Below are 115343 nucleotides of genomic sequence, written 5' to 3'. Positions count from 1 at the left end.
TTTGGGCTGTTACCTCTATAATCTTGGCTTTATGGGGAATTAAAGGATTATTCTTCATGATTTCCCTCCTTCAATATTTGATTAACCTTCTTAATGCATGTTGAGAAGGAAATATACTCTGGACATATATCATCACATCGACCACAGCCAACACACATATGCTCGCCGAATCGCTTGTTGTAGTCATAAATCTTGTGCATTGTCTTGAAACGCATACGGGAACCATAATCTTTTCGGAAACTATGCCCTCCTGCCATATCAGTGAACTTATCCACATGACAGCCTGCCCACACCCTTCTTCTTTCTCCTGCCTTTGGATTATCCTCGTAGGCAATATCTTGGGTAGTAAAGCAGCTACAGGTCATACAGACCATATTACAGCGACCACATCCGATACAGCGTTTCGCATAATCCTTCCAAAGATCATGTTCGAATAGGGCTGGGGTAATCTTTTCAGCATCAGGAACTTCCACCTTGATGTTGTTTTCCTGTACATATTCAGGTGTAAAGTTTGATTCCTTTTTATTATCGACAAATTGACTTTGTAGGTCTTTATCCTTTACATCACATAATACAGAGCCCTCTTCAAATCGAACCGCCATGCTATAGTGATCTGTAAAGTTTGAGCCCATGGATACACAGAAACAATTTTCGAAACTCTCTTTGCACTCCATCATGACAAACTTAACCTTTTCTCTAAGTCTTTCAAAATAAACATCTTTATATGGACCATTTTCTAAGAAAATCGTATCTAATCTTCTCATACCATTGATATCACATGGTCTTAAAAAGACTAATATTTTTTTATCATGCACTTGAGATTCTCTATATTCTTCCTCTGTAAAATAGAACAATGTTTGCGTGATAGGGTATACGATCTCCTTAGGAGAGAAATGAGACTTTACTGTATAATCTATTTCCTCCACCCGCTGGATTTCCCCATATCTTACAGAGTCAGTATCACTAAATCTTCCTCTTTTTTCAAAGCGTTTTGGTGCATATAGCTTATATTCCTTACTTAACTCCTTTAATAGTTCATTGAAATCATTATTTTGAAGTCTGTACCCCATGATCTTTCCCCCTTTTCATTTTGTCACTTGCCACGTACCAGTACATTGCTCCGATAAATAGCGCACCCCCCACCATATTTCCTACCGTTACAGGACCTAGATTTCTAACGTATCCTGCCCACGATATCGTAGCAGGATCATGGGGAATTAGTAGTCCCATTCCTAACAATGACATATTTGCAATACTATGTTCAAACCCAGCACCTATAAATCCAAATAGACACCAGAAGATTAATATTAATTTGGCTGTATCTTCCTTCGCCTTTGTCACCATCCAAATGGCTAAACAAACAAGCATATTACAGAAGATTCCTCTAAAAAATAGCTCCATCACAGGGGCGTTCATTTTACTTGCTGTAGCCTCCAACAGGAATTCCTTCATGGGAGACATTGTTACAAGTCCAGTTTGTACTAATAGTAAAGCCATCAGCAATGAACCAACAAGATTTCCTAAATAGCTGACAATCCATACTCTTGCAGTATCCCTCCAAGTCACTTCTTTAGACAAACTACCGATGGTCATAATCATGTTATTTCCCGTAAACAACTCAGAGCCTGCAAAAATGATCAAGGTCAGTGCAATACCAAAACTAGCTCCCATTAGGGCCTTTACCACTGGCGAACCCACTGCTTTAAAGGGTGCTGCGATAGAAAAAACTAACATTACGCCAAAACCTACAAATACCCCCGCCATCATGGACAGTATAAAGAACCTACTAAAACTGTTGTTAAGTAATTCAACCTTTGATTTTGCTGCACTGGCAATCTTTTGAACTGTTTCTTGATACATGTGTACCCCTCCTATTTCTTATACTTATGTTAGTATTTTAACAACTCCCATAGAATCCGTATGTGATGGAAGTCACTTTTCATGCGTTATTATGAAATATTCATTCTTAATTAGTTTGTGTTTTTGGGTAAAAAAAGGACAGTAAGTATCTAAGTACTTACTGTCCTTTGAAATATAATCTATTTATTGTTTTGAACCTCTAACAATTACATACCCATTAATCACGGTATTGAAAATGCAAATGGCTAACAAAGGAGTAAACTCTTTTTCCACCTGCCATACCATAATGAGTACTGCTACACTAATGGCAAAAATAACGCTACGGATAAACATAATCAATAGCCTCCACAATCTAAATTCAATACTATTTAAACCAAATAACCGATCAACACCGTAGCCAATCCTAAGAAAAAGAAAAATCCTAGAATATCCGTCACTGTCGTCACAAATACTGCCGAAGCTAGAGCAGGGTCAATTCTCAATTTCTTAAGGGTCACGGGTACAACAAATCCAGCAATTGTTGCTACTATAAGATTTAGAAACATTGCCAGTCCAATTACAAGCCCAAATACAGGTTTCCCTTCCCATAAATAACCGATCGTCGCCACAGCCAATCCTATGGCAATTCCGTTACTCAAGCCTACTCCAATTTCCTTTAGTAAGACCTTCTTGCTATTTTCATAATTAAATTCCCCTAAAGCGATTCCCCTTACGATTAACGTTAAAGTTTGGGTTCCAGCATTTCCTCCCATACCCGCAACGATAGGCATAAAGGTCGCTAGGGCCACCACCCTTGATATGGTGGATTCAAATAAACTAACGGTGGTGGCTGCTAAAATGGCAGTGAGGAGATTTACAAACAGCCAAGGTAATCTGCTTTTTACCGATTCACCGACCGTACCAGCTACCTTCTCCCCCTCCTGCAATCCCGCAAGACGGTATAAATCCTCTGTATGCTCGTTACTTAAAATCTCCATAATGTCATCTACTGTTACAATCCCCAGCATCTTATGATTATAATCCACTACAGGGACAGTGAGGAATCCATATTTTTCAAAGATACGTCCCACCTCTTCTTGATCCATATCAGAAGGAACACTGATCACTTTTTCATTCATAATCTCTGCAATTTTTTCATCAAAATTATTAACAACAATGTCCCTTAAGGAAACAACTCCCTTTAAACACTCTACTTCATCTAGGACATAAATATAATAAGCAGTCTCTGCATCGGGGGCTTCCATTTGCATATATTTCAGGGTTTCGCCCACAGACATGGTTTCCTTTATTGAAATAAACTCTGTTGCCATAATACCACCTGCTGTATCAGGTAGATAAGTAAGTAACTCTTTTACCTCATCTGCATCTTCCTTCTTCATCTTTACAATAATACTGTTTTTTTCCTCTTCATCAATACTTCCTAAAAGGTCCACCAGTTCATCAGAGGACATTTCATCTACAATTTCTTTTTGTTTTGCATCTGAAAACATCGTTAATAGTTCATATTTTTCTTCATCTTCAGCATAATCAATGATGGATGCAATGATGGCATCTGGTAGTTTATTCAAAAGTTCAAGACGATTACCTTCGTATTGATGTATTGCATCCAAGATATCTGCTGGATGAACGTCTTCAATATACTCTGCTATTTGTTCTTTGCTGTATTCCAACAAAAACTGGATTAATTCCATTTCATAGGGCATATTTTTTCACTCCTTACCTATGGCAGGAGCAAACCTTTACAGTTGTATAAAGGATTACAACTCCTGCATTTAATTTTTTTAAGCTATTGATCCTACTAACGGGACCAGAATCCATTTATACCACCCCCAATTTAAAAAGACTTTCTAGTGGGTACTAAAAAGTCTTAAAATATGTTCATTTAACAAAATTACATAAATCAAGCTCTAATATTATACAACTAAATGATTAAAAAATCTAGTTTTACTCTAATAATATATTAAGAGAAAACAAAGAAATAAGCAATCACTAATTTCTATTATATCAGTAATCACCTTTTTGTTCAAAATTTCAAACCTATACTTTAGACCTCAACGTATATCCTACCACATTATAATTCTTATACTCATACATTTGATTATTAATCTCTAGACCTGTATCCCCTCTGTAAATTACGAAAAAAGTTATCCCCTCAAGGACATTAAAATTCTGAAATCGTCGCCTATAGTCCCCCTCGACATTTTGGGAATTCTGTATCATAATCTCCAAGCCATCTTTAAATTCTGTCTTAGTTTCCATCGCCACCACTTGATTGATTCTATTGATAATCCTTTGATTTTTCTCTTCTTTACTAATACCAAATGACTGAAGAGAAGCATAAGTCATATTTCCGTAATCATCATAGTAATAGACTATATCATCACGAATATCTAAGTATACATTTAAACCCGTATCCTCCAAAAGAAAAAAATACGGGTGACTCCATTGATCATCTTCCTTCGCTAGATAAAAACGGTCATTAACCACCAGTATCTTTAAAACCAACCTTTGCTTTGTATCTTGAAACCCTCCATCAATATAATAGTTCCTATACAAAATATCATAAAACTCCCTAAGAAGATCTTCTTTATTAACTACAACCTCCTGTTGTCGTCCCCTATTATACCCCTGTGAAAATCCATTAGCATTTTCTGAATCCACCTCTATGGCCTTGATTAGTGCCTTTGCTGAAAGATTTAGACTTTGTTTTATTTCCCCCACCTGCTGTTGATTATTAGTTAGAAAAGCCATAGGTATAAATAAAAAGACTAAAAATATAATGATTAATATAACTGCCACCGACTGTCCCATACATACCCCATCCCTATCCTATTGCTGTATATAATTAATTAACCTGATTTCTCCATTGGGATAATAGCTGATGATCCTATTAAAAACACCATTGTCAAAAATATAATTAACCCCCGTAGTATGAAGCTCATCTGTGGAATCTCCATAATTTAGATTTGTGTAGGGTACATCTGGATGCCCGCTACTTCCATAATACTTACCATCTTCATTAAGCTTTGTTACCACAAACAATGCCACCCCATGATTGGATGCGTATTTCTGAATATCCACCATTACATCATATCCCTTTCGAATGTCCTTATATTCTTTTACCACCATCCCAGTTTTTAATGATTTAATCCGTTGCTCATAATCTCCACTACTTCCAAATCCCAATGCAGATGTTAGTAGCCTTGAAAAAATTGTAGCATGCTGGTCTTCAATATAGATACTTATTTTATCTCCTATTTGAAGAGGTTTATTTAAAATTTCATCAGGATGATAGTAGGTATCATATACCCCTTCCTTTACCCATTGTTCCAGTTTCAGCTGAATATAAAAGTCGCTATACTTGTTGACTTGCTCCCTTAATTCCCCATACAAATCCCCACTAAAATAGCCTTGTGTAGTGATAACTTCAACTATCTCATAATTTAAACGATTGATTTCCACCTTTATGTTCTCCTGTAGAAAATAGAAGGTGATCAAAAGAATTAAGAATGTAATCAAAGTAACGGAGATGATACCAGCAATTACTTTGCCAATCATTAAAACTCCCCCATTTATCTAATCCATAATTAAAGAATCATTATTTTAACGACCTAGATCTACTTGAGTAAACAGCACAGCCTGTAGTTCTCCATTGGCATTATATGTTTTATTCATTTCAAACAATGCACCATCCATGACTTGACTTAAGGTCATACTTGTACCACCTTTGTTTGTAATTGACACAGTAACCCCAGCGTGGGAGTAGTTTTTTACTGTAGTACCAGTAACAATATTTTGGTTTTGAAGCATTTGGGTCACCTTATGTTGTTCCATTGCAGCTAGATCACCCATATCTTTAGCTCCAGATACTTGCCCCAATATTGCGTAACCAATCAAACCTAATACCAATACTATCCCTACGATAGTCGCTATTGCCTTATCCATCCTTCAACACTCCCTTAGTAGTTTTAGCTTACATTCTGATTCTAATTATCAAAGCAGAGAAAATTACTTTAAGCAAACAATTTTAAGCCTTAGTTCTTTAATTTTTTAATTTGTTTTCGCAAATATTAGTTTTCTAAGCTTTTGACCCTCGTAAAATTCACTTTTTTCAAAGACCACATCATAGGGGATGTAGAATACATTCCTGTCATAGCTTTCAACATCATAAACATAACTCCCTCCATCTATTGATACCTCCACCAACACTTCCGAATTTTGACTATAGTAGCGTATCAATGAGATTACCTCCCCACCCGTCAGTTGTTCCTTTTGTAAGGGGAGAACACTACTCTTTTGTAATTTTTCCAGCTGTGTCGTTTTTTCTGCAGTTGCTTTTATCAACTCTAAATTATTCCTCCATAGTTGTATTCCCATCATTGTAAGCCCCAAGATTACTGTCGATAGGACGATGGATGCGATAATGTTCTTCATATGTTTCCCCTCCAAAGTTGAACCATTAAAACATCTGATTCATGTTATACGCCTGCAACCATGGTATCAGCATATACATGGTTAACAGTCCAATTAGTAAAAAACAGCCCACGATTCCCCAAGCGTTAATGATTTCAATTTGTCTTTTAACATTTCTAATCCTTTGTCTCTTTTCAATGTTAAACTCATTTTCAATATTGACAATTGCCTGATCAAAATCATAGTTATTAGCTTGGTCCAGTTTTTCAAAAAATAGCTTTACATCAATATCCTGCTCTTTATCTATGTATTTCCTATAAATATCGGAATTGCTAATTGTATTTTTCTTATTTTGGTTTTCAACCTCCTTCAAGAACTTCCTATAGTACTTTGATTTACCCATTAAAATAGTTAGTACCTCCAAGAAATTCACAGGCTTAATGCTACCATTTAGTATGATCAATCTCTTTAAAAAACGTAGTTCCTTCCTCACATCAGCCCTTATAAAATAGTTGTAGATTATTGAAAAAAGGTCTGGCAGGAAATAAAGGAGTATCAAAACAAAAATAGCATAGGGATAGTTAAAATTCCTCACCTGATAATAGTGGTATAGTCTGTAATACACCCTATTGGCGATGAACATAGGAGGAAGCTGAGCTTCCACAAGGGATTCCGAATTTTCCAAGACTAACCCCAATATTCTTCCTTGTATTTCCTCTTTAGGTAGATCAGTACTGTCCTTCTTGGAAATTAGTCCTATTGATTTCTTCAGATAGTGTAGTTCCGCCTCCAATGCCTTGACTTCATCTAGCACTTGAACACTCTGACTGAACAATTCATCCCCTTGCAGATCATACTTAGTATAAATCTCTTTGGTATAGATGGACACATTAGTAATATGAATACTAAATATCAGCAAAGATGCAATAAAAATTATTACATACTTAATTGCAAAGAACTCCCCCACTGTTAATTTTGAATAGGTCAATAAACCCTCATACAAAGAGTAGGCCCTTGATGCCTTAGAGGGTAGTAAATATTTTTCTGCTGCATAGACAACTTTTTGTAGTATTGATTTGGGGTATAATCTACCCAGTGGTTTTAACTTCAGCTTTCTCCTTCTACTCCAAAGTAATTGTAACAATAAAACAAAAGCTATCCCTAAAGGTATTAAAAACACAAATTGTGAAAGCATCACCTCTACCCCTTTAAGCTGTTCTTTCTAAAAAAAGTAATGAGACTATGTAAATCAGCATTGACGTTAATAATAAAATCTTAAAACTAACTCCTATTGGACTCGAATAGAAATCTAGAGAGGCTTCCCCCAGTGCCTTGTCATTAAAATTTTCCAACCAATTCACGCCTAATGGTAAAAATAAAGCTATTACAACATACATTCTACTGGTAAGGGCAAGATCTTTCTTGTTTTCGATATCAATTAAAATTTCTTCCGTCACAATTTCAAATTGTTGTTTTACGCTATCCCTTCCACCCTTATAGTAGGCCTGTTGGATTAGATTTAACAAGAGGGTAAAGTATTCATTATTATAGATTTTCTCCATTAAGCTAAAGGTTTCATCAATTTTGGAGGGATCATTTTTCCTAAGTACATTTCTTATACGAACCATTTCCCGACGAATGGTAGGGTTAACATCTATTAGAGATCGATCTATTGCCTTTAATATATCCCCCTCAGTAGTAAATCGGCTATTCAATATCTTATACGTATTTGGAAGTAGCTTTGTAAAGTGCATCCTTAACATTAGTTCTAAAGTGTACAAGACACACAATAAAAAAACCCCCCCCAACATCATATAAAATAGATATAGATACCATACAATCTGAACATTTGGAAGTACAATCGTAAAATTAATGATGATGACTAAAGCCAGTAGAATTAGTGCAATCACCGCTTTCTCTTGGTTGGTCTCATAAGAGTCATCATTTAATACACTAATCCTCAGTGCAATGGAATCTAAAAACTTCTCCAAAAGCCTAAAATTACATAATTTAGAATAAATTTGTCTATAGATTCTTACTGGATTCCTTCTTATCAAGTAGCGCCTTTTTCTGATGTGGGCATTCAGCTTCGTGATTCCTAGCGTCACCACTAGGGATATGGCTACTAAAATAAACAGTCCACCACTTAAGTTTTCCTGTAATAATTCCTTCATCTAATGTCACCTGCTTTACGTTGCTCCTGAAGAAAGTAAGCTTTAAAACCTTCTATTTCTTCATCTGATACATACTGTTGGATTTTATTAAAATACTGTTGAGAAGGCAAGTTAACAGGAATCCAACAATCCTTTCCTCTATCATATCGAAGGATTTCGTTATATTGATAGCACTTTGGATACAGGTATTTTAATAGGGCAAATTGTAATAGATTGAGGGTATTAGAGAGCTTTTCTTCTATTGTACCTGTTAAATCTGATTCTACAGATAAATCCTTCTGTGTATAACAAATTTCAACGATCCTATCTAGAACAATTCTTCCATTGGGGAGTTTTGCAAGATGTAAAACGAAATCGATCCCCCTTGCTATATCCTCCTCTGCTTTGTCACTCTGGTCATACATATCTGTCCCCATCAATAGATTTCTACAATTGGCTACAGCTTCAAAGGGAGAAATCAGATGAATTGTTCCTCCAACCCCAGAATTCAATCTCAAAGAAGCATTTAAAAGTTCGCTTATTTCTTCTGGCTTCGTAATTTCACCTACAAAGATTACATCCCTCGCCATTTTCAACATAACCTGAAATTCTTGTGCAATGGATCTTTTGGAGTTTTCTATTAATGTAATCACATTTTTATGGGGATATTTTTTCATCACTTGAAGCTCGTCCTGAGTATCTAATATCCCTATACCCCAATAATCGGGTACCTTTTCTATGGTGGCAGTTAAAAAAGTTGACTTTCCAACTCCCATATCACTACCAGAAACCAAGTAGGATCCCCTCCCCCTTTGATTTATATCTAGAAGATTAAATATAAGCTGATTGATGGTATTGTATGTATCCCTCATATCCTCTAAGGATATTTGCTTTATATTAAAAATTCTCTCGTTATAAATCAAATCTTCGTCTGTAGCAGTAGCATCATATCCTGCAACAGTGATTCTACTTGCATTATATTTAGATGCCACGACCGTTGGATTTTGCTGGTCATATTGCAACTTGGCATTTCTTGTTGTTTTCTTTTGAATATTGATTATTCTTTCTCGATTTCCAAAGGATAAAAATGATAGTTGAAGCTTTCTTCCTTTATAGACAATGTAGATATAATCTTTATTAAGTATACCGATTTCATTAATATTGTGATGTTGAAGGGTATCGATGATATCTTGACCGTCTTCCCTGGCATATACCATAGAAGCTAAAAGCTGTACCCTATTGCTAAAATCCCCAAAGGCAATAGCTATTCCATCCTTTTCTGCCTCGGCAATTCGACTGATTTGCTCCCCCGTCACTGCTATATCTAACTGATATTTATCAATTATTTCCGAGAGATCAAATACATAGAGTAACACTTCAAACAAGACGTGAGGAGGATTATTTGTCAGGCACTTAAAATCAATGATACTGTCTATCTCGTGGGAATGATAACCTAGAACCTCTATCATCATTTTTCCATATTGATGAATCACATAGCTTCTTGCGGCATAATCCCCTAGAACTGCCCTATCCTTCATTTCTCCAAAATATTCTATCTCTGTTTCCGCAACCTTCTTATCTATCTGAAAAAGCCCACTATAAATGTCCGTGTTATCATAGATCTTTTCGAGTTCCTTCGTTATCTTTTCTAACGCTTTCTCAAGCTTCACAAAATACCTCCTACAGATTGAAAAGATTGAAAACAAAACCTTTTTTCTTCACTTTTTCAATATTATTAGTCAAAACTAGATTCCCATGCTGTTTCAATGTTTCTCTGGCAAGTAGATCTAATTTTTTGTGGTATGGACTAGATTGATGCTCCCTTGCCATGCTAAAATTCAATAGTGTGCTGTCATTGCATTCATTTACTAAATCTACATCATAGGGAAGTATAAAAATAGGATTTTGTTTAAACCCCAACTCCTTTAACTCCTCTGAAATTTCCTTCAAACCATATCTAATTTTAATCGCATTTATCTCTGCTTGATATTGATTAATCACGAAGATAATTTTATCCTTTAGCTCCCCGTACAGCCTTTTATCCTTTATTAAGCGAATTTCACTTTTGTTTTGAGTCAATACTACGATTACTATACTTGACTTTTTCAGAAAAATATCCGTCAAGCTATTTTCACCTGCAATTGTGTCCACTAAAGCTATGGGGTAGTTACAGTTAGTGTATTCCTTCAGTTTTTCAATATCTTTTTCAATTAATTGCAAATACTGATTTGATGCCATTATATCTAGTCGAGGATTTATGGTCTTAGACCAACTATGGGGGTTCTGTCCTATCCCCATACCACTTTCAATATTAATCTTAAATTCATCTAGTCCCCTTGTCCATGAAGAATTACTTAAATAATCCACCACACCACAGCAATATTTGTTGCTATCTATTAGTAAAACCCTATCCTCCAGCAGACTCCCCATTCTGATGGCAAGATTAATCGAAACGACGGTTTGACCTAAGCCTTTCTTCGGAGCTGTAATTGCAATCATTTCTTAACACCCCATTATCTATTGTCCTACGGTCGATAATTCATTGTATTTCCTGTCCGTTCTTTGTTAATATCTTCGTCAAGTTCTTTTTCTTCTTCATTTTTAATTGTACTTTTTTGCATACTTCCAATCCCCTTTGTTGCTACATTATCTAATCTCAGTTGCTTTAACTGCTTTTGATAATCAAAAGTCGTCAATGAAGCAGTTTGATTTGTATCAAGATATAATCGCGTTTCAAGCTTCCCTAATTCTTGCGCCAATTGCAAATCTCGATATTGGGTTTCATCCACAGCTAAAACAACAGTGTATCCATGATCCTCCTGCCCTACGTTCCCTCCCTGTGGTTCATTGGACATGACTTTTCTAACCTTGGTTTTAGAAACGACAACATCGTAGTCACCATTACCGTAATTGATAATCATATCAATAATATTTCCCGACTTTACTTCATCTGCCACGATACTACTCACAGGAAATTCCTTCAATCTCTCCATTTCTCCATACCAATTCTCCTCTGTGTAAAACTGATCCAAGAGTAATTGCTGACCATAGTTTAGGGGATGCTTCGTAATCATTCCTTTAATTTGGTTAATATTTTCGATTCCACCCTCAACAATATATTTATCTGGAATCTCTACTAACGAGATAGTGGCATTTACCACTTCTTCTGTCATTTCAGTATATAGAGAGACCCCCTCTGGAGCAGTTACCACAGCCACCAATCTACTTGGCATGGCATTTACATCTAGCTCAGCCCTTATTCGAGCCTCGGTTATAGCTTTCATTTTTGGTATCTTAATATTATTAAAATAGAAAAAAATGAAAGCCAGTAAAAGACAAAAGGCAATTGCACCCATAAGAATCCTTTGATTTCTAATACCCATTCCGTCCCTCCTTCTTCTTATAAATAAAACATGTACTAGCTGCATTATTGATTAGTGGGAAAATAGTATTGACCTAAAGCATCTATATCTTCCTTTATTTTTGTACTGTAAACTACGGGGGGCTCCCTCTCCTCCAACGCCTTTAGGACAGCTGAATAATCCTCCCTAACGTAAAATATTTCATTAATCTTTAGATCAAACACGCCCTCCTCTGCAACATCAATTCCCTTAAAGTAGCCTTTAATATTTCTTCCTTTGAGATATCCTGAATCTGTATAGCGATTGATTACTAAGTCAGTATTCTTTAACCAATCACGATTGCTATACAACTGTAGAGGTAGTCTGTTTAACACGTTAACCCTTTGATCCACCACCAACAGCTTGTGATCAACCAACGAGAGGATTTCCCTATAGGCGGGACTTTCTAACCCCCTACCCAAATCCACAATCACTACTTGAGCATCAACTTTACTTCGAAGGATTATTTCTTTAATGATTTCAGGACCGAGGTTTACTTTAACATCCCTATGCTCAGAGTACATTGATAAATAATGATTTATTTTTTGTGGTACTGGTATTTTTCCTCCCCCTTGATTCCCTAAACAATTAGCAAAGTCTAAATTGAAATAATAATAGATATCTTTGTTGATAAAGTCCGTATCTATCAAGATGGTCTTAATTCCTTTTTCAGCGTAGTTCCATGCTAACCCAGCTGAAATTGTTGTCTTACCTGTGGATTCTGGACTCATTACAGCAATAAGTTTTTTATAGTCAGAGGGGGTTTGATATGTTGGCTTTGAAAAGATACTGATTATTGAAGGTTTTCCTTTATCTAATCGATTCAAATCTTCCCTTAGTTCTTTTGCCGTTTGGTATCTCAGATGAAGATCCTGCTTCAAGCATTTGTCCAAAAGCTGTAGCAGTTCTTTTGATACCTTCCCCTTCAGCCCTTTAGTCCCTATCTTACTTAAGTCTTCTTGTCCCTGTAGCAGGTGGCATATCATGAACCCAAGACTATAGATATCTGACCTAATATCCAAATATCCCTTTAATTGCTCTGGGGCTGCGAACTTTACTGTAATCCCCAATGGTGAAGTAAAGTAATCCTCTTCATTTTTATCCCTTAGCTCCATTGAAACACTGAAGTCAACCAATACTGCCCCACCATCACGGGTAATCATCACATTTGAGGGTTTCATATCACCATAAATAATAGGATAAGGTTCCATACTATGGAGATAAACTAGAACATCAGTTAAATGTCTAAGCCATTTTAGCACTACCTCTTCCTTAAAGGGACCTTCTTCCTTATGTTTTTTATCAAGAGACTTTCCCTCTATGTAACTTTCTACAATATATGTTCCCTTGTCATCTCTAAAAATGTCTACAATCTGTGGTAAATGAATATGATGTAATTTTTTTAAGATGTCTTCTTCTGCAAATCTTAAACGAGTTTTATGTAGATTATGGTTGGGTATAAACTTTATTGCCCAAAGGTTCCCTAATTTAATATTCCTACATAAATAAACCCTTCCCATTCCTCCTTCTCCAAGAACCCCTTCAACCCTATATAAACCATTCAAAGTCTTTCCTTTTAGGTCAAACTCCTGCTTATGCTTCACCATTAACTCCGTCTGTAACACTTCACTTATTAGCTCTGTAGAGGTAGCTTCATCAAAGTATTCTTCTATACATTCATTGGCCTTTTCTTCTTTACTTTTTTTATCCACAATTAGTAACAAGCTCAATGATATTGCAATACCTATCAAAACGATGATAACAATTATCATTTCAACCTCCCCCGAAGTTAAGCCTTATGTTTTGTTTAAAGTAACTAAACTATTCAAATTATGTAATGTAGTATATCAGTTTTTGGAGAATTGTGCAATATCATGTCGTTAAATTACAATTGTAACGATTTGTACAAATATTATCAATTCTCTATTTTGATACTATTGCCCGTATTATTCTACAGAATATTTTTTTAAAATATTTTGATTATTTACAAAAGATACATTATGCTCGTGTTATACTTAGGGACGGGCTGGCATTCACTTTATGTTGCGGTCTGCTATTTTGCTGGACCTAGCAATTAACGGCTTGCTGGGCCCTCTAATATAAAAAAACCACCAATTTTCATTGGCGGTTTTCTTTATATTAGAGGGCTTATTGAGCTTCTCTAGCGTAAACGCTTACTTGCTTTCTGTTCTTATCTTTTCTTTCAAACTTAACCACTCCGTCTACCATAGCGAATAGAGTATCATCAGAACCCTTTCCTACGTTAGCTCCTGGATGGATTTTAGTTCCTCTTTGTCTTACTAATATATTTCCAGCACTAACAAATTGACCATCAGCTCTCTTAACGCCTAATCTCTTTGCAATACTGTCACGACCGTTTTTAGAACTACCTACCCCTTTTTTACTGGCAAATAGTTGAAGATCCATTACGAATAACATGACTTACACCTCCTTGTCATGAAGCTCTATATATTCTGCATATCCTGTTGCAAGATTTTTAAATCCTATAACCATTGTCTCCAAGAGAAGATTTACCTTTTGGCGTTCTTCTTTTGTTAGACCCTCGGGAACGCTACTCACTAGGAACCCGCTATTGATTTCATAGGGAACTTTAACTCCTGCAACCTCATGTAATCCTAAAACTATTGTTTGGCTTAGTACCGACACAGCAGCACAAACAATATCTTGTCCGTGTTCTGCTGATTCAGCATGACCAGAAATTTCAAAGCTCGAGATTTCCTTTTGTTCATTTCTACGTATATCAATGGATATCATAGTCTATGTCCTAAGCATTGATTTTTTCGATTACTAACTTAGTGAATGGTTGTCTATGACCTTGCTTCTTTCTGTAATCCTTTTTTCTCTTGAACTTGAAAACGATCACTTTCTTAGCTTTACCTTGAGCAAGAACCTTAGCTTCAACCTTAGCACCTTCAACTGTTGGGGCACCTAAAGTAAGGTTACCATCCTTAGAAACTGCTAATACATTGTCAATAGTAATAACATCACCTTCAGCTACTTCTAGCTTTTCAACGAAAAGTGTGTCTCCTTCTTGAACTCTGTATTGTTTACCACCTGTTTCAATAATTGCGTACATATATACACCTCCTCAACCCAGTCTCGCCGAATGCTAGGTAACTTTACGTTTTTAAAACCCGATTCGCGCGGCTACTTACAATATAAAATATTATCATAATCACCAATCCTTGTCAACCCTTTAGAATTACTTTTCTTGCAGAAGTTTTTCAATCATTTCAATGTTTCCCATATTTTTTCGATTTAACTCCCCGTAGGGTAACTTTTCATCAAAAGCAAAGAATACCTTAATGTCTGTAATCCGCTCCATTTCCTCCAATATCTCCCTTTGAGTATCAATGACTTCTAAAGTGGTAGGACTCACCTCAAAAAGCACCGCTGTACATGTGGTGTGTTCCTTCATCCGCTTCAGATGCTTTTCAAGTTTATGTAAAAGGGTATATTCAGAAGCAACTTTTCCTGTACCTTCACAATTTTCACATTTTCTTTGCAACAGAAAATCTAGTCTTTGTCGTACTTTTTTCCTTGTGATCTCAACTAAGCCTAAGTTAGTCATCCCTAGGATTTTAGTTTTAGTTCGATCTTTTGACAGGGCCTTTTCCAAGACATTAATGACCTCTTCATCATATTTTTCATTGGTCATGTCAATAAAGTCTACAATAATAATCCCACCGATATCCCTCAACCTTAATTGTTTAGCAATCTCGGTGGCTGCTTCTAGATTAGTCTTAAAAACCGTGTCATCAAGATCGGTACTACCAACGTATTTACCTGTATTGACATCCACCACCGTCAATGCTTCAGTGGTATCTATTACAATATACCCTCCACTTTTCAACCACAGCTTTCTTGATAGTCCCTTATTTATCTGGGAGTCAATCTTGTAGGTTTCAAAAACATCATCCTCTTCAAATACTAAACGATCGCTTAGGTGGGGGGAAATTAAATCTACTAAATCCTTTGCACTTTGATATTCTTCCCGATCATTAATGATGAATTGGTCAATATCCTTATTAAATATATCCCTTAAAGTACGATTAATCAGGTCAAAATCTTTATAGATAACCCTTGGTGCAAACCCTAATTTCTTATCACGCTCTATTTTCTGCCATAGCTTTAGAAGGAATTTAATATCATCTTTAAAATCCTCCTTTGTCTTTCCAGCAGCAACAGTCCTTACGATAATCCCCATCTTTCCGGGCTTTAGCTCTTCAATCTCACGTTTTAGTCGTTCCCGTTCCTCTTCATTACCAATTCGACGAGAGATACCCACATAGTCTGTGTTGGGCATTAGCACCATGTATCTCCCGGGCAGAGTAAGGTGAGTAGTTACTCTAGCTCCCTTCGTTCCAATTGGCTCCTTAATAACTTGGACAATCAGTTCTTGGCCAGGCTTAAGGATATCCTTAATAGAGGGGGCTTTTGCCCCTTCCCCATCTTCATTTAGAAGCTCTTCTGGTATTGCGTCCTTAACGTATAAAAAACTGTTTTTTTCAAGGCCTATATCCACAAAAGCCGCCTGCATTCCTGGTAGAACGTTGGTTACTCTCCCCTTGTAGATATTTCCAACTATTCTTTTTTGGTTTTTACGCTCCACATATAACTCAACTAGTTCTTGATTCTCCAATAACGCCAATCTTGTCTCTACTAACCCTACATCAACAACTATTTGATTCATAAATCCAACTCCCAACTTATTTAATGCTATCCTTCTATTAAAGTAACATATTGCCCGTCTTTCTCCTTTAATAGTTCTAGTCTATTAATCCTTACTGTATCTAATATTATTGGTAAATCCGTCTCTTCTGCTAATTTCCTTACTAAAACCTCTGGCTTCAGATTACCTGAACTTCCTGTGGTTAAATTCATTTTCAATATCAACTCTTGTCCATTCATAGAAAATAATGAAAGATCATGGATTAATGGGCGAATATTCGTTTCTTGCACTTTGTTTTTATCTCTTCTAAATCCTTTGCCCTTTTTCTTCTTTTTCTCCTTCACCTCAATGATTTCCTCTAGCGTTAAGAAATGATTAATCTTTTCTTTAATAGCTTCCTCGTCAAAGGTTTTTTCTAAATTTATCTTTACTAGATAAATGGATCTTCTAAGAATAGCCATCAACGAATCCTCAGAAGAATCAATATATTGACTCATTAATATTTTTAGCCCTCCAGGCATCACGGCGTTCAATCTACTGATAAATTCATCTGTTTCGATTTTTTCATCCACTTGAATATCAATATATTCAGCTTCACTTTCAACTCCTACACCTAATGCAGTAGCAAAAGCCATGATAGGGTGTGGGTTAAAGCCTTGAGTATAAGAAATAGGTATTTTACCCCGCCTCATAGCCCTTTCAAATAACCTTACAACGTCTAGGTGAGAGATGAATATTAAGTCTCCTTTTTTACTAAATCGAGAACGTAATTTCATTAGCATATCCCTCCTACAAAACCAGTGTTGATTCCACAGCCAGAACAATTAGTTCTACAATCTTGGGTTAAAACGCCTGCTTTGGCCTTTTCATTTTCCTTCATAAGGAATTTCTTAGTCACACCCACATCAATGTGGTCCCAAGGTAAAACCTCCTCGTATTCCCGCTGTCTATTGGCATAAAAGGAAGGATCTACACCTGCTTGTCCAAATACATCCATCCACCTTTGGAAATCAAAATGTTCATGCCAACCATCAAATTTACATCCCGCCTTTAAGGCCTCAGCTAAAACCTTTGATAACCTCCTGTCTCCACGGGCAAAAACACCCTCTAGGAAGCTGGTTTTTGCATCGTGATAATTGAAGGTGACATTTCTTCGCTTTAGTTTTTCTACTAGATGTCTTTGTTTGCTATATATTTCCTCTAAAGAATCCTGTGGATGCCACTGGAAGGGGGTAAACGGTTTTGGTACAAAGGTTGAAGCGCTGGCTGTGACATTCAATCCTTTGCCACGTTGTCCTTTTTCTACTGTTTCATAGTAGATATCCGCCACCATAAAGGCTAAATCTCGAATACCATCTAGATCATCATAGGTCTCAGTAGGTAGTCCAATCATGAAATAAAGCTTCACACTATTCCAACCTAACGAAAAGGCTTTTTCGACTGCATTTCTTAAATCTTCTTCTGTTAAACCTTTGTTGATTACATCCCTTAATCGTTGAGTTCCAGCCTCGGGAGCAAAGGTCAGTCCTGTTTTTCTAACTTTTTGAATCTCTTGAATCAATTCAAAGGTAAAGTTATCTAATCGTAGGGATGGTAAAGAAACCCCCACCTTGTCCTTTTCGTATTCGTCTATTAAATGTCTTACGATTGAATCTAAATTTGAATAATCACTGGTACTTAGAGAGGCCAATGATATTTCTTCATAACCTGTACTGGCTAATAATTTCTCCGTAAGATTCTTTAAGCGCTCAACACCCTTTTCCCTCACAGGTCTATAGATCATTCCTGCCTGACAGAAACGACACCCCCTAGCGCAGCCTCTAAATACCTCCAGCATCACACGATCATGGACGATATTTAAGTATGGTACCAATATTTCCTCTGGGTAGAATACTTCATCCAAGTTTTGAATAATTCTTTTCTTTAACTTTTTAGGGGCGTGTTGGTTATTTGGAGTAATGGCCTCAATTGTCCCGTCCTCTAGGTAAGTAACATCATAAAAGGCAGGTACATAGACCCCTTGAATCGATGCGATTTTTTCCAAGAAGCTACGTCTGCTATAGGTATTAGCCTTCATTTCTTTGTAGGCTTTTACAATCTCAACCATCACTTCCTCTGCTTCTCCAAGGACAACAATATCACAGAAATCTGCAATCGGCTCAGGATTGTAGGCACAGGGTCCCCCAACAATCACAAAGGGATCATCTTCACCCCTCTCTTTAGAAAATAAAGGAGTTCCTGCTAAGTCTAGCATATTTAGTATATTGGTATAGCTTAACTCATATTGAAGGGTAAAACCAACAAAATCAAAATGTCGAATGGACTCTCTACTTTCAAGACCAAACAAAGGAAGGTTATTTTCCCTCATGATCTTTTCCATATCTATAGCTGGAGCAAATACCCGCTCACAGAAAACATTTTCTTCTTTGTTTAAGAGATGATACAGAATTTGCATTCCTAAGTGACTCATACCAATCTCATATATATCTGGAAAACAGAAGGCAAATCGAACTGTGGTTTCATCTATACTCTTATGTACGCTATTCAATTCATTCCCCAGATATCTAGCTGGCTTTTCAACCTTATATAAAAGGTCGTGTATATCTAACTTACTCATCAATGTTCCTCCAATCAACTTCTGCTTTTGTATAACATTCTTCTTATTGTATATGATAACATATTTACCCCTATTCTATGAGTAAAATATCGCTTTTTCAATCATATACAAAACTATTTCAAATTGCAATAACTTATTGATAACTTATTGATAACTTATTCCATAAAGCCTTTAAAAAGTTTCTATTTCTGTTGCTTTACTCCGCAACAACTCTCCTATGGGCCTGCCATTCCCATAGTTTCCAACAGCATCGAGAATCTGCCCCTCAGTCAGAGTCCCCAGTATTTCTCCCTTTCCACTAATCACAGTAACAAAATGATATCTACCAGTAGAGAACTCTTGAAAAACTCGATTTAAATCCACCGTTTCCATTACAGTTAGATATTTAGCATTCATTACCCCTTTATTTTGAAGGGTTCTTTTTTTCCGCAAAACATCCTTAATAAATAAAAAGAATACCAGCTTTCTTTCTCGATGAGCATTGAAATACAAAAAACCCGCCAGTATAATCAAGTAGATATTGTCATGGGATTGCCTTGTATAATAAATACCTACTAATAACATCACAATCGATAGGAGTTTTCCAATAAAAACAGTAATGCTAGTGGCCTTTTTCATTCCCCAAATATAACTTAAAAACGCCCTAAAAATCCGCCCTCCATCCAAAGGTATTATGGGCACTAGGTTAAAGATAAAGATCATGAAATTGGCAGTTAGAAATATATTCAATAGATCCTCTTTGATGGGGAGGTAAAGCCCTAAGAAATATCCCGAAACAAGCAAAATAAAATTTGATAAAGGACCAGCAATTGAGATCGCCATTTCCTTGAAGGGATCCAACCCCAGTCCATCTTCTATTTTAACCACTCCACCAAAGGGAAAAAGCTCTATTTCCGTTAAATTAACACCATAGTATTCCCCAACCTTGTAATGGGCAATTTCATGGATCAAAACCACCATAAGGGTAATCAAAAACTCCTTATAATAATTAAGGTACAGGCTATAAACTAAGACAGGTATCAATAATAGGTTTATTTTAATTTTAATTCCCAATATGCTAAATTTTATCATGTCTATTTACCAACTTTACAAGCTTATTTCTTCAAAATCTAAGAATTGTAGTGGATCAATTGCTTCCTTCCGTTGCCATACTTCAAACAATAACCTTTCGGAAGATATACCGATTACCTCTCCCTTGACGACTTTCCCATTGACCTCTACTTTACTTTCCTGTAGGTGTTTATAAACGGAGATATATTCACCCCTATGTTTAATAACGATATAATGCCCTAGCCCTTGATTGGCATTTGCCTCTATAACAACACCATCATCTGCAGCTACAACTTCATTTCCTGCCATTCCTTCAATAATGATCCCTTCTAATGGCACACTATTGGTGGAGTTCACTTCATTAAAATTTGCCACTATATTGCCCTCCATAGGCATCACAAAGCTCCTTTGATTTGTCTGACCAAAGTTAATGGCAGCAAGGGTAGCCTCCCCCTTGGTGACGAGATTTTTCCCCCACTCTACTGCCATAAAATAATTAGATTTAAAATCAAACTCTTGAGTGAGCCTATAGGAGATTTCTTCAGTTATTATATTGGTCGTATTGGTGTCGATGTTTTTCATTGAAAAAATGGCAAAAAATAAAATTAAACATATGATGGTTTGAAGAAGCACCTTTTTTAAGATTGATTTTGGATCTATTGAATTGGACTTCTTGTTATTTTTCGTAGTTAAATTTGTAAAAAAACCAAATGATTGCTGATTTCTCACGGACTTATTCATTTTATTTCTCCTTTCCCTTAGTTGAATTAGTATAATATATTGCTAAGGAAAGGGATTTATTATAAAAATATTGAAATAAACGGCTTTTCCATATGAAAAAGTGCAAAAACCAGTGCCCCTAACATATTTTAATAATACGCTGTGGTCACTGGCTTTACTCGTTTCTTGTGTTTAAGTTTCTCTAATGAACTTCCTTTCTAACTATTCATTATTCTCTTTAACAAAATTACGCCATTCAAGATCTCCCCGCTCTAATGCTTTTAATAAGATCTCCCCTGTAGCAATATTCGTAGCGACGGGTATCATGTAAACATCACATAATCTTATCAAGGCTTGTATGTCTGGCTCGTGGGGTTGAGCTGTCATGGGGTCCCTTAAGAAAATCACCATATCCATATGGTTGTTGGCTATGGCAGAGCCAATCTGTTGATCCCCTCCTAGGGGGCCAGATTTGAAACAGTGAATTTCTAAGGAAGTCGCCTCCATAATCCTTTTCCCTGTAGTACCAGTAGCAAATAAGTTATGTTTTTTTAATATATTTTCATAAGCAATTGCAAAATTAACCAAAGTCTCTTTCTTCTTATCATGGGCGATTAGTGCTAAATTCATATGTACCCTCCTGTGTTGATTTAACGAGTACGATCCTTCATCTTCTTAATAGGGATATTGGCAACTAGGGCAGGAACACTACCTTCGTCTACGTCTCGTTTAGTTTTGGTGATTTTAATATCTAGACCATCTTCATCTATTTCCATATAGTCTGATATGACCTTTATAATATCCCCCTTTACCATCTCAAGAAAGTCAGGAGAGCAGTTGGTTCTATCGTGTACTAAAACCAGCTTTAGTCTCTCTTTTGCAACGTTTTTGCTAGGTCCACTTTCTTTTGAAAACATCTTTAAAAAATCCACAATATCTCCTCCTTCTACCCTGATTTACTTACCGAAACCAAAGATTTTTCTTAACTTAGTCACGAATCCAGAATCAGTCTCCATGTTAAGGAAAGGAACTTCTTCTCCGGTGATTCTCTTTGTAATGTTTCGGTAGGCTTGACCAGCTAAAGAGTTGATATCTGTTACAACTGGCTCACCTTTATTTGTAGATATTACGATTGACTCATCATCTGGCACAACCCCCAACAGGTCAATTGCTAGAATATCAATCATATCTTCAATATTCATCATATCGCCCTTTTTAACCATTTCAATTCTTATACGATTGATGATCAATAGTGGGTCCCTCAGTTCTGCTGCTTCCAACAAACCAATAATTCTATCAGCATCCCTTACAGCAGATATTTCTGGCGTAGTAACCACCACTGCTCTATCTGCACCTGCAATGGCATTTTTAAAGCCCTGCTCGATTCCCGCTGGACAATCGATTAATACAAAGTCAAACATTTCTCTTAATTCCCCTGTAAGATGTTGCATTTGTTCAGGTGACACTGCATTCTTATCTCTAGTTTGCGCCGCAGGCAATAAATATAATCCGTCGTATCTCTTGTCTTTTATAAGGGCCTGCTTTAATCTACAAACACCCTCTACAACGTCAACTATATCATAGACTATCCGATTCTCTAATCCCATAACTACGTCTAAATTTCTAAGTCCAATATCGGCATCCACCACAACAACCTTATAACCTAATTGAGCCAGTCCAGTCCCTAAATTTGCTGTTGTTGTTGTTTTACCTACTCCACCCTTACCAGATGTAATTACAATAACTTCTGCCATTAATTTTACCCCCTCACTGAATACTATTCATACTATCTCTTAGTCAAAAATGGTTCAATGTATACAACTTCATCTTTAATACAAGCCAACTCTGGTCCCTTGGGCTTCTCATATTCCCCATCAGGAGAACGGGCAATTTTGTCAGCGATTCTTAGCTGAGTTGGATCTAAATAATAAGCAACTACACGAGCATATTTATTCCCGTTACTTCCAGCGTGGGCAATTCCCCTAAGGCTCCCTAACACAACGATATTTCCATAGGCAATAATCTCTGCTCCTGGGTTCACATCACCGAAAATAACGACATTACCCTTATAATTTATTTTTTGACCTGATCTTAAGGTTTTCGGAATAAATTTAGTCATTCCTTCGTTGATTCCTTGAAATACCTCATCGATAGGAGGATCTTCTTGAAACTCTTCTCTTTGGACCTGCATCTGATATCGTGTCGACATAATCTTTTCTAGTTCTTCCTTTTCTTCAAGCGAAATCGTATTACATTGAATGTCTAAAATCTTAGCACCACTAAAAAATGTTTTTGTTTTTTCTAGCTTCTCGATTAGATTCAGCTTTAATGTTTCAAAATCATTATGTGGTTTGATCTGAACGTATATTCCTTTTTTCGTTCCCTTGAACTCAATTGCATTTTCCTGGGGCATCTATTCCTACCTCCGCAAATAAATTACACTCTTTTACTCTGTTATACATTCTCCATTGATTATTCAAATCCTTCTTATTTAGCCAAAAAATATTCAGTACTAAGGTCCTTATCTTGTTCGTCGTCGAGTTGTAGATGAACAAAAAAACCCAACAACCTTTCGTATCAACAGTACGTAAAGTCGTTGGGCTTTTAAAACTATTACTGGGTCAGTCTACTCTGCATCATCATCTCACTGCCATCTTCTTTTAAGTTCAGTCCCATATATTCAGCCACGACTTCTCTAAATATAGGAGCACCATATCCCCCAGAACCCCCTTGGAAGATCAGTACTGAAATAGCGATCTCAGGGTTCTCATATGGGGCAAATCCTGTAAACCATGCATAGTTGTCATAGTTTTCTTTGAATTGGTCTAAATCAGCGTTTTTGATACGGGGATTCAATTGCTTGATGGCTTCCCGCATTAGATATACATCATCATGGATTCTTGGGTTTTCAGGGTCTTCTGCCTTGATTACCTCCATTTGATAGTTTACAGCCTGTTCAGACACGCCAAAGGCTCCCATATGCTTCTTTAAATAAGCAACTTCATCAACGGGTGGAATCTTACCAGATCTTTGGGCAGTACCTGTCTTACCTGCAACTTTTATCGGGAATTTATTAAAGTATCCTCTAGCTGTGCCTGTCGTGGTTACTAAGTGCATACCATAATTAACCTCATCAAGATTCTTGTAATCCTTCATTTCTATACGTTCAATTAAATCTGGTTCATCTTTAAGAATGGTATTTCCTTGGAAATCTTGTATCTTGTCCAGCAAACTTACCCTGTATCTGTGTCCACCATTGGCTAAAATAGCCATATAGTTGGTCATTTGGATAGGTGTGTAGGCATGTTCCCCTTGTCCAATGGAGAAGTTCATAGTATCAGCGATACTCCATCTAGCTTGGTTGAAATAAGAGTACTTAATTAAATCAGCATAGATTGATGCCTTATCTTCACTAAACCCAAAATCCTTAAGTCTAAGATAGATATCTCCACGGCCTGGATTTTCTGCTGTCCAAGAAATGATTTTATCAATCATTTCATTGATTTTTTCTGTAGACGGTTTTTCAACCGTCTCATCAAAATCCTCTGGTTTCATAAGCCGTTTAAGATTTCTCTCCAAAAGTGCTTTAATGGTTGCACTTTTTGCCTCAATGCTAGGCACCCCACCAGAACGTTCTCTTGGAACATCTATTTCTATACCAGTTCGTTCATTTAAACCAAAACGATGGCTGTAATCAATGAAGGTATTAACGTTCAGCGGTACAGGTAGCCATCTACCAATTCCATAATCATATCCAGTACCTAAAGAATAGAAATAGTAGTTATTGGAATCTTCAATAGCCTCATGAAGTCCCTGCCATCCCATAGTCTGACCTCTACCTTGGTTCCATAACCAGTTACCAAAGGAGTGTCCACCAATCTTAATAAAGCCTCTATCAAGAATCTTGTAATGGGGGTCCAGCCCCTCTTCAATAGCAGCTAGCCCTACCAACATCTTATAGGTGGACCCTGGCTGAATAGCAGTACTCAGGGCGATGTTCAGTAACGGTCTTGGTGCTAAAGGATCCCTTTCATTTTCTGGATGCAAACTTTGCCAATCGGCTGAGCTGATACCAGTTGCAAATAGGTTTGGATCATAGTCTGGATAATTTGCCAAGGCCAGTAGGTCCCCCGTCTTGACATCAGTCACAACCACTGATCCAGATGTGGCATTATTCATAACACCAGCTGTACCCATCATTTTGTTGGTTCCCCATTCAGTCTCGTAGACCTCTCCCCTTTGAATAGCCTTTAATACATTAGCCATTGATTCTTCAGCTTTTTTCTGAAGGTTAATATCAATTGTTAAATATAGGGTGTTTCCAGGGATTGGATCAATTTTTTCTAGCACATCTATCAGTCTACCCCTTGAATCTACAACTACCTTTTGAGAACCATCTGTCCCCTTTAGGAAATCTTCAAACTTGTGCTCTACTCCGTTTTTACCAATAATATCACTAGGATCATAGTCCAACTGGTTGATATACTTTTCGATTTCATGTTCTTGAGAAATTTTACCTAGCTGACCTAAAATATGGGCAGCAGCATTTCCTTCTGGATAATATCGTATAGGCTCAACTGCAATATTCACCCCTGGTAGTTCGAAAATATCCTCTTCAATCTGAACAACAGTTTCCCAAGATACATCATTGGCTATTTTTACAGGTTGGAATTGTAGATATCCTTTTTTCTTTAATTGTTCCCTTATGATCATGATTTTTCTTGCTTCTTCTGCTGAAAAATCTTCTGGAATACGGTAGTTTTTTTCTCTTAGTCTATTAAAGGCCTCCTCAGCAGTCAAATCATACTCCTGCATATAGTAGCTTTGGAACCACTGTTCCTTTAAAGCCTCTTGAGTAAACTTCCAAGTCTTAACAGAAACTGGTACAGTTTCGAATTGTCTATGGAGTTCTGCTTGAACCGCTAAAGCCCCATCAAGGTTGGATAAATTCCCCTCTAACCCATATCGTTCCATAAGGATTTGATATGCTTCAAGCCCAGTATCCACCCCCACTAAATCAACCCTTTCCTTCCATTCATCAAGGGCCATATCAAAGGTAAAATGGAATTTGCCATTTTCATCAAGTATGATTGGGAATTCATCTTCATACTGATCACCATTAGCTTCAAAAATATTAATCAGTTTTAGGGCCACATTATTAATTTCTTCATCCACAACCTGGCTCTTCATAATTTGCACGGTATAGCTGGGTCTACTACCTGCCAATAAACGGCCATAGCGATCACGAATTTCTCCCCTTGGGGCTGGCAGACGAATACTTTTAATGATTCTATTTTCTGCTTGCTCTCGATAAGACTCTCCATTTACAATCATTAGGGTTGCTACCCTTAGAAGAATAATAGCAAAAATAAGCGTAAAAATTACGCCTGTAAAGAAGTACCTATCCTTAAGTTTTTTGAAAATCATAGGCCTCACCCTGTCTAATTAATGTCTTTTTTTCTTCTTTGTTTGAAACAATTTAGATACATAAATATAAATTAAAATGGAGAAAATAGAGTTATACAATACTTCTACAACCAGCATTTTTTTAAAAACATTAAATAACTCTATCCGATATTTTAAGAAACATAAAAATAACATATTCACAGTTTCATATAGGACTGTCCCAACAGCTGTCAATGCAACAGGAATCAGAAGATTATCCTTAAATACCTTACGGTTAATCAACCCAACAAAATAACCAATTAGCATGTAAACGAAAGCATTCAATCCTACAATACGACCAAAAATAATGTCCTGTAACATTCCCACGGATAAGCCAATTATGGCACCTTGATTCTTTCCACTATACATCGAAAAGGAAATTACCAAAATCAAAGCCGTATTGGGTAGAACATTATAAATCTTGAAGTATTGAAGCAAAGTTGATTGTAATATTAAGTTGACAATGATAACTAGCCCTATAATAAAACCTTGTATTTTTTTTTCTCCTTTATTCATAAGTGACATCCGGAGTCATAATGATGACTTTTCCCATTCTATTAAAGTTAACCGCTGGCTGGACTTTAATTGTTATTAGAAGCTGGTCGCTGGATTTTGCTACGTCTATTACTTCCCCAATTGGAATACCTTTTGGAAAATTACCTAATCCAGAAGTAATCAGCTTGTCCCCTACTACAACCTCCGCTAATGGATCAAATAAATACCCTGATAATTCATTAGTAATACTCCCCGTCAAAATTCCTTGCGTATCTGCATCCCTCTGCACCTGAAAACTAATGGAGCTATTATTGTCAATAATAGACACAACCTTTGCCCAATGATCACCTAGTTCATATACCCTACCAATCAAACCATTTCCCGCCATGACAATACTATTAGTTGTAATACCATGCTTTTCACCGGCATTAATCGTAAAGATATTAAACCAGTTGCCGGGTGTTTTAGCGATTACATTTGCTGTTATTGGGCTATATTTTACCCCATCTTCAATATAGTTAAGGGCAAACTTTAATTCCCTTAATTCTTCTAGTTCATCCCTCACCAGTTGGACTGTGGTGATTTCTTTCTCAAGTTCAATCACTTGCTTTTGTAATTCTACGTTTTCCTTTTTAATCCTATTAAAGTTAAATATAGAGCTTAATCCTTCACTAATGTTGCTAGCTCCAGCACTAACACCCCGTTGAATAGGGGAAATCACATTCCCCACCCATTTTTCAACGACAGTTAATTTTTCTCTTTGCCCAGCTGTTACCCCCATTACTATGATCAGGACAATAGCAACAATAGCTATGATAATTGCAGAACGATCTTTCTTTTCCCCTTTTCTCGCCATTTCCAATCACCAACTTTATCCAAGTTTCTTAGGTGTAATTAAAACCCTTTTTAAAGTATCTATTTCTTCAATTGTTTTTCCTGTACCTAAAACGACACAATCCAGCGGTTCTTCTGCAATCCTTACTGGCATTCCTGTTTCTTTTCTAACCAATTTGTCTAAGCCATCAAGTAAAGCACCTCCACCTGTCAACATAATTCCCATTTCCATAATGTCAGCAGCTAACTCTGGCGGTGTTTTTTCTAATGTGTATTTTATTGCTTCGATAATCTGACTAACAGGCTCCTTAAGGGCTTCTAGAATCTCTGTCGAAGTTATTTCTAAAGTTTTTGGTAGTCCTGATACAAGGTCCCTACCTCTGATTAGCATTTTTTCCTCCTTCGCTTTAGGAAAGGCTGAACCGATTGTAATCTTCACTTCTTCTGCTGTACGTTCACCAATCATCAAGTTATATTCCCGCTTGATATAATTCATGATGGATTCATCCAGTTCGTCTCCACCGACACGGATGGATTTTGCAGTTACAATACCTCCTAAAGAAATGATTGCAACTTCCGTTGTTCCTCCTCCGATATCTACTACCATGCTTCCTGTAGGCTCTTCCACCGGTAATCCAGCTCCGATGGCAGCAGCCATTGGCTCCTCGATTAAGTAAGCCTCTCTTGCACCAGCTTGATATGCTGCTTCTTCCACAGCTCTTTTTTCAACCTCTGTTACTCCAGAAGGAACACAGACGACAACTCTCGGCTGAACAAGGGTACGACGGGCATATGCCTTAGTTATAAAATATTTTAACATACTCTGGGTCACATCAAAATCTGCAATTACGCCATCCTTCATTGGACGAATGGCAACAATGTTCCCTGGAGTTCTACCAATCATTTTTTTAGCTTCTTCCCCTACTGCTAAAACAGTTTTTGTATCATTTTGAATTGCTACTACTGAAGGCTCTCTTAATACGATCCCCTTACCATTAACATAGACTAGTGTGTTTGCTGTTCCTAAATCTATTCCCATATCCTTTGAAAAGAAATTAAATATGCCCATTATTATACTGCTCCTTCCTCTACATTAAATCATTTTCTTTTAAACTGTAGTACCTTCCATCTCCAATAATGATATGGTCAAGCACTGAAATACCAATTATATTCCCCGCGTCTTGTAACCTTTTGGTGATTTTAACATCCTCACCACTGGGACTTGGGTCTCCACTGGGGTGATTATGGGCTAGTATAATGGCAGAACTACTTCGTTTAATAGCCCTTATAAAAACCTCCCTCGGATGAACAATTGATGCATTGAGGCTTCCTATAGAGATGTTTTCCATAGCAATTACCTCATGCTTAGTATTTAGTAGAATAATGTTAAAGTGTTCCTTCTTCAAATACCGCATATCCTCCATCAATAAGTTACTTATATCATCTGGACTCTTTATTTTATAATTATTAGCCTTTGTCGCTAAAGCTATACGTTTTCCCAGTTCTACAGCAGCAATTAATTGAGCAGATTTTGCTAAACCAATTCCCTTAATTTGACTAAGTTCTTCTACTGTGCTGTCGGTTAAAAATCGTAGACCTTCATTGCTATAACCTAAAATGCTTTCAGCTAACCCAAGGGCAGACTTCTCCTTTGTACCAGTCTTTAATAATATCGCTAAAAGCTCAGTGTTTGATAGCTTTCTTACTCCATATTTTAACAACTTTTCCCTTGGTCTTTCCTCCTGTGGCATCCTCTTAATTGAAATATAATTCTCCACTCCCATTTTCAGTTCCCCCAAAACACCTATTTTAACAGACTTGTGTTAAATTCTCTCTTTAAAACATCCTCTATTTTAAATAAAGGCAAGCCCACTACGTTGAAATAGTCACCTTCTATTTTCTCAACAAATAGAGCCCCTTTTCCTTGTATTCCATAGGCTCCTGCTTTATCCATAGGCTCTCCTGATGAAATATAGTTATTAATTTCGTCATCAGTTAAATGCTTAAAGAAAACCTTAGTTGATACAGCAAAGATGTTTTTCTTTTTTGAGGGAGTTTCTAAAATCGCCACAGATGTCACTACTTGATGTTCCTTCCCTGATAATGACTTAAGCATTTTGTATGCATCTTCCTTATTTTCAGGCTTACCTAGGATTTGATGAAGATAGACAATTGTATCGGCAGCTATTACGATTGCCGATTCATCTAAGTCCTCTACTGCTGTATTTGCCTTCCTGTAGGCATTCCCACAAGCCAGTTCAAAAGGGTCCATAGCACTGTCCTGTAATTCTTCAACATCCTTAACTACAATATCAAATTTTACATCTAAATTCATCAATAATTCTCGTCTCCTTGGAGAATTTGAAGCTAAAATAATTTTTTTCAATCTAACCACACCTACCTACAGTCTATTAAATATTAACACTGCTAACAACAATCCTATTAGGCTAGCCACATTGATTTGTAATAACAGAGTCACATTAAAATAGAGCACCCCTAAATTTACATCTAGATCCTTGAGCCCCATCGGGCCTGGACCATAGGATAATAAAGGAACTGCTTTACCAAATGCATTTGCTATCAGACTTCCTAAGACAACTCCAGTGACTAATAATAGAATTAACAACCATGGATTTCTGTACCTACTCATACTATTAATCTTCCCCCTTATTCAAAGTATTATATCCCTATCATTTGTTTTAAGTGTAACTTTGTCTTGCTAATTGTGAAATTTGCTGTGAGACCTATAAAAATCCCCGTAAAAACACTCATTAGCATCAAGAATGGTAGATAGGTAAACATCCTTGCATTGTGAATGATTAAGCTAGCCACCGTTAGCTGTGCGACATTATGTCCTAGAGCTCCGAATACACTAACTCCGATAAGGCTAAAATACTTTTTAAAAAACTTATATACCAGAAACATTAACAGAGTACTCATGATTGCTCCTGACATACTATACATCATAGAACTTACCGCTCCTGAGGCCAATCCTCCAATAAAACATCTTAGAAGGTTGACTCCTAGGGCATATTTAAAACCAAATAGTACTAGGGTAATAAGACCAATAATATTTGCTAGACCTAGCTTGGCTCCCGGTGCAACTCCTATAAATGGATTCGGTATAAAGGACTCAATAATATGAAGGGCTAACCCAAGGGAAGTTAACATGGCTAATTGAGTTAGTTTCTTCGTATTCATATTGATCACTCTTTTCTATATATAAAGTTTTTGTATCATTAATTCGAATATGATATATATAATATTTTAACATAGATATTGAAGAAATATATAATCTTTATCATATTCTTAATACAAATTTCTTAGCCCTATCTATACTTCGTTAAAGTTGTTGTTTTTAAGTAGTCCTTAAAATATATTCATAATTATTAGTTAACTTCTTAACTAATCTTAGAATCATTAAAAGTGTACCACTAATAATTTCATCTTACAAGTGGTAAAACCATTCTCCTACTATCCATTTTTTTCTTAAGTACTCCTATACAAAACATGGCAAATCCCTTAATAGAAGTCCAAAGAAAAATAAACACCAACAACCTTTATGTATCAAAAAAATACGTAAAGATGCTGGTGTTTTATAGTATATAGAGTTTAAACTATAACTAAATTATATCTTTCTTTTGCTTATCTCGTCTTTCAAAGTTACCTTCTATTGCCTTGGTAGGACATTTTTCAACACATACAAAGCAATTGGTACACTTTTCATAGTTAATAAAGGCTAAGTTGTTCTCAAAATCAATGGCATCATAGGGACATGATTTAACACAGATTCTACATGCAATACACCCAACGCTACATTTTTGTCTAACAACTTTACCAGCTTCCTTATTATTACAAGTGATCACAACATCTTGAGCATAAGGAACCATATCAATTACTTTCTTTGGGCAAACTTCAATACACTTACCACAGGCAGTACATTTTTCAGGAATGATTTTCGCAATTCTTCCATCAACGATTTCGATTGCATCAAAAGGACATGCCCTTACACAAGTAGCAAGACCTAAACATCCATAGGCACAGGACTTACTACCTCCTGCCACCATAGAAGCAGCTACGCAATCTTGAATACCTTGATACTCAAATCTTTCCTTACACTTTACCGTGTCGCCGTTACAAATAACCTTAGCAACTTGACGAGCTTCCGAATCTGCTTCAACCCCCATAATCTTTCCTAAAGCTTCAGCACAGGCAGCTCCACCAACCGGACATCCTGTAACAGGTGCAGAACCCTCTAGTACTGCCTTTGCAAAGCTATCACAACCAGGAACACCACAACCTCCACAATTTGCACCTGGAAGCGCATCTCTAATCAGTGCTAGCTTAGGGTCCACTTCGACACCGAACTTCTTAGACGCATAGGCTAAACCTGCACCAAAAAGAAGTCCCATTCCTCCTAAACTAAGTACTGGATATAATACCGCTTGTAAATCCATACGATCACTCCTTTATACAAGTCCGGCGAAGCCTAAGAAGGCTAGTGACATTAAACTTGCTGTAATTAATGCAATAGGGAAACCTCTAAACACTACTGGTACATCATATAATTCTAATCTTTCTCGAATAGCAGCAAATAAAACAATTGCTAAAGAAAATCCGATTGCAGCTCCGATTGCATGGATGACTGCTTCAAATAAGTTAAACTCCATTTGAATATTGATGATTGTCAAACCTAGTACAGCACAGTTGGTTGTAATCAAAGGTAGATATACCCCTAAGGATTGATACAGGGTAGGACTAGTCTTCTCAATAACCATCTCAACAAACTGTACCAATGCAGCGATTACTAAGATAAAAGCTATCGTTTGTAGGTACTCTAAGCCAAGTGGAATCAACACTAACTTTTGAACAATATATGTCATGATGGCAGCTAATGCCATAACGAAGGTTACTGCCATTCCCATACCAAAGGCAGTTTCAACCTGCTTTGATACTCCAAGAAAGGGACAAATCCCTAAGAATCGAGATAAAACGAAGTTATTAACTAAAATCGAACTTACTAAAATCAAAAATATCGAAGTAACTGACAAATCCTACACCCCCTTATAGTTCATTTAATCCTTTAGCTGTTAATTTATTAAATAACGCCAACAGTAATCCTAAAGCTAAGAAGGCTCCAGGTGGTAAAGTCATAATTGATGCTGGCTGGAAGAAATCTCCTAATATCGTAACGCCAAATACTGTTCCTAATCCAAATAACTCTCTCACAGCACCTAAGATTGTTAAACCTAATGTAAAGCCTAATCCCATTCCAACTCCATCCACAACCGATGGGAATATCGTTTGCTTTGATGCAAAGGATTCTGCTCTAGCAAGAATAAGACAGTTTACAACAATAAGAGGAATGAATAGACCCAGTGCTTTATCTAAATCAGGCAAGTACGCCTTCATTAACATACCGATCATTGTAACAAAGGTTGCAATAACAACTACGAAAGCTGGAATTCTAATTTTACTTGGAATTAGATTCTTAATTAGAGAAATTACTGCATTTGATCCGATTAAAACTGCTGTCGTTGCTAAACCCATACCCAATGCATTTTGTGCAGAGTTTGTAACCGCCAACGTAGGACACATTCCTAGTAATTGTACAAATATTGGGTTATCAAAAATAAGCCCTTTTGTAAAAATTCTACCGATCTTCATTATTTCACCTCCGGCAATCTATCGATTTTTTAGTACATCTTCAAATAACTGAGTAGCTGCATTTACGCCATCAGTAACAGCTTCACTGGATATTGTAGCCCCAGAAATTGCTTGAATTTCTTCATCACTAGTCACGTTGTCTTTCCTAACAAGGAAAACTAGATTTGTAGCCTTATCGAGATATTGGTCAATAAAGCTAGCATCAGCAATCTTAGAACCTAATCCAGGAGTTTCAGTATGTTCTCCTACCTTTACTCCAGATATTTTACCATCAATAGTCATACCTACTAATACTTCAACAGTACCACCGTATCCTTGAGGTTTAGTCTTTACTGTATAACCCACTATTACACCATTTTTAGTTCCTTCGTAGGACTCAACGATAATCCCCTCGATTGAATCTAGCTCTACTTTATTAAAATCCTCAGCATCAGTTAACAGCGCTTGAATTGCTTCAACGTTTGCTTGTTCAGCTCTTTCTTGAATAATGACCTTAGTAAAGTCATTAGTCATTCCTAAAACAAAAGCCGCGATGGATGTGATTAATAGTAATATTAAACCTAATCTAATGATATCACGCATTTTGCTTCACCTCCCCAAAAACTCTTGGGCTAGTATACTTCTCAATTAGTGGAGAAGCAACATTCATAAGAAGAATTGAAAATCCAACACCTTCTGCATAGGCTCCGTAGAATCTAATTGCAGCTGTAATGATTCCACATCCTAAAGCAAAAATAATTTTACCCTTTTTAGTTACTGGTGAAGATGCATAGTCGGTAGCCATATAGATAGCCCCAAGCATTAATCCCCCTGAAAGAACATGGTATAACATGAAGTTCACATCAAAACCACCATAGATAAAGCTTAGCACTGCAACTGTTCCAACATAAATTAGAGGAACCCTCGGAGAAATAACACCCCTATATACTAGATAAACTCCCCCCAGAATTAGTAGTAACGCAGAAGTTTCCCCCATACTACCACCAATATTTCCAATTAAGGTATCAAATATACTGGGAGCACCTTCGGGTACTGCAGTGACTCCCTTTACATAGCTTAAAGGAGTCGCAGTAGAAACTGCATCAACACCAGGCTTGACCCATTTCGTCATAGGATCTGTCCAGGAGATCGTCAACATAATCCTCGCTGCCAAAGCAGGATTCATAAAGTTTTGTCCGATACCACCAAATAACTGCTTAACGATAATAATAGCAAAAGCTGAACCTACTATCGGAATCCACCAAGGTGCTGATGCAGGAATATTTAAAGCTAGTAATAAACCAGTTATAACTGCACTAAAGTCACCAATCGTACTCTTCTTATTTCTTATCTTTTGTATCCCCCACTCACAGGCTACAGCTGAAACTACCGCCAGAACTGTAAGAATGACTGCATTCATTCTGAAATAATAAAAAGCAGCCAATGTAGCTGGTAGTAATGCAATAACAACATCCAGCATAATCTTAGAAGTTGAATTCTTAGATAATATATGTGGAGAAGAAGATACAGTTAATTTTTCTACCATTGTTTTCGTTCCCTCCCATCAACAATTATGATTGTTTTCTCTTCTTAGCTATAATAAATCGTTTTGCAACTCTAATAGATTGTAACAACGGTATTTTTGCAGGACAAGTGAATGCACAAGAACCACACTCAATACAATCCAAGGCCCTATATTTTTCTGCATTCTCCATCATGTTGTTATAGGAGAAATTACTAATATGAAGGGGTTGTAAAAATGCAGGACAAACCTCAACACACTTACCACAGCGGATACAGGCGCTTGGATCTGGCTCCTGAGCTTCAGACTCAGTAAATACCAATACTCCAGATGAACCCTTTGTCATAGATACTTCATCAGTATACTGAGCTAGTCCCATCATCGGTCCACCCATCAGGATTTTACCTGGCTTTTCGGCATATCCTCCGCATTGTTCAACAATATCCTTCATAGAGGTACCCAGCTTAATCACTAAATTTTTAGGAGTCTTAATTCCATTACCAGCAACAGTGGTAATACGCTGAATTAATGGCATACCTGTATTGATAGCAATAGCCACTTGAGCAGCAGTAGCAACATTGTTAACGATTACACCAACATCCATAGGCAATCCACCAGAAGGTACTTCACGCTTAGTACAAGAATAAATTAGTTGCTTTTCAGCCCCTTGGGGGTACTTTGTCTGTAGCGCAACGATCTCAATATTTCCATATTGAGCTGCTGTCTTTCTCATCATTTCAATTGCATCAGGTTTATTGTTTTCGATACCAATGTAGGCTTTTTCTACACCGATGGCCCTCATCATAGCCCTCAACCCAAATAGTACATCTTCTGGCTTCTCTAACATTAAACGATGGTCAGCCGTTAAATAAGGCTCACATTCAGCACCATTCAGAATGATTGTATCAATCTTCTTATCCGATGGTGGTGATAACTTGACGTGGGTTGGGAAGGTTGCTCCCCCCATGCCAACAATACCAGCCTCTTTAATAATTGAAATAATTTCATCAGGCTTTAGATTTTCAAACTTACCTTTTGGAGCAATAGAAGGGTCTACTTCATTTTGTCCATCAGATTCAATAATTATCGAAAGCACTTCACCACCGCTTGCACTTGGCATATTAACGATGGATTTAACCTCTCCAGATACGCTGGAATGTACTGGTGCCGATACAAAACCTTTTGCTTCACCAATTTTCTGTCCCACCAATACTCGATCACCTACCTTGACTATTGCATCACAAGGTGCTCCAATATGTTGTTGTAATGGGATAGCAACAGTACTTGGTTCAATAGCCTTCTCAATTGGTAAATGCTCAGTTGACTCTTTAAATTCTGGTGGATGAATTCCACCTTTAAAGGTTAAAAAGCTCATTGTTATTTTCACCCCTTACTCAAAATGTATCAATTTGTTCAACTATAACCTATTCTACATAATAATACAAGCTCCTGTATAGACATAAAATATCATCATAAAAATACTGTATACAGTATAAGATTTTATAATTTCAGTCAATTTCATCTATACTTTGAACTCGATTTCTCCTGTAGTTACGTTATATACAAAGTCGTGAAAACGTTTTGATGACTTTGCGTAAAAATAGAAACTATGTAGGTTATGATTAAATACATAATTTCCTATGTACAACAAAAGGCATAAACTTAGAAAAAACCTATTCTAATTTCATACCCCTTATAAATATGAATGACTCTTAGCAGAGAATCATTCAATATTATTCAATTACTATATTATTATAAAATTTATTTTTCCACAAGGTCTTTTAAGCCTTCTTCAATATGTCCTTTAATCCAGTTAATCACCTCAAGATTAGTAATTGGTAGGTCTACAAGTATTTTTTTCACCTCAACAGTACTAAAAAAAAATTTGTTTTCTTCCCATGTATGGGTATAAATCCAATCCACTTCTTCCCCCACCAGTAGTAGAGAAACTATCGTATCCGCCATATTTCCCAAAGGCACTCGATCGATATGGCTATGTTGAAAGGTGGCTTCCAGCCAAGTACCTTCACCTTTTATAGAGTCAATCTCAAAGTTACCTCCACATTCCTCCGCTGCCGCCTTAAAAAAAGGCAATCCTAATCCTACCCTTCTTGTGGTTCTAGAGGTGGTAAAAGGGTCAAATACCTTTTCTAAAAAATCCTTGTCCATTCCCTTACCATTGTCTTTAATCCTGATAATCAATTGATCTTCCTTTATCTTTTCAATAATAGATATTTCAATTACAGAAGCCTCTGCCCTTACAGAATTTTCTGCTACATCTAGTATATGCAATGATAATTCCTTCACATTATGTCACTCCCTAGTTAATCATGATACTTGTTCAAAACTTCACATTTTTGAAAGGGCTTTTATAACACCTTTGACAGATAACTCATCTACTTCTAAAAAGAATTCTCTTTCCAATAGGTTTCCCAAGTTATGGGCGTCTGAATTGCGAATTTTTATAAATTTATTCAAATATGAATGTTTATGTTCAAGAGCAGAGTAATCGCATGACTCAGTAATTTCCACTGTATTGAATCCAAATTCAGGTGGAATAAAACCAAGATTGGTAAGAATACTAAATCCTCTACGATTAATATGGGCAGGAAAAACAATGCCCTTAGCGCTTCGAATTTCCCTTACAGTATCCTCTATATTTAAGCTAATCGCATTGATTAATAAATGTTCATATTCACCTATTATCTCGTCCATTTCATTATATAAGCACTGGCTCCCAAATACCTTTTTATTGTTAGGAATTTTAGGTAGATGTTGATCTAATACTTCTTGAAATAGCAATGCGCCTTCAAGGTCTTCAAACAGTCCCACCAAGTGAACCTCTTCCTTTGTAGTCACCTCTACCCCTGGAATCAAAATTAAGCCATTCTCCTCAGCGACCTTTGTGAAGGCTTTAAGATTTTTAACTGAGTTATGATCAGTAATTGCTATGGCATCTAACCCCTTTAGCTTTGCCATCCCCACTATATTGTTAGGTGTCATATCATCTTCACTACAGGGAGAAAGTCCACTATGGATATGTAGATCTACCGCAATTTTCATTGGTTACCATCACTGTCCAATTTGCCAAACTGTAGGGCTAATTCATAGGCACTCAAGGGGCTCCTTAGTAAAGGGATATTTTCAATGTTAGCTTTTTCAATAGTCGCTTCATCAATTTCCGCCTTCTCTGGAATGATGATACAGGAAGCTTCGCCTAAAAGGGCTACAGCAATTACATTGACATGGGTTTGTATTGTAATCCAACAATTTCCATTTCTGATATTAGCCATTACCCAGCTAAGTAGATCTCCTACATACATTCCCTTTACTTCCTTCTCTAAGCCGTCAGCTCCTGCAACTACTTCCAATTGTAGTTTTTCAACCAAAGTATTTACTCGTAACATACTCATCCTCCTAGTAGTAACGTTATTTCTTAAAACTTCTATTAATAATTTTTGATTTATTCATCATTTAGTTATTTTTTATCATTCCAAGTAATTATGCATGTCTAAATATTAAATACAATTATTAGTTCAGTAGGGTTTCCCAGAGAAGATGTGATACTAAACTCATCAGCACATCGTTTCATGTTTGGTAGCCCCATACCAGCTCCAAAACCCATTTCTCGAACTTCTTCTGGTGCTGTAGAGTAACCTTCCTTCATGGCCATGTCAATATCAGCTATTCCTGGACCTCGGTCAAGGGCGGTTATTTGAATTTTTTCTGGTATAACCTGTAGGATGATATTTCCACCATCCGAGTGAATTACTATATTCATTTCTGCTTCATAGGTGGCAACAGCAACCCTTCGGATTAAATCGGCAGATATCCCCAATTGTCTTAGGACTTTTTTTATACTACTGGATGCCGTCCCAGCTTTAGCAAAATCATTTTTTCCAATTTCATAACTTAATTTAATGGTCATCACCCCTTCACTGGTAATTCATTGGTTATTCGGAGCTAATCTTTGCACCTATTAGTCCACTTTTATATAGAATTCCACAGCTTGTATAAAGAATATTCTTAGTGCCAAGAATAACAATCCCGTTTTCTTTTGCGAGATTTAGTGTCTCTTCATCAGGTACTTTACCACGAACAAACACAATTGCATTAATGTCCATCATTTCAGCAGTTCTTATTACATGGGGATTGACCAAGCCAGTTACAAGCAGAGTCTTATTTTCATTAAATGCTAGAACATCACTCATTAAATCACAGGCAAATACAGTATTAACCTCTCCGTCCATTGCCTCTTCTCCGCATAGAATCTCAGCATCAAGGAGTCGTTGTACTTCTCTTAAATTCATATGATCCCTCCATATTCCTTTATCATTTGATTAATTCCACTACTCTAAATAGACTGTCTAAATATAAGCTGTGAATCTGATGTAGATTATCAACATGGCCTGCACTAATTATTTCAATAGAACGATTGATGTTATTGTTTTGATAAGCTATCATTTTTTCCATTACAGCTTCTTTAACTGGAAAACTTTGGGGTAAATCTATTCCCCTTAGATTTTCGTCTAATTCTACCAGAACTTCTTGTTGTTTTTTTAACAATTCTATATAAGTACCTAATTCTCCTTCTTTTTCATAAAAATTATACCATTCTTCTCCCTGCAGTTCCATCAGTTCTATAATTTTATTTATATCTTCAACAATTTTACTATATACCTCCACATCATCCCCCTCAGGGTACTCAATTACTTGTATTGAAGGATGTACTTCATTGATATAAGCGTCTGGATAAAAGCTTCTAATATACTGTAGTTCTTGTTCTACCTGTGATCTTTTAGTCCCTCCCACTACGTATACCTTAAAACTACTATCTTCTTTATAAATTAAATTAGACAGCTTTCTTTCGTTAAGCTCTTGTATTAAACCCTCTACCCTCTTGTTATCACTCAAACTAGCTATTTGGATAGTATAGATTGATAGAGGCTTGACTTCCTTTTCAATTAATCTAGAATCTTCCTCCTGACCTTGACTACCTGATTCTTTAGGTGCTTTATCTTCAGCTATAGGTTTTTCTTCATCACCCTTTTCTTTATTGGTATTATTGGTGTTGTGAGTGTTTTCACTATTATTTCCCCTATTACCTTCATCAACCACAAAATTATAATCCGAATTTAAGGCTGGTGATACCCATAATTCTGTAATCCTTAATCCTATATATATAGCTATTATCGGTAATATCATACAAAATAAAGCTACTAAAATCATTGTTCCTCGTCTTTTTTTTCTTTTTAGCATCATTCTATTTCTTTTCATGCTTTCCCCTCCATTCGTTATTCTCACTACAGACCTTATCTTGAATATACTTGTCTATTATATATATAATGAAAGTATTAAAAATTATTCCTGTATTGCTTATAATATATAAAAATCCACTTTTCAAGTGGATCTAGCTACTGAAAATCCCTATTTCCTCATCAACTCTAAAAAAACAGCACCTTACGTATTTCTACGTTAAGGACGCTGTTTTTTCTTGTTCCTGGCATTTAAAGGTTTTTGATCATTAGCTTACAGGCTATCAAAAAACCTAATTTAATTTTTAAAATCTAACAGCCTTAAGGAATCTTGTACTATAATAACCCTCTGATAAAGTAGATATCATAACCTTAGCCCTTGCTGAAGAGGCATGTACAAAATCACCATTGCCAATGTATATACCTACATGGGTTATTGTTCTTCCCATTCTAGAGTCTGTATTGAAGAATACTAAATCTCCTAGTTGTAAATTAGCTCTGCTTACATCTGTACCAACAGTACCTTGATCTCTAGATGTTCTTGGTAAGTTAATACCTTTATCCTTCAGGTATTCTCCATAATATGTATCTAGGATATAATATGTAAATCCTGAGCAATCAAAAGTGTTAGGTCCTGTTGCACCCCAAACATATTTCTTGCCTATATATTTTGATGTTATTTCTGACATGTTGGAAAATACGCTAGTTCTTTCACCAGATCTACTGATTGGTCTAGCAACGTTAATTTGCAGCTCTATAAACTCTTCCTTCATCCAGCCTTCAACAAAATTATCCGTTACTACTTGATACCATCCATTTTGGAAATGTTTAATATATAGAACATCATTTTCTTTAAAGCTAGCTAGTTTCTTAGCATTCTCTACACCATATTCCATTAAGGGGGCATCACCTTTTAAAATTACACCTGAAGGGAGGTTCGGCATTACTTTTACGAAATCCCTATGTATCCATGCTGTTTTATTGACCTGAAGCTTTATCTGAAGCCAATCCCCTTGGCCCTTTATCACAATTACTTCTGTACCTTCTATGAGCTTAGTGACAATTGCACTATCGGTGGATGCCTCACTTCTAACATTCAATACACTAGCAGTAATGATCCCCTTCTTTATTTCTTCCTTATTGTCTACTGATAAAAGGTCGCTATACATCCATCCTTCAATCGTTTCAGTGGAATCCTTAACCCTATACCATTTATCCTTAGCTTCTAGAATAGTTACCCTTGTTCCTATGGGTAGGCTATTCACCACATCACCATTAAAATCATTAGTCTTTCTAACGATTCCCTGAGATGCAAGTACTGTTCCTTGCGTTTCAGCAGCTGAAGCAAAGACCGTTGACAAAAGAATCATCACCATAAGCATAAAGTAAAATTTAAAATTTTTCCTTAGTTTTAATTCCATACGCCACCACCTGTTCAATTATTTTTATAATTATATTATTCTATTAAATTCCGCCTTTTCCTTCTTCTTCTTTCTAATTTTTATTAATAAATATCATAAAATATACACTAAGTTCTTTTGCCTTACATACTAGTAAAGAATATTAGGAAGATAGAGATCAACAACTTTAATATTTTTGATTCCAGTATCTTCTATATTATTTACAGTTTTTCTATTAATATTAGCCCCCATATCATTTTTGCAACAATAGGATTCATTAAATACAAGTATCTACTCTAATCTCCAGTACTTTACCAGTCAAGGCCACCATACTACATTACTTCTATAAAGATTTAAGTCAAAATAAATAAAACACCACAGGTTATGTAGTGTTTTATCAGTACCTTTTATTATCACTGTTTAAATCTGTTAAAGCTAAAAATGCTTGATAGATATTCTCTTAGATCTTTATTCTACTTATAGATTTGCTTCAATTTATCTAGCACAACTCTAGCATATTCTTTAGCCCCAAATAAAGACATATCCCTGTAGTTACCGCATTGAATAGGATTTAAAGCAGGCACTTCCTCTGCATCAATTACCTTTTGTAGCGTCTTCATGAGGGCTTGAGCCACATCCTCTTCTGTAGATTCCCCCACCTTAATTAAATAAAAACCTGTTCTACAACCCATGGGAGAGATATCAACAATATCTTCTAATTCCTCTCTAAAGAAACCAGCCATCAAATGCTCAATAGCATGAATGGCTCCTGTCGGCATTGCTTCTACGTTTGGTTGAGTAAAACGCAGGTCAAACTTTGTAATGACATCACCCTTAGGAGTGTTGATATGTCCACATTTCCTAACAAAAGGTGCTGTCACCTTTGTATGGTCCATTGTAAAACTCTCTACTATGATTTTCATTTAAATACCTCCTATTTTTCAATAAAATCATGTCAGCTGACCTTCTTATTTATACATCAACTATGTGTATAGTCTATAGTATTTATTCGTTTTTAATGTTAGTCTTTTCGATAGTGCTTTGCTTCATAATGAGTATTTCTTTCATTACATGATAAAATCCTGCAATTTACTAAAATTTATCTTTCATACTAGTATTTATTTCCTTTTCCATTAAGCCTATCAAACACTCCAAACTTTCTAAACCCAATAACTCCCAACAACACATTAACACCAAAGAAATAAGAAGCAATCTTCACCGCTGTATCGTTAAAGAAACCTTCTGGTAGCATTTGAATCATCAACTCATCTGCCTCCAGCATCCAAAGGTCATTATCAAAGAAAATTAAATGGAAGTAGGTAAAGTATTTATAGAAATCCATTAGCATGAGAATGTATAACAATAACATTAGTAAAATATTTACTATCCCTACGTAAAACATTGCCTTCGTAAAGTTTTCCTTCCATTTTCCATCCCTCATCCTCAAATAAATCAGCAACCCGATGACCACAACAAATCCAATATTTCTTATTCGTCCTCCTGCAATGAATAATTCCTTTACATCGATCATATGGAGTACAGCCCGCTCTCCAAATGCCGCTTCTTCATTGCCATCTACTATCATAGTCGTATCCAGCAACTCTCTATCATCCTTTAGATATTTTAATACATCCCCCATGACCACTCTTAGCTCCTCAAGTTCCAGTCCCGTAGCCTTAGGTATATCGTATTTAATAAACATAGCTTCATAATGGGCTTCATTAAAAGCTACTATTTCAACTGCTTTAAAAAGAAAAATAATAGAAATAAAAATACCAAGTAATATATAGGCTAATTTATGCTTCTTCATTTATTCATCCCCTTTTTTCTATACTTCTATCTACATTATTTCTTGATTTCATACTTTTCCATTAGATAACTCAAAGTATGCCTACTAATCCCCAGTAGTTGATGGGGTTTTATTTAATTTATATATTAGTAGTAATATTACAATAGATGCATAAGATGGGCATCCTTTTTCTCCTTAATTGTAGCATATCCTACAACTTTATCCTACACAAACGATGATTTTCACTGTTGTTTGCCTCTTCTATTGATTTTAATAATACTTAAAAAAAACAGCTCCAAAGGTTCCTCCCCTGGGGCTGAATATGTTCTATCAAAATTTTTCTTAGTGTAATCTATTTTAATCTTGATTGATTATTTTCCCTTCGATAAATCTGAGTATCTCCTGTCTATCTTCATCGGTAAACTCAAAACCATGAACATTCATACCCTGGTCTACCAATTCAATGTGATCCAGCTTTAAATCACCATGTTTTTGATACACTGCCCATACTTTAGGGTCTGTCACTTCCCACCTAGAGGCCACCTCTTCGTCTAAATCTACACTCAAGATAATATCCATTAGTCCATCTTCATTGTTCAACTCACTAATCTCAGCAACATCTTTAATCTTCATCCCTCTAGCTCCTTTCATGATCCTACTATCTATAATTTGAGCCTAAAGGGTAAAAAATATGATATTACTTGTAATTAAATTTCTTTAAACCGATCACCTTTAAGCTCTTTTAGTATTTTTGCAGTATACATGGCGTCATTGAGGGCTTGATGAAAGGTACTATTTATCTCTATTTCTAAAGTCTCAAGTGCATTTTTAAGACCGATTTGTTGTCCTTTGGGAAGATTTAAGGCATTCATACACTTCCGCTGAATATCTAAATATTTATCAAACCAATCGGTATTGATCTTATGGAAACTGCAGTTACGCTTTAACTCATTTATATCATCTCTGCCCCAAGAACATAGGATAAAATCCCCATCACCAATCCACTCCTTGAAGGAATCAATAGCTTCTTCAAAGGGAACTCCCATCATTAAATCTTCATTAGTTATTAAAGTTTTTTGTTTAACCTTTGGATGGATTTTGGTATAGAGTTGTGGCTTTACATACTGCTTGAAGGTATCTTCTACCTCAACCTTGAGATTTGTTTTTACAGCCCCTATTTCTATAATTTCCTGTGGACATTGGGGATTTGTATCACCCCTCATGAGCTGTTTAGTTCTTCTATTAATTTTAAAAGCTGAATTAAATTCTAAATCAAATATTATGTACTTCATACGTCACCTACTATATTCATTTTTTATTGCTATCTTTTTTCTCTCATTTAAGGATCTATAATATATTTTACTACATTTTAGCCGGTCTTATTCTTGATTCCTCACATAGAAACACCCCCCCATAGAATTTTCGTTAGAAACCCTATAAGAAGGTGTACATTTTGTACCCATTTAATTATTATAGCACTAAATTTATTGGCAAATCAAGGCAAGTTAATAAAGTACTTCACTGACCACTTCAGTAAAAAGGCGATCTTGAACTACAAGACCACCTTAACTCATTAGTATGTTATATACATTAGATAAATAGGTTAAGACCAGCGTCTTCTGCTTCTCCTAAATAAGTTGCAACTCCACCAATATCTACACCATCTATCAACTCTTCTTCTTTTATTCCCATGATATCCATTGACATTGCACAAGCCATTAATTTTACACCAACCTTTGAAGCATTTGCCATTAGGACTTCTAGAGAATCAACATTTTTTTGCTGCATTACATAGTTGATCATCTTTGGACCCATACCCGCCATGTTCATCTTAGAAATAGGAAGCTTCTTTGGTCCTTTTGGCATCATCCAGCCAAACATTCTTTCAACAGCACTCTTTTCAACCTTAGGGTGATGATCTTTTCTTAATACATTTAATCCCCAGAAGGTGAAGAATAACGTTACCTTTTTACCCATAGCAGCAGCACCAGAAGCGATGATGAAGGATGCGATGGCCTTATCTAAGTCTCCACTAAATACAACGATTGTTGCATTTTCCTTGTCTTCTTTAATAACCATAGGTTGTTGCTGGCTACTTACTAAAGCATTTTTTTTATCTTCAGCTAGCATACCTGCTGCCCCTTTTTGAATTAAACACTTGAAGGCTTTACCGTCAAAGGTACTTTGAATTAAGGAGTTACCTGTTTTAGCACACCATGCTTGAATGTCTTTAGAGAAACCAGGATCAGTTGCAGTTACCTCTAAAATTTCTCCATCATTCATTAATTGCATTGCTTGGAATACCTGCATGATTGGACCTGGACACTGTAATCCACAAGCATTGATTTTTACGTGGGATTTAACTACTTCTGGGTCACAGTTCTTTCTTGCTGTACCGTCATCATCAATCTCTATAATACATTCAGTATCATTTACATTAGGTCTAAATACTGCTCCATAGGTCTTGTAACCACCATCAAGGTTCTTCACCTTGTATCCTGCTTGAGTTAAGATTCTAGCCGCTAAATATCCTCTGATTCCTACCTGACAGTATACATAGATTGTTTCCTTTTTTGGTAGCTCACTTAAACGGTTGCGAAGCTGACCTAAAGGAATATTAATCGTATTTTCAATGAATCCTAATTCTCTTTCGATTTCTTCTCTTACGTCTACAAGGACAGCCTTATTATCTTGCAAAGCCTTTACTTCATGCCATTGGAAGGTTTCCACAAGACCATGCTTCATATTTTCAGCCACAAAACCCAGCATATTTACTGGATCCTTAGCAGACGAGAATGGAGGTGCATAGGTTAATTCTAAATCCTTAAGATCAGTTGCCTTAAGTCCTGCCTTAATAGCAGTTGCAATGACATCTATACGTTTTTCTACTCCATCGTAACCCACAGCTTGAGCCCCTAAAATCTTATCTGTCTTAGGATCAAATAACATCTTCATTGAGATTGGGAAAGCTCCAGGGTAGTATCCAGCATGGGAACCTGGATGAATATGAATTACCTCGTATTTTAAGTTTTGTTTCTTTGCAATTTTTTCGTTGTTTCCTACAGAAGCAACTGTCATATCAAATACTTTGGCTACAGCACTTCCCATAGTACCTACATACTTTTCTTTTTTACCTACAAGATTGTTAGCAACTATTCTCCCCTGCTTGTTTGCTGGTCCTGCTAAAGGAATGATTGCATCCTGACCATTGATATAGTCTTTTACTTGGATAGCATCCCCTAAAGCATAGATACTTGGGTCAGAAGTTTCAAGGTATTCATTTACTTTGATGGCTCCTCCAACTCCTAGTTCTAAGTTGGCATCCTTTGCTAGTTGATTTTCTGGACGAACACCAATAGAGAAAATGATTAGGTCTGTATTGATTTTCTTACCACTTTGAAGAATAATTTCTTTACCATCTTTTTCAAAGGACTTAACTCCATCTTCTAAAATTAGTTGAACACCTTTGTCTTCGATATGATTATGAAGAATAGATGCCATTTCGTAGTCAATTGGTCCCATGATTTGGTCTGCCATCTCAACTAAAGATACCTTTAGACCTCTGTGGACTAAGTTTTCTGCCATTTCAACCCCGATGAATCCACCACCGATAACAGCTGCTGTTTTTGGCTTCTTGTTATCCACAAAAGATTTGATCGCGTCTGTATCTGGAATATTTCTTAATGTAAACAGGTTTTTACATTCTTTAATTCCTGGGATTGGAGGCATAATTGGACTAGCCCCTGGAGAAAGCACTACATAATCATAGCTTTCTTCGTAGGTTCTGTTATTTTTAAGATCTTTAACTTGAAGTACCTTCTTCTCTCTGTCAATCTTAGTTACTTCGTTGAATACTCTTATATCAATATTGAACTTTGCAGACATACCCTCTGGTGTTTGAACTAATAGGGCATCTCTTTGTTGGATTACCTCACCAATATAGTATGGAAGCCCACAGTTTGCAAAGGAAATGTGCTCTCCTCTTTCAAACATAATAATTTCAGCGTTTTCATCTAATCTTCTCAAACGAGCAGCTGTAGATGCTCCACCAGCAACGCCACCAACGATTAAAATCTTTTTCTTCTTCATTTTATTAATTTCCCCCTTCTAAATAGTAGCTATCATTTCAACTTATTATTAAATTTATATATTCAAATAATCAAATATAAGTTCTTAAAAAAACTTCTATTTAGGACTTAGCTAAATAGAAATTTTAAACATTCTCCACAGGAAAAAGCACCTCGACAATTTTTTGGACTCTTTCATTTGTTACACTGTAATGAATTTCTAGGCCCTTTCGATCACCAACAATAATCCCAGCACTCTTCAGCTTAGTTAAGTGTTGTGATATAGTGGATTGTGGAATATCAAGACACTCCTGCATATGGGATACATTACATCCTGACTTTTGCAGCAATCCCCTTACAATACATAAACGAATGGGATGACCTAGCGCTTTTAGCATTTCACTATAGTCCTCATAAAGCTCTTTTTGTTTTGTAATATCCAATCAGAACACCTCTTTTATTAATATATTCTAATATTACGATATAGTTTTATCTTTGTCAAGGTAGATTGTTAAATTTATGCATAAAGTAATTTGCTTTTTTGCTATGATTGATTAGTCCACTTTAAATTTTCCTGTCCTAAGAAAAGAATCAATCAATTCAGCCGTAACCGGTTGATAATGAATGTCCTTATGCCCATAGGGCAGCAGGATAAAATCCTTTAATCCCTCAATCTTTACAGACTTCACTGTAACCCTACCATCATTTTCTTCCCTTAACAAATTCCCAAAAAACAGATTGTTATTATTGCCTGCAATAGCAGCTATATCAATATCATTGCACTCATCACCTAAACCAAGACGTTTCAACTCGCAACTTTGTATAGATTTCAAGGTTTTATATTTCTTAAAGGCTATTCTAAAAATTCTCCCTACAAGATTAGCAAAATCACTCCCCCTATTGGGTGTTGCAACTAAAATACATTTATCAATGTATTTTCTATGGGAGGTGAAGGATAATAGGTGTCGGATCACCAATCCCCCTGTACTGTGCCCCACCAGATTAAGCTTTTCCCCTTCCTTTAAATCCTTTATCAAGTCGGAAAGCATCTCCTCTAAAAGCATAGTCCCATGCTCTAATTTATGATAAGTCAGGGGTAAGTCTAGTATTATACATCCATGTCCTAGTTTTTCTAGGTTGTCTTTTAAGACCTTCATATCACTGGAAGTTTTGTTGTAGCCATGTATTAATATGTTCTTATGTTTCATTGACAAACCCTTCCTCAAAGATTATTTCCTTAAATATGCTAAGGATGTATCGAAAATAAAGATAAAACCTATACTCAAAATAATTCTTATCCCTTGGATATAAAAGTTTCTATCATTTCAAGAATATAATATTTATTGCTTAGAAGCAAGCTGTACAAAAAATAGCTTAGGGGTAATGCTAGAATTCTATACCACTTTAGTAAAACTATCAAATATAGTATTTAAAGTTACTAAATGTATAAAGAAGACCACATTCTGCTCTCGAGGGTAATCAATTATTTTAATCTTTTATCAAGGGTATTGTAACCCTTTTGAATATAATGTAAAAATTGATATGAAATACTTAGGATTTTCCAAAATATCTTTATTAGGGAATTTTTTAAAAAAGAACAATCTAATTGATGTAAAATCAAATTATATTCTGGGAAATATGAGTCATAAAGTCGAAAAAGGCTCCATTTACTTTAGGAGCCTTTTAGTATACTTTATTCGATCAAAGTTTGAATTGTTCTACCTGATTTTTAAGCTGAACAGCTATTTGAGCTAGTTCTTCACTAGATCTAGCAATTTCCTCCATTGTGGCTGTTTGCTCTTCTACTGATGCAGATGCTTCTTCAGTACCTGCTGCATTTTCTTCTGATATAGCAGATAAATTCTCTATTACCTTAATAATATCTTCTTTTTTATATGTCATATCTTCACTTGATAAATTAACATTATTTATGTCTATCTTAATTTCATCAATGGCTTGTGCTATACCATCAAATTTACTATTGGTTTTATCAACACTTTCATATTGTGAAGAAACAATACTTGCAACTTCTTCCATAGTTTTTACAGCGCCTGAGGTTTTATCTGCTAATTCATTGATGATAGAGCTTATCTCTTCAGTAAACTTGTTTGATTGTTCTGCAAGTTTTCTTATTTCCTCTGCTACAACTGCAAACCCTCTTCCCTGTTCACCAGCTCTGGCTGCTTCAATAGCTGCATTAAGGGCTAACAAATTTGTTTGTTCAGCTATACTTTTTATCATTTCACTTGCACTGGTAATCTTTGCTGCACTATCATTTGTATTGATGATAACTTCCCGTATTTGATTCGTTGATTTAATATTGATATTAGTCTTTTCAACAAGGTCTTTTAAGATATCAAATCCCTCATCTTTAAGCTTATTTACTTTTTCTGTTGAAATATTTAAGCGTTTTATATACTCTTTATTTTCAATTATTATGTTTCCAAGCTCTGAAATGGATAAAGCCCCTTGTTCAGTATCTTTAGCTTGCTCATTTGCTCCTTTAGCAATTTCTTCTATAGTTCTTGCAATTTCATCAGCAGCCGTTGCTGACTGTTGACTCATTGCAGTTAATTCTTCAGAGGATGCAGCTACCTGTTGAGATTTATCTACAACATTTTCGATTATATTTCTTACAGAGTGTTGCATTGTATTTACTGCTTGAGATATTTCTCCTAATTCATCATTCCTACTTAATAATTTTAGATCTAAATCCTTACTAAAATCACCATCAGCCATAAAATTCATTTGTTTCTTTAATACATTAATTATTTTTATCGCATTATTTGATATATTAATTAATATTAATCCTAGAATTACAAATATCAAAACTCCTGTAATTAAAACTATTGCAAGATTTTTATTTATCGCTGATTTTACGTCATCCATCGAAAAACCTATAGCCACTGCTCCAATATGTTCACCATCTATTATCAACGGATACAAAACATCATAAACTGTAACTTTTTCTTTTCCATAATACCACTCCTGTGAATACGGCTCACCTTGAATAGCTGCCAACTTACTCCCCTCATCATCAAAAACGACACCAATTTCATTTTGGTCACTATGGGCAAATGTTTTTAAATCTTTGTCCATCAATAACGCATATTCGATTTTTTCCCCTGAAGCTAAATCTTCAATAAGTCTTTGATAGCTAAAGTTTTCTGTTAAATCATGGACTTTATTTGCTAGCACTCCTATTTGTACAAAAAATCCATCATTACTTTTAAAGTATCCATATTTAAGAAAGTCTTTAGACTCAGTATCTTGTCTTATATCTTCAAGAAATTCATTGCTATTACCTATCATAAAGTCATGAACAGGATGCCCCTGTGGTGCAGTCCAACCTATATAACCATCAATATTTGAGTAAATAATTTCTCCTTGAGGACTATACCAGTTTATCTGCTCAACATCAGAATCATTGGCTAAATCTTTTATCAGTTCATTGTTCAGATTACCTTTAATTCTCATTACGTTATTATTAGTTATCCTAAGTTTATCGTCTAAGGTTCTATTCACTGTTTTTAAAGCCTTTGAATTGTCTTCCAACTTCTCAATAAAACTTTGTGACATAAAAAAGCCATTTTGCTTCATCTCATGCAGCAAACTTTGTCTTGTAAAATAGGATGACACCGCTCCCAAACAGGTAATACCAATTAAAACAACTATTAATGGTATATAGAGTAGCTCCTTCCTTATCGAACCCTTTCTTTTTCTTCTTACTTTCTTTAAATTAGTCATTTTAATTCTCCTATACGTCTTATTTTTTCTTTTGAGTTTACTTACACTAGATTAAACACAAACATTTTATTGAGGAAAATGCATAACAGCTTAGATAAAAAATCTATTTTTATGCAAACTAAAAACTCCTCCCACATTGAGAAATAAATGTTTTGCCTTTTAACATAATATGAAATAAGATTGTTACAACCTTCCATACTTAACTAGATGAAACTAAAATGACCGCTGTGTGACAGGCTCTTAACAAAGTAATCTGCTACAAAATCATAGATTTTCACCATCTTCTATTAAACAATGTAGCTTTTTATTTTGCAGAAATATAACTCTAAGAAAAATTATGTAATATTATCATTTATCATATCCTTTGACTTTTAATCTACTCTCTTAATTTTTATAAATTAATATTTACAAGTTATTATATCATATTATGCAAAATGTGGCGATTTTTTTTGAATATTATGTTGAATTTTTAGCTAATCTATGGCCAGTTAGAATTGATATGCATTTTCATTTCATTCCAGCAATTTTCTACATTATTCAACTCCCGACATACTGTCTCCTACGCTACCCTTGCCAAACTTCTGTTTTATATCCTCTTGCTATTATGCATTATAATCGAAAAAAATCTATTTTTATGACTTTTGTCAGTTTTTCAACTCACCCTTACAACTTTCAACAATTGGATTCCTATCAATAAAAAAACACCCCTTCCCATAAGTGTTTAACGATAAACATTTATGAAAAAAGGTGTGCAATTTGTATAACTTAGTTAAAGGAATAAAAGTTGGATGTATGCCATTATTCACTGTATTTTTCGGCACTAAACAACCCTGCAACGCAGTATTTCCAACCTATTCTTCTTCATTCCAGTTATGATGAACCTCTTGCACATCATCATTATCCTCTAGCATATCAATCAGCTTTTTCATCTTCTTAATATCTTCCCCTTGAAGAGTTGCCTCTGTTTGAGGAATATATACTACGTCTGCACTTAAGAAAGTGTAGTTTTCCTTTAGTAAAGCATCTTTAACTACCGAAAAATCTTCTGGAGTCGTGATTACTTGATACACTTCCTCTTCACTTGTAAAGTCCTCAGCTCCTGCTTCTAAAGCAGCCATCATAAGGGTATCTTCATCAATGGAGTCATCTTTTTCAATTAGCATTTGTCCCTTACGATCGAACATAAAGGACACACAACCAGAAGTCCCTAGATTACCCCCGTTTTTATCAAAGGCATGTCTTACGTCACCTGCTGTACGGTTACGGTTATCTGTTAATACGTCAACAATCACAGCTACACCACTTGGTCCATAACCTTCATAGGTGATATACTCAAAGTTATCTCCCCCAAGCTCACCCGTACCCTTTTTAATCGCCCGATCAATATTATCGTTTGGCATATTAGACGCCTTAGCCTTATCGACAGCATTCTTTAGAGCTGCATTGTATTCTGGGTCTCCTCCACCTTCTCGAGCAGCAACAGTGATTAATCTTGCCATTTTAGTATAGATTTTTGCTCTTTTTTGATCCTGTTTCTCTTTACGACCAATGATATTACCAATTCGTCCCACAAAACTCACTCCTTATCATTTCATGCATTTTCTATATGTATTAAGATTCCTATAACTTTAAAAAAATACTGTTCTTAATAGCACATATATTTTAGCATAATTCCGTGAGAATTTCAATTAAACCTTATCTCCACCTTATACCTCTGGATAAGGAGGCATAACTCTCTTATGCTGAGAGACTCTATGTAATCTTTCGATGATTTCTCGATCCATTTCAGGAATCACCTTGCCATCTAAGAAGGCATCTATATAAGCATAGGTTGTACCCATTTCGATTTCATCTGTTTGACCTTCCCACAGGCCTGCTGTAGGCTGGCGATCAATGACTGATTTTGGCACCCCCATCACCTCTGCCCATTGAAATACCTCATATTTTTTTAGGGTAGCTATCGGTAAAAGATCCACACCGCCATCACCATACTTAGTATAGTATCCCGTATATACCTCAGCAGCATTATCTGTCCCAACCACTAGATAGTTAAGGTTGTTGGCAACTGCATATAATGTACTCATTCTAAGTCTTGCCCGAAGGTTAGCATCAGTATTTCTAGCCCTTTCCTCATCATAAAGACCACTTTCCTTTAGGTTTTTATTTACAAGGTCTAGAATGTCAGATTTTTCTTCACTTAAGTCCATTTGCATATATTTTAGTCCAGCTTTTTCGCATACAGCGATGCCGTCCTCGACATCCTTTGGGTTACTATTAATAGGTAGAAGAACCCCCAATGAGTTATCTGGAAAAGCCCTCTTGATCAGGTTCGCCACTACAGCCGAATCGATTCCACCAGAAATCCCTACCATCAAACCTTTTGTACCTGATTTTCTTACCTGATCCTGCAACCATTCTACTACTTGATCTATTTTCTTTTCTATTTCCATAGACAAAAAAACCAGCTCCTATCTTCTGTTTTCAAGTTATTATACCATATTTAACTAATATTTGCTTTGATTTTTATTTGTATTCATAGCTCCATTTCTGTAACAAATTCATTAATCATTTTGTTTAAAGAATGACGATAAATAATAAAAAAGGGCAATGCTCAACAATCCAGACATTGCCTCTTAATTGTACTTTAGTTAGATATTAATTGTTAAAGATTAGATAGCGTTACTGATTTGAAAAAGCCATTTTCAGATTAGTCTTCAAAATTAAACAACGAAGTCGTTAAATATCTTTCCCCAGAGGATGGCATGATGGCTACAACCTTCTTACCTTTCCCTAGCTTTTTAGCAACCTCCATAGCAGCATATATTGCAGCTCCTGAAGAAATACCCACTAAAAGCCCCTCTGTAGCGGCTGATTTTCTAGCTGTCTCCATTGCAACTTCATCATCTACTTTGATTACCTCGTCAATGATATCTACATTTAGAATATCAGGAATAAATCCGGCACCAATTCCTTGAATTTTGTGGGGTCCTGGTTGCCCACCAGAAATAACTGGAGATTTCTCAGGCTCAACAGCGACTATTTTTATACTCGGATTTTTCTTCTTCAGCACTTCTCCTACTCCCGTTACAGTACCACCTGTTCCAACACCTGCAACAAATGCGTCTACATCCCCCTCCATCATCTGCCAGATTTCCTCTGCCGTAGTCATTCTGTGGATTTCAGGATTTGCTAAGTTTTCAAACTGCTGAGGCATAAAGTAATCAGCGTTTTCTTCGGTTAGTTCTCTTGCTTTATCTATAGCACCCTTCATTCCCTTCTCTCCAGGAGTTAAGATTAGTTGAGCACCATATGCCTTCAATAGCTTTCTTCTTTCAATAGACATTGTTTCAGGCATAACTAAAATCACAGGATAACCCTTTGCAGCTCCGATCATGGCAAGCCCAATACCAGTATTACCACTGGTGGGTTCAATAATCGTAGAACCTTCCTTTAAAAGACCTTTATTCTCCGCCTGTTGAATCATATTTAAAGCAATACGATCCTTAACACTTGAACCAGGATTGAAGAATTCCAATTTTACATAAATATCCGCCATATCTTCATCCACCATACGATTCAACTTTACCAGAGGTGTATTACCAATTAATTCATGAATAGAGTTTGCTTTTTTCATTATTTTCCCCTCCTATTTTTATTTCCGAGTAAATTGGTATGAATTTAAGTATATGTACATTATATGTAATGTATATGAAGTGTGTCAAGTTTTTAGTGCTGAATAGTTTTATTTTTAGATGGTTAAATTAAATTTATAAGCGATTAAGACTCCTAATAGAGGTGAATACATGAAATATACCACTAAACACAATTATATCCATTGGATTAAATTAATTGCCGTTGGCTTTGTAGCAGGGGTGATCAATGGTCTTTTTGGAGCTGGAGGAGGTACAATTATTGTCCCTGCCCTTTACTTCATTTTTGATGTATCCCAGCACAAAGCCCATGCTACAGCCATTTCCATTATTCTGCCCTTTGCATTGGTCAGTAGCTTTGTCTATTATCGAAATGGTTTTACCAATCTAGATGTCACTTGGAATGTCGCTATGGGTGGGGTAATCGGAAGCTATATCGGTTCTAAATCCTTGACCCATTTTTCCGCCAGTAAATTACGAAAAATATTTGGTGTTTTTATGATCATTGCCGCCCTAAGGATGGTGATTGGATGATTATTTTTATACTGGGATTAATCACAGGATTTATTGGAGGAATGGGAATTGGTGGTGGTACGATTCTAATTCCTGGCTTAATATTCCTCACTGAACTCCAACAACAAACCATCCAAAGTATCAACTTAATCTCCTTTATACCCGTAGCATTAGTAGCCCTATATGTTCATGTTAAAAATAAAAATATTTTGATTAAATTTACCATCCCTATCGTTATATTCGGACTATTGGGGGCTTGGTTCGGTTCTAGTATTGCCTTGAAGATTCCCTCCCATACTTTAAGGAGGTTTTTCGGAATTTTCCTATTGATCATGGGGATTTATGAATTTTTTTATAAGAGTAAAAAGAAGGAAAAGGTTTGAAGCTACAATAAAAGCCAGTAACCGAAGCGTATGTAAAAATACGTATGGGTACTGGCTTTTCATCTGCTTTTTTACTTTAATTCATCTAGGGCCACTAAAACACAGTCATAATAAACAATGTTTAGTCCTAGAGATTCAGCTTTATTAATTACAGCTTCATCAAATGTTCCGGGTTGGAACCAAACATATTTGATGCCAGCCTTATGTATATCTTCTAATGTTGCCATTGAAACCTTTGGATTCACCACCATATCTACACATTCGGGTGTTTCTGGTAGGTCTAGCAAACTCTTGTATAGCTGATCTCCCTCAAGATTTTCATGTTTTGGATTAATTCCATATACATTATAACCATGATTCTTTAGTTTGTTATAGATTTTATATCCATATTTTTCAGCATCAGGAGTTGCTCCAACTACTGCCCAGGTCTTCTTTTGAAGCATTTCTTTTTTGTTTACTTCTATTTTGTCCATCCCCACACCTCCTCTCAAAAATTTATATTCTCTATATACCCTATATTGTTTCCTCTACAACATCAGTTTACCATTTATTTCTGTTAAATATTCTACTTCACCTTCGATAATCTGACATCTGCTATTGGTCCATTCCACCACCAATTCTTTAAAGTTCTCTACCTCTTCCTTCTTCACGTAGATTAAGAAGTTGACCGCATCTTCATAGATGGTATCCTTGATCGTAAAGCTTTTTTGAAGTATTTCGTTTTGAAGCTTTCCTAAGAGGGTATAGTCCACCTTTACTTCTAGGAGCTGATACTTTCTTTTAGTCACCATCTGTCCAGCTTCAAGACCAATTTTCGCCCCTTTTGTATATGCCCTGACTAGCCCCCCCGCCCCAAGCTTGATTCCCCCATAGTATCTTGTTACCACGACAACAACATTCCTCAGGTCTTCTTTTTTAATAACCTCCAGCACAGGCATCCCTGCTGTACCAGATGGTTCTCCGTCATCATTATATCGTTGGATTTCATTGTTGTAGCCCACTACATAGGCATGGACATTGTGGGTGGCATCCTTATGCTTCGTTTTAATTTCCTTTATAAACACTAGGGCATCTTCTTCCTTTTCGATGGGCATCGCATATCCAATAAATCTTGATTTCTCTATCATTATTTCATCTTCACCATCGTTTTTAATGGTCTTATATTCAGCTATCATCCTATCACAATCCTTTATTTACTATTTTTCCCATCATTATAACATAGGGCATCATGATAGACAAGAAGCCCAACCTCCTACGTATGTCCTAAGATAGGTGGTTGGGCTTCTTGATAAGGTATTCACTTTTGAAAAGCTTTTTAGACTACTACCTTAATTCTTTTTATTGCTTTGTACTTCTTATAGGATAGACTTACTAGTGATTTGTCTTGACTGTAGGTGATCATTGATATGGCCTTATCCACTGGATAGAATCCACCCTCCTTAAATCCTAAATCATGATTTACTTTGTAATGTTTGGAAGTCGTAGACATGATGTACCATGTTATTTCATTGCATATAGGCTGTTTTCTTGAAATAGAAAAAAATTCGTAACTTGTTCCCCCAGCACTGGCAATAATGTCTGCGTCTATACCTGCTTCAACCTTCACACGTCTCAACGCAACCTCCCAGGAGAGATCCTCATTACGAATTACACCTTTCGGTAAAACCCACTCATTTTTATCATTTTTTAAAATGAACACCTGATTCGCATAGAACACAACACCGCCTGCACAATTTCTTAACAGCATTGGACAGTCCTCCTTCCATCAATCTTAATAATACTATACACTAAAATTTGGCACTCTACAACTATTTTTCAGAATTTTTACATAATTATTCTTGACAATCACCAAATCTTCATGTCTTTCATTACTTTATTATATTCTGAGATTAGCCTTATAATTACCAAAATTTTATAATTATATTCAGCTACACATATTTTCTTTGCTATCATGGTAAAATAATACCTGTGGAAGAATGATATTTGAGCATAGATTAAATAAAGCAGGTGATTATTTTGCACGTTATTTACCATTGTGTAGGAGGTGCCCATTCCTCTGTACTGGCTACAGCAATCCACCTCAACAAGCTCCCAATGGAGAATAAACCCACTGTTGATGATATTTTAAACATTCCATATTTTGATAATATGACCATACGTGATCGTGGTAAAATCATGTTTCGGGGTACTGATGAAATGGGTAATTGTATTTATAATTTAAGCCGACAATTCGTCCCCCATCTAGCCATCCCTCTTATTGAAGATACATGGAGGTTGTTAAATGGCCATTGTGATGACTTAATGATTATATCTACTCTATCGACAGTAAATTTTCTTATGAAATTGGGAGGCTTTACTTCCCGCAGGATGAACTGGGTCAGGTTTGGACGACCCATTGTCGCTAGAGGATCATTGCAAGCCTATTTTGATGTAGTAAAGATTGTTGAAGAAACAAAAACAAAGCTCCGTCAATAAAAAACCCAGCAACTGTTTGGTAAGAACACCTTCCAATGGCTGGGTTTAATATTTTTTATCTAACTAGATTTCATTTAACTAGATCTACTATTTAATCTTTCCTGTATCTTGTCAATTGTCAGTAGATAGGCACGCTTTACGTACTCAGTCTCCTTTGGGTTGTTCAAGAGGTTTTTGAGTTTTTTCAATGTTTTTTCATCACCTACTTCACCTAAGGCCTTTGCTGCATACTGCCTTACTTGCGGCTTCATGTCTTGAAGTCCCCTATGAAGTACCTCAATATTATCCTGATGGGGTATTTTCCTTAAAGCAGAACACACCATCCTTCTGACGCCACCATGCTTATGGTTAATTTCCCTATAGATGGTAGGCAACAGTCTTATATCCTCCAGTTGACCTGAAATCCAAAGGGCAATCATTTTATCCTCAGCATTATCAATAGTGGGTACAACCTTTATTAAATATCCACTTAAATTATTTCTTTCCCTTTGATCAAGACTATTCAACATTTCTAGTCTTCTATTTTTATCCGCTGCCAGTAGATTCACAAAACTAGGAAGATATACGATTTTCTCCTGTACATCCTGATTGACCTTCTTTTCTCTTTTTAGCCTCATCTTTGACTGTAGGATGTGTTGTTGTACCTGCTCTATAGGAAGATTTCGAATTTTAGCAATCAAATCTACGCTTTTGCCCTCTTGATAAAGGAGGTAGGTAATCAAATAATCCTCCTCCCCCAAACTTCCTTTAAGATCTTCCCAGCCTAAAACGATTGGAAAACTTGAATTTTCCATTTATCTCACACACCTATTCTATTTCATAATCTATATATTTTGGATACTCTATTGCAGGTATTTTAATTTTAAAATAGATTCCTTCTTCTTGGTACTCAGAGGTAATAACAGTGGCAATTTCATGAAGTTGTGAAGCAACACTTCCTTTATTATAAGGAATTATCAACTCCGCCTCCACCATGCTTATACCTACTTCCCTTCGGATGATTTCCATTAATTCATTTAGGTTAGTTCCATTTAAAGCAGAGATCCCTATTATATTATCATCCTTAGGAATAGCATTGGCATCTTCTAGGGCATCTATTTTGTTATAGACATCAATAATTCTTTTCGTATCTACCTTTAATTCCTTTAATACAGAAAGGGTGGTTTCCTTTTGCAAATGATAGTTTTCATTTGAAGCATCAATTACATGTAGCAGTAGATCTGCATAGGTAACTTCCTCTAGGGTAGCCTTAAATGCATCCACTAAGTTGTGAGGTAGCTTACTTACAAATCCTACAGTATCGGTAAGAAGGAAATTTAAATTATCCGGATAGGCCATTTTCCTTAATGAAACCTCTAAAGTGGCAAAAAGCATGTTTTCAGCATATACTTCCCGAGCTGCTTCATACTCTTCACTATTTCTTAGTAATACATTCATTAAGGTGGACTTACCAGCATTGGTATAACCCACTAAAGCAACAATGGGCAGTTCTGATTTAAGTCTTTGGGATCTTTGTACCTCCCTTACCTTTTTAACTTCCCTTAATTCTTCCTTTATGAAGTCTATTTTTCTCTCTATATGACGACGGTCGGTCTCTAGCTTTGTTTCCCCAGGGCCTCTTGTACCGATCCCTGCCCCAAGTCTAGATAATTTTTTACCTAAGCCCGTCAATCTAGGAAGTCTATATTTTAGCTGGGCTAACTCTACCTGTAGCTTTGCCTCCTTCGTAGTGGCTCTCTGGGCGAAAATGTCTAATATTAAGGTGGTGCGGTCAATCACATCCATCTGTATAGCTTCTTCTAAATTTCTAATTTGAGAACCCGACAGTTCATCATTAAAAATAATTAAATTTGCTTCAAGACTATCGCAAAGCTGTTTAATTTCTTCTACCTTCCCCTTACCTATATAAAGGGCGGCATTTACAGCTTCTCTATTTTGCACAGTTGTGGCCAGTACTTCCACCCCTGCTGCCTGTGCCAACTCAGCCAATTCTTCCATTGAACTTTCAATATCTATTTCGTCTTTTTTTCGTGTATGATTCATCCCTACAAGGATGGCACGATTATGTATGATTTCATTTGTTTCTAATTCCATAGAAAACTCACTCCCATTCCCACAAATATTTGGTCTATCAAAACTAGAGTATACATAGTTGAGAATAATAATACACGCCTTCCTTATTTTCTCAACTCTATCCTTATCATATCTTTTTTTTTCTCAATAGACAACTGTACTACTATAAATATATTTCAAAAAACAAGAAAAATGGTTAAAATAAAAAATAACACCATTACACTCGGATAATGGTGTTACACGACGTTTTTTAGAAATTTCTATTGTCTTATTTCTCTAAATAAAATATCTTCTGGACATCTTAATACTTCACAAACCTTCTCAATATTATCGTCCTTAGGAAGTCTACCCTCATAGATCCACGCTTGAACAGTTCTTGGAGACACACCTATTCTTTCTGCTAAATCACTTACTTTAATATCATCTGCAAACATTAAACCTAACATGTAACGATTCTTTACTTCCCAGTTCTTTAGTCTTCTAAATCTCTTTTTTCTGATCCCTTTTCCAAGAACTCTTCTAGCTCTTTCAGAAGGAGTTTCTGTTTTTGTGTCTACTTTTACTTCTGTTTTTTCTGCTGTTTTCATTTCCATTCAACAAATCACCTTTCCTTTTTAATCTTATATAGTTAATAGAATTATTGACACTTTTTTTTGACTTAATCGTTTATTAGAATATTATTTATATTCACACAACGGTATAAAAATAAGTATAAATGTAAATTCCTAGTATAATTTGTAAATATGTGAACTGAACTACTCCCCTACAAATCATTATTATAATCTAATTCTTTGAATAATTCTACAATTGTTAAAATATTAACGCACTTTTTTTGTAAACTTTTAAATGTATTTTATTCATCCCTTACATATACTTAGGATCATCATATTTTCAGTTTTTAGTATTAATCTCCATCACCATTAGGCACTACGTTCATAAATTCATTTTCTGGTACATTTATATAGCTGTGAGGAACTCTACCTACTATTATTGTCTCTGCTAAAGGCACATAAGTAATCACTTCTATAGGCTTAGAACTAAAGGGGACGATTACCCTTACATTGGTGGTAATGATTAAAAAAATTCTATGTCTAGTTTGATTAATACCCGATTGTTCAAACTCTGTCCCAAAATTAACGTCCACCATTCCCAATGGAGTGACGGTTAGATTCATCTTCGGGCCATATTGGGCCAACAGCTGACTACCTATGGCATTACCCAGAGGAATCCTATCTGAAGCTGTCTTTATCTGCTTTAAGTGTTCCTGGATCGTCAGAGCAACATCGGAGGCTACCTTGTTCATATACATTGTGTTAGCTTGCATGAGGGTTATATTCCCTTCTCCATCCTCTTTTACCGAAATTAAATCTTCGTATTTTACTCCATTATCCAACACAATACTTACGGCCTGATTTACCGCTCTGGTGGTCAACTCCTGAGCCTTCAATTCTCCTATCGCCTGTACCGTAGGCATGATTTCACGATCTATAAAAACAAAAGAAGCGATGGTAATCACAACGATTAAGATTAACACTAATAATATCTTATATCTTTTTTTCTTTTTTTTACTAATTATATACAAACCCAACACCCCCTTTATATTTATTTATATGAAGAAGGTAGCATGTATGTGTATAGTTTGCTAATTATTCCCTCATACTCTAAGATAGGTAGTTTTATGATATAATATAGTCTAGTAGTAGGATTTCAATTATTTTCTTTAACAATTTACAAAGGATATGTTATAATAGTTTTGATTTTATGCTTTTCCCTAATTTTGCATTTTTGCATTATTCAGAAGGCATACTTTTCTAGATGGAGGTAAAACTTATGGCGGATAATAACCAAAATAAAAAAACAGATGAATCAAAAAAGAGAACTAAAAAAAGTAAGAATAGAGCTTTTAAAATTTTCAAGATTGTACTACTGTCAATAATCATCATTGGCTTGATAGGGACTGCTGCTGTTTCTGCTATTGTTTATGGCATCATCAAAGATGCAGAACCTATTGATCCCTCCAACATCTATGAACTATTGGAGGAAAGCTCCTTCATATTAGATGCTGATGGTCAAGTCATCGAAAAAATCCAAAGTGACAATGTTAGAATTATTGTAGATTTAAAGGATATTCCAAAACACGTACAAGATGCCTTTGTTTCCATTGAGGATGAGCGTTTTTATACCCATAATGGAATTGACTTAAGAGGAATTGGACGGGCCATTTATACTAATCTTAGAACTGGTGCTAGACATGGTGCAAGTACTATTAACCAACAATTGGCTGTTAACCTCTACCTTTCAAGAGGTGACCGTAGCTACAGTCGTAAGATTAAGGATATGTATTATGGTATCGTACTTGATAGGGAGCTTTCCAAGGATCAAATTTTAGAAGCTTATATGAATACCATTAACCTTGGTGGGGTTGCCCACGGTGTTCAAGCAGCTGCCCAAACCTATTTTTCAAAGGATGTTGGAGATCTTACTATTGCAGAAGCAGCCTTAATAGCTGGTATCACCCGATACCCCTTCCGATATTCACCTATTAAGACCCTTTACAAGGATCAAGTAGAAGAAAATCATATTATTTTAGATGATTCAGATTCAACTTATACAATTGTATTTAATGAGGTATCTCTTCAACGACAGAGGACAGTTTTAGGTGTAATGAGACGACTAAATAAGATTACTGAAGAAGAGTATCAAGCTGCTTTAGAAGAAGATATAGCCTCTAACTTAAAACCAAATCGTCTCGCTAATCAAGAAATTACCTCTTACTTTGGAGATTTGGTGAAGAGGGATGTTATGGCAGGGCTTCAAAATGAAGGCTATACAAAAGAAGAAGCACAAGCCATGTTGTATTCGGGGGGGTTAAGGATCTACAGTACAATGGATGTACGAGCTCAAAACATTCTAGAAGAAGAATTTGAAAATCCAGCTAACTTCCCAGGTTCAAAATTAGATGAAGATGGCAATTTGCAACCTCAAGCCGCAATGGTCATTGTAGACCACCATACAGGGGAAATTAAAGCCCTAGTGGGGGGTCGAGCTATGAAGGGTGAGAAAATATATAATAGAGCCCTACACCCAAGACAACCAGGGTCGGCCATCAAACCAATAGCAGTCTATACGCCTGCTGTTGATATGGGCAATACGGCTGCAACAGTATTCGATGAAGTGCCAGTTTACTTTAATACAAATAAACCAAATGAACCATGGCCAAATAACTACAACAAAAAATTTAAAGGACTAATCACCATGAGGGAAGCAATTCAATGGTCCAGTAACGTCGTTGCAGTTGAAGCCGCTAGTCGATTAGGAACTGATGACCTTAGTGCCTTCAATACCATGTTTGAATATATGAAAAAGATGGGAATTTCCACTGTTATTACTAGAGAAGACCCACTTGTGGTAAACGGCAAAAAATATACCGATGAAACCTATTCCACTGCCTTAGGGGGTATGACAAGAGGGGTTACACCTTTAGAGTTAACCAGTGCCTATGGGGTATTGGCTAACAAAGGGATTCTAATGGATTCCATCACCTATACAAAGGTATACGACCGTCAAGGAAATCTATTATTAGATAACAAACCAAATGCAAATAGAGTCTTAACACCAGATGTTGCCTATATCATGACAGATATGTTAAAAACTGTTGTCAATGCTGGTACAGGTAGAAATGCACGAATAGATTCAAATAACTCTCGTATCCCTGTTTCTGGTAAAACCGGTACAACATCCGACAAAAAAGATGCTTGGTTCGCTGGATACAGCCCCTACTATACTTCAGCCCTATGGATAGGTAATGACATTCCTCAGGAGCTTTCAGATGGTAGTGGCATGTCTGTTAGATTATGGAACAAGATTATGACAAAAATTCATCGAGACTATAGTCCAAAGAGCTTTGAAGTGCCAGACAATATTGTACGGGTAAGTGTTTGTTCGGAATCTGGAAAATTGCCTGGGCCATATTGTCACCTTGATCCTAGAGGTAGCACCATTATCTCTGAGATTTTTATTAAAGGTACAGAACCCACCGAAGAATGTGATGTTCATGTATTGGCTGACATTCATGTGCCATCGGGTAAACTAGCAACTGAACTAACTCCACCTTGGGAGATAGAGTCAAGGGTGTTTATCCAAAGACCTGTTCCTTATAACCCAGAAGAAAATAACGGTATTGTTCCAGATGATTATATCTATCAGCTTCCTACTGAATACTATGATCCTACCATTGATTGGTTGGATTCACTTCCCTTCCCTGGTAACAATAATGGTACTGCGGGAGAAGAAGATGACTCAGCAACAGATGTGATCAATCCGGAAAATCCAGATACAGAAGAAGAATCAGAGGAAAGTACCACCGAAAACGCTAGAGATATTTTAAGAAATCTCCTCAATAGAAGGAATAATCAAAACCAAGGCAATGATGGTGATAACAGTGGTAACGATGCTGAGAACAACAGTAACAACGATTAAATCATTTAATTAGATATATTATAGGCTACAGATGTAAAAATCTGTAGCCTATTTTTATAACGAATAGAAAGCTCTACATTTGATTAATATTAAAGAGAACTTTTTCGTGAATGAGTTTTATCATAAGTCATCAATTAAGAACCAGCGGTCGTGGCATATACGTAATACGCAAGAGTGCTGGTCTTTCGCAGTGACGAAGAAGATGAGGTATTTTCAACAGGTATCGTAGCCCGTTCAAAATGCCTTAGATTCAAGGAACAAGAAAGACCAGCGGTCGTGGCGTATACGTAATACGCAAGAGTGCTGATCTTTCGCAGTGACGAAGAAGTTGAGGTATTTTCAACAGGCTACTAATGGAATTCAGCACCGCTTCGTGCTATAACCTCCTGAAGCGCCCTAGTAATAATCGGTGCTCCCCTTCTGAAATCATCATGACCCTTCATTTTACCTATATCTCCTATGCCAACTATTAATGGCTTTTGATCTGCCTGTTGGATGACATCTACTGTATCTCCGTAAAGTACTTTATTGAACCCTGGATTTCCATCCTTATCTACAGCCTTATCCAATATATGTCCTTGGGCATCTACAGAAAAATCTACATGTACACCTTCTACTTCTTTTGTATTTGATGCTACTGCTATTATGCCCAACACTTCGATATCGGGATGGTTCATAATCTGTCTTAAAGCCTTTTCTCCAATACCAGTGTTGACATTTCCTTCATCATCTGTCATCACGACTACGGGATCATGTTTTGCTGTTTTTACTAAATCTACAATCTCACCTCCAGTTAGAGGTGTTGGATTCCCTCCTGACTGTGAAATACATCTACCACCAATATTAGTTACTGCCTTTTCTATTGTTCTTTGGGCACATGCATCCCCATCGGTTACTATAATTACTTTTCTCTTTTCCTGTGGGTTCATTATACTCGCTCCTAACTTTATGGTTTTGTTTTAGGACTAAATATTATAGCCATTAAATACCCAAAGGCTATTGCTGCAGTAATCCCACCAGAAGTGGCTTGGACTCCTCCTGTAAAAGCACCAATTAAGCCACTCTCCTTGACACCTTTAAAAGCCCCCTTTGCCAATGCATATCCGAAGCCGGGTAAAGGAATGGTTGCTCCACTTCCACCAAATTTCACCAAAGGCTCATACAGCCCTAGTGCCGTTAGTATGACACCAGAAGTCACAAATAGGACTAAAACATGGGAGGGAGTCAATTTGGTGCCATCCATTAAAAGCTGTCCAATAACACAGATTAATCCCCCTATGATAAAAGCATTAACATAACTCTCCATGGGCATTGCCTCCTAATTCTTTTTTTTACTCTCAATAGTGACAGCATGGGCAATTGAAGGTATTGATTCCCCCTGTTGTGCACTGGTGGGTGAAAAGAGGGCCCCAGTAGATATTAGCATAATTTTATTTAACCTATGTTCCCGCAGTAATTTAAACAAGTATCCACAAAATACCACTGCTGAACATCCACAACCACTGCCTCCTGCATGGGTATCTTGTTTTTTAGGATTAAATATCTCTATTCCACAATCTGTAAAGTTCTTAACTACCTCGTATCCCTTTGTTTTTAATAGGTCACTGGCTATATCTCTTCCATATCTCCCTAAATCTCCTGTAATGATTAAATCATAATCCTCTGGTAACATACCAGTATCATCAAAATGTCTACCTATGGTATCAGCTGCTGCTGGAGCCATGGCAGCCCCCATATTATTGGCATCAATAATGCCATAGTCTATTACCTTACCTGTTGTAATATAAGTAATAAAGGGACCTCCGTCATCATTAGCCACCAAAGCAGCACCAGCACCTGTTACAGTCCATTGGGAGGTTAAGGGCCTTTGATTACCCAACTCCAGCGGAAATCGAAACTGACGCTCTGCAGTTGAGAAGTGACTGGAGGTAGTAGCAATACAACGGTCTGCAAAACCTCCATCCACCAACATTGCTGATAAACTTAAGGATTCAGCCATGGTGGAACAAGCTCCATATAGACCTAGAAAAGGTATCTGTAAATCCCTAGCAGCAAAGCTACTGGACATCAATTGATTTAGTAGATCTCCCCCCAACATATAGTCTATATCAGGTAGCATTAAATCCTGCCGACTAACTGCCATCCTTACAGCTTCCTTTAACATTTTGCTTTCAGCCTTTTCCCAGCTATCTTCACCGAACAAATCATCCTCCAAAACTTTATCAAAGTAGTTTGACAAAGGTCCCTGTCCCTCTTTCGGTCCCACAATAGAAGCTGCTGAAACAATTGCAGGGGGATTTAATAGCTTTACCGTTTGACTACCGACTCTTTTAATTGCCATTTCACTTCCCTCCTATCTTCCAATCACATAATAGATGAGCCCTACGATCACCGATGATGTAATTCCATATACTAGTACAGGCCCTGCCAAGCTAAACATCCTCGCTGCTACACCAAATATAAAGCCCTCCCGCTTAAATTCCATAGCAGGGGATACAATAGAGTTGGCAAAACCTGTAATTGGAACAATTGAACCTGCTCCTGCTCTTTTCCCAATGAGATCATACAAACCAAGGCCAGTCAATAGGGCTCCAAGAAAAACCATAATCAAAGTGGTGATATTGGTTGCCTCTAAATGAGTTAAATTCATTCTACTCTCTATTTGGTTATGAACAAATTGCCCAAAGGTACAAATCAACCCTCCAACAAAAAATGCCCAAGTGCAGTTCTTCATATAGGTGGGTTTGGGTGATGTTTTCTCTACATACTCTTGATATTTTTTGTTTTGTGTCGATTGATTCTTTTTTGGCATTAAGTTCTCCCCTTTCACCGAATTTCGTTTAATATCATTTTCCCCTTAGTGCTTTCTAGGTTTGTTTCCATAGTTGATTGAGGAAGTTGATGGATTAACTTTCCCTCTTCTCTGTTTTCCAACAGTAATGAATTATTGGTTGGCGGCTTGTAATAATCATTTCTTTTCATAGTTACACTCCTTTAGTGGGGGATAAACCAATGTAACAACGAGCCTAATACCTTTCCAAATGCCAAGGAATAAAGTATATAGATTACAAAACCCTCTAATCTAAATCGCCTCACCAGCACTGGAATGACATTCATTACCTCTGCCAAAGCAGAAGCCAACATTCCTACAAAGGTTCCCATAAAAAACCCAACTACAATGATAAAATAAGTATTAAAATGTATGCTTACGTCTGTTAAGGAAGTAAAGGCAGCAAAGGTCGCCCCGATAACAATGATGTTTTCATATAGTACAATGTTTCTATAGGTCTTAGTTAGTTGGGCTAGACGAGGAATAATATCTAACAGGGTTAAAAGGGCCACAATTCCACTACCAACAACCACGCCATTAGCAAACCCCATCACAACAACTAATATACTTCTCATTTAGATCCCTTCTCTTTTGTCCGTATATTTTGCTCATGATCCTTTAAATAAGCATCCATATTTTGTTGGTATAAGTACATTTCCACCTCTAGAGGGCTTGGTTCGTTATTAATCCGCTTCTTAAAAACGTGATTAAAAAAAACAGACATTCCTGCTCCAATTCCTAAACTATAGGGTATTTGCAACAATAAAGGTCTGTCGATTTCCACCCCAGTGATGACTCGATAAATTGTTTTATGGGCTGTTTTCATGTCAACATCAGCATGGAAATTGATGATGGCAGTAATGGAACCTATAAACAACAGAAAACAAACAATCGCCAGCCTTAATACTTTGAACTTATCTAAGCCTTCCTCGGAATTGATAATATTCACAATGACTTCTGGGGCACCCATTGGTAGAATTAACTGTCTCGGAAATTCCTTTTTCAATAGCTGAATGATTGAAATCATAGGAATAATATAGCTATTCCCTTTTTGTCTATGATTTAACTCGAAGGGAGTCTCTTCGATTTTCTTTCTAATGCCTTCTTCAGCTTGAATCTCAATTAAATCCTTAAAAAATAAACCCTCACTATCTTCAATGGAGATTTTTTCTTTTGATTGGATATAAATTTGCCCATTGCTGTCCATTCTATTCCCCCCTCGTATTATTATTTAGATAATATTTGTTGTTCTCCTAACTGTTTCTCACCGGTTTAAGTAAAAAACTAAATCAGCCTTTTCTGGTTCTTCATCAAGTCTTCTGTTTTTCATGAAATACCATGAGCTTAAGCCAATGAAAGTAACCAATAGGAGGATTATCCATTTTCTTTTTTTAATAAATCTCCCCATCTTCTCTTCACCTTCCTTGGTTTTATTATTTGCTAAAATTCTTTTTTAATTCCCTCAAAGAAGAAAGTCGTCTGTTGTGTAGTGTGGGGAATAACATAAATTAAAATGCAGCACAATAAAAAGATGACTTAATGAAAAATCATTAAGCCATCTTCATAAGGTCCTTCATGGACTTTAAAATTTTCTTTTCAATCCTCGATACTTGTACTTGAGATATTCCCAGTACCTGTGCTATTTCCGTTTGCGTTTTATCTTTAAAGTATCGTAAAACGATAATTTGTCTTTCCCTTGGTTCTAGCTTTGCAATAACATCCTTTAATAGAATGCGATCTATTACTTCATTGTCCTCTGGAGAATCTGTTTCACTGATTTTATCCATCAAATGAATTGGTGCTCCATCATCATGATGTATTACGTCATGTAAATACTCCGGATGACAGCTGGAGTCCAATGCCATGACTAATTCTTCCTTTGATATATTCAAATCATCAGAGATTTCTTGGAGTGTAACTTCCCTTCCCAGCTCCTTAGTTAATCGTTCTTTTGAGTACTTAATCTTTGATGCCGTCTGTTTTAAGGATCTTGAAACCTTAATGATTCCATCGTCCCGTAAAAACCTTTTGATTTCACCAATAATCATCGGGACTGCATATGTAGAAAACCTAACATCAAAACTCGTATCAAATTTATTTATTGCCTTTATTAAACCAATACACCCTAATTGAAACAAGTCTTCCTTTTCGTAGCCACGATTAGCAAATCTTTTAATAACACTCCGAACAAGCCCCAGGTTATGGCTTACTAACATTTCCTGTGCCTGTAGATCTCCCTTTTGAGCCCTTCCAATCAAACCCATGGTTTCATCATGTTCAAGTATTTCGTGTTGTTCCCCTGATAACGCTGTAGTCGACATAATATCTACCCCTTACTCTGCAACGAGGCTTTTGAATTTTTTTACCATCCTTATTCTTGTTCCCTTTCCTGGCTCGGAATATACACGAACTTCGTCCATAAATGTCTCCATAACAGTGAATCCCATACCAGAACGCTCCAATTCGGGTTTAGATGTGAACAAAGGCTCCATAGCTTGAGGGATGTCTGTAATTCCATTCCCCTCATCCTCAACTAATATCTCCAACTCATTTCCTTGAATATTGCATATAACCCTTACAATTCCAAGACGATCTTCATATCCATGGATGATGGCATTGGTTACTGCTTCAGATACAGCGGTCTTAATATCGGCAATTTCTTCTAATGTGGGGTCTAACTGAGTTGCAAAGGATGCTACAACAACCCTTGCAAAAGCCTCATTTTGTGATTTACTGTCAAATTCTAATTTCATGTGATTTTTATATTCCATTTTCCTATAACACTCCTTTACAAGCGATTAAGGGCTTCTGTAAGATTTTCGTATTTCTCAACGATTCTATATAATCCTGAAAGTGCAAATATCTTATCGATTTTTTCCTGTGCTTCTATTACTGCCACTTTGCCACCAATTTTTGATATATTTTTATATCTTCCCATAATGACCCCTATTCCCGAACTGTCCATAAACCTTAAATTGCTTAGGTCAAATATCAGATACTTAATTCTCTTCTTCTCAATCATTTCATCCAACTCTACACGAATGTTTTCAGCCACATGATGATCTAACTCACCATCTAGCTTAATTACTAATTTGTTGTCTATTACTTCATAATTTAATAGCAACTTGTTCCCTCCTCTTCTGTATTGATTTTCTTTTACAACATATAACTTCTATTTAACTTTTAAATTATCCTTCATAGAAAAAACACTAGTTTTGTCTTGTTTTGAATTATTTTGTAGCATTTATACTTTTTCTCTTTTCCCGTAAAAAACACCTTCCTAAATCTTTCCTTTATGTACTTGTTTTCCCATTTTAAAATTTTGAAAATATTTAATATTCTATTTAATTAAGCTTTCTTAACAAGTTGAATATTGTATACAACATACAGCATTCATGTGATAAAATAAAATCATCAAATGACTATTAAATCAATCATCCACTAATAATAATGATTACATCATTTTCTATCATCTTTAAATATATATTAAGGAGTGATCCCAATGACAGCTTTAAGTGCTTTTCAATCTGGTAAATGGAGTAAGGAAATTGACGTTCGTAACTTTATACAACTTAATTACAGTCCCTATTTAGGAGATGCATCTTTCCTTAAAGGCCCTACATCTAATACTACTGAACTATGGAAAATGGTATCTAAGCTAACGGAAGAAGAAAGAAAAAACAATGGTACATTAGATGTTGATGTAAATACAATCTCCAGCATCATTTCCCATAAGCCTGGATATATCTCAAAAGATATGGAGAAGATTTTTGGTCTTCAAACAGATGCTCCCCTAAAGCGCTCTGTAATGCCCTACGGCGGTATTCGAATGGTGGAAAAATCCTGTTCCGCCTACGGATATGAATTAAATCCACAAATTTCTGAGATTTTCCATAATTACCGCAAAACCCATAATGAAGGTGTGTTTGATGTGTATACTCCAGAAATGCATGCCGCAAGAAAAGCAGGGATCATTACTGGTCTTCCCGATGCCTATGGCCGTGGTAGAATTATCGGTGACTATAGAAGGGTTGCCCTTTATGGTGTCGATAAATTGATTGAAGATAAAATGAAACAAATGTCTTCATTAGAGGTAGACCAAATGACTGAAGATGTCATTCGCCTTCGTGAAGAAATGGCAGAGCAAATTAAAGCCCTGATGGAATTAAAGGAAATGGGTCTAGCCCATGGCTTCGATATCTCACAACCTGCAACTAATGCCTTTGAAGCTATTCAATGGACCTACTTTGCTTATCTAGCAGCTGTGAAGGAGCAAAATGGCGCTGCCATGAGTTTAGGGCGTGTTTCTACTTTCCTTGATATTTATATAGAAAAGGACATTGCTGAAGGTAACTTAACGGAGGAGGAAGCACAGGAACTAGTAGATCATTTTGTAATGAAGCTAAGAATGGTGCGATTCCTAAGAACTCCTGAATATAATGAACTTTTTAGTGGCGACCCAACATGGGTGACGGAATGTATCGGTGGTATGGGATTAGATGGTCGTACATTAGTTACAAAGACCTCCTTCCGTATCTTAAATACCCTATACAACCTAGGAGCTGCTCCAGAACCAAACTTAACTGTTTTATGGTCAACTAAGCTACCAGAGAACTTTAAGAATTTCTGTTCTCAAGCCTCCATCGACACCAGCTCTATTCAATATGAAAATGATGACATGATGAGGGAGTATTGGGGAGACGATTACGGAATTGCTTGTTGTGTATCTGCAATGAAGATTGGTAAACAAATGCAGTTCTTCGGAGCCCGTTGCAACCTTGCCAAAGCTCTACTATATGCCATCAATGGTGGTAAAGACGAAAAGACTGGCGACCAAGTTGGTCCTCGATTTGAACCAATCACTTCAGATGTTTTAGAGTACCAGGAGGTAATTGAGAAGTTTGATACCTTTGTGAATTGGCTGGCAAAGCTTTATGTCAATACTTTAAATACAATCCATTATATGCATGATAAGTATGCCTACGAGCGTATCCAAATGGCCCTACATGATCGAGACGTAGTAAGAACAATGGCGTGTGGTATTGCTGGACTTTCCGTATGCGCCGATGCCCTAAGTGCCATCAAATTTGCTAAAGTTAAGGTAATTAGAAATGCAGAAGGATTAGCAGTTGATTATGAAATAGAAGGAGATTTTCCTAAATATGGTAACAATGATGATGCTGTTGACGAGTTAGCATCTGAATTGGTAGAGAGATTCATGAATGCCATCAAGAAGAACAAAACCTACAGGGACTCTGTTCCAACTCAATCTGTTTTAACCATTACTTCAAATGTCGTTTATGGTAAAAAGACCGGGAGTACTCCCGATGGTAGAAAGGCAGGAGAACCTTTTGCACCAGGGGCAAACCCAATGCACGGTAGAGACTCAAAGGGAGCATTAGCTTCATTGGCTTCTGTAGCAAAATTACCTTATCAACATTCACTTGATGGAATCTCCTATACCTTCTCAATCGTACCATCGGCCCTTGGCAAAACACCTGAGGCTAGAGTAAAAATCTTGTCATCCCTATTAGATGGATACTTTGCACAGGATGGTCACCATATCAATATCAACGTATTTGAAAAGGAAACTTTAATGGATGCAATGGAACATCCAGAGAAATATCCGCAGCTTACAGTTAGGGTATCTGGATATGCGGTAAACTTTATTAAACTAACTAGAGAACAGCAAATTGACGTAATTAATAGAACCTTCCACGGCACTGTTTAAGAAGTTAAAGCTGTAGGATCAGAATATTAGAATATAATGAAGGGTGGGAATCAAAATGACAACTAAAGGAATGATTCATTCTATTGAGACTTTTGGAACTGTAGATGGACCTGGTATCCGCTACGTTATCTTTTTTCAAGGTTGTCCCCTAAGATGCCAATATTGCCATAACCGAGATACTTGGAATATTCAGGACGGGAAAGAGGTTACAGTAGATGAATTAATCACTGATGTAAAAAAATATATACCTTTTATGAAGTCCTCAGGTGGTGGCGTTACCATCAGTGGCGGGGAGCCCACCCTTCAAATTAATTTCTTGAAGGAATTGTTAAAGTCTCTAAAGACATTAGGGATCCACACTTGTATAGATACCTCCGGCTTTGTTCATCTAAGTAAGATGGAGGATATATTGGACTATGTAGACCTTGTACTTCTAGATCTTAAGCATATTAATTCTGAGAAGCACCTTCATATTACTGGTGTTCCTAATGATAAAATTTTGAACTTCGCTAAGTATTTATCGGATAGAAATATACCTATGTGGATTCGCCATGTGGTTGTTCCAACCCTTACGGATGATCCACAGGATGTACAGGACCTAGCAGACTTTATTAATACGCTTGAGAATGTAAAAAAAGTTGATCTTCTCCCCTATCACTCGATGGGCAAAGTAAAGTGGAAAAAACTCCATCAACTCTATCCATTAGAGGATTTAAGGGATGCTAACGATTTTGATTTACAACAGGTAAGTAGTATTTTATTGAAAAATGGTATTCATCAAGCTGGTAGTGGTGCTGCTTAGATATAAAGTCATATAAAATAATCCCCCACTTGCAAAGAATAAGGTTTTATACACCTTTGTTCTTGGCAATGGGGGATTTTTTCGCCTAAATGCATATAACTCTCTACTTCTTCTTCTTTTTCACACCTAATACACTACTCAGTACAAGGTTAACGATACTGATTAGAATTGATCCTACAATAGCATCTAGAAAGGATACTACCTCCAACCCGCCTACTAAAGAAGCCGTTGCTTTTAGAACAATTCCATTGATTACAAAGGTGAATAATCCTAGTGTCAATATATTGATGGGTAGTGTAAAGAAAACCAACACGGGTCTGACAATGGTATTAACAATCCCTAGAACAGCTGCTGCTATGATGGTGGCTTCAAATCCTATCACATTAATCCCCGTCATAAGCTCTGCAATGATATAAATTGATATGGCGCTAACTAGCCAACGTAGTAAAAATTTCATTAACTTACCTCCTTATGCACTTTAGCGTTTTTTGTCCTACTGTCCTACTAATTCTATGCTATACTAATTATATATTGGTGTAAATGTTTTTTAGTATTAACTAGAGTGTTATACATATTATTTGAGATACCCATTAGTAGGATATCTAAAACCTAACGATAGCTAGGAGGCTTATTTATGATGAATATCGGAATCATTACCGCCAGTGATAAGGGCTCTAAAGGAGAGCGGGTAGACACCAGTGGGCCCCTGATTGCAGAGATGCTAAAAGATTTAGATGGTGTGGTCAAGAAGTACGTTATCATCCCTGACGACCGTGAAAAACTAGCTGATATGCTGCGTCTTATGTGTGATAAATTAAAGCTTGATTTAGTCTTCACTACTGGGGGTACAGGATTTTCCCCAAGAGACATCACCCCTGAGGCGACTTTAGATGTTGTAGAGCGACTTGTACCTGGTATTCCAGAAGCAATTCGTATGAAAAGTCTCGAAATCACACCTAAGGCAATGCTCTCCCGTGCTGTTGCTGGCATCCGCAATAGGACACTTATCATCAATCTACCCGGTAGCCCTAAAGGGGTAAGAGAAAGTCTTGAAATCATCCTCCCTATACTTTCCCACGGGGTGGGTATTCTGAAGGGTGTTGAGGGGGAATGTGGTAACAATAAGTAGTGGCTGATTTACAAGACATAAGTAAATGTGCATGTGCAAAACCAACATCTGAAATATTAGTATTCACAGATGGTTGGTTTTTTTATTCTAAGCTTTATCAATAACTACTGCTGGCTGTCTAGCGTCATACCTTACTTTATAACCATACTGCTCCAAAAATCTTATAGGTACATAAAATATACCTTCTTCAATATACCCATCAATTAATTTTTCCTGCCCTTCTATCATTACCTTTAGCTGATGCTCATTAAATATTTTTCCCTCGGGCTCGCCAGTATCTCCACCGGAATGCTCCTGGGGTGTTTCGACAGGATAGGCTTTTTTTACACCTGCAGCAATGGATTCCGCTAACTTTTGTCTAAATTCTGCTGTTTTTAATAAAGCCTCTTCTTTAGGATTAGTATGGAATCCCAATTCAATTATTAATGATGGCATCCTAGTCCTTCTGATAACAGCATAATAATCTCTTCCATAGATTGAAGAAGTCGTTTTTTCCATTAACCTTGTTTTAGTACCACGATTCTTTAGTCCTGTTGCTTCAATCAATAGCTCCAGAATAATCTCCGCAACCCTCTTTGCCTCGTCATGATACTGATCTCCATACAATCCATTTTTACTATGGAAAATCTCTATACCTTTGGCATTAGGTGTGGAGGCTGCGTTAGTGTGAAGGCTTAAGTATAAATTTCCTCCCCAGTCATTTGCTATTTCCGATCTTCTATAGAGTCCTATTGTCTCATTGCTATCCCTTGTCATTTTTATTGTATAGCCTGCCTCCTCCAGCAATTTTCTTAGCCTCAAGCCAATGTCTAGTACCCCATCAGCCTCCACATAACCTGTTGGTCCATGATTACTCCTATCCTGTCCACCGTGTCCAGGATCTATCACAACTTTCATAGCTTCACCTCCTATTATTATCGTACTCAAATTACTTAAAACTTTTAGTGTTCTACTATTTACGCTCATTTTCCGTCTGTCCTATTAAAGTATATGATTTGTTTAACTAATTTTATTTTAAGTATTCTTTAATTTTGGATTTCTTATGGATTTTGAATGTAAGTATTAAAGGTATAAGACTGGTTATAATATTTACGTATTAGAAATTACTTAATAACTAGAGAAGGTGGAAAAACTATGTCTAGTCAAAAAAAGAAAAATCTTACTCCTACTCAGCAAAAGTATCAAGCTTTGGCAAAGGCTAGAGAACCCCAAAGGCCTGTAATGTTAAACTCCCTAAGGGCTTTTCTGGTAGGAGGATTTATCTGTACTATAGGTCAAGGGCTAAACTGGATGTATATGACCTACTTCAATTTCGATGAAATTACTGCGGGGAATCCCACCGTAGCTACACTAATAATCATCTCTGTACTCCTTACTGGACTCGGTAAGTATGATCTTATCGCCCAATGGGCTGGAGCTGGCACTGCGGTCCCTGTCACTGGATTTGCCAATAGTATTGCTTCTGCTTCGATTGAGCATCGTAGCGAGGGTTTTGTTCTTGGAACAGGTGGTAATATGTTTAAGCTGGCGGGGTCTGTAATTGCTTATGGCGTTTTTTCAGCATTTGCAGTTGCATTAGTTAAAATAATACTTAAAGGATAAGGTGATTTCCATGCTAAAAGGACATCAAACTTGGGTTTTTGAAAATAAACCAGTCTTAATCTCATCTGCTGCTGTGGGAGGTCCCTTTGAAGGCCAAGGTGCTTTATCAGATGATTTTGACCTCCTCCACGAAGATATTTGGCTTGGTCAAGACAGTTTTGAGAAAGCAGAAAAAAAATTAATGGAGGACGCATGTGAAATAGCCATTCGTAAGGGTGGAATGAAAAAGGAAGACATCCAATTTTTCCTGAGCGGTGATTTAATGAATCAGATAATCTCCAGTAGTTTTACTGCTCGAACTCTTGGTGTACCTTTCCTTGGATTATTTGGAGCCTGCTCCAGCGCCATGGAGGGATTAGCTATAGCTGCCCAATTGGTGGATAGCGGTTTTGCTGACAATGCTTTAGCTGCTGCCTCCAGTCATAATGCTGCTGCAGAAAAGCAATTTCGTTACCCCACTGAATATGGGGCGCAAAAACCGCCAACAGCCCAATGGACAGTAACAGGAGCTGGAGCTGGGTTAGTCTCTAAACAAGGTAACGGACCAAGAATCACTTCTGCCACCATAGGTCGAGTCATCGACATGGGCTTGTCAGACCCGTTTAATATGGGGGGGGCAATGGCTCCGGCTGCGGTAGATACCCTTCAACAACATCTCCATGACTTAAATATCCATCCAAGTCATTATGATCTAATTGCAACAGGAGATTTAGGAAAGGTAGGACATCAAATTGCCGGAGATTTACTTAGTGAACACGGTTTTAATATACCCTCCAATGTACTTACCGATTGTGGATTGTTGATTTATAAAAAACACCAGCCTGTTTTTTCTGGTGGTAGCGGCTGTGGTTGCTCGGCTACAGTCACTTATGGGCATTTCATGAATCGAATGCGACGGGGTGAGCTAAAGAGGATTCTTGTAGTTGCTACTGGGGCCTTAATGTCTCCAATGTCCTATCAACAAAAAGAAAGCATCCCTTGTATTGCCCACGCTGTGTCTTTCGAAATATAAGGAGGTATTCTAATTGAGTCAATTTATTTGGGCTTTTATCATTGGTGGTCTAATATGCGTTATGGGGCAGATATTGATGGATGTCTTTAAGCTTACTCCTGCCCATACCATGTGTACTTTAGTAGTTACTGGGGCAATTTTAGGAGGTCTAGGGCTTTATGAGCCCTTAGTAAAATTTGCTGGTGCTGGTGCTTCCGTTCCCATTAGTAGCTTTGGTAACTCACTAGTTAAAGGTGCCCTCCAAGAAGCAGAAAAAAATGGAATCATTGGTGTTCTTACTGGTATTTTCGAAGTCACCAGTGCTGGTATCTCATCAGCTATCATTTTTGGATTCATAGGCGCTCTGTTGTTCAAACCAAAGGGTTGATTATTGTTCATTTAAAAGGAGGTGATATCATGACAGTAGGTACACAATTACAACAAGCTATTGCAGGTCTACAAAGTACAGCAGCTATGATGAAGACTTTCGCTTTAGAAACTCAAGATCAAACAGCAAAACAAGAATTCCAGCAAATTGCAAACAACCTAGATAACGCTTTACAAACCATGAAAAATAGACAAAACTATATTACACAGCAAGAACCGCAATTTAGACAACAATAATAATATAACTGTCCTATGAAATAGAGCCACTTTAAATATTTATAAAAATATTTGGGTGGCCTTTATACTATCTCTTTCAATTTTAATTATAATTTTTGAATAATACGAGTTGTAAATTAATGTTATAACTATCCTAATTTTGCTTCATTTAGAAAGCCTAGAAGTTTATTCGTCGAGAATAATCTTTTCTAGGCATCCTGTAAAGTTTTATTAGCTAGGAATGGCTTTTATTAGACTATTAGTCTACACAACTGATCAGTTGAAATTTAAATCTTTCTTTGGATTTAAGTATTTAAATGGGGTTCCAACTTTTTAATAATTAACTTCATTTCCTTAGCAAATTTGTTGTAGTTTTTTTGCCATTGTGGATTTTCACTATCCATTGAGTAGGTGATAAAATCTGCTTCTACTTTTTCTAAAGACGCCAATAATAATGCCTTGACCGATGGTTGGGGTAACTGCATTGAATCATTATAAACATCAATATACAATTCACCCATTGAATCCACTTGGGCTAAAAAAACATTTTCTTTTGCTAAGCCGATCTTATTTAACTCCGTCTTCAACCAGTTACGATTTAATCCTAAAGTAGATAGAGGTTCGTCCATAAAGTTCCCATCCAGCATGACAGTTTGAGGTTCTTTTATACTGCTTACATGGATTCGCATGTCCTTTGGTGTTAAGGGCTGCGAATCCCTTTTTGGTAATACTGTTATATCTCGATTCGCCTCCATGATGGCAAATTCAACATCTGCCAATTGAAATACGTTTTTTCTTCTAAGCTGTGAAAGTAGTTCTTCTCCAGTGAGCCCTGCTGAATGAAGATTTTCCTCTAGTACTTTCCCTTCTTTAATAACGACAACCTCTTTTCCGTAGAAATGATCATGGGCCCATTTAGACTTCGAAATTAGAAATTGAATTGCTCCGATTGCAAGAAACCAAATTGCTATACCAATAAACCCTAGGCGTAAACTCTCAACAACTCCAAGGGCTACCAAAGCCCCCATACCACCTAATACAAAGGCTGTTACAATGTCAAAGTAAGTCATACTTGAAACCGATTTTCTTCCCAAAACTGGGGATATTAAAATTAGGATTAAAAACAATCCTAAGGTCCTTAAAATAATATCTATTGATGCCTCCATTTAAATCCCTCCCACTCTTAAAAACCTTTAAATTGAGGTTCTGCCAGTTCTATTTCTTTTAGTCGCTTTTCCATCTCATCCGTCATAATTTTCATTTTGCCATGACAATCATTAAATACCTTTTTTACATTAGGGTCCGGGTGATACAATGCATAATTTTTAATCGTAGCCTCTGCACTTTTTAGGGAAGCTACTGTTGTTTTTACTCTTGATGCTACAGTCATACATTTCCCTCCTATCATCATCTGCTAATATGCTTTCTTTAGCTTTAATATTCCCTTCTTTAAGATTCATTATTATGTCTAACAGATGAATTATTTTATTTTTTGTATTTTAACTTGAGACTCCAATTTCCCACATCCTCCAGTGTTTTATCAAACTGATTTAACTTTTTTAAGTTATATTTATAAGATCTATAGCCCTAATGAGGCTAGATGTGATAAAATAAATTTTATAGACTTTAAAAGGGGGACTGTAAAATGCCACAATGTAATTCAGACAAGTGCACTTGCCCAAAAACCGATTGTGAAAATCACGGAAAATGCTGTGCCTGTATTAATAGACATAGAGATATTAATACGCTAGTTCACTGTATGAGACAAATTGCAGAGGACCTAAAAAAATAGCACCCAAAGGTCAATGTCATTAAGTTAAGAAACAAACAATTTTCAACTCAAAAAACAGGAGTATGAGAAATCATACACCTGTTTTTTTTTACTTATTTTTGCAAAAAAACCTTGACAAATAGGATGAAACATGAGGCGTAGCCCCTTAAATGAAAATATTTTTTAGGAGGCTACGATATGGCTAATTATTCGTTATCTGTTAAGAAAAAACTGATGTCAATCATTGATGATATGTCATCTCGAAAGGAAGAATTCGTTAGAAATCCCTACAAGGATTTTACACGAAACCGAAAATTCTTGTTTGATGATATTATTAAGATTATCCTTTCTATGGGTGGTGGCAGTATCAATAGAGAACTTATGCAATATTTTAATTTCAACCCTGATATAGCTACCTCGTCTGCATTTGTTCAGCAAAGAGACAAACTTCTTCCTAAAGCATTTCAATTTCTTTTACATCAGTTTACGCATTCCTTTAGGAATGACAAAACTTATCAAGGATACCGACTCGTTGCAGTAGATGGATCAGATTTGCATATTCCTCACGATCCAACTAACAAGCAAACTTACTTTCAATCTACTCCTAACAGCAAGGGTTTTAACTTGCTCCATCTTAATGTTATGTATGATTTGTGTAACAAAATATACCTTGATGCTTGCGTTCAACCTGGTAGAAAGCAAAATGAATTTAAGGCTCTAAACGACATGGTTGATAAATCGACACTTGATGATGAAAATGTACTTATCATTGCTGATCGGGGCTATGAAAGTTACAACGTTTTTGCCCATGTTGAAAGAAAAGGTTGGAAATTCCTTATTAGAGTCAAAGACATTAATAGTAAAGGTATTATTTCAAGCCTAGCCCTACCTGAGGCAGGTGAATTTGACCAACAAGTATCTCGTGTACTAACACGTAAGCAAACCAATGCAATTAAAGCTAGACCAGATATTTATAAGTTTATGCCTAATAATTCTACTTTTGATTACCTTGATTCAGAGCAACTATATTACCCAATGACCTTTCGTGTTGTTCGCGTAAAAATAGCCGAAAACTCTTATCAAACTTTCATTACAAACTTGGAATCCGAAGTTTTTGGACTTGGAGAAATTCGAGAAATTTATCGCATGCGTTGGGGAGTTGAAACTTCTTTTCGCGAGCTTAAACATACACTCGGTCTTACTAATTTGCACTCAAAAAAAATGGAGTGCATTATCCAAGAAGTATTTGCAAGAATGGTTATGTATAACTTCTGTGAAATCATCACCTTGCACGTAGTGATTCATCAGAAATCAAGAGAACATAGCTACCAAGTTAATTTTTCCATGGCTATGTCAATCTGTATACACTTCTTCAAAACACTTGAGAATGCACATCCACCCGATGTTGAAGCTCTTATACAAAAGTATATTTTACCAATCAGACAAGGTCGCACACACCCTAGAAAAATTAAGTTCAGGACTTTTGTAAGCTTCAATTATAGAGTAGCTTAAATTTTACAATAGGTCAAATATTTTTAACAGATAATCATCTGTTTGTTTGCCATGCTCAAAAATAGTAATAATTATTATTTATCATAGGCAAAGAGCCATCAATGAGGTGTTCTACTCATTGATGGCTCTTTAAGATTTTTCATTACTACACTAACTTAATGACATTGACCCAAAGGTGCTATTTTTCACATAATGTCAGATTCTATAGGATTCTATTAATAAAAGGTGTTCTAAAATAATTCTGAATAGGTTACTATGTGAAAGTTATCGCCTATTTTATCAAGTAATTTAATAACTTCCTCAAAACCCGCTTTACTATATGTCATTCCAAGCCCATTATCTTTATTGCCAATCTTATTAAATATTAAAATTACATTTCTTGAATCTACTAATGATTCTTTTAGAAAATTTTCAACATCTTCTACCCCTATAGGATTGGTCAAATTTAATATGTTAACAGGAAAATAGTGATATTTATTCTTATCTAGTATAATTACATTATCTGATGTCCTTAAGCTACTATACCCATGGGCCTCAAGTAGTTTTAATAAATAGGGATTGATTTCACCAAAGGGGACAACCACATTATCTTTATTTCTCCCAATAAATCTATTCTTCATCCACTCCCTTGCCTTGTTAAAATCTGAAAGAAGTTCATAGCTCTTGTCAATGTGCTTCTCATCATGGGAAAAAGAATGATTCAGCAGGTCCCATTGATGTAAGTATAATTCTGCTAATTCTCCATAGGATAAAAATCCCTCCTTATCAACCTGTGATGGAATCACTGACACACTTCCCTGCAAATGATATTGCCTCATGATTTCATAAGCCTCTGTAAATACACTTTTCCATCCACCATCGAACATCACTACAACTTTTATTTTATCCGATTTCTCAGTTATATTACTGTTCTGCCCCTCAATTCTACTAATCTCCATACTTTGATTGCTACTTAATTTGTGGGCAATATATATATTTTTAGCAGTATACGCCACCAAACTTATTGTCTTAGGATACATAAAAATTGAAATTAATAGAGATAAAGTAATTAATCTAGTATTTATTTTAATATTAATCAACTCCTATTACCTTCAACTCTTTCCACTACTACTTTATTCACCATCTCGTTCTTCTAGAAAAACTGCTTTTATGTATAAATTCTTAGACAGATTTATAGCAATGACTGCGTCCCTACTTATCATTTCTCTTCTCCAACCTACAAACCTATATCCAGATTTTGGTATAGCTTCAACTTTTATAGGGATATCCTTAAAATAAATCCCTTCCCAAGGACCCTCAGTATCTTGTACTTCAATGGAATTCACCTTTACAGTGCCCCCTTGGTCTATCTCTATTTTTATACTGGCAGTTCCTTCTAGATTAAAATAATCCACAATATGCTGTCGTAGATAATTAGGTCTTTTCCTTGCAAAGCTCTTTAATACAGATACTTCTTCTTTCCAGCTCCTCACATCTTGATTGTGTAAGTTCCACCTAATGATATGATCTTTGATACTGGGCTCATAAATATTCTCCATAATTTCTATCTTTCCCACCACATTAGCTGGTAAAAAATCTTCATTAAGTCTATCAGCAAATCTATTAATAAACTGATTCTTAAAATCTTCGTTCCTTAATAAGGAACGCAACAATAGAGTAGACCATGGAGGATTAGGCCAATCGGGACCATTTACCTCAGTTGCCTGCTTGATGGAATTGTTACTGGCTGCATCCACCCCTTGATACAAACCAAAGCCATAATCTAAATCAAAGACCATCCAACGCCACCTACCATCATGGCCTTGGACTGAATCTTCCTCATAAGCATCTGTTCTTTTTCGCCATACCTTAACATTATTTCCTGGCCAATCTCGATTATCACAGTAAATCTGAAGTACACAATATTCAATGAAATTATCTATATCCATTTGTGTCTTGATAAAATTATAGGCTTCTTCTACATTCAAACTATGTTCCTTTACATAATTAATCATTCTGTTATAATGCATTTCATCCCCCACATAGCCCGATTGCATTTCCACACCTGCATCCCCAGTGGGGTTACTGATGATCACCACATCCGCCTCGTCTATATCATAATACCGTCTGATATAATCCTTATCATAAGCTTCTCTAATATTATGAATGCCGTAGTACTCTCCATTAATATATACGATACACGGTCTAGACTCTTGTCGATCTAGATTGATTGATTTAGGTATTAAACTTTGAATAAGCGCATCCCTAAATAACGTAAATCTACGATCAGTGGCTGAGGTTCTAAGTAAGATCCGTGAGACTTTTTTTCTTTCCTGACTACTGGGTGTTTTCCCAATAATATTACTGAAAAAATCATAAGAAAAATAATTTTCTTCATCATAATTACTTCGAGCAAATAAGGATAAGGACTTTAGTTCACCTGCCCTTGAATATCCCCCATGGGTTCGGATACCGATATTTTGTTTCACAGCTACTATCCCATCCTCCTCAAACAACTCCATACAAGCTTCTCTTTCCCACAATTTCCCCCTTTGATTATAATTGGCAGGAGTATTGGAGGTGATTCTCTCATTGGGATTTGCTGTTTTCCATTGATCTAATATTCGACCTGCTACGTAAATCCCTTGTTCATAATCAAATAAATTTTTTGGATCTGTCACCAAAGATATAATAGGCATATTAAAGCCTTTTGTAAAATACGCTCCCACAAAATAACTTTGGGTATTAACATCACTATCTGGGTACCCTTGTCTAACTGTCTTTGCCCGAATGATGGTTGCTTCCTTTCCTTTAGGGGATATTAAAATCTTCCCTTTGTATTTCAATGATTTTTCTGTCGGAGTTGAACCATCTAATGTATAGTAGATTTCACTATCGATCTCTGTGGACTCGATGGTTAAATACAGACCTTCAGGATAAAAACCTGAATCATGGGAGAAAACAGGTGCTTCTAGTCTCTTTGTACTGGGGCCCTGTACTAGTGGTGTCAATGTATTTGGTTTACCTGGTGTTCCTCCATCAAATCCATAAAAAGTAGAATCTCCATCTGGACTTCTACCATAAGAGCTATTCTCCTCCATCTTCTCAAGTAAAAAAATGTCCTTCCACTCTTCGTCCGGGGCTGTTAGAATCATTACTTTGTCTCCAGTTTTCAATTTAAAATTTGTATGCAATGAATCTCCAGTTACATTCATATCCTTACCTGATGTCCATACAACACAAAATGATTTAGGTTCAATCACCTGATTACCAAACCGCCACATAAAGTGATTCTTCGAATCTTTAGACAATCCAAATCCCTGTAGATTTATGGCTTCATCTCCATGATTGTAGAGCTCAATCCATCCCTCAAAATCCCCATCATCATCCCTGATACTATTTCTATTTTTAACCATCACCTCATTGATCACCAATGGGTACGCCATAGGTTTTTTATTTGCAAAATAAGGTTGGATATGCTCCTTAAAACCTAAAAATATGATAACCATTAGCAAAACAACTACAAAAGCAATTCTACTTACTCCCTTCATTCTTCCCTCCTCTTATTCCTATCCACTGACCTCTCCATTGTAGTTAACAATATGTACCTCCTCTATTCCTTCAAGTCCTCTAAAGGTTTTGATGACAGTATCCTCCGAAACTGATTTTAAAGAAATTTCATAAGTAGTTTCCATAAAAAGGCTATTGGTATTTTTCATTTTCAGTTTAAAGGGAATTTTGTACTCTTTTAAAATCCTTCCAATCTCTTTAGCTTCTATTTCAGTCCCCTTTAAAACCAATAAATAACAATAATCCATATAAATTACTCGATTAAAGATAAATAGTATTAGTGCAATGATGATACTTCCAATAATCGCCACTATAAACTCATTTGTCCCTGCTGCCAGCCCCACTGTAATAGCCCAAAATATAAATCCAATATCCCGAGGGTCTTTGATGGTGGTCCGAAAACGAATGATGGAAAGAGAACCAACTAGACCAAGTGAGAGAGACAAATTTTTTCCTATTAGCATCATGACAATAGCTGTTATTATACAAATCATTACAATAGTAACATTAAAATTTTGGGAGTACATGACTCCTGAAAAAGTCTTTTTATATACAAAATATATAAAGAGCCCTAAAAGAGTTGCTACGACTAGATTAAAAATAATTTTTTCCATTGTAAAAAAGTCTGTTCCTCCAAATAAAGTAAATAAAATCTCCTGCTCCATGAGCTGATCCATTACTTTTTTCATTCAACCTCCTCCTTATTTCCCAAGAATGTTTCGTCCTAAGCAATATTTGCTGACCTGAGACCTCTGTATTTGAAAGGTAGATAGTACTTTCTGCAAAAAAGGCGGTAACACATGGTCATATTTTATCTCCAACACATAAATACCTTCGTTAATCACTGGTATCATACATTGTTCATCACCAAAAAAAACATCATAATCACAGGAAGCCCTGATATTTTTATCTATTGTTAATCGAATATTTTGAATATTATATAGAAATGCTTCCCGCTCATAGTCAACAGTCACGATTGGACGGTATAAATTTGAATGCATAAGGGCAAACACTTTATTACAAGTACTGTTTTTGTACCTCAATAATTTATTTGACTCCCCTTGGATCAGGGCCAATGCAACTTCCTTCGAGATTGTGGCAGATTCTTTTAAAGTATAGTTATTATACTTATTCTTTATCTCCAACTTTACTGTAGGTGTGTTTTGCTCATAAATCCTTAGTCGTATTTTTTTTCTAATATTGTGTCCCATCATCTTCTCATAGTAATCTCGATTATCTAGTGTATCAAAGTACAGACTTCGAATCCAATAGGAGCCAGTTTCATCTCCATTTGAGTCTAATGTCGTATTGCTTTTTAAAAAAAACCTTAGTTCAGCTGCTTGCCTTTTATGAATGAAGTACTTAATTTCATGGCGATATACCTTTTCATGTTTTTCCACGGACTTTACCTCCACTCCCCTACACCCTATAGGAATGATTTGTTCTAACGACCTTATGCCAGTGTTTGTTGTCATAATAATAGGTAGCTGTTCCTTTAAAGAAGAAGTATATTCTTAGTAATTGAAAAAACACCAAGTCATAAAATATCATTAAATAGAGGGGTTTTGTTTTTAGTTGTGGTATGTTCCTCTTAGCACACTTAATGGCAATCACTGAACTAATTACATTAAATAATAAAGTAGTTAAATAGTAAATTAAAACGTACAATGAATATCCATAGGCTATCTTAGTACATATCAAAATAATATTAATAATAAAAACTACAGTAGCAAAGGAATTACTCAATAAAGCATCTATAATAATATAGAAACACACATTATTGCAAAAAATATTCTTAAATAAGAAAATACTGTTATTCAAAAGAGCATCAATAAAGCCTTTTTGCCATCTAACTCTTTGCCCAACTAATTCTTTAATACTTTCTGGGCATTCTGTATAACAAATAGCATTCTTATTAAATAATACTTTTTTATTGTTTTCCTTCGCATACTCTTGTACCCTTAATGTGATATCTATGTCTTCCCCCAAACCAGCCTTAAATCCCCCCAACTCTAAAATGATCCCTTTCCTAAACACACCAAATGCCCCTGAGATAATACTTAAGGCATCATTGTAGGCAAGAGAAGCTTTATAAACATAAAAACCTTTAATGTAGTCCAATGCCTGCAACAATACTATTATGCTGACCTTTTGATCCAATTTAAACATTTGCATAATATGAACTACCCCTCCAGATGCAATGACATCCTCATCGTCAAAGGTGGCGTTCATATTATTTAAAGCCTTTTTATCCAATACACAGTCAGCATCCATAGTAACGATTAAATCATTTTTAGCATAATAGGTTCCTACATTCAAACTCTTTGCCTTCCCGCTATTGCTTTTGTCTATCACATAGATGAATGGATGGGTCTTCGATCTATATTTTCCCTTTACCTCTAACTTGACTTCATCTGATAACAGCGTAAAACTTTCTCCTTCCCACAAGACTAAATCAAGCAAATCCACTAATACTTCAAAAGAATCATCATTTGACCCATCATTAATAATCATTACTTCAAAGTGCTTGTAATCAATATTTAACAAACCATCAATTGTATACTTCAGTATTGGGGATTCATTATAACAGGGGACTAGTATAGTGATTCCTCTTTCTTGAACTTCATACAAAACCCTTCTGTCGGCAAATTTTAGGGAGCTGATTAAGTGGTATACAGAAAAAAATGTACTGATAAATATTGTTAGGTAGAACAACATTGACTAATCCCTACCCTTCATAAATATTGGTTCGATTTTATACGAAAGTATTTTAAATTTATTAGGAAAAATAGTCGATTCATCAGGATTCCCTGGCCAATTCCCTCCAATTGCCTGATTTATTATTAGGAACATATATTCATTAGGTACTCCCTTAGAAGTAGCGTAAACCTCTTGTTCATCTATTATCCACAGGAGATTTTCCTGAGTCCACTTTAATGCAACAGAATACTGCTGCTTCTTCGACACTTCATATTCAAAGTAATCAGCATACTGCCCACCATTTTCTTTATAATGAACTACTCCATAAAAAATTTGAGGTTCGCTTCCAATCATCTCAAAAATATCTACTTCAGGTAGAGGTTCATCATTGATAGGTAATAGCCATATAGCTGGAAATAATCCCTTCCCCTCGTCAACTTGAATGGTAAACTCAAAGAAGCCATATTTATAGGCATTGGTACTCTCCACCAATCCCGATGTATACTCGTTATCCTCCTTTGTTTCCTTTTTTGAAGTAATAACAATGCGTTCATCCTTCAGTTCTACATTATTAGTACTGTAGAACTGTAGCTCATTGTTATAGCTATTTTTTCGTTCAATTATCCTCCAATGGTCGTTTCCCTTCTCCGCTTTCTCAGAGTGCATTTTCATGCTAAATAACTCTCCTTTGTTTATTATGTGCTTTTTAATATCGTCAGGATTAGTGTTGTTTTGATGAAGAAATTTTGTCTCTTGCTTTTGATTTCCTAAATGCTCCACTCTAATCTTTTCAATGTTGTTTTTTAATTCCATAAAAGAAACAAGCATAATTCCCCCTAAAAAAAGTAACAAGAGATGTTTTTCCAAAATCCTTCTATTCATAACCTGCTCCTTCTCCGCTTGTGATAACAACTGTCACGTACAAGCTATACCAACGATTCAATAGATGTAATAATATTTATGTATCAGAGAAAACCTTTATTACTTATTCACGACAACTTCTTTTGAATTTAGACATAAAAAAACCCCAAGTGATAAACTTGAGGTTAATTGCTACTTATTTTTTATACTGAAGTGATATCAATGGAATTATAAAAAACCACCCCTCGAACCTTTTCGAAAAGTGGCCTTTTTTATAGTTTAATGGAGCTGATGAGCGGACTCGAACCGCCGAACCTCTTCCTTACCAAGGAAGTGCTCTACCTACTGAGCTACATCAGCACGATGTTTTTTAATATGTCTCTCGAGCACTTAACTAGTATATAATAATTTTGGCCTATTGTAAATATAAATATGCAAAAAAAGTTTTATATTTTAAACTTATGAAATGTTTTTTGCTATTTTACAAATAAGAAAGGGATACCTTTTATAGGCTTTCCCCTTCACAGTTTAATCCGTACGCTTTTTACTCGATTCTTATCAATAATCTCCACCTTGAATTTTGCACCATTAAAGGTGATTACCTCCCCCTCCTTCGGCAGTCTTCCTAGTTCACCTATGATGAAACCTCCTATAGAATCAAAGTTTTCTGACTCAATTTTAATGTTTAGAAGATCATTAACTAAGTTAATTTTTGCACTCCCCTCTACAAGATACTCACTATCGCTAATCACCTTTATTTCTTCTATTTCATGTTCATCATATTCGTCCTGTATTTCCCCTACTATCTCCTCTATTAAGTCCTCTATGGTAACAATCCCTGCTGTTCCTCCGTACTCGTCTAGTACTACAGCAATGTGGGTTCGATTCTTCTTCATTTCCTTAAACAAAGAACTTATTTTCTTAAACTCAAAAGTAAAGAAGGGCTTCCTCATAAATCTCTTAATATCAAAGTTTTGGTGGATATTTTCCCCCAATAGCATATCCTTAACATAAAGCACACCTATAATATCATCTATACTATCTTCATAGACTGGGTATCTAGAAAACTGCTCTTCCTTTAAGGTTTCAAGAATTTCCATTAAGGATGTATTCACATCAAAAGCAATAATATCTGTCCTTTGAATCATCACATCACTAATATGCAGATCACCGAATTCAAAAACATTATAAATCATTTGCTTTTCTTCAACCTCTAGAACCCCTTCCTCATGACTAACGGTAACGATGGTTTTTAATTCATCCTCAGTAATGAAGGGTAGTTCCCCATCACTTTCCTCTCCTATGATCTTCAAAATGATGTTAGTCAAATAGGTAAATATAACTACTATTGGATTTAAAAGATTAACAACATAGGAAAAGGGCTTTATAATCTTCAAAGACACCTGCTCCGCCTTCTTGGCAGCTAATGATTTAGGCGTAATTTCTGCAAAAATTAGAACCAACAGGGTCATTATACCAGTGGCGATTGCAACACCACTATTCCCCCAAATATCTATTGCAAGGGATGTGGCCAATGCTGAGGCACCAATATTGATAGCATTATTTGCAATTAAGATGGTACTCAGCATTTTCCCTGGTTTTTCTGTAATTCTAGAAATTAATCGGGCACCAGGAATATCTTCATCCAACATATGTCTTATTCTAATTTTACTTAAAGTCATTAAAGCCGTCTCACTGGCTGAGAAATACGCTGAGGCAAAAAGGAGTACTACTAAAGTAATTACTCTGCCTGCAAAACCATACTCCACTTCACCACCCCCTTCTACTATTTACAATTTAAAATCTGTCTTCTTATTAGTATTTCTTTTATTTTCGAAAATATGAACAAAGTCTTCCTTCAGAAGATTTAACTGATAACTTATGTTGAAACTCATTTACGAAAAATTTCTCGTATATATTAATTTAATGTAAACTATTCATTATAAAAAAACAGATATCTACTATAGATTAATAGTAGGTACCTGCAATATTTTCCTACATTACTTTATCTTAACATAGAATTTATTTTTTAACACTACTTTTTCTTTTTGCTCTTTATCTAAAGAAAAAGCGGTTGCCGCTGTAAAGATGTACTCTCCTTTGGGTAGCTTTAATTCCTTCTCTGAGAAAAATTCCTTCCAATAGGCTGCTTTGGGATCATCAGCACTGTATCCACCACTTTGAGAAAAGGGTATTTTGAATATTTCCCCCTTCTTTAGCTCGGTTTTCATTAATAACTCATGTACAATACCTTCATTAAAGTATTCTACACCATCTTGTATTGTGTAGATAAAAAAAGGGTCTCCAGACCATATATCGATTTTTTCCTCATTGCCAATATATTCTATGGTTGAATGCATTCTAATTTCTTCATCTTCCTCAAACTCTAGACCATTTATAAAGGTTTTAACTTCAAAATTTTCATCCGTCACAGTAAAAACTTCATAGTATGGACTGCTATCCACTTTTATAATTTGTATGTCCGATACGGGTGTTTGTGCTTTTGAACATCCCACTAGTGTCATGAGGATCGTTGAAATTAGAAACAGTGCTTTAAATAATTTCACTTCATCACATCCTTTGAATTTCTTTTTACCTATTTTAGACGCTCAGTGATTAAAAAAAGTTCCTACAAAATATGTTATTTTTGTAACCCCATATAGATTCCATCATTTTCTTATTTGATATTGTATAGAAGGTATCTATAATACCCCACAACTTCTCTTGCAGTAGAGTAAAAATCTCTTATTTCAAAAAATCTACCATGGGCAGAATACACCTTGTCAAACCCAGCCTTTTTGAAGGCCAGTCTACTTCTGGCAATATGGTAATATTGGGAAATAACCATGACAGAGTCCAGTTCCTTTTCATCCATAATTTTCTTTGAATTGACCGCCGTCATCATGGTGTTGTAGCCATCAATATCTACTATGATTACCTCCTCTGGTACACCTTTTTCCACCATATATTCCTTCATGACAACTGCTTCATCAAAACCCTCTACACCGATCCCACCACTAACAATAATATATCTAAGATACCCTTTCTTGTATAGTTCTACCCCTTTATCTAGCCTACTTTGGAGCCTCTTTGAGGGCTCTCCCGTCAGCTCCACTTTATTTCCTAGCACCACCCCTACATCTACTTTGGCTAGGTCATCATTTAACCCATCGATTGTAATGATGATGGCATGGAGGGTGCCCCATAGGGTGAGGATAAGGGTAAAAAGTAAAATTGATTTTTTCAATTAGACACCTTCTTTTATATTCTTATATTAGTGCTACTTATGTTAAACTAACTCATTTACTTAACAAAATCCCCTAAGCTTTGCACCTAGGGGATTCGTTATTTGATTTGTAATAAGGCTACTTAAACTTAACAGCAGTACCATAAGCTAAGATCTCAGCAGCCCCCTGCATGACAGCAGAAGTGGAAAATCTAACATTGATGATGCCGTCAGCACCTAGCTTAGTAGCCTCATCTACCATTTTCTTCATTGCATATTCCCTAGCTTCTTCAAGCATTTCGGTATATTCCCTTAGCTCTCCACCAACGATTTGCCTAAACCCAGCTAAAATATCTTTTCCAATATGCTTAGCTCGGATTGTACTACCCATTACCATTCCCAACGCTTCTCCAACCTCTTTACCTGGTACATCTGGCGTATTAACAATAATCATAAAATCTACCTCCTTAGCATCATCCCGCCAATAAGTGAATAACCTTTACATCATCCCCTGAATCAATCAAGTGAATTATATTTTTCTAAGGAATAATTTCTCGTTAATACCACACTAATCTTTGGGTTTGTATATTATTTAATATTTGATTTTATTATACCCTAATTCACAGATGTCTTTCAACAAATTTTGGTAATTACCATACATATTTCTTAGACGATAGCCTCTTCTGATACAGGTTATTGCCTTTCCTCAACTGATACATAGTATGATTTACCATTTACAATTATGTTGAATTTTTTCCGTCCTCTAATTTCATTTGAAGATGTTTGCTCAGTGTTTTCTTTGAATCTCTTTTCCAAATCCCTTATTCCCTCTACTTGACGACGAAAAAACCCTTGTGCTTCCTCCACCGTTATTGCTTTAAAAGTGACCTTATCCTCTGGTTTCATCTGGGCAAGATATGGAAGGTCCACAGAAATGACATTTGCAATTTTTGTATAGCCTCCAGTCGTCTGATGATCCGCCATCATGATGATAGGTTTACCCTCCCCAGGCACCTGTATAGCTCCAAAATTAATACCACCTGAAATAATATCCGCCCCATCCAAATGTTGTATTTTTTTTCCCTCAAGTCGATACCCCATTCTGTCCAACTGATTAGAGAGATGATATTCTTCCCTTAAAAATGTTTCAATTCCTTCCTTTGAGAAACGATTGTCTTCTGGCCCCATTATTACCCGAATCACTCTTTCACTTTTATATTCTGGAATCATATCCTTAGGAATCCTTCTAATTCCTAGACTTCTCCCACTGGTGGGCTTTCCAAGAGGAATCAAATCGCCTGACCTAAGCTTCCTCCCCTCAAATCCACCAAAACCACCCCGTAGATAGGTGGATTGACTCCCCATGATTCTTTCAACTCCAAAACCGCCTTCTATGGCTAAGTAACCTCGACAACCGTTGAGCACTGTAGAAAAAGCTAATTCGTCCCCCTTTTTTGCATAGATGGTCTGATACATTTTAATCGACTTTCCATTTAGGGTAGGCTGAAATTCTCCTCCTGTAATGGCAAATGTCAGATTATCTTCAAACTGAATCGTAGGGCCCATCAGGGTAAACTCCAATGCTGTATTGTCGACTTCATTCCCCACCAGTAGATTCGCCAACTGTAATGAATATTGATCCATAGCCCCAGCTACAGGGATTCCATACTGTTGAAAACCAAATCTCCCCTTATCCTGTAGGGTGGTCAGCAGTCCAGCTTTAATTATTTTAATATTACTCATGTCATCCCCTCCCTTAGTAGGACATTTTCAGATGATACGTACCCTGTTTAACTTCATCTTCTATCCTTATATATTCATCTCTGGTGATTTCTACAAATTTAATATAGTCTCCTGCCTGAAACAATACCGCTGGCTCCCTATAGGGGTTAAACAAATCCAGAGGCGTCCGACCAATCAACTGCCATCCCCCTGGACTCTCAATGGGATAAATACCCGTCTGATTCCCGGCAATACCAACAGCCCCTGCCGAAATTTTCTCCCTTGGCACCTTCAACCTTGGGGTTGCAATTTCTTTCCGCATTCCCCCTAGATAGGGAAACCCAGGTGTAAAGCCGATCATATAAATTAAATACTTTTCCGATTTGTGAAGCTGGATGACCTCCGCCTCCGATAAATTATTATGTTCAGCGACAAAGGCTAAATCTGGTCCAAAATCCCCGCCATAAACCACTGGCACATGGATGATTCTAGCTGGTGGAAGTTGTTGCCCTCTCCCTAGTTTCCCAACGGCCTGTAGCTTTCTCACCAGTTGCCCATAGGAGGATTGTAGGGGATCGTAAATAATTAAGATAGTCGTATAAGTAGGGACCACTTCAATGACTTCTTTAAACTCATCCTTTGATTCATTAATCCAATAGACAATACGTCTGATTTTCCCATTGATTTCTTTCGATATATTCTCCCCCAGCTGTAGTATGATTCCATTATCTCCTGCTGGAAAAAAATTGAATTTCAACTCCATACAATGCCTCCTACAGGTTTTCACCCATTGATTTTAACAGTATCCCATTTACCCTCAACATTTCCTCTAGCCTTGCCGCAAACGCCACCGCTTGAGGATGATCCCCATGTAGGCAAATGGTATCGGGCTTGATTTTCAATAGATTCCCCTCAACCGTTTCAACAGTATTTTCCTTCACCATTTGAAGAACCCTTTGAAAACATAATTCTACGTCATGAATCATGGCGTTGGGAAGGTTGCGGGATACTAAAGAACCATCACTATTGTAATTGCGATCTGCAAAAACCTCCACTGCAACAGGTAGCCCTACATCTTTAGCAGCTTCAATCATAGCAGAGTTAGCCAGTCCAACAAAAATAGTATCTTTATCTACTTGATAGATTGCCTCTGCTATTGCCCTTCCTAGGCCATAGTCCTTTGCTGCCATATTGTATAAAGCCCCATGGGGCTTGACATGTTGAAGCTCACCACCATTAGCTTTAATAAATCCAATTAGTGCCCCAACCTGATAGATGATGTATGCTTTGATTTCCTCCGTTGAAACCAGCATGTTACGTCTTCCAAATCCCATCAAATCTGGAAACCCAGGATGTGCCCCAACGCCAACCCCCTTTTCCAAAGCCATTTTCACCGTCTTTCCCATTACCATAGGATCTCCAGCATGAAAACCACAGGCAATATTAACAGAAGTAACATATCTTAATATTTCTTCATCATTTCCAATCCTATAATTGCCAAAGCCCTCCCCCAAATCACAGTTCAAATCTATGTGAAACATTATGTTTGCCTCCTTTTTATAAAATTTAAACTAATTCAAAAACTTAAGCGATTACATTAATTATACAATATATTTAATTAGATTCTCTAATTTTTTGTCAAAAAAATAGACCTACTTCCACTAAGGGAGTAAGTCTATAGTCTGTTGAAAGAATGGCATCTTCTTCTAATGAAAAAGCCGTACCCTGATATATGTGTATTTATATCTATCTCACTATTATATCAAATTTCCCAACACCAACATTGATGTCAAAATTAATTTGACTCTTAGCCTCTTGATAGTTGTTGGAATAATAGTAATCCCCCTCTTTTACCCATCCTAAATCTGAAAGATTGGTCTTACTCAGAATTCCAGCCAGTTTTATTTTTACGCCTACTCCTTCTTTTATATACAGCTTTAACTTACTGGCCCCCGTATTAATCTCCACATTACTTTGGATGTATTGGTCCCCCATAAACAAGTCTATATTACCTGCCCCTATATCTAAATCTAAGTTCCTGATGGAGAGGTCACCAAAGTCCAACTCCCCAGACACAGCCCCAATGGAAGCATCTATGTCCCAAACAACATCTTTATTAAGCTTTGCATTGAAATATTCTGAATCAGAATTCGTTTTAATAAATTTGTTCTTTTCCTTAGGTTCCACCTTAATAATAACTTTGTTATCGTTATGTCTTTCTTCTGTTCTGATTTCTCTAGAAGAATAACTGGCATCAAATAAATGATTTTCTGTAGAGGACATATTCATTTTCACGCCTCCCAAAACCAATTTCACATCTCCTTCAGTGGTTTCTGTTTGATTTGCTATGGTCATATTGTGGGTACCAGGGCGGCCACTTGCCATATCTCCATTGAAGTTATAAAAACTAAACCCGATGAGGACACCGAAAAACAATACCCAAGAAATTACTGAAACGATGGTATTCTTTTTAAACATGATATTAATCCCAACAACCACTAGTATTAAAGGCCAAAAATCAAACAAAGCACTAAAACTCCACCAACTAACTAGACCCATATTAGCAAGTAAAAACATTATCCCTATTCCAATCAATATTATCCCTGTAACAATACGATCTCTATTCAAAAGGATCACTTCCTTCCCTTTATTAAGATTGCAGCTCCTATTCCAATTAAGATCATTGGAACTAGATATTTAAAGTCCAACCAAAAGAAGTCAAAAAAGTTTCTAGTAAATAAATAACCTCCCAATATTACTAATATTCCCCCTATTAACAGACCATCCCTTTCAGACCTTTTTGGTGGACTGCTTTCTTCCCTTTCAATATTTTCTGCTTCTGCATAATCTCTAGCTTCAGTTTTGTTTGGATTTCCTTCATCATCCATAACCTCCACCTCAGCCTCAACTTCCCAAGAATCATTTTTTACTTCCTGCTGACGAGGTGCCTCAGTCATTACAATTGCAGCTATTACGTAAAGTATTAGCCCTGCACCATTGGGCATAATGGTGAATAACACCCACAGTAACCTTACTAAAGTAGCATCAATATCAAAATACTCGGCGATTCCACCACATACCCCAGCTAGTTTTTTATCTCGTCGAGATAGATATAACTTTTTTTTCATTTTACATCCCTCCACATGATTTTGCTCTAATCTTTTCTTCTAAACTTCACTTTGCTTTTTATTTACTTCTTTTTCTAAAAATTTCTCGGTTCTTCATTCATAATGATGGCTGCAAGAATATATAATATAATCCCTGAACCAACAGGCATTAAAGTAAGAAGCACCAACCCTAGCCTTACTAAAGTTGAGTCTATACCAAAATATTCAGCAACTCCACCACAAACACCGAATAACTTTTTATCATGTCTTGACTTATATAATCGTTTTTGCATTTTTCTCCCTCCTGTATGATTTATTAGATTTATTATGCCTTAATTCCTTCTTCACCAATTAATACGGGGATATTTAAAAAAAGTCTATTTATAAATAAAAAAACTTAAGAATGTTGTAGCTTTATATACTTCTAACTTACATTAGACGATTAATTTTCTAAGACAATAAATAACCCCCGCAGTTTTAATAACCGTGGGGGCTTTATTATTATTGTTCCTTTGTTGGTTGCTGCTGTAGTCTTTGGATCTGTGATACTTCTTGAGCTACATTTGATCCCTGTTGGCCAGTAAATTTACTCAACATTTGGGTCAAATCTGCACCTGTTAATGCATTTACTGTCTCGGGTAAAGATGCCATTATATCAGTAACATATTTTGAAACCTTTGCTGCCCCTTGACCATTTCCACTGCCATTTCCAGAGTCAACAATAACAATTTTTTCTGTCTTAGATAATGGTTCTGCTACAGCCTTAGCGATTTCAGGAAGCTTTTCAATAATCATTTGTGTAATCGCAGCGTCGTTGTATTGCTTGTAGGCTTCTGCCTTCTTTAGCATTGCTTCCGCCTCAGCCTTACCTTTTTCACGGATGATTTCTACTTCTGCCATACCTTGTTCCCTTTGGGCAGCAGCATTTGCCACCCCTCGAAGTTTAATAGATTGAGCAGCTGCCTCTGCTTCTTGGATTTCTTTGTATTTAGCAGCTTCTGCCTTCTTTTCAAGACTGAACTTTTCTGCCTCAGCTTGCTTCTTTACTGTTGCATCAAGTTCTCTTTCTCTTCTTAGGGCCTCTTGCTCAGCTAATTCGATTTCCTTTTGCTTTTTAACGATTTGAACCTGCATTTTCTCCTTTTCTACTTCCTGTTGCACCTTACTAGCCTCGATTTCGTAGGCAAGGTCGGCCTTTGCAGTTTCTGTTTGCTGATCTTTACGATATGCCTGAACCTTTAACTCTTTTTCCTTAGCAGATTCAGCAATTTGTGCCTCAGATACCAATCGAGCATGTTCCCCTTCTCTATTGGCATTGGCAGTTTTAATCTTTGTTTCTTTATTTGCTTCTGCTTCAGCGATTTCAGCATCACGCTTAACTTCAGCGATCCTCTTCTTACCTAAAGCAACTAAGTATCCATTATCGTCTTTGATATCTCTAATTGTAAAGGCTTTGATTTCAAGACCCATTTGGGCTAAATCTAGGGCAGCTACCTCTTGTACTTGAGAAGCAAATTTTTCTCTGTCTTTGTAAATTTCTTCTACAGACATCTTAGAAATAATTTCCCTTAGCTTACCCTCTAATACGTCTTTAGCAGTATCTTTAATACTTTCGATCGTTGTTTTCTCAGCTCCAGTATTGAACTGCTCAATAGCTGATAAAATAGATTCTAAATCTGATTTTACCTTTAATACAGCTACACCATCGGCTTTAATGTCAACACCTTGCTCAGTTAAAGCCCCATCAGTTCTAACTTCAATCTTCATGTTTTCCAGCGAGATAATATCAGTTCTTTCTAATAGGGGGATTACAAATCCACCGCCCCCAGAGATTACTCTCTTTCTAAGACCAGTAATAACAATAGCCTTATCTTGAGGAACCTTTTTCCACATCAGTAGAATACTGAAAATCAGTAGAACAATTACACCAACAATAATACCAGGAATCATAAAAGCATCCATCGCCATACCTCCTAATTTTTTATTTTATATGTTTTTTATTTAACAACTTTCCTCCTTCCAATACCCCTAAAATTAATACCTTTTTCTAATGAGACTTATTTACATAATAGGTATTGTCTTTAATTGAAACAATCCTCACCATTTCCCCTTTGAGAATTTCTTCTCCATCAGCTGCCTTTGCTGGAGCAGTATAGGAGTTTCCTCCAATAGTATAGGATATTTTTCCAAAGGATGCCTCCTTCATTCCCACATCCACCTTTGCCTTATGTCCAATCAAGTTGCCTTGAGAAATGGCACTGGTGCTTTGGGCTTTATGTAAGGGGACTATCACTAGCTTGAATAATAACGCCGCCACCCCAAAGGCAATGGAAATGGCTAAAAGAAATGCAATTATTTGACTAAGACCTTTATTCAGGGCCATAATCCCTACTCCGCCAAATACGGTGATGTAGGCAGTGATGATTACTGGCTTTAAGGGTGATACCGCCACACCGCTAATATCCCCATCCATCGTCAGATCCCCATCAAAATCCATAAAGTCAAAGAATTGCCCTAAAAGAAAAGTCACAACCGTAAACAACACACCTACTTTAAAGCAAACATCATATAAAGAAAGCATACTCATAGGCTTCACCCCTTGTCTTTATTCCCTTATTACGTGAACTCCCCATTTACATATATGCCAATAGTGTTCATCAAAGACCATTTACTAAGATAATCTATTAGGACACACACCAATTTATCCTCCTATATATTACTGTTATATGTATAATTATATTTATTCGGCGTAGAATGCCATTTTCCTCCTATTAAAATAATTTTAAGGTAAAAACTTTGGGTTCTGTCGAAAATGATATATGTTAAATTTTTAAACAATCCTCTAAGAATCGCCCACTCTTTTTCTTTATTTCCATATTATAGCATTCCTCTTAGCTTTGTCAATGTTGTAAAAGTTTAATTTACATATATCACATAAAATTTCTAGGTACAATTAATACGACAACTCGTTTAATCATGCTGGAGAACTACTTGGTCTGTCGATAAATTGAGGAATCGAAAAAATTTCATCCCCTACTTACGAGTTAAAGGTATTGAAGAATCTATAAAAATTGAAAGAGGAAGCAATTGTCCACTACTTATTGCTTCCTCATTCTCATTCTATTTTTAATTCATTTTTGCTTCAGATCTTAGGTATTTTACATCTATCCTATTCCTTTTCCCCCAAAATCACCTCAACCCAGTGGCTCTTGCCATCCTCCACTAGATTGATGTAATCCTCTTTGATATTTCCACCATCCAGCATAATTCTTCGGATGCCGTGGGTGACTCCAAAGGGATTCTTTACGGCAATATGATATTGGGTATTGTTGTGGTTGTAATTCACTTCAAAGCAAGTCCAGTCTCTAGGAATACAAGGAACTATAAATAGTTTATTTCCTCGTTTTTTAATCCCCAGTATATCCTGTAGACCGACACTGTACATCCATCCAGCTACACCTGTATACCATGTCCAGCCTCCCCTTCCAACATGAGGGGCAACAGCATAAACATCCGCCGCCATGACATAGGGTTCTACTTTATAGGTGGCACACTCCAAGTCAGTACGGGTATGATTAATTGGATTAATCATGTTGTATAGTTGCCATGCCTTATCTCCATCCTTCAATTGGGCAAAGCCTTTGACTACCCAAGAGGCAGCATGGGTATATTGGCCACCATTTTCCCGTACCCCTGGTACATATCCCTTGATATAGCCTGGTTCTTGGTCACTTTCATCAAAGGGTGGTGTAAAGAGTAGAATTAGACCTTCATCTTTTTTGATAAGGTAATCCTCCACAGCCTTCATGGCCACACGGCTTCGTTCATTTTCTTCTTCTCTAGAAATAATGGACCATGATTGACCTAGTGAATCGATCATACACTCAGTATTTTCAGAGGACCCTAGGGGACTTCCATCATCATAGAAGGCTCTAATATACCATTCTCCATCCCAAGCGTGTTCATCTATGTTGGCAACTATCTCATCCGCTACTTTTAAATAACGATCCCCTCTTTCTTCATCCTTCAGAAGATAGCAAATCTGGGAAAACTTCTTTAGGATACGATGCAAAAACCAACCCAACCAGATACTTTCTCCCTTGCCTTGGTTTCCTACTGTACTCATACCATCATTCCAGTCTCCCGAACCCATCAAAGGTATGCCATGTACTCCATATTTTAAAGATTGTTCTATTGCACGACAGCAATGATCATAGACTGAGGACTTTTCTTCGGATATCTTTGGTATACCATATCGTTCATCCTCGCCTTCCCTCAAGGGCTCTTCCTCTAGGAAATGTCGCACCTCATGGAGAAGGGCTTCATCTTGGGTATGTTGGTAATACTCTGCTGTAGCATAGGGTAGCCATAGGAGATCGTCGGAGAATCTTGTTCTTATCCCCTTTTCTCCTGCCCCTGGATGCCACCAGTGCTGTACATCCCCCTCTATGAATTGATGCTCACAGTGGATGAGTATTTGCTTCCTCACTAGGTCTGGGTCGGAATCCAACATATTCATAGCATCCTGTAGTTGATCCCGATAGCCATAGGCTCCCCCCGATTGGTAGAAGGCAGACCTAGCCCACAGTCTACAGGAGATCGTCTGATAAAGCAACCAGGCGTTCAGCATTAAATCCATAGACGTGTCGGGGGTTTTAACTTGAATTTTGTTAAATAACCCCCTCCAGTAGTTTTTAACCTCTTCTAGAGCTTCTCTACAGGTGTTTACATCCCTATATTTTTTAGCTAACTCATTTACCTTTGATGTCTCTTTTTCCTGTCCTAAGAGAAATACCAGTTGCTTTTCTTCATTGGCTTCCAGCTCTATATGACATTGTAATACTAGGCAAGCATCCAAACCAGCCCCCGTTTCCCTAGAAAGACCTTCTCTTTTAAGGGCAGCAGGCTCTTTAAGACTTCCTCCAAGACCAATGAACTCCTGTCGATCTCCTGTGTAGGAGAAAATGACCTCAGATGTATCTACAAAGCTAATTCTATCTGGAAAATCCGTCTGGTAGGGATTTCTAACCAGTAGGCCACCAGTTTCATTGTTTATCTCCGTCACCATATATTGACGAGTCATTTCATCACTGACCCCCATGACAGGATTCACATAGTAGGTTAAAGAAAGCCTCCTTTTCTCTCCAGAGGTATTTTTAATGGTGACAAAATTAACCTTCACTGGATCATCCTTTGGTACAAACATGGTCAACTGCTGTTCTAAGCCTTCACTATGATTTAAGAAGGTGGAGTAGCCTAATCCATGATGGATAACGTAACTATGTTCTCTTCGCTTTGGTAGAGGAGTAATATTCCACACTTCTCCATTGTCCTCGTCCCGTAGATAAATGATTTCGCCAGTGGGGTCTGAAACAGGGTCATTGGACCAAGGGGTGATTTTATTCTCTCGACTATTTTCAGCCCATGTAAAGCCTGAACCTGCCTCCGTGACGATAAACCCAAAATTTTCATTTGCCACTACGTTTGTCCATGGGGCCGGGGTCTGTAAATCCCCCTTTAGTTTGATGACATATTCCTTTCCATCCTTATCGAATCCACCGTAGCCATTGAAGAAGTTGACATCTATAGGAATGTCTTTACTATGGAATTTTAGTTTCTTTTCATGAAAGACCTTCTCTTGAGGGTACTGTTTTTCCTTCATTGGCATTTGCAATTGCTTCGTCAATGTTCCCTTTTCACCAGCCACAATCATCCTTGCCACTGTATACAGTAATATTCTATCCTCATGATGCATGACATTGGCATCCTTTATGAAGATTCCTCCCCTTTGATTTTCTAAGTATCGACTAGGGCTAGAAAAAATTATATCCCTTAATGCCTGTTGTAGCGGTTGCAGATAATTGCTCTCGTCTTCATTTAAGATAACTAAATCTATCGTAATTCCCTTTGAACGCCAGTACTCATGGGCTCTGATGGTTTCTTTTGCTATATCCACATCCTCCATACGCTTGATGGTCACCAATAGTAAAGGTAAATCCCCCGATATGCCGTATGCCCAAAGTCCCGATTGCCCTTTTTTGTTTTCCATCAACAGTTCCCCATATTTTCTTCTAAGGGGACTGATGAATAACAACTGGGATAACATCTCTTGAAAAACCTTTATTTCCTTTGGTTTAAAGTTGAAGAAGGTGGACTCCACTTGACTTCTTGTTAAGGCTAAATCTAAAGCACGATTAATGACATTACTATCATGGTACTTTCTAACTAGCTCCGTCACCCCTTCTTTACTACCCTCAATTCCAGTGGTGAAGGTGATATAGGCTGTTTTTCCAGAAGGAATTCTTACAGTTCTCCTAAGACTCATGATGGGATCAATGGCAATCCCAGTAGTATTCTTCAGTGGATGTTCTAAAGCCAAGGGATTACTAATTGCTCTACCACGACCAATAAAATTCCCTCTATTGGTTTCATATTGTAGTCCTCCTACCACTTCACCTTCCACCAAGACACCATGGAAAATCCATTGGGGTGTTTGTCCATGGGCCCTTGGTCGACGGGATGCCAGTAGACTATCGTAGTCAGTCAAAAGCTCCGTCCTTACAAAAAGATTACTAAAGGCCGGATGGGCAACATCCGCCGATTGATTGGTCATGACCGTCTCAAAATAGCTTGTAACCTGTAGGGTGACGGTTTCTGTCCCGTGGTTGGTAATCTCCATTTTCCTTATTTCTACTGGGTCTTCTGGAGAAACAAATACCTCCGTCACTGTTTCGATATTCTCGTCATTACGGATGTATTTCCCCTTGTCTTGAGAAAAGACAACTTGATATCCATCCGGCTCTTTTTTCAAAGGCTCATAGGTGGCTGACCAAGTATCTCCATTGCTGACATTGTGGAGGAAAATATAAGTTCCGTAGCCCTCCGATAGAACATCCTCCCTCCAACGGGTGATTTGTATATCCTTTATTTTACTATAACCATTCCCTCCGTCAGTAAGGAGCAAGTCATAGCTTCCATTAGATAAAACATGCACTTTAGGTGGTAATTCCTCTGGTATGCCATATCTCCTGACGACGTTTTCTAGAGGTGTCTCCGTTACCTTTCTTTCCTCTAGTCTCTCCTTGTATTCCTTTGTGACAATAGCCCTCAAAGGCATTTTCTCCTGCAATAGTAGTTCTCCCGACCTGATGATTGGGTCCCGATGGAATCGTTTTTGAATAATAAAATCATGGAAGTAATTATTTATGGAGACAAAGCTCATGCCCAAGTGGTGGGCCATGAAACTCTGAACAACTTCCTTATTTTTGTTTTTAGGCAGCCTTTCAGCCGTATAATCCACTGCCTCGTAGAATCCATATTTCCCCTCTACCCCTTCAATGATGAGCTTATGAATATTACCCATGGTTGCCCGAGGATCTATCGGCAAAGCCAACATAGTAGAATAGGGGGATATCACTGTCTCTTCAATTAAACCTCTTTTGAGTCCCAAATCCGGTAATCCAAAGGCCTTGTATTGGTAATTTAACATTGTATCAAAGGCATAATACCCCGACTCCGACACACCCCAAGGAATATTTCTCTTTTCCCCATAGATTCGCTGGGCATTTACAACTGTATGATAGGTTTCATCTAATAGGGTATTTTCATAGTTCTTCATATTCAAATAGGGCATGAAATATTCAAACATTGTACCTGTCCAAGAAACCAGTCCCCTTTGGTAATCCACCACAGATAAAGCTCTACCTAACTTGAACCAATGCTTTTGTGGCACCTCCCTCCTAACAATAGCCAGATAACTGGTGATCCTCATTTCTGATGCTAATAGATCATAATAGGAGTTGGTGAGTTTTTCTTCCTCCCCTTGAAACCCAATGGAGAATAAATGGCGCTTTGAATCATAAAGATGTTGAAATTTGGATCTCTCCACCAATTCTTCAATTTCTATCTGTAGTTGATTAATGTCATTAATTAAAGCACTGGTATTTCCCTTCGCTACAGCTACCTTTTCCCTAAAGAGTTCAAGTATATTTCTATCTTCTGCTGTCGCCACTTTTAAAGAGATTTTCCCTAGATTTTCCTCGAGTTTTTCATAAATAACCTCTAGATCCTTTGGACTAGGGATTTTCTTTAATGCTTCAATGAACTGTAACGTATTTTCTTTTAACTTATTTCCATTGGCGTTTTCCTTTTGCTTATCGAGTGTTTCCATAAGCTTTGGTTCTCTTCGAAGGAAGGTTAAGATAGGTAAATAGGTTTCGATTTCCTTTACAAGTCCTTTTATTTGTCCCTCCATCCGTGCCTCTTCATCCTCAATGTCCCAGTCCATACTGTTGAACTCATCAATGACTTGAAAATAGTCGTTGATAGACAATTCTCCCTGCTGCAATAAATTGTCCAATAGGATGGCTTTAGGGTTTGAAGAACAATCAGTAACAATTAGGGTGTCTTTAATTCCTGCAATCATTTCCCGATCTATTATCCGTCTCCCCTGATACTCCTTTAATCCCTCCTTGAGGGTAATTAAATAAGAGACAAAATTTCCACTGTCTACAGTAGATACATAATGGGGTCTTAGGACCTCAAGACTTCTGGTATCATACCAGTTATACAGATGCCCCCTCCAACTTTCTAACTTCTTTATGGTATCAATCGTATTTCTAGTTCGTTTCACCATATCTCCCGTCGTGATATATCCAAAGTCTCTGGCACTTATTACAGCCAATAGATAAAATCCTATATTTGTAGGGGAGGTTCTATGGGCCACCCCCTTTGGAGGATACATCTGAATATTGTCTGGGGGCAAATAGTTTTCCTCCTCTGTTACTAAATCCTCATAAAATGCCCATGTCTTTCGGGCTAACCTCCTTAGCTCCTGTAAATCTGACTCCTCCAAAATCTCCATTTTATTTACTTCTGGATGACTAACCCTAAAAGCAATCCAAGGGGAGATTAGCCATAAAAGAAGTAGGGGTATTCCATAAATAATGTTAAAGGGACGAATCAGTAAAATTAACAGTACTGTTACCCCCACGACGGGGAATACAGCCACCATTCTTCGAATATAACTAGAAGCATCATTCCTTAACTTTTTCTCAGAATCCGCCACGGTTACCCATTCCAACAGATTCTTCCTGGATATGAATACCCTGTGGAGGGTCCTTAGGATGGCATCCATCATCATATAGGCTTGATAGGGTAAGAAAGCTAAAGAGAGCATGGTCATGTAGAAGGTACTCTTCATGCCAAGGGCAAAATTTCCCGACATTCCCTGTCGAGGTCCGGTGAAGTACTTTAGCTTGATGTAATCCACTGTCGATAGGATTAGAGGTATAAAAATACTTAACAGTCCAAAGCCAACCCACACCAATGGTGAGCCTTGAAAAAGGCTTAATCCCAAAATTAATACCAATAGTTGACTAGTGGATACTAGACTTCTTCTTAAGTTATCAAAAATCTTCCACTTGGATAAGGCATTAATAGGGGTGCTTGCCGATAGCCATTTGATTAACTGCCAATCCCCCCGTACCCATCTATGGAGTCTCATCATAAAGCTACTGTATTTTGCAGGATAGCCATCAATTAATTGAACATCACTTACAAGGGCAGTCCTTAAGTAACTTCCCTCCAATAGATCATGACTCAGTATGGCGTTTTCTGGCAATTTATGCCCTAGTACTTCATTAACTACCTTAAGGTTATAGATTCCCTTTCCAGTAAAGATCCCTTCTCCAAAAAGGTCTTGGTAAACCTCCGAACTGGCGGTGGTGTAGGGGTCGATTCCCGCCTGTCCTGCAAATACCTTTGTAAAAAAGGACTGATTTGCCCCCTCTACACTGACATCAATTCTCGGTTGGATTAATCCATATCCCTTTTCTACAATCCCCTTATGTTGATTAATGACAGGTCTATTCAGGGGGTGCTCCATCATTCCAATGAGCTTTTTCGCTGTATTCATGGGTAAATAGGTGTCGGCATCTAGGGTGATAACATATTTAATCTCCTTTCCTTTAGGGAATTTGCCAGAGACATAACTATAGCTGGTGTTTTGATCCCCTGCCAACAATCGGTTGAGCTCCTCTAAAGCCCCCCTCTTTCGTTCCCAGCCCATCCATTTTCCTTGGGTTTCGGAAAACTGTCTGTGTCGGTGCAGATAGTAGAACAAATGCTCATTTGAGGCATACTTTTCATTTAATTTTTTTACTTCCTTAAAGGCAAAATCAATAATCTCCTGATCCGCTGAATCCGTCTGTTCAATTGAATCTTTAAAGTCCCCAGCCAATGAAAAGTAGATATTCTTCTCACGATTTGCCAAGTAGTAGACTTCCAACAGCTCCAACAATTCCTTAACCCGCTCTTTGTTTGGAACGAGGGTGGGAATCACCACCAGCGTTGTTGCTTCCTCTGGAACACCCTCCCTATATTCAATTCGTGGAATAAAATCTGGTGGATATCGTTTTGTAAATATCCTGTTGGTGAAGGTAATTGCAATCTCGCTGGCAGGTATTAGGACTACAAAAATGATTAGGAGGGTTTGCAAAATCTCCATTCTTCCTGTATATGAATAGCTATATCCCACCAATAGACCGACAATAACAAAAGTAATAAAAACAATAGGAATTAAATAATCAGAAAGATGTTTTCTTTCCCTTTTTAATAGATAGTGCCCCACATGTCCTTCAGAATCATTAAGATCTTCCCCACTAAATTTCTTTGCCCTATTGATAGCATCCTTGGCCACTTTTTCTTCTGGTATTTGTTGCTCCTTGGCTAGTTTTTCCACCTGTTGTCGATAGTGGTCCCTAGATTCAAAATCCATTTTTTCATAGATTCCTGCTGGGTCTTGACAAAGAATTGCCTCGACTCCACTCATATCTTCAAAAATATCGTTCCAATCTATGGTGGCAACAAGGTTTAAACTAATGATACAGTTTCCAATGGTGATTTTAGATGTTGCCTGCTGATGATGGACATCCTCTGTCAACTCTTTAATGTTAAGGTGGTACTTCTTCAAGCCTTCCTCAATAGCATTGATTATAGTGGCCCCTTCTTGGTCCTGCCTTCTTAAAAGTCTCAATAAACGTTCCACCAGTAATCCATTTATACTACTGCATTTCTCCAATTCATCCTCTATGTATGGGGCAATCTCCTCAGGCTTTTTTTGCATTAGCTCCGAAGCCTGTTGCCAAGCGATTTCCGTTCTATGGATTCCTTCACAGACAATACGAATCTTTTCAATTAAAGCGATTCTAATCATTAGAGATAAGGACCAGACCTCTGCTATAGTGAGGACCTGTTGTTTTTGGTAGGCATTAATAAACCTAACGAGGGTGGCTTCATCTAAGCTTCCATCTGTATAGGACACTAGCTTTAGGGCAATGGCATATACTCTTGGTACTCCCTTTAAAAAACCCCCATCTAAAACCTTTAGCTTCATAAATCTTTCCCTAAGAATATTTTGTCTTATATCCTTTACCTGTTCTTCTATCTTGTAAAAATTGTCCAATAACCATTGGGCAGGGGGAGTGACCTCTTCATTTTGGTTATTTAAATATACCTCCTGATACACAGCAGAAATTTTGCTATAATGATGATCTAGCCGATACAAAAGGGATTTTGCGGATTTCTCTTTCTTAGAAACACGATGGCTTTTAGCCAGTCCCCTAGCTTTGTTCTCCAATTCCTCCCTATTGAGGACTACATCATTAAATTCCTCTATTTTAATATTCTTTCTATTCAAATAATCATTAAAAATTGAAATCATCTCCCTTTGTCATCACCTTTCTCTAATAAATTGAACCTACTTTAATTCTTGAAATTAATCATTAACAAAACTCTATTTTCCAATTAGTGTTTTCAGTTTCTCTGTAAAGCTACTGCTGAGTTCCTCTGCAAACTCCTCTGTGTAACCCTCAGCATAAATATTGAAAAGAGGTCTTTCACTATCGGGTAGAATCAAAGTCCATCCCCGGTCATCATTTATTTTTACACCTTCAAACAATTCAACATTTCCCTGACTGTATTCCTCAATGATTTCCCTCATTACCCGTCCTTTATCCCGCCAATCGCAGGAAATTTCTCTTTTCAAAAAATACATCTGGGGTAGCTCATCCACCAATTCCCCAAGGGTAGTATTCAAGTTCCCTAAGAAATCCACAATCCATCCGATAGCCCATACTGCATTATAGGATAATAGATACTGTAACGCTACTTTCCCCCCAAATTCTTTTTCTTGTAGCATTTCCTTTAAGATATTCGAAGGATCAGATTTTGTTCTGATGACCTCTACTTCATAGCCTCTAGCCATTTCTTCAGTAACTCTAGGAGCTGTATGGGGAAGTATGATTGGGTCTTTGACTCCACTTTTCAGCTGGAGCAATACGGCTAATGCACTGTAATTCTCTTGTCCTATGATCCTTCCCTTTTCGTCCACCAGCATCAATTCCTCTCCAGTTTCGCTGAGGAATACTCCTAGGAAGGCCCCTTCCTCCATCACCTCTTTGGCCAATGATGCTATATGAAAGTCCATCATTTTCTCTTTGCCCTTTGGATGATGGTACTCCACATGACAGCCCATCTCCTCCAATAGTTCTCCTGTTACCTCCACCCCATTCTTGGCATAGGAACTCAATATGATCTTGAAATTATTTTTCTTAATATTTGAGGTGTTTTTAAACTCCTTCAGCCCATCCTTGATAAAGAAGGACTTAAACTCATTCACATAGATTACCTTTTTAACCTGCTCTCCATTGCATCGCTTAAAGTCGTCTCGACTAAATAAGTTCTCAACGTCCCGTTCTTTACTACGGGAAATATTCCCGCCCTTTTCATCTAAGAATTCTATAGTAATTTTATTAGGATTCTTCCTATCTGTGGCCACATGAATTCCACCGTCAGCTCTAAAATACTGCACGGCATATCTAGCCATTGGCATAACTGCCCCCTGTAGTTGGATAGCTTGTGAACCAGTGGATTGAATCCCTGAAATCAAAGCATTTTGTACTAAATTAGCCCCATTAGAATCATCACTACTGACCACCAAAGTAGTATCTCCTTGAATACTGGTGGAATATGATGCCCCCACTCGGGATGCGAATTCTGGGTTAATATCTAGATTAATCTCCCCTGATATGTTTCTATAACCAAAGAGAATCTTTGAGGCCTTAGTTCCCCAAATTAGATTCTGATTAACGATGGTATTCTCTGTAATTTTCTTACTGGGCCAAATTTTAATATCGGGCTTCACCACTACTCCTTCAGCCAAATGAGTAAAATCTCCAATCACAGCATTTTCCAATAATTCAACTTTATTCTTGATTATAGCCCGATGACAAATTACTGCACCTCTTGCCTCCACCTGTTCTCCAAGGGATGTTCCTTCCCAAAGGATTGAACGTTTCATGCTGCTGTCCTTTCCAATGATGCAATCATCACCTATTACGGTGTATTGATCCAATACGACATTATCCTTTATACGACAGTTCCTTCCTATATATATAGGAGGAACGATTTTAACCCCTTCCCCCATATGGGTACCTTCACCAATCCAACTTCCTTTAGCTAGGTACTTTGCATCCAGCTTTATTTCAACTTTGTCATCTAAAATGTCAAAATGGGTTTGCTTATAGGAATTTAAATCCCCTATATCGCACCAATACCCCTCCATTACATAGCCATACATAGGCACTTGGTCCTTTAACAACTTTGGGAAAAGGTCTTTGCTAAAGTCAAATTTATCCCCTCGATTGTAGTAGTCCAATACTTCTGGTTCCAGTATATATATCCCAGTATTGATGGTATTACTAAAAACTTCACCCCAACTGGGCTTCTCTAAAAACCTTCGTATCTTGCCCCTGTCATCAGTAATCACTACTCCGTACTCAATGGGTACTTCTTCATTTCTCAACACTAAAGTTGCCTTTGATTCTTTTTCCCTATGATAATCAATGGCAGTTTGTATATCTAAGTCAGTTAAAGCATCACCACTAATAATGATTAGGGTATCATCTATAAAGCTCTCAGCATTTTTGACACTACCGCCTGTCCCTAGGGGTTCATCTTCTATGAAATAATGGAGGTTAACTCCCCATTTTTCACCATTACCAAAATAATCGGTGATTTCTGTTGGCATATAGGCTAAAGTCACAGCAATTTCTGTGATACCATGTTTTTTTAGCAATTCGATGGAATACTCCATTACAGGTTTATTCATAATTGGAACCATTGGTTTAGGTAAGCTACAGGTCAAAGGCTTCAATCGTGTACCCTTTCCACCTGCCATGATTAATCCTTTAATAATAATCACTCCCTTTGTCATTCACTAAATTTGGTATTTCAGAGCGTATCCCACTTATTTTGCGATAATTACCAAATTTTATGCATTGGAGGTATGAAAACATAGTTATAAAAGTTTTGAGTAACCAAATTATGAATAGTGAATATCATGTTATTAGCCTCAGCAAATAAAGTTTCCTGTGACTAATATTAATGTAGATATAAAAATAAATAGGAGGTTTTTTTATGGCAAAAAATTTAATTCCCTTAAATCAATTGCCTATTGGTTCTTTTGGTAAGGTAAAAAGATTAACTGCTGAAGGAATCAGTAGAAGAAGAATGCTAGATCTAGGTTTAATCTTCAATACAACTGTTGAGTCTTTGAGAAAGAGTCCAGCAGGAGATCCTATTGCATACGAGATAAGAGGAGCTGTTATTGCTTTACGCTCTGAAGAGGCTTCTAAAATTTATGTAGAAGTAATTTAAACAACTATAAAGGAGGTATTCTAAATGGGTTTAACAAACCAGTCTACAGGTACAGGAGCATTAAAGGAAATGTTCGAGGTTGAGCTGGAATCCCCAGATGATCTTGTTATTGCGTTGGCAGGTAATCCTAACACAGGTAAAAGTACTGTATTCAACAGTCTTACTGGATTAAATCAGCATACAGGTAACTGGCCTGGCAAAACAGTGACCAATGCCCAAGGTAAATATATTCATAGGAATAACCGATATATTTTGGTGGATCTACCAGGAACCTATTCCCTATTAGCTAACTCAGTGGAGGAGGAGGTTGCCAGGGATTTTATCTGCTTTGGAAATCCCCATGCAACAGTGGTAGTCACTGATGCCACTTGCTTAGAAAGGAACCTCAATTTGGTTCTACAAATCCTAGAAATTACAGATAAGGTAGTTGTATGTGTTAATCTTCTAGATGAAGCCAAAAGAAAAAAAATAGATGTTAATCTAAAAAAATTATCGAAACTTTTAGGAGTACCTGTAGTGGGGACAGCAGCCAGGAATGGAGAAGGGTTAAAAGAATTGAAGGAGACCGTTGAAAAGTTAATCAATGGAGAGATTAAAACTAACCCAGTAAAAATCGACTATGATGAAGTTCTAGAAAAGGCAATAGAAACCGTTGAACCCCATATTTCAAATTTAGTAGGGCAGCAAATTAACAGTAAGTGGGCATCTCTTCGCTTAATAGATGGCGATGATTCGTTAAATCAATCAATGGATGAATACTTAAAGTTTGATTTTTCTAATGACGAAATGTTGAATCAAAAATTACAAGCTGCCCATGACCTTTTAGCAGCTGAAAATAACGGAGTGGAGGATTTAAGAGATCTCATCGTTTCTAGCATTGTTAAAAAAGCGGAGGCTATTAGCAAAGAAGTGGTTTCTCTGGAAAACAAAAACTATAATCAGCTGGACCGTAAAATAGATCGTGTACTAACCTCAAAAATATTTGGCCTGCCTATTATGATTGGTCTCCTGGGAATAGTTTTCTGGCTTACAATCGCCGGAGCCAATGTACCATCAGCTATGTTAGCCAATGGATTGTTCTGGATAGAAGGTCATTTAACTGTATTCTTTAGTTGGTTAGGCACTCCCCAGTGGGTTCATGATATCCTTGTGTTAGGTATATACCGTACATTAGCTTGGGTTGTATCTGTTATGTTACCCCCTATGGCTATTTTCTTTCCTTTATTTACCTTATTAGAAGACTTGGGATATCTCCCTAGAGTTGCCTTTAACTTAGACTACTATTTCAAGAAAGCCTGTGCCCATGGAAAGCAAGCGCTAACAATGTGTATGGGGTTTGGATGTAATGCTGCGGGAATTATTGCCTGTAGAATTATTGATTCTCCAAGGGAGCGTCTCATTGCCATCATTACTAATAATTTTGTACCCTGTAATGGACGATTCCCCACCTTAATTGCCCTTGCCACTATATTCATTGCCAGTGCAGCTGGAGCTTTTAGTTCTATAGCAGCTACCCTATCTATTTTAGCAGCGATCATACTAGGCGTTTTCATTACTCTACTGATTTCTAGATTATTATCTAAGACCATTTTAAAAGGGTTACCTTCTTCCTTTACTTTAGAGCTTCCTCCCTATAGAAAGCCTCAAGTAGGAAAAATTATTGTCCGTTCTATTTTAGATAGAACCTTATTTGTCCTTGGTCGTGCTGTTGCAGTTGCAGCTCCTGCTGGTCTAGTTATTTGGTTAATGGCAAACATTACAATAGGTAATGCCAGTATACTGACCCACAGTGCGAATTTCTTAGATCCTTTTGCTCAGTTATTGGGTATGGATGGTTATATTATGATGGCCTTTATCTTAGGACTGCCCGCAAATGAAATCGTTGTACCAATCCTAATTATGAGCTATATGGCTAAAGGATCCATGTTGGAGTTAGATAGCCTAGAGGAAATGCGTCAATTGTTTGTAAATAATGGTTGGACTTGGCTAACGGCTGTATGTATGATGTTATTCTCTCTAAACCATTGGCCTTGCGGAACAACCCTTTGGACCATCCGTAAAGAAACCCAAAGCTGGAAGTGGACCTGGATATCCTTTATTCTACCAACGGTAACAGGTATTGTTGTATGCTTTGTAGTTGCTCAAGGTGCAAAACTTCTTGGTCTTGTATAGTCAAAGGTGGCTAATATTATGACCACCATCACTCCCATCAGATCTATCTAAATCATAAAAACTCCTAAAGAAAAATTCTCTAGGAGTTTTTTTTTACAAGTAAAAAAAACTCTGAATTAACCAAAATAATCCAGCAATATATTGATTCTTTTTATTCTTTTTAGGGTATTTAATAAAAGGTCCAAATAAAAGGTCTAGTCGAATATAATATGTCAGAATAATAATAAATGCCATTGGTAGATACATATTCCAATTTAATTCTTGTATTAACTATGATTAGGTTATCAATCTATCTAAAATGAATGAAAGAGGTGTTATTCATGATTAATATAACTAACAATTCCACAAACCCTCATTTTAATTTAGCTCTGGAAGAATATGCTTTAAAGCATTTGGATTTAGATGATGATGTTGTTATTTTATGGCAAAATAAACCGTCGGTCATAATAGGTAGAAATCAAAATACTATAGAAGAAATAAATTCAAAATTCATTGTGGATAACAATATAGATGTGGTGAGGAGGCTATCGGGCGGTGGAGCTGTCTATCATGATCTGGGGAATCTTAACTTCACATTTATCACTAAAAATAAAGATGACAGTGTAAGTAACTTTAAAAAATTTACTGAACCAGTTGTAAAGGCCCTAAGGAGCCTAGATGTCAATGCAGAGTTTTCTGGAAGAAATGACATCACCATAGATGGTAAGAAATTCTCTGGTAATGCACAGTACTATTTCTCAGGCAAATTACTCCATCATGGCACAATACTCTTTGATTCTGACCTTAGGATTGTCCAAGAGGCTCTAAATGTAAAAATTGAAAAGATAGAATCTAAGGGTATCAAGTCTATTAGAAGTAGGGTCACAAATATTCTTCCATATCTAAAGGAAAAGATTTCAGTACATGAGTTTAAGGATTTCCTTCTAGCATTTATTTTACAGGGGAAAGATTCAAAGAGGAATGAATATAAACTAACAGATCAAGACTTGGAAAAGATAGATGAAATGATGCATGCCCGTTATTCTTCTTGGGATTGGAACTATGGAGAATCCCCAGATTACCATCTACAAAAGTCCAAAAGGTTTGAGGCAGGTACCTTGGATATAAGACTAAATATACAAAAGGGTCTGATTGAAGAGTGTAGGATTTATGGAGACTTCTTTGGTTCTAATGATATCAATGATTTAGCACAGCTATTAAAAAATCAGATGTATGATGAACAAAATATTAGAAGGGTTTTAGAAAAAACCCCCTTTCATGAGTATATATTTAAAATAAGTATTGATGATTTTATCGATTGTATGTTTTATTAAAAAGAGGATATCCTTCAAAAGCCATTAGATTCAAGGAGCAATAACAGCCAGCGACCGCGGCGTATATAAAAATACGTAAGGGTGCTGGCTGTTTGCAGTGACGCCGAAGATGATTGCTTTTCAACAGGCTAGTGCCTGTTCAAAAGCCATTAGATCCAAGGAACAAGACCCCACAGCGAACGCCGCGTATACGTAATACGCAAGGGTGCTGTGGGGTCGCAGTGACGAAGAAGATGATTGCTTTTCAACAGGCTAGTGCCTGTTCAAAAGCCATTAGATCCAAGGAACAAGACCCCACAGCGAACGCCGCGTATACGTAATACG

Annotated in this window: 116 protein-coding genes and 1 tRNA gene (1 of these 117 running past the window's edge); 16 read left to right on the top strand and 101 right to left on the bottom strand. The window is 36.7% G+C overall.

All coding sequences use genetic code 11. The annotated features are described in order from the left end of the window. The 59 genes from asrB to cysK all read right to left on the bottom strand — a co-directional run. A protein-coding gene (asrB, locus tag JOC73_RS00585) for an anaerobic sulfite reductase subunit AsrB (protein WP_204399897.1) crosses the window boundary here: on the bottom strand, nucleotides 1-58 show its beginning. It extends 737 nt beyond the left edge of the window; the window shows 58 of its 795 coding nt (coding positions 1-58); it begins with the start codon at nucleotides 56-58; its stop codon lies off the left edge, out of view. Next, complete coding sequence (asrA, locus tag JOC73_RS00580) at nucleotides 48-1070, bottom strand: anaerobic sulfite reductase subunit AsrA (RefSeq protein ID WP_204399896.1); 1023 nt, start codon at nucleotides 1068-1070, stop codon at nucleotides 48-50. The genes asrB and asrA overlap by 11 nt, the downstream gene beginning before the upstream one ends. Then, nucleotides 1048-1860 carry a formate/nitrite transporter family protein gene (locus JOC73_RS00575; protein ID WP_204399895.1) on the bottom strand — a complete coding sequence of 271 codons (813 nt, stop codon included), beginning with the start codon at nucleotides 1858-1860 and terminating at the stop codon, nucleotides 1048-1050. Before JOC73_RS00575 ends, asrA begins: the two co-directional genes overlap by 23 nt. 183 nt (nucleotides 1861-2043) lie before the next feature. Beyond that, complete coding sequence (locus JOC73_RS00570; RefSeq protein ID WP_204399894.1) at nucleotides 2044-2193, bottom strand: hypothetical protein; 150 nt, start codon at nucleotides 2191-2193, stop codon at nucleotides 2044-2046. 35 nt (nucleotides 2194-2228) lie between these two features. Next, the gene (gene mgtE / locus JOC73_RS00565) at nucleotides 2229-3563 is read right to left on the bottom strand and encodes a magnesium transporter (RefSeq protein ID WP_204399893.1); all 1335 of its coding nucleotides are present in this window, start codon (nucleotides 3561-3563) and stop codon (nucleotides 2229-2231) included. A gap of 334 nt (nucleotides 3564-3897) precedes the next feature. Then, nucleotides 3898-4671, bottom strand: a complete 774-nt coding sequence (locus JOC73_RS00560; RefSeq protein WP_204399892.1) for a hypothetical protein — start codon at nucleotides 4669-4671, stop codon at nucleotides 3898-3900. An 18-nt stretch (nucleotides 4672-4689) separates the two neighbouring features. After that, complete coding sequence (locus JOC73_RS00555; protein ID WP_204399891.1) at nucleotides 4690-5418, bottom strand: hypothetical protein; 729 nt, start codon at nucleotides 5416-5418, stop codon at nucleotides 4690-4692. Nucleotides 5419-5463: 45 nt separating this feature from the next. Next, on the bottom strand, nucleotides 5464-5805 hold the full coding sequence (locus JOC73_RS00550; RefSeq protein WP_204399890.1) for a hypothetical protein: 342 nt from the start codon (nucleotides 5803-5805) through the stop codon (nucleotides 5464-5466). Between the two features lie 105 nt (nucleotides 5806-5910). Further along, nucleotides 5911-6294 carry a hypothetical protein gene (locus tag JOC73_RS00545; RefSeq protein ID WP_204399889.1) on the bottom strand — a complete coding sequence of 128 codons (384 nt, stop codon included), beginning with the start codon at nucleotides 6292-6294 and terminating at the stop codon, nucleotides 5911-5913. Between the two features lie 25 nt (nucleotides 6295-6319). Beyond that, nucleotides 6320-7468, bottom strand: a complete 1149-nt coding sequence (locus tag JOC73_RS00540) for a hypothetical protein (protein WP_204399888.1) — start codon at nucleotides 7466-7468, stop codon at nucleotides 6320-6322. Between the two features lie 13 nt (nucleotides 7469-7481). Continuing rightward, nucleotides 7482-8447, bottom strand: coding sequence for a hypothetical protein (locus tag JOC73_RS00535; protein WP_204399887.1), 966 nt, complete (start codon nucleotides 8445-8447; stop codon nucleotides 7482-7484). Continuing rightward, the gene (locus tag JOC73_RS00530) at nucleotides 8444-10096 is read right to left on the bottom strand and encodes an ATPase, T2SS/T4P/T4SS family (protein WP_204399886.1); all 1653 of its coding nucleotides are present in this window, start codon (nucleotides 10094-10096) and stop codon (nucleotides 8444-8446) included. Before JOC73_RS00530 ends, JOC73_RS00535 begins: the two co-directional genes overlap by 4 nt. 10 nt (nucleotides 10097-10106) lie before the next feature. After that, on the bottom strand, nucleotides 10107-10925 hold the full coding sequence (locus tag JOC73_RS00525) for a P-loop NTPase family protein (RefSeq protein WP_204399885.1): 819 nt from the start codon (nucleotides 10923-10925) through the stop codon (nucleotides 10107-10109). 26 nt (nucleotides 10926-10951) lie between these two features. Next, a complete protein-coding gene (locus JOC73_RS00520) occupies nucleotides 10952-11809 on the bottom strand; it encodes a CpaB family protein (protein WP_204399884.1) in 858 nt (285 codons plus the stop codon). Nucleotides 11810-11853: 44 nt separating this feature from the next. Further along, on the bottom strand, nucleotides 11854-13599 hold the full coding sequence (locus JOC73_RS00515) for a protein kinase domain-containing protein (protein WP_204399883.1): 1746 nt from the start codon (nucleotides 13597-13599) through the stop codon (nucleotides 11854-11856). A 376-nt stretch (nucleotides 13600-13975) separates the two neighbouring features. Further along, entirely contained in the window at nucleotides 13976-14266 is a 291-nt protein-coding gene (rpmA, locus tag JOC73_RS00510; protein WP_204399882.1) for a 50S ribosomal protein L27, read from the bottom strand. Between the two features lie 3 nt (nucleotides 14267-14269). Beyond that, nucleotides 14270-14602, bottom strand: a complete 333-nt coding sequence (locus JOC73_RS00505; RefSeq protein ID WP_204399881.1) for a ribosomal-processing cysteine protease Prp — start codon at nucleotides 14600-14602, stop codon at nucleotides 14270-14272. A gap of 10 nt (nucleotides 14603-14612) precedes the next feature. Beyond that, a complete protein-coding gene (gene rplU / locus JOC73_RS00500; protein WP_204399880.1) occupies nucleotides 14613-14924 on the bottom strand; it encodes a 50S ribosomal protein L21 in 312 nt (103 codons plus the stop codon). A 126-nt stretch (nucleotides 14925-15050) separates the two neighbouring features. Next, on the bottom strand, nucleotides 15051-16541 hold the full coding sequence (locus JOC73_RS00495) for an Rne/Rng family ribonuclease (RefSeq protein ID WP_204399879.1): 1491 nt from the start codon (nucleotides 16539-16541) through the stop codon (nucleotides 15051-15053). Between the two features lie 26 nt (nucleotides 16542-16567). Beyond that, nucleotides 16568-17296: a TIGR03936 family radical SAM-associated protein gene (locus JOC73_RS00490; protein WP_204399878.1), complete on the bottom strand. Its 729-nt coding sequence runs from the start codon at nucleotides 17294-17296 to the stop codon at nucleotides 16568-16570. Next, the gene (locus tag JOC73_RS00485) at nucleotides 17296-19137 is read right to left on the bottom strand and encodes a TIGR03960 family B12-binding radical SAM protein (protein ID WP_204399877.1); all 1842 of its coding nucleotides are present in this window, start codon (nucleotides 19135-19137) and stop codon (nucleotides 17296-17298) included. Before JOC73_RS00485 ends, JOC73_RS00490 begins: the two co-directional genes overlap by 1 nt. Nucleotides 19138-19308: 171 nt before the next feature. After that, nucleotides 19309-20097 carry a site-2 protease family protein gene (locus tag JOC73_RS00480; RefSeq protein WP_204399876.1) on the bottom strand — a complete coding sequence of 263 codons (789 nt, stop codon included), beginning with the start codon at nucleotides 20095-20097 and terminating at the stop codon, nucleotides 19309-19311. A 126-nt stretch (nucleotides 20098-20223) separates the two neighbouring features. Further along, the gene (locus JOC73_RS00475; RefSeq protein WP_204399875.1) at nucleotides 20224-20928 is read right to left on the bottom strand and encodes a M23 family metallopeptidase; all 705 of its coding nucleotides are present in this window, start codon (nucleotides 20926-20928) and stop codon (nucleotides 20224-20226) included. Between the two features lie 201 nt (nucleotides 20929-21129). Beyond that, nucleotides 21130-21537 (bottom strand): methylglyoxal synthase, encoded by a 408-nt coding sequence (locus tag JOC73_RS00470; RefSeq protein WP_204399874.1) that lies wholly within the window; start codon nucleotides 21535-21537, stop codon nucleotides 21130-21132. A gap of 20 nt (nucleotides 21538-21557) precedes the next feature. Further along, nucleotides 21558-21842, bottom strand: coding sequence for a cell division topological specificity factor MinE (minE, locus tag JOC73_RS00465; protein WP_334297432.1), 285 nt, complete (start codon nucleotides 21840-21842; stop codon nucleotides 21558-21560). Between the two features lie 21 nt (nucleotides 21843-21863). After that, nucleotides 21864-22661: a septum site-determining protein MinD gene (minD, locus tag JOC73_RS00460; protein WP_204399873.1), complete on the bottom strand. Its 798-nt coding sequence runs from the start codon at nucleotides 22659-22661 to the stop codon at nucleotides 21864-21866. Nucleotides 22662-22693: 32 nt separating this feature from the next. After that, nucleotides 22694-23320, bottom strand: coding sequence for a septum site-determining protein MinC (gene minC / locus JOC73_RS00455; protein WP_204399872.1), 627 nt, complete (start codon nucleotides 23318-23320; stop codon nucleotides 22694-22696). A 200-nt stretch (nucleotides 23321-23520) separates the two neighbouring features. Next, nucleotides 23521-26334: a penicillin-binding transpeptidase domain-containing protein gene (locus JOC73_RS00450; protein ID WP_204399871.1), complete on the bottom strand. Its 2814-nt coding sequence runs from the start codon at nucleotides 26332-26334 to the stop codon at nucleotides 23521-23523. 18 nt (nucleotides 26335-26352) lie between these two features. Continuing rightward, nucleotides 26353-26868: a rod shape-determining protein MreD gene (mreD, locus tag JOC73_RS00445; RefSeq protein WP_207755023.1), complete on the bottom strand. Its 516-nt coding sequence runs from the start codon at nucleotides 26866-26868 to the stop codon at nucleotides 26353-26355. Further along, nucleotides 26861-27703: a rod shape-determining protein MreC gene (gene mreC / locus JOC73_RS00440; RefSeq protein ID WP_204399870.1), complete on the bottom strand. Its 843-nt coding sequence runs from the start codon at nucleotides 27701-27703 to the stop codon at nucleotides 26861-26863. Before mreC ends, mreD begins: the two co-directional genes overlap by 8 nt. A 15-nt stretch (nucleotides 27704-27718) precedes the next feature. Further along, nucleotides 27719-28750 (bottom strand): rod shape-determining protein, encoded by a 1032-nt coding sequence (locus JOC73_RS00435; RefSeq protein WP_204399869.1) that lies wholly within the window; start codon nucleotides 28748-28750, stop codon nucleotides 27719-27721. 19 nt (nucleotides 28751-28769) lie between these two features. Next, a complete protein-coding gene (radC, locus tag JOC73_RS00430) occupies nucleotides 28770-29465 on the bottom strand; it encodes a RadC family protein (RefSeq protein ID WP_204399868.1) in 696 nt (231 codons plus the stop codon). A 20-nt stretch (nucleotides 29466-29485) separates the two neighbouring features. Next, nucleotides 29486-30067, bottom strand: coding sequence for a Maf family protein (locus JOC73_RS00425; RefSeq protein WP_204399867.1), 582 nt, complete (start codon nucleotides 30065-30067; stop codon nucleotides 29486-29488). A gap of 15 nt (nucleotides 30068-30082) precedes the next feature. Beyond that, nucleotides 30083-30331: a DUF4321 domain-containing protein gene (locus JOC73_RS00420; RefSeq protein WP_204399866.1), complete on the bottom strand. Its 249-nt coding sequence runs from the start codon at nucleotides 30329-30331 to the stop codon at nucleotides 30083-30085. Nucleotides 30332-30360: 29 nt separating this feature from the next. Beyond that, on the bottom strand, nucleotides 30361-30882 hold the full coding sequence (locus tag JOC73_RS00415; RefSeq protein ID WP_204399865.1) for a Gx transporter family protein: 522 nt from the start codon (nucleotides 30880-30882) through the stop codon (nucleotides 30361-30363). A gap of 422 nt (nucleotides 30883-31304) precedes the next feature. Then, nucleotides 31305-32138 (bottom strand): RnfABCDGE type electron transport complex subunit B, encoded by an 834-nt coding sequence (locus JOC73_RS00410; protein WP_204399864.1) that lies wholly within the window; start codon nucleotides 32136-32138, stop codon nucleotides 31305-31307. 12 nt (nucleotides 32139-32150) lie between these two features. Continuing rightward, entirely contained in the window at nucleotides 32151-32732 is a 582-nt protein-coding gene (rsxA, locus tag JOC73_RS00405) for an electron transport complex subunit RsxA (protein ID WP_204399863.1), read from the bottom strand. 13 nt (nucleotides 32733-32745) lie between these two features. Then, nucleotides 32746-33348, bottom strand: coding sequence for an electron transport complex subunit RsxE (gene rsxE / locus JOC73_RS00400; protein ID WP_204399862.1), 603 nt, complete (start codon nucleotides 33346-33348; stop codon nucleotides 32746-32748). 18 nt (nucleotides 33349-33366) lie between these two features. Then, nucleotides 33367-33930 (bottom strand): RnfABCDGE type electron transport complex subunit G, encoded by a 564-nt coding sequence (locus tag JOC73_RS00395; RefSeq protein WP_204399861.1) that lies wholly within the window; start codon nucleotides 33928-33930, stop codon nucleotides 33367-33369. Continuing rightward, nucleotides 33923-34873 carry an RnfABCDGE type electron transport complex subunit D gene (locus JOC73_RS00390; RefSeq protein WP_204399860.1) on the bottom strand — a complete coding sequence of 317 codons (951 nt, stop codon included), beginning with the start codon at nucleotides 34871-34873 and terminating at the stop codon, nucleotides 33923-33925. The genes JOC73_RS00395 and JOC73_RS00390 overlap by 8 nt, the downstream gene beginning before the upstream one ends. 25 nt (nucleotides 34874-34898) lie before the next feature. Next, nucleotides 34899-36224, bottom strand: coding sequence for an electron transport complex subunit RsxC (gene rsxC / locus JOC73_RS00385; protein ID WP_204399859.1), 1326 nt, complete (start codon nucleotides 36222-36224; stop codon nucleotides 34899-34901). A gap of 386 nt (nucleotides 36225-36610) precedes the next feature. Then, nucleotides 36611-37156, bottom strand: coding sequence for an ATP-binding protein (locus JOC73_RS00380; protein WP_204399858.1), 546 nt, complete (start codon nucleotides 37154-37156; stop codon nucleotides 36611-36613). 42 nt (nucleotides 37157-37198) lie between these two features. Beyond that, nucleotides 37199-37912 (bottom strand): PHP domain-containing protein, encoded by a 714-nt coding sequence (locus JOC73_RS00375; protein ID WP_204399857.1) that lies wholly within the window; start codon nucleotides 37910-37912, stop codon nucleotides 37199-37201. Beyond that, nucleotides 37909-38256, bottom strand: a complete 348-nt coding sequence (locus JOC73_RS00370; RefSeq protein WP_204399856.1) for a DRTGG domain-containing protein — start codon at nucleotides 38254-38256, stop codon at nucleotides 37909-37911. The genes JOC73_RS00375 and JOC73_RS00370 overlap by 4 nt, the downstream gene beginning before the upstream one ends. A 104-nt stretch (nucleotides 38257-38360) precedes the next feature. Next, complete coding sequence (locus JOC73_RS00365; protein WP_204399855.1) at nucleotides 38361-38777, bottom strand: ATP-binding protein; 417 nt, start codon at nucleotides 38775-38777, stop codon at nucleotides 38361-38363. Between the two features lie 25 nt (nucleotides 38778-38802). Further along, nucleotides 38803-39159, bottom strand: a complete 357-nt coding sequence (locus tag JOC73_RS00360) for a DRTGG domain-containing protein (protein ID WP_204399854.1) — start codon at nucleotides 39157-39159, stop codon at nucleotides 38803-38805. A gap of 22 nt (nucleotides 39160-39181) precedes the next feature. Beyond that, nucleotides 39182-40126, bottom strand: a complete 945-nt coding sequence (locus JOC73_RS00355; RefSeq protein ID WP_204399853.1) for a hypothetical protein — start codon at nucleotides 40124-40126, stop codon at nucleotides 39182-39184. A 283-nt stretch (nucleotides 40127-40409) separates the two neighbouring features. Next, nucleotides 40410-41525 carry a C40 family peptidase gene (locus JOC73_RS00350; RefSeq protein ID WP_204399852.1) on the bottom strand — a complete coding sequence of 372 codons (1116 nt, stop codon included), beginning with the start codon at nucleotides 41523-41525 and terminating at the stop codon, nucleotides 40410-40412. 452 nt (nucleotides 41526-41977) lie between these two features. Beyond that, entirely contained in the window at nucleotides 41978-42427 is a 450-nt protein-coding gene (locus tag JOC73_RS00345; protein WP_204399851.1) for an S-ribosylhomocysteine lyase, read from the bottom strand. A 188-nt stretch (nucleotides 42428-42615) separates the two neighbouring features. After that, complete coding sequence (locus JOC73_RS00340) at nucleotides 42616-43314, bottom strand: TIGR01906 family membrane protein (RefSeq protein ID WP_204399850.1); 699 nt, start codon at nucleotides 43312-43314, stop codon at nucleotides 42616-42618. 336 nt (nucleotides 43315-43650) lie between these two features. After that, the gene (locus JOC73_RS00335; RefSeq protein ID WP_204399849.1) at nucleotides 43651-43926 is read right to left on the bottom strand and encodes a hypothetical protein; all 276 of its coding nucleotides are present in this window, start codon (nucleotides 43924-43926) and stop codon (nucleotides 43651-43653) included. Between the two features lie 74 nt (nucleotides 43927-44000). Beyond that, the gene (locus tag JOC73_RS00330) at nucleotides 44001-44585 is read right to left on the bottom strand and encodes a 3'-5' exonuclease (protein WP_204399848.1); all 585 of its coding nucleotides are present in this window, start codon (nucleotides 44583-44585) and stop codon (nucleotides 44001-44003) included. Nucleotides 44586-44883: 298 nt separating this feature from the next. Continuing rightward, nucleotides 44884-47382, bottom strand: a complete 2499-nt coding sequence (locus JOC73_RS00325; RefSeq protein ID WP_204399847.1) for a CoA-disulfide reductase — start codon at nucleotides 47380-47382, stop codon at nucleotides 44884-44886. Nucleotides 47383-47506: 124 nt separating this feature from the next. Then, complete coding sequence (locus tag JOC73_RS00320; RefSeq protein WP_330613029.1) at nucleotides 47507-47803, bottom strand: ArsR/SmtB family transcription factor; 297 nt, start codon at nucleotides 47801-47803, stop codon at nucleotides 47507-47509. Nucleotides 47804-47914: 111 nt separating this feature from the next. After that, nucleotides 47915-48568, bottom strand: coding sequence for an alpha/beta fold hydrolase (locus JOC73_RS00315; protein WP_204399846.1), 654 nt, complete (start codon nucleotides 48566-48568; stop codon nucleotides 47915-47917). Nucleotides 48569-49061: 493 nt separating this feature from the next. Beyond that, nucleotides 49062-51107: a methyl-accepting chemotaxis protein gene (locus JOC73_RS00310; RefSeq protein WP_204399845.1), complete on the bottom strand. Its 2046-nt coding sequence runs from the start codon at nucleotides 51105-51107 to the stop codon at nucleotides 49062-49064. 851 nt (nucleotides 51108-51958) lie between these two features. After that, on the bottom strand, nucleotides 51959-52678 hold the full coding sequence (locus JOC73_RS00305; RefSeq protein WP_204399844.1) for a YebC/PmpR family DNA-binding transcriptional regulator: 720 nt from the start codon (nucleotides 52676-52678) through the stop codon (nucleotides 51959-51961). Between the two features lie 135 nt (nucleotides 52679-52813). Further along, the gene (gene nadE, locus JOC73_RS00300) at nucleotides 52814-53557 is read right to left on the bottom strand and encodes an NAD(+) synthase (RefSeq protein ID WP_204399843.1); all 744 of its coding nucleotides are present in this window, start codon (nucleotides 53555-53557) and stop codon (nucleotides 52814-52816) included. A 257-nt stretch (nucleotides 53558-53814) separates the two neighbouring features. Next, nucleotides 53815-54741 (bottom strand): cysteine synthase A, encoded by a 927-nt coding sequence (gene cysK, locus JOC73_RS00295; RefSeq protein ID WP_204399842.1) that lies wholly within the window; start codon nucleotides 54739-54741, stop codon nucleotides 53815-53817. 169 nt (nucleotides 54742-54910) lie between these two features. On the opposite strand from cysK, the gene JOC73_RS00290 reads away from it, so the two are divergent. Together JOC73_RS00290 and JOC73_RS00285 are read left to right on the top strand one after the other, a co-directional pair. Next, nucleotides 54911-55291, top strand: coding sequence for a sulfite exporter TauE/SafE family protein (locus JOC73_RS00290; RefSeq protein ID WP_204399841.1), 381 nt, complete (start codon nucleotides 54911-54913; stop codon nucleotides 55289-55291). Beyond that, nucleotides 55288-55653 carry a sulfite exporter TauE/SafE family protein gene (locus JOC73_RS00285; protein WP_204399840.1) on the top strand — a complete coding sequence of 122 codons (366 nt, stop codon included), beginning with the start codon at nucleotides 55288-55290 and terminating at the stop codon, nucleotides 55651-55653. Before JOC73_RS00290 ends, JOC73_RS00285 begins: the two co-directional genes overlap by 4 nt. A gap of 71 nt (nucleotides 55654-55724) precedes the next feature. On the opposite strand, the gene JOC73_RS00280 is transcribed toward JOC73_RS00285, so the two are convergent. The 3 genes from JOC73_RS00280 to JOC73_RS00270 form a co-directional block, all read right to left on the bottom strand. Beyond that, a complete protein-coding gene (locus JOC73_RS00280) occupies nucleotides 55725-56126 on the bottom strand; it encodes a CoA-binding protein (RefSeq protein ID WP_204399839.1) in 402 nt (133 codons plus the stop codon). A 54-nt stretch (nucleotides 56127-56180) separates the two neighbouring features. Then, nucleotides 56181-56828, bottom strand: a complete 648-nt coding sequence (locus JOC73_RS00275) for a YigZ family protein (RefSeq protein ID WP_204399838.1) — start codon at nucleotides 56826-56828, stop codon at nucleotides 56181-56183. A 140-nt stretch (nucleotides 56829-56968) separates the two neighbouring features. Then, nucleotides 56969-57400, bottom strand: coding sequence for an NUDIX domain-containing protein (locus tag JOC73_RS00270; protein ID WP_204399837.1), 432 nt, complete (start codon nucleotides 57398-57400; stop codon nucleotides 56969-56971). A 260-nt stretch (nucleotides 57401-57660) separates the two neighbouring features. Here JOC73_RS00270 and JOC73_RS00265 point away from each other — a divergent pair, with 260 nt between their 5' ends. Continuing rightward, nucleotides 57661-58128, top strand: coding sequence for a DUF3189 family protein (locus tag JOC73_RS00265; RefSeq protein ID WP_330613027.1), 468 nt, complete (start codon nucleotides 57661-57663; stop codon nucleotides 58126-58128). Nucleotides 58129-58202: 74 nt separating this feature from the next. Here the strand turns inward: JOC73_RS00265 and JOC73_RS00260 are convergent, their stop codons facing one another. The 4 genes from JOC73_RS00260 to yunB form a co-directional block, all read right to left on the bottom strand. After that, a complete protein-coding gene (locus JOC73_RS00260; protein ID WP_204399836.1) occupies nucleotides 58203-58922 on the bottom strand; it encodes a HEAT repeat domain-containing protein in 720 nt (239 codons plus the stop codon). A gap of 13 nt (nucleotides 58923-58935) precedes the next feature. After that, on the bottom strand, nucleotides 58936-60222 hold the full coding sequence (gene hflX, locus JOC73_RS00255) for a GTPase HflX (protein WP_204399835.1): 1287 nt from the start codon (nucleotides 60220-60222) through the stop codon (nucleotides 58936-58938). A gap of 239 nt (nucleotides 60223-60461) precedes the next feature. Further along, entirely contained in the window at nucleotides 60462-60794 is a 333-nt protein-coding gene (locus tag JOC73_RS00250) for a helix-turn-helix domain-containing protein (protein WP_204399834.1), read from the bottom strand. A gap of 311 nt (nucleotides 60795-61105) precedes the next feature. After that, a complete protein-coding gene (gene yunB, locus JOC73_RS00245) occupies nucleotides 61106-61792 on the bottom strand; it encodes a sporulation protein YunB (protein WP_334297429.1) in 687 nt (228 codons plus the stop codon). Between the two features lie 239 nt (nucleotides 61793-62031). Here yunB and JOC73_RS00240 point away from each other — a divergent pair, with 239 nt between their 5' ends. Further along, nucleotides 62032-64680 carry a transglycosylase domain-containing protein gene (locus JOC73_RS00240; RefSeq protein ID WP_204399832.1) on the top strand — a complete coding sequence of 883 codons (2649 nt, stop codon included), beginning with the start codon at nucleotides 62032-62034 and terminating at the stop codon, nucleotides 64678-64680. 350 nt (nucleotides 64681-65030) lie between these two features. On the opposite strand, the gene JOC73_RS00235 is transcribed toward JOC73_RS00240, so the two are convergent. From JOC73_RS00235 to spoIIAA, 10 genes are all read right to left on the bottom strand, one after another. Next, complete coding sequence (locus JOC73_RS00235) at nucleotides 65031-65609, bottom strand: stage V sporulation protein AE (RefSeq protein WP_204399831.1); 579 nt, start codon at nucleotides 65607-65609, stop codon at nucleotides 65031-65033. Nucleotides 65610-65626: 17 nt separating this feature from the next. After that, nucleotides 65627-65986: a stage V sporulation protein AE gene (spoVAE, locus tag JOC73_RS00230; RefSeq protein ID WP_204399830.1), complete on the bottom strand. Its 360-nt coding sequence runs from the start codon at nucleotides 65984-65986 to the stop codon at nucleotides 65627-65629. Between the two features lie 12 nt (nucleotides 65987-65998). Continuing rightward, on the bottom strand, nucleotides 65999-67021 hold the full coding sequence (gene spoVAD, locus JOC73_RS00225) for a stage V sporulation protein AD (protein ID WP_204399829.1): 1023 nt from the start codon (nucleotides 67019-67021) through the stop codon (nucleotides 65999-66001). Between the two features lie 12 nt (nucleotides 67022-67033). Next, on the bottom strand, nucleotides 67034-67492 hold the full coding sequence (gene spoVAC, locus JOC73_RS00220; RefSeq protein ID WP_204399828.1) for a stage V sporulation protein AC: 459 nt from the start codon (nucleotides 67490-67492) through the stop codon (nucleotides 67034-67036). A gap of 14 nt (nucleotides 67493-67506) precedes the next feature. Beyond that, nucleotides 67507-67662: a hypothetical protein gene (locus JOC73_RS00215; protein WP_204399827.1), complete on the bottom strand. Its 156-nt coding sequence runs from the start codon at nucleotides 67660-67662 to the stop codon at nucleotides 67507-67509. Nucleotides 67663-67674: 12 nt separating this feature from the next. Further along, complete coding sequence (locus JOC73_RS00210) at nucleotides 67675-68085, bottom strand: stage V sporulation protein AB (RefSeq protein ID WP_204399826.1); 411 nt, start codon at nucleotides 68083-68085, stop codon at nucleotides 67675-67677. Next, a complete protein-coding gene (locus JOC73_RS00205) occupies nucleotides 68082-68717 on the bottom strand; it encodes a stage V sporulation protein AA (protein ID WP_204399825.1) in 636 nt (211 codons plus the stop codon). Before JOC73_RS00205 ends, JOC73_RS00210 begins: the two co-directional genes overlap by 4 nt. 343 nt (nucleotides 68718-69060) lie before the next feature. Further along, on the bottom strand, nucleotides 69061-69831 hold the full coding sequence (gene sigF / locus JOC73_RS00200; RefSeq protein ID WP_204399824.1) for an RNA polymerase sporulation sigma factor SigF: 771 nt from the start codon (nucleotides 69829-69831) through the stop codon (nucleotides 69061-69063). 12 nt (nucleotides 69832-69843) lie between these two features. Continuing rightward, nucleotides 69844-70281, bottom strand: a complete 438-nt coding sequence (gene spoIIAB, locus JOC73_RS00195; protein ID WP_204399823.1) for an anti-sigma F factor — start codon at nucleotides 70279-70281, stop codon at nucleotides 69844-69846. 17 nt (nucleotides 70282-70298) lie between these two features. Further along, a complete protein-coding gene (gene spoIIAA, locus JOC73_RS00190) occupies nucleotides 70299-70634 on the bottom strand; it encodes an anti-sigma F factor antagonist (RefSeq protein WP_204399822.1) in 336 nt (111 codons plus the stop codon). Nucleotides 70635-71012: 378 nt separating this feature from the next. Between spoIIAA and pflB the strand changes: the two genes are divergently transcribed. After that, on the top strand, nucleotides 71013-73241 hold the full coding sequence (gene pflB, locus JOC73_RS00185; protein ID WP_204399821.1) for a formate C-acetyltransferase: 2229 nt from the start codon (nucleotides 71013-71015) through the stop codon (nucleotides 73239-73241). Nucleotides 73242-73296: 55 nt separating this feature from the next. Next, on the top strand, nucleotides 73297-74043 hold the full coding sequence (gene pflA, locus JOC73_RS00180) for a pyruvate formate-lyase-activating protein (protein ID WP_204399820.1): 747 nt from the start codon (nucleotides 73297-73299) through the stop codon (nucleotides 74041-74043). Nucleotides 74044-74146: 103 nt separating this feature from the next. Here pflA and JOC73_RS00175 read toward each other — a convergent pair whose 3' ends face one another. After that, complete coding sequence (locus tag JOC73_RS00175; RefSeq protein WP_204399819.1) at nucleotides 74147-74500, bottom strand: phage holin family protein; 354 nt, start codon at nucleotides 74498-74500, stop codon at nucleotides 74147-74149. Nucleotides 74501-74677: 177 nt separating this feature from the next. Here JOC73_RS00175 and JOC73_RS00170 point away from each other — a divergent pair, with 177 nt between their 5' ends. Further along, nucleotides 74678-75172: a MogA/MoaB family molybdenum cofactor biosynthesis protein gene (locus JOC73_RS00170; protein ID WP_204399818.1), complete on the top strand. Its 495-nt coding sequence runs from the start codon at nucleotides 74678-74680 to the stop codon at nucleotides 75170-75172. Between the two features lie 87 nt (nucleotides 75173-75259). Here the strand turns inward: JOC73_RS00170 and JOC73_RS00165 are convergent, their stop codons facing one another. Then, nucleotides 75260-76069 carry an N-acetylmuramoyl-L-alanine amidase gene (locus tag JOC73_RS00165; protein ID WP_204399817.1) on the bottom strand — a complete coding sequence of 270 codons (810 nt, stop codon included), beginning with the start codon at nucleotides 76067-76069 and terminating at the stop codon, nucleotides 75260-75262. Between the two features lie 237 nt (nucleotides 76070-76306). Between JOC73_RS00165 and spoVAC (JOC73_RS00160) the strand changes: the two genes are divergently transcribed. The 4 genes from spoVAC (JOC73_RS00160) to JOC73_RS00145 are packed head-to-tail and all read left to right on the top strand — an operon-like array spanning nucleotide 76307 to nucleotide 78389. Further along, nucleotides 76307-76774, top strand: coding sequence for a stage V sporulation protein AC (spoVAC, locus tag JOC73_RS00160; protein WP_204399816.1), 468 nt, complete (start codon nucleotides 76307-76309; stop codon nucleotides 76772-76774). Between the two features lie 10 nt (nucleotides 76775-76784). After that, nucleotides 76785-77786: a stage V sporulation protein AD gene (spoVAD, locus tag JOC73_RS00155; protein ID WP_204399815.1), complete on the top strand. Its 1002-nt coding sequence runs from the start codon at nucleotides 76785-76787 to the stop codon at nucleotides 77784-77786. A gap of 13 nt (nucleotides 77787-77799) precedes the next feature. After that, nucleotides 77800-78153 (top strand): stage V sporulation protein AE, encoded by a 354-nt coding sequence (spoVAE, locus tag JOC73_RS00150; protein WP_204399814.1) that lies wholly within the window; start codon nucleotides 77800-77802, stop codon nucleotides 78151-78153. A gap of 29 nt (nucleotides 78154-78182) precedes the next feature. After that, on the top strand, nucleotides 78183-78389 hold the full coding sequence (locus JOC73_RS00145; protein ID WP_204399813.1) for a DUF1657 domain-containing protein: 207 nt from the start codon (nucleotides 78183-78185) through the stop codon (nucleotides 78387-78389). Between the two features lie 284 nt (nucleotides 78390-78673). Here the strand turns inward: JOC73_RS00145 and JOC73_RS00140 are convergent, their stop codons facing one another. Both JOC73_RS00140 and JOC73_RS00135 read right to left on the bottom strand, forming a co-directional pair. Further along, nucleotides 78674-79534 (bottom strand): DUF421 domain-containing protein, encoded by an 861-nt coding sequence (locus JOC73_RS00140; RefSeq protein ID WP_204399812.1) that lies wholly within the window; start codon nucleotides 79532-79534, stop codon nucleotides 78674-78676. Between the two features lie 17 nt (nucleotides 79535-79551). Next, entirely contained in the window at nucleotides 79552-79758 is a 207-nt protein-coding gene (locus JOC73_RS00135) for a DUF1657 domain-containing protein (protein WP_204399811.1), read from the bottom strand. Nucleotides 79759-80013: 255 nt separating this feature from the next. Here JOC73_RS00135 and JOC73_RS00130 point away from each other — a divergent pair, with 255 nt between their 5' ends. Beyond that, nucleotides 80014-80160, top strand: a complete 147-nt coding sequence (locus tag JOC73_RS00130; RefSeq protein WP_204399810.1) for a hypothetical protein — start codon at nucleotides 80014-80016, stop codon at nucleotides 80158-80160. 177 nt (nucleotides 80161-80337) lie between these two features. Further along, nucleotides 80338-81651, top strand: coding sequence for an IS4 family transposase (locus JOC73_RS00125; protein ID WP_204399809.1), 1314 nt, complete (start codon nucleotides 80338-80340; stop codon nucleotides 81649-81651). 230 nt (nucleotides 81652-81881) lie between these two features. Here JOC73_RS00125 and JOC73_RS00120 read toward each other — a convergent pair whose 3' ends face one another. The 21 genes from JOC73_RS00120 to JOC73_RS00020 form a co-directional block, all read right to left on the bottom strand. Beyond that, nucleotides 81882-82730: a polysaccharide deacetylase family protein gene (locus tag JOC73_RS00120; protein ID WP_204399808.1), complete on the bottom strand. Its 849-nt coding sequence runs from the start codon at nucleotides 82728-82730 to the stop codon at nucleotides 81882-81884. A 33-nt stretch (nucleotides 82731-82763) separates the two neighbouring features. Continuing rightward, on the bottom strand, nucleotides 82764-85181 hold the full coding sequence (locus JOC73_RS00115) for a CotH kinase family protein (RefSeq protein ID WP_204399807.1): 2418 nt from the start codon (nucleotides 85179-85181) through the stop codon (nucleotides 82764-82766). A gap of 18 nt (nucleotides 85182-85199) precedes the next feature. Further along, nucleotides 85200-85889, bottom strand: coding sequence for a DUF4956 domain-containing protein (locus tag JOC73_RS00110; protein ID WP_204399806.1), 690 nt, complete (start codon nucleotides 85887-85889; stop codon nucleotides 85200-85202). 12 nt (nucleotides 85890-85901) lie between these two features. Beyond that, nucleotides 85902-86600, bottom strand: coding sequence for a polyphosphate polymerase domain-containing protein (locus JOC73_RS00105; protein ID WP_204399805.1), 699 nt, complete (start codon nucleotides 86598-86600; stop codon nucleotides 85902-85904). Between the two features lie 19 nt (nucleotides 86601-86619). Then, entirely contained in the window at nucleotides 86620-87918 is a 1299-nt protein-coding gene (locus tag JOC73_RS00100; RefSeq protein ID WP_204399804.1) for a glycosyltransferase, read from the bottom strand. A gap of 3 nt (nucleotides 87919-87921) precedes the next feature. Then, nucleotides 87922-88782: a glycoside hydrolase family 16 protein gene (locus JOC73_RS00095; RefSeq protein WP_204399803.1), complete on the bottom strand. Its 861-nt coding sequence runs from the start codon at nucleotides 88780-88782 to the stop codon at nucleotides 87922-87924. Nucleotides 88783-89044: 262 nt separating this feature from the next. Further along, nucleotides 89045-89121 (bottom strand) — tRNA-Thr (locus tag JOC73_RS00090). Between the two features lie 161 nt (nucleotides 89122-89282). After that, nucleotides 89283-90530, bottom strand: coding sequence for an HlyC/CorC family transporter (locus tag JOC73_RS00085; RefSeq protein ID WP_204399802.1), 1248 nt, complete (start codon nucleotides 90528-90530; stop codon nucleotides 89283-89285). Between the two features lie 231 nt (nucleotides 90531-90761). After that, complete coding sequence (locus JOC73_RS00080; protein ID WP_204399801.1) at nucleotides 90762-91328, bottom strand: hypothetical protein; 567 nt, start codon at nucleotides 91326-91328, stop codon at nucleotides 90762-90764. A 110-nt stretch (nucleotides 91329-91438) separates the two neighbouring features. Continuing rightward, complete coding sequence (locus tag JOC73_RS00075; RefSeq protein ID WP_204399800.1) at nucleotides 91439-92008, bottom strand: YdcF family protein; 570 nt, start codon at nucleotides 92006-92008, stop codon at nucleotides 91439-91441. A 118-nt stretch (nucleotides 92009-92126) separates the two neighbouring features. After that, nucleotides 92127-92441: a YbjQ family protein gene (locus JOC73_RS00070; protein ID WP_204399799.1), complete on the bottom strand. Its 315-nt coding sequence runs from the start codon at nucleotides 92439-92441 to the stop codon at nucleotides 92127-92129. 239 nt (nucleotides 92442-92680) lie between these two features. Continuing rightward, nucleotides 92681-93730: a 5-oxoprolinase subunit C family protein gene (locus JOC73_RS00065; protein WP_204399798.1), complete on the bottom strand. Its 1050-nt coding sequence runs from the start codon at nucleotides 93728-93730 to the stop codon at nucleotides 92681-92683. Nucleotides 93731-93743: 13 nt separating this feature from the next. After that, nucleotides 93744-94472 carry a 5-oxoprolinase subunit PxpB gene (gene pxpB / locus JOC73_RS00060; RefSeq protein WP_204399797.1) on the bottom strand — a complete coding sequence of 243 codons (729 nt, stop codon included), beginning with the start codon at nucleotides 94470-94472 and terminating at the stop codon, nucleotides 93744-93746. 10 nt (nucleotides 94473-94482) lie between these two features. Then, nucleotides 94483-95250 carry a LamB/YcsF family protein gene (locus JOC73_RS00055; protein ID WP_204399796.1) on the bottom strand — a complete coding sequence of 256 codons (768 nt, stop codon included), beginning with the start codon at nucleotides 95248-95250 and terminating at the stop codon, nucleotides 94483-94485. A 205-nt stretch (nucleotides 95251-95455) separates the two neighbouring features. Then, nucleotides 95456-96337, bottom strand: coding sequence for a LiaF transmembrane domain-containing protein (locus JOC73_RS00050; RefSeq protein ID WP_204399795.1), 882 nt, complete (start codon nucleotides 96335-96337; stop codon nucleotides 95456-95458). 5 nt (nucleotides 96338-96342) lie between these two features. Beyond that, entirely contained in the window at nucleotides 96343-96837 is a 495-nt protein-coding gene (locus JOC73_RS00045; RefSeq protein ID WP_204399794.1) for a PspC domain-containing protein, read from the bottom strand. Nucleotides 96838-96911: 74 nt separating this feature from the next. After that, nucleotides 96912-97109, bottom strand: a complete 198-nt coding sequence (locus tag JOC73_RS00040; RefSeq protein ID WP_204399793.1) for a PspC domain-containing protein — start codon at nucleotides 97107-97109, stop codon at nucleotides 96912-96914. A 208-nt stretch (nucleotides 97110-97317) separates the two neighbouring features. Then, nucleotides 97318-98778 carry a flotillin family protein gene (locus JOC73_RS00035; RefSeq protein ID WP_204399792.1) on the bottom strand — a complete coding sequence of 487 codons (1461 nt, stop codon included), beginning with the start codon at nucleotides 98776-98778 and terminating at the stop codon, nucleotides 97318-97320. Nucleotides 98779-98863: 85 nt separating this feature from the next. Then, nucleotides 98864-99403 carry an NfeD family protein gene (locus tag JOC73_RS00030; protein WP_204399791.1) on the bottom strand — a complete coding sequence of 180 codons (540 nt, stop codon included), beginning with the start codon at nucleotides 99401-99403 and terminating at the stop codon, nucleotides 98864-98866. 582 nt (nucleotides 99404-99985) lie between these two features. After that, nucleotides 99986-108514: a GH36-type glycosyl hydrolase domain-containing protein gene (locus JOC73_RS00025; RefSeq protein WP_243427811.1), complete on the bottom strand. Its 8529-nt coding sequence runs from the start codon at nucleotides 108512-108514 to the stop codon at nucleotides 99986-99988. Between the two features lie 96 nt (nucleotides 108515-108610). Continuing rightward, the gene (locus JOC73_RS00020) at nucleotides 108611-111091 is read right to left on the bottom strand and encodes a sugar phosphate nucleotidyltransferase (RefSeq protein WP_207755022.1); all 2481 of its coding nucleotides are present in this window, start codon (nucleotides 111089-111091) and stop codon (nucleotides 108611-108613) included. A gap of 203 nt (nucleotides 111092-111294) precedes the next feature. Between JOC73_RS00020 and JOC73_RS00015 the strand changes: the two genes are divergently transcribed. The 3 genes from JOC73_RS00015 (at nucleotide 111295) to JOC73_RS00005 (ending at nucleotide 115019) form a co-directional block, all read left to right on the top strand. After that, nucleotides 111295-111534, top strand: coding sequence for a FeoA family protein (locus tag JOC73_RS00015; protein WP_204399789.1), 240 nt, complete (start codon nucleotides 111295-111297; stop codon nucleotides 111532-111534). A 24-nt stretch (nucleotides 111535-111558) separates the two neighbouring features. Further along, nucleotides 111559-113706: a ferrous iron transport protein B gene (feoB, locus tag JOC73_RS00010; protein ID WP_204399788.1), complete on the top strand. Its 2148-nt coding sequence runs from the start codon at nucleotides 111559-111561 to the stop codon at nucleotides 113704-113706. 320 nt (nucleotides 113707-114026) lie between these two features. Then, a complete protein-coding gene (locus JOC73_RS00005) occupies nucleotides 114027-115019 on the top strand; it encodes a lipoate--protein ligase (RefSeq protein WP_204399787.1) in 993 nt (330 codons plus the stop codon). Nucleotides 115020-115343 lie beyond the last annotated feature (324 nt).

This window comes from Alkaliphilus hydrothermalis (genome assembly GCF_016908555.1).
Classification (GTDB): domain Bacteria; phylum Bacillota; class Clostridia; order Peptostreptococcales; family Natronincolaceae; genus Alkaliphilus; species Alkaliphilus hydrothermalis.
This window is presented reverse-complemented; position numbering and strand designations above follow the sequence as displayed.

Coding starts and splice junctions, on each gene's coding strand:
- asrA (WP_204399896.1), bottom strand. CDS start 1,070: ATGGGGTACAGACTTCAAAATAATGATTTCAATGAACTATTAAAGGAG.
- JOC73_RS00575 (WP_204399895.1), bottom strand. CDS start 1,860: ATGTATCAAGAAACAGTTCAAAAGATTGCCAGTGCAGCAAAATCAAAG.
- JOC73_RS00570 (WP_204399894.1), bottom strand. CDS start 2,193: ATGTTTATCCGTAGCGTTATTTTTGCCATTAGTGTAGCAGTACTCATT.
- mgtE (WP_204399893.1), bottom strand. CDS start 3,563: ATGCCCTATGAAATGGAATTAATCCAGTTTTTGTTGGAATACAGCAAA.
- JOC73_RS00560 (WP_204399892.1), bottom strand. CDS start 4,671: ATGGGACAGTCGGTGGCAGTTATATTAATCATTATATTTTTAGTCTTT.
- JOC73_RS00555 (WP_204399891.1), bottom strand. CDS start 5,418: ATGATTGGCAAAGTAATTGCTGGTATCATCTCCGTTACTTTGATTACA.
- JOC73_RS00550 (WP_204399890.1), bottom strand. CDS start 5,805: ATGGATAAGGCAATAGCGACTATCGTAGGGATAGTATTGGTATTAGGT.
- JOC73_RS00545 (WP_204399889.1), bottom strand. CDS start 6,294: ATGAAGAACATTATCGCATCCATCGTCCTATCGACAGTAATCTTGGGG.
- JOC73_RS00540 (WP_204399888.1), bottom strand. CDS start 7,468: ATGCTTTCACAATTTGTGTTTTTAATACCTTTAGGGATAGCTTTTGTT.
- JOC73_RS00535 (WP_204399887.1), bottom strand. CDS start 8,447: ATGAAGGAATTATTACAGGAAAACTTAAGTGGTGGACTGTTTATTTTA.
- JOC73_RS00525 (WP_204399885.1), bottom strand. CDS start 10,925: ATGATTGCAATTACAGCTCCGAAGAAAGGCTTAGGTCAAACCGTCGTT.
- JOC73_RS00520 (WP_204399884.1), bottom strand. CDS start 11,809: ATGGGTATTAGAAATCAAAGGATTCTTATGGGTGCAATTGCCTTTTGT.
- JOC73_RS00515 (WP_204399883.1), bottom strand. CDS start 13,599: ATGATAATTGTTATCATCGTTTTGATAGGTATTGCAATATCATTGAGC.
- rpmA (WP_204399882.1), bottom strand. CDS start 14,266: ATGTTATTCGTAATGGATCTTCAACTATTTGCCAGTAAAAAAGGGGTA.
- JOC73_RS00505 (WP_204399881.1), bottom strand. CDS start 14,602: ATGATATCCATTGATATACGTAGAAATGAACAAAAGGAAATCTCGAGC.
- rplU (WP_204399880.1), bottom strand. CDS start 14,924: ATGTACGCAATTATTGAAACAGGTGGTAAACAATACAGAGTTCAAGAA.
- JOC73_RS00495 (WP_204399879.1), bottom strand. CDS start 16,541: ATGAATCAAATAGTTGTTGATGTAGGGTTAGTAGAGACAAGATTGGCG.
- JOC73_RS00490 (WP_204399878.1), bottom strand. CDS start 17,296: ATGAAATTACGTTCTCGATTTAGTAAAAAAGGAGACTTAATATTCATC.
- JOC73_RS00485 (WP_204399877.1), bottom strand. CDS start 19,137: ATGAGTAAGTTAGATATACACGACCTTTTATATAAGGTTGAAAAGCCA.
- JOC73_RS00480 (WP_204399876.1), bottom strand. CDS start 20,097: ATGGTGGTTTTGATCCATGAAATTGCCCATTACAAGGTTGGGGAATAC.
- JOC73_RS00475 (WP_204399875.1), bottom strand. CDS start 20,928: ATGAATAAGTCCGTGAGAAATCAGCAATCATTTGGTTTTTTTACAAAT.
- JOC73_RS00470 (WP_204399874.1), bottom strand. CDS start 21,537: ATGAATTTAGCACTAATCGCCCATGATAAGAAGAAAGAGACTTTGGTT.
- minD (WP_204399873.1), bottom strand. CDS start 22,661: ATGGCAGAAGTTATTGTAATTACATCTGGTAAGGGTGGAGTAGGTAAA.
- minC (WP_204399872.1), bottom strand. CDS start 23,320: ATGCCCCAGGAAAATGCAATTGAGTTCAAGGGAACGAAAAAAGGAATA.
- JOC73_RS00450 (WP_204399871.1), bottom strand. CDS start 26,334: ATGATTTTCAAAAAACTTAAGGATAGGTACTTCTTTACAGGCGTAATT.
- mreD (WP_207755023.1), bottom strand. CDS start 26,868: ATGAATAAAGGAGAAAAAAAAATACAAGGTTTTATTATAGGGCTAGTT.
- mreC (WP_204399870.1), bottom strand. CDS start 27,703: ATGGCGAGAAAAGGGGAAAAGAAAGATCGTTCTGCAATTATCATAGCT.
- JOC73_RS00435 (WP_204399869.1), bottom strand. CDS start 28,750: ATGGGCATATTTAATTTCTTTTCAAAGGATATGGGAATAGATTTAGGA.
- radC (WP_204399868.1), bottom strand. CDS start 29,465: ATGGGAGTGGAGAATTATATTTCAATTAAGAGGATGCCACAGGAGGAA.
- JOC73_RS00420 (WP_204399866.1), bottom strand. CDS start 30,331: ATGAGTAGGTACAGAAATCCATGGTTGTTAATTCTATTATTAGTCACT.
- JOC73_RS00415 (WP_204399865.1), bottom strand. CDS start 30,882: ATGAATACGAAGAAACTAACTCAATTAGCCATGTTAACTTCCCTTGGG.
- JOC73_RS00410 (WP_204399864.1), bottom strand. CDS start 32,138: ATGGATTTACAAGCGGTATTATATCCAGTACTTAGTTTAGGAGGAATG.
- rsxE (WP_204399862.1), bottom strand. CDS start 33,348: ATGAAGATCGGTAGAATTTTTACAAAAGGGCTTATTTTTGATAACCCA.
- JOC73_RS00395 (WP_204399861.1), bottom strand. CDS start 33,930: ATGCGTGATATCATTAGATTAGGTTTAATATTACTATTAATCACATCC.
- JOC73_RS00390 (WP_204399860.1), bottom strand. CDS start 34,873: ATGGTAGAAAAATTAACTGTATCTTCTTCTCCACATATATTATCTAAG.
- rsxC (WP_204399859.1), bottom strand. CDS start 36,224: ATGAGCTTTTTAACCTTTAAAGGTGGAATTCATCCACCAGAATTTAAA.
- JOC73_RS00375 (WP_204399857.1), bottom strand. CDS start 37,912: ATGAAAATTGCGGTAGATCTACATATCCATAGTGGACTTTCTCCCTGT.
- JOC73_RS00370 (WP_204399856.1), bottom strand. CDS start 38,256: ATGTTACGAGTAAATACTTTGGTTGAAAAACTACAATTGGAAGTAGTT.
- JOC73_RS00365 (WP_204399855.1), bottom strand. CDS start 38,777: ATGACCATTAAATTAAGTTATGAAATTGGAAAAAATGATTTTGCTAAA.
- JOC73_RS00360 (WP_204399854.1), bottom strand. CDS start 39,159: ATGAATTTAAGAGAAGTACAACGACTCCTTGATGCTGAGATTCTATGC.
- JOC73_RS00355 (WP_204399853.1), bottom strand. CDS start 40,126: ATGAAAAGAAATAGAATGATGCTAAAAAGAAAAAAAAGACGAGGAACA.
- JOC73_RS00350 (WP_204399852.1), bottom strand. CDS start 41,525: ATGGAATTAAAACTAAGGAAAAATTTTAAATTTTACTTTATGCTTATG.
- JOC73_RS00345 (WP_204399851.1), bottom strand. CDS start 42,427: ATGAAAATCATAGTAGAGAGTTTTACAATGGACCATACAAAGGTGACA.
- JOC73_RS00340 (WP_204399850.1), bottom strand. CDS start 43,314: ATGAAGAAGCATAAATTAGCCTATATATTACTTGGTATTTTTATTTCT.
- JOC73_RS00335 (WP_204399849.1), bottom strand. CDS start 43,926: ATGAAGATTAAAGATGTTGCTGAGATTAGTGAGTTGAACAATGAAGAT.
- JOC73_RS00330 (WP_204399848.1), bottom strand. CDS start 44,585: ATGAAGTACATAATATTTGATTTAGAATTTAATTCAGCTTTTAAAATT.
- JOC73_RS00325 (WP_204399847.1), bottom strand. CDS start 47,382: ATGAAGAAGAAAAAGATTTTAATCGTTGGTGGCGTTGCTGGTGGAGCA.
- JOC73_RS00315 (WP_204399846.1), bottom strand. CDS start 48,568: ATGAAACATAAGAACATATTAATACATGGCTACAACAAAACTTCCAGT.
- JOC73_RS00310 (WP_204399845.1), bottom strand. CDS start 51,107: ATGACTAATTTAAAGAAAGTAAGAAGAAAAAGAAAGGGTTCGATAAGG.
- nadE (WP_204399843.1), bottom strand. CDS start 53,557: ATGGAAATAGAAAAGAAAATAGATCAAGTAGTAGAATGGTTGCAGGAT.
- cysK (WP_204399842.1), bottom strand. CDS start 54,741: ATGAAAAAAGCAAACTCTATTCATGAATTAATTGGTAATACACCTCTG.
- JOC73_RS00290 (WP_204399841.1), top strand. CDS start 54,911: ATGAAATATACCACTAAACACAATTATATCCATTGGATTAAATTAATT.
- JOC73_RS00285 (WP_204399840.1), top strand. CDS start 55,288: ATGATTATTTTTATACTGGGATTAATCACAGGATTTATTGGAGGAATG.
- JOC73_RS00280 (WP_204399839.1), bottom strand. CDS start 56,126: ATGGACAAAATAGAAGTAAACAAAAAAGAAATGCTTCAAAAGAAGACC.
- JOC73_RS00275 (WP_204399838.1), bottom strand. CDS start 56,828: ATGATAGCTGAATATAAGACCATTAAAAACGATGGTGAAGATGAAATA.
- JOC73_RS00270 (WP_204399837.1), bottom strand. CDS start 57,400: ATGCTGTTAAGAAATTGTGCAGGCGGTGTTGTGTTCTATGCGAATCAG.
- JOC73_RS00260 (WP_204399836.1), bottom strand. CDS start 58,922: ATGGAAAATTCAAGTTTTCCAATCGTTTTAGGCTGGGAAGATCTTAAA.
- hflX (WP_204399835.1), bottom strand. CDS start 60,222: ATGGAATTAGAAACAAATGAAATCATACATAATCGTGCCATCCTTGTA.
- JOC73_RS00250 (WP_204399834.1), bottom strand. CDS start 60,794: ATGGAAATGAAAACAGCAGAAAAAACAGAAGTAAAAGTAGACACAAAA.
- JOC73_RS00240 (WP_204399832.1), top strand. CDS start 62,032: ATGGCGGATAATAACCAAAATAAAAAAACAGATGAATCAAAAAAGAGA.
- JOC73_RS00235 (WP_204399831.1), bottom strand. CDS start 65,609: ATGAACCCACAGGAAAAGAGAAAAGTAATTATAGTAACCGATGGGGAT.
- spoVAE (WP_204399830.1), bottom strand. CDS start 65,986: ATGGAGAGTTATGTTAATGCTTTTATCATAGGGGGATTAATCTGTGTT.
- spoVAD (WP_204399829.1), bottom strand. CDS start 67,021: ATGGCAATTAAAAGAGTCGGTAGTCAAACGGTAAAGCTATTAAATCCC.
- spoVAC (WP_204399828.1), bottom strand. CDS start 67,492: ATGCCAAAAAAGAATCAATCGACACAAAACAAAAAATATCAAGAGTAT.
- JOC73_RS00215 (WP_204399827.1), bottom strand. CDS start 67,662: ATGAAAAGAAATGATTATTACAAGCCGCCAACCAATAATTCATTACTG.
- JOC73_RS00210 (WP_204399826.1), bottom strand. CDS start 68,085: ATGAGAAGTATATTAGTTGTTGTGATGGGGTTTGCTAATGGCGTGGTT.
- JOC73_RS00205 (WP_204399825.1), bottom strand. CDS start 68,717: ATGGACAGCAATGGGCAAATTTATATCCAATCAAAAGAAAAAATCTCC.
- sigF (WP_204399824.1), bottom strand. CDS start 69,831: ATGTCGACTACAGCGTTATCAGGGGAACAACACGAAATACTTGAACAT.
- spoIIAB (WP_204399823.1), bottom strand. CDS start 70,281: ATGGAATATAAAAATCACATGAAATTAGAATTTGACAGTAAATCACAA.
- pflB (WP_204399821.1), top strand. CDS start 71,013: ATGACAGCTTTAAGTGCTTTTCAATCTGGTAAATGGAGTAAGGAAATT.
- pflA (WP_204399820.1), top strand. CDS start 73,297: ATGACAACTAAAGGAATGATTCATTCTATTGAGACTTTTGGAACTGTA.
- JOC73_RS00175 (WP_204399819.1), bottom strand. CDS start 74,500: ATGAAATTTTTACTACGTTGGCTAGTTAGCGCCATATCAATTTATATC.
- JOC73_RS00170 (WP_204399818.1), top strand. CDS start 74,678: ATGATGAATATCGGAATCATTACCGCCAGTGATAAGGGCTCTAAAGGA.
- JOC73_RS00165 (WP_204399817.1), bottom strand. CDS start 76,069: ATGAAAGTTGTGATAGATCCTGGACACGGTGGACAGGATAGGAGTAAT.
- spoVAC (WP_204399816.1), top strand. CDS start 76,307: ATGTCTAGTCAAAAAAAGAAAAATCTTACTCCTACTCAGCAAAAGTAT.
- spoVAD (WP_204399815.1), top strand. CDS start 76,785: ATGCTAAAAGGACATCAAACTTGGGTTTTTGAAAATAAACCAGTCTTA.
- JOC73_RS00145 (WP_204399813.1), top strand. CDS start 78,183: ATGACAGTAGGTACACAATTACAACAAGCTATTGCAGGTCTACAAAGT.
- JOC73_RS00140 (WP_204399812.1), bottom strand. CDS start 79,534: ATGGAGGCATCAATAGATATTATTTTAAGGACCTTAGGATTGTTTTTA.
- JOC73_RS00135 (WP_204399811.1), bottom strand. CDS start 79,758: ATGACTGTAGCATCAAGAGTAAAAACAACAGTAGCTTCCCTAAAAAGT.
- JOC73_RS00130 (WP_204399810.1), top strand. CDS start 80,014: ATGCCACAATGTAATTCAGACAAGTGCACTTGCCCAAAAACCGATTGT.
- JOC73_RS00125 (WP_204399809.1), top strand. CDS start 80,338: ATGGCTAATTATTCGTTATCTGTTAAGAAAAAACTGATGTCAATCATT.
- JOC73_RS00115 (WP_204399807.1), bottom strand. CDS start 85,181: ATGAAGGGAGTAAGTAGAATTGCTTTTGTAGTTGTTTTGCTAATGGTT.
- JOC73_RS00110 (WP_204399806.1), bottom strand. CDS start 85,889: ATGAAAAAAGTAATGGATCAGCTCATGGAGCAGGAGATTTTATTTACT.
- JOC73_RS00100 (WP_204399804.1), bottom strand. CDS start 87,918: ATGTTGTTCTACCTAACAATATTTATCAGTACATTTTTTTCTGTATAC.
- JOC73_RS00095 (WP_204399803.1), bottom strand. CDS start 88,782: ATGAATAGAAGGATTTTGGAAAAACATCTCTTGTTACTTTTTTTAGGG.
- JOC73_RS00070 (WP_204399799.1), bottom strand. CDS start 92,441: ATGATTATTGTTAATACGCCAGATGTACCAGGTAAAGAGGTTGGAGAA.
- JOC73_RS00065 (WP_204399798.1), bottom strand. CDS start 93,730: ATGAGTAATATTAAAATAATTAAAGCTGGACTGCTGACCACCCTACAG.
- pxpB (WP_204399797.1), bottom strand. CDS start 94,472: ATGGAGTTGAAATTCAATTTTTTTCCAGCAGGAGATAATGGAATCATA.
- JOC73_RS00055 (WP_204399796.1), bottom strand. CDS start 95,250: ATGTTTCACATAGATTTGAACTGTGATTTGGGGGAGGGCTTTGGCAAT.
- JOC73_RS00045 (WP_204399794.1), bottom strand. CDS start 96,837: ATGAAAAAAAAGTTATATCTATCTCGACGAGATAAAAAACTAGCTGGG.
- JOC73_RS00040 (WP_204399793.1), bottom strand. CDS start 97,109: ATGCAAAAACGATTATATAAGTCAAGACATGATAAAAAGTTATTCGGT.
- JOC73_RS00035 (WP_204399792.1), bottom strand. CDS start 98,778: ATGGATGCTTTTATGATTCCTGGTATTATTGTTGGTGTAATTGTTCTA.
- JOC73_RS00030 (WP_204399791.1), bottom strand. CDS start 99,403: ATGAGTATGCTTTCTTTATATGATGTTTGCTTTAAAGTAGGTGTGTTG.
- JOC73_RS00020 (WP_207755022.1), bottom strand. CDS start 111,091: ATGACAAAGGGAGTGATTATTATTAAAGGATTAATCATGGCAGGTGGA.
- JOC73_RS00015 (WP_204399789.1), top strand. CDS start 111,295: ATGGCAAAAAATTTAATTCCCTTAAATCAATTGCCTATTGGTTCTTTT.
- feoB (WP_204399788.1), top strand. CDS start 111,559: ATGGGTTTAACAAACCAGTCTACAGGTACAGGAGCATTAAAGGAAATG.
- JOC73_RS00005 (WP_204399787.1), top strand. CDS start 114,027: ATGATTAATATAACTAACAATTCCACAAACCCTCATTTTAATTTAGCT.